The 113500-nt window shown below is 64.5% G+C and carries 107 protein-coding genes, 3 tRNA genes and 1 other RNA gene (1 of these 111 cut by a window edge); 59 read left to right on the forward strand and 52 right to left on the reverse strand.

The features are described from left to right. Positions 1-145: 145 nt before the first annotated feature. The 10 genes from DVU99_RS09615 to DVU99_RS09660 form a co-directional block, all read right to left on the reverse strand. Positions 146-490, reverse strand: a complete 345-nt coding sequence (locus DVU99_RS09615; protein ID WP_114240000.1) for a histidine triad nucleotide-binding protein — start codon at positions 488-490, stop codon at positions 146-148. A 17-nt stretch (positions 491-507) separates the two neighbouring features. Continuing rightward, positions 508-912: a GNAT family N-acetyltransferase gene (locus DVU99_RS09620; protein WP_114240001.1), complete on the reverse strand. Its 405-nt coding sequence runs from the start codon at positions 910-912 to the stop codon at positions 508-510. 4 nt (positions 913-916) lie between these two features. After that, complete coding sequence (recR, locus tag DVU99_RS09625) at positions 917-1510, reverse strand: recombination mediator RecR (protein ID WP_198670252.1); 594 nt, start codon at positions 1508-1510, stop codon at positions 917-919. 164 nt (positions 1511-1674) lie between these two features. Next, entirely contained in the window at positions 1675-1998 is a 324-nt protein-coding gene (locus tag DVU99_RS09630; protein ID WP_114240003.1) for a YbaB/EbfC family nucleoid-associated protein, read from the reverse strand. A 20-nt stretch (positions 1999-2018) separates the two neighbouring features. Then, positions 2019-3701 carry a DNA polymerase III subunit gamma/tau gene (gene dnaX, locus DVU99_RS09635; RefSeq protein WP_114240004.1) on the reverse strand — a complete coding sequence of 561 codons (1683 nt, stop codon included), beginning with the start codon at positions 3699-3701 and terminating at the stop codon, positions 2019-2021. A 100-nt stretch (positions 3702-3801) separates the two neighbouring features. Then, positions 3802-3898: signal recognition particle sRNA small type (ffs, locus tag DVU99_RS09640), an RNA gene on the reverse strand. Between the two features lie 58 nt (positions 3899-3956). Continuing rightward, positions 3957-4049, reverse strand: a tRNA-Ser gene (locus DVU99_RS09645). A gap of 97 nt (positions 4050-4146) precedes the next feature. Beyond that, a complete protein-coding gene (locus DVU99_RS09650) occupies positions 4147-4656 on the reverse strand; it encodes a DinB family protein (protein WP_114240005.1) in 510 nt (169 codons plus the stop codon). Between the two features lie 24 nt (positions 4657-4680). Continuing rightward, on the reverse strand, positions 4681-5439 hold the full coding sequence (locus DVU99_RS09655; RefSeq protein WP_114240006.1) for an MBL fold metallo-hydrolase: 759 nt from the start codon (positions 5437-5439) through the stop codon (positions 4681-4683). Next, on the reverse strand, positions 5436-6167 hold the full coding sequence (locus DVU99_RS09660) for a 3-deoxy-D-manno-octulosonic acid kinase (RefSeq protein ID WP_114240007.1): 732 nt from the start codon (positions 6165-6167) through the stop codon (positions 5436-5438). The genes DVU99_RS09655 and DVU99_RS09660 overlap by 4 nt, the downstream gene beginning before the upstream one ends. A 49-nt stretch (positions 6168-6216) precedes the next feature. Between DVU99_RS09660 and DVU99_RS09665 the strand changes: the two genes are divergently transcribed. Continuing rightward, positions 6217-7260 (forward strand): glycosyltransferase family 9 protein, encoded by a 1044-nt coding sequence (locus DVU99_RS09665; RefSeq protein WP_114240008.1) that lies wholly within the window; start codon positions 6217-6219, stop codon positions 7258-7260. Positions 7261-7365: 105 nt separating this feature from the next. Here DVU99_RS09665 and DVU99_RS09670 read toward each other — a convergent pair whose 3' ends face one another. Continuing rightward, positions 7366-7764, reverse strand: a complete 399-nt coding sequence (locus DVU99_RS09670; protein ID WP_114240009.1) for a DUF6165 family protein — start codon at positions 7762-7764, stop codon at positions 7366-7368. Positions 7765-7911: 147 nt separating this feature from the next. Here DVU99_RS09670 and DVU99_RS09675 point away from each other — a divergent pair, with 147 nt between their 5' ends. Then, the gene (locus tag DVU99_RS09675) at positions 7912-8382 is read left to right on the forward strand and encodes a glycine zipper 2TM domain-containing protein (RefSeq protein ID WP_114240010.1); all 471 of its coding nucleotides are present in this window, start codon (positions 7912-7914) and stop codon (positions 8380-8382) included. A 54-nt stretch (positions 8383-8436) separates the two neighbouring features. Here the strand turns inward: DVU99_RS09675 and lpxK are convergent, their stop codons facing one another. The 14 genes from lpxK to DVU99_RS20345 all read right to left on the reverse strand — a co-directional run bounded on the left by lpxK (position 8437) and on the right by DVU99_RS20345 (position 21545). Continuing rightward, complete coding sequence (gene lpxK / locus DVU99_RS09680; RefSeq protein WP_114240011.1) at positions 8437-9420, reverse strand: tetraacyldisaccharide 4'-kinase; 984 nt, start codon at positions 9418-9420, stop codon at positions 8437-8439. A gap of 10 nt (positions 9421-9430) precedes the next feature. Then, positions 9431-11203, reverse strand: a complete 1773-nt coding sequence (gene msbA, locus DVU99_RS09685) for a lipid A export permease/ATP-binding protein MsbA (protein ID WP_114240012.1) — start codon at positions 11201-11203, stop codon at positions 9431-9433. Then, a complete protein-coding gene (locus DVU99_RS09690; protein WP_114240013.1) occupies positions 11200-11631 on the reverse strand; it encodes a biopolymer transporter ExbD in 432 nt (143 codons plus the stop codon). The genes msbA and DVU99_RS09690 overlap by 4 nt, the downstream gene beginning before the upstream one ends. A gap of 3 nt (positions 11632-11634) precedes the next feature. Beyond that, positions 11635-12279, reverse strand: a complete 645-nt coding sequence (locus DVU99_RS09695) for a MotA/TolQ/ExbB proton channel family protein (protein ID WP_114240146.1) — start codon at positions 12277-12279, stop codon at positions 11635-11637. Positions 12280-12429: 150 nt separating this feature from the next. After that, positions 12430-14715, reverse strand: a complete 2286-nt coding sequence (locus DVU99_RS09700) for a DNA internalization-related competence protein ComEC/Rec2 (protein WP_114240014.1) — start codon at positions 14713-14715, stop codon at positions 12430-12432. Between the two features lie 81 nt (positions 14716-14796). Then, entirely contained in the window at positions 14797-15495 is a 699-nt protein-coding gene (gene lolD / locus DVU99_RS09705; RefSeq protein WP_114240015.1) for a lipoprotein-releasing ABC transporter ATP-binding protein LolD, read from the reverse strand. Between the two features lie 4 nt (positions 15496-15499). Next, positions 15500-16747: a lipoprotein-releasing ABC transporter permease subunit gene (locus DVU99_RS09710; protein WP_114240016.1), complete on the reverse strand. Its 1248-nt coding sequence runs from the start codon at positions 16745-16747 to the stop codon at positions 15500-15502. 51 nt (positions 16748-16798) lie between these two features. Further along, positions 16799-17218, reverse strand: a complete 420-nt coding sequence (locus DVU99_RS09715; protein ID WP_198670254.1) for a hypothetical protein — start codon at positions 17216-17218, stop codon at positions 16799-16801. A gap of 40 nt (positions 17219-17258) precedes the next feature. Next, complete coding sequence (locus DVU99_RS09720) at positions 17259-17507, reverse strand: succinate dehydrogenase assembly factor 2 (RefSeq protein WP_114240017.1); 249 nt, start codon at positions 17505-17507, stop codon at positions 17259-17261. A gap of 169 nt (positions 17508-17676) precedes the next feature. Further along, a complete protein-coding gene (locus DVU99_RS09725) occupies positions 17677-18459 on the reverse strand; it encodes a succinate dehydrogenase iron-sulfur subunit (RefSeq protein ID WP_114240018.1) in 783 nt (260 codons plus the stop codon). A 90-nt stretch (positions 18460-18549) separates the two neighbouring features. After that, positions 18550-20337, reverse strand: a complete 1788-nt coding sequence (gene sdhA, locus DVU99_RS09730; protein ID WP_114240019.1) for a succinate dehydrogenase flavoprotein subunit — start codon at positions 20335-20337, stop codon at positions 18550-18552. Positions 20338-20341: 4 nt separating this feature from the next. Beyond that, complete coding sequence (gene sdhD / locus DVU99_RS09735) at positions 20342-20755, reverse strand: succinate dehydrogenase, hydrophobic membrane anchor protein (RefSeq protein ID WP_114240020.1); 414 nt, start codon at positions 20753-20755, stop codon at positions 20342-20344. After that, positions 20752-21147: a succinate dehydrogenase, cytochrome b556 subunit gene (sdhC, locus tag DVU99_RS09740; RefSeq protein ID WP_114240021.1), complete on the reverse strand. Its 396-nt coding sequence runs from the start codon at positions 21145-21147 to the stop codon at positions 20752-20754. Before sdhC ends, sdhD begins: the two co-directional genes overlap by 4 nt. A gap of 86 nt (positions 21148-21233) precedes the next feature. Continuing rightward, entirely contained in the window at positions 21234-21545 is a 312-nt protein-coding gene (locus tag DVU99_RS20345; RefSeq protein WP_369333217.1) for a DUF1674 domain-containing protein, read from the reverse strand. Between DVU99_RS20345 and DVU99_RS09750 the strand changes: the two genes are divergently transcribed. Continuing rightward, positions 21531-22328, forward strand: a complete 798-nt coding sequence (locus DVU99_RS09750) for a folate-binding protein YgfZ (protein WP_114240023.1) — start codon at positions 21531-21533, stop codon at positions 22326-22328. The genes DVU99_RS20345 and DVU99_RS09750 overlap by 15 nt on opposite strands. A gap of 456 nt (positions 22329-22784) precedes the next feature. After that, positions 22785-23219: a cell wall hydrolase gene (locus tag DVU99_RS09755; protein WP_232823538.1), complete on the forward strand. Its 435-nt coding sequence runs from the start codon at positions 22785-22787 to the stop codon at positions 23217-23219. 71 nt (positions 23220-23290) lie between these two features. On the opposite strand, the gene DVU99_RS20350 is transcribed toward DVU99_RS09755, so the two are convergent. Further along, positions 23291-23599 (reverse strand): glycine zipper 2TM domain-containing protein, encoded by a 309-nt coding sequence (locus tag DVU99_RS20350; RefSeq protein WP_369333218.1) that lies wholly within the window; start codon positions 23597-23599, stop codon positions 23291-23293. 155 nt (positions 23600-23754) lie between these two features. Continuing rightward, on the reverse strand, positions 23755-24330 hold the full coding sequence (locus DVU99_RS09765; protein ID WP_114240026.1) for a glycine zipper 2TM domain-containing protein: 576 nt from the start codon (positions 24328-24330) through the stop codon (positions 23755-23757). Between the two features lie 128 nt (positions 24331-24458). Here DVU99_RS09765 and DVU99_RS09770 point away from each other — a divergent pair, with 128 nt between their 5' ends. The 28 genes from DVU99_RS09770 (at position 24459) to DVU99_RS19725 (ending at position 48639) form a co-directional block, all read left to right on the forward strand. Beyond that, positions 24459-25238: a TatD family hydrolase gene (locus DVU99_RS09770; RefSeq protein WP_232823539.1), complete on the forward strand. Its 780-nt coding sequence runs from the start codon at positions 24459-24461 to the stop codon at positions 25236-25238. Between the two features lie 76 nt (positions 25239-25314). Then, the gene (locus tag DVU99_RS09775; RefSeq protein ID WP_343126323.1) at positions 25315-25833 is read left to right on the forward strand and encodes a MarR family transcriptional regulator; all 519 of its coding nucleotides are present in this window, start codon (positions 25315-25317) and stop codon (positions 25831-25833) included. Further along, positions 25830-27338, forward strand: a complete 1509-nt coding sequence (locus DVU99_RS09780; RefSeq protein WP_114240028.1) for an efflux transporter outer membrane subunit — start codon at positions 25830-25832, stop codon at positions 27336-27338. The genes DVU99_RS09775 and DVU99_RS09780 overlap by 4 nt, the downstream gene beginning before the upstream one ends. Continuing rightward, entirely contained in the window at positions 27325-28527 is a 1203-nt protein-coding gene (locus DVU99_RS09785) for an efflux RND transporter periplasmic adaptor subunit (RefSeq protein WP_114240029.1), read from the forward strand. Before DVU99_RS09780 ends, DVU99_RS09785 begins: the two co-directional genes overlap by 14 nt. 18 nt (positions 28528-28545) lie before the next feature. Next, positions 28546-30102: a DHA2 family efflux MFS transporter permease subunit gene (locus tag DVU99_RS09790; protein ID WP_114240030.1), complete on the forward strand. Its 1557-nt coding sequence runs from the start codon at positions 28546-28548 to the stop codon at positions 30100-30102. Between the two features lie 127 nt (positions 30103-30229). Then, positions 30230-30712, forward strand: coding sequence for a polyhydroxyalkanoate synthesis repressor PhaR (gene phaR / locus DVU99_RS09795; protein ID WP_114240031.1), 483 nt, complete (start codon positions 30230-30232; stop codon positions 30710-30712). A 99-nt stretch (positions 30713-30811) separates the two neighbouring features. After that, a complete protein-coding gene (gene phbB / locus DVU99_RS09800) occupies positions 30812-31573 on the forward strand; it encodes an acetoacetyl-CoA reductase (protein ID WP_114240032.1) in 762 nt (253 codons plus the stop codon). 93 nt (positions 31574-31666) lie between these two features. Next, entirely contained in the window at positions 31667-33067 is a 1401-nt protein-coding gene (locus DVU99_RS09805; protein ID WP_114240033.1) for an NAD(P)/FAD-dependent oxidoreductase, read from the forward strand. Continuing rightward, positions 33060-33479, forward strand: coding sequence for a DUF3293 domain-containing protein (locus DVU99_RS09810; RefSeq protein ID WP_114240034.1), 420 nt, complete (start codon positions 33060-33062; stop codon positions 33477-33479). Before DVU99_RS09805 ends, DVU99_RS09810 begins: the two co-directional genes overlap by 8 nt. A 114-nt stretch (positions 33480-33593) precedes the next feature. Continuing rightward, entirely contained in the window at positions 33594-34232 is a 639-nt protein-coding gene (ccmA, locus tag DVU99_RS09815) for a cytochrome c biogenesis heme-transporting ATPase CcmA (RefSeq protein ID WP_114240035.1), read from the forward strand. Continuing rightward, on the forward strand, positions 34229-34915 hold the full coding sequence (gene ccmB, locus DVU99_RS09820) for a heme exporter protein CcmB (RefSeq protein ID WP_114240036.1): 687 nt from the start codon (positions 34229-34231) through the stop codon (positions 34913-34915). The genes ccmA and ccmB overlap by 4 nt, the downstream gene beginning before the upstream one ends. Positions 34916-34919: 4 nt before the next feature. Continuing rightward, complete coding sequence (locus DVU99_RS09825) at positions 34920-35699, forward strand: heme ABC transporter permease (protein ID WP_114240037.1); 780 nt, start codon at positions 34920-34922, stop codon at positions 35697-35699. Beyond that, entirely contained in the window at positions 35696-35896 is a 201-nt protein-coding gene (gene ccmD, locus DVU99_RS09830; RefSeq protein WP_114240038.1) for a heme exporter protein CcmD, read from the forward strand. Before DVU99_RS09825 ends, ccmD begins: the two co-directional genes overlap by 4 nt. A gap of 17 nt (positions 35897-35913) precedes the next feature. Continuing rightward, positions 35914-36381, forward strand: coding sequence for a cytochrome c maturation protein CcmE (ccmE, locus tag DVU99_RS09835; protein WP_114240039.1), 468 nt, complete (start codon positions 35914-35916; stop codon positions 36379-36381). Continuing rightward, on the forward strand, positions 36378-38351 hold the full coding sequence (locus DVU99_RS09840; protein ID WP_114240040.1) for a heme lyase CcmF/NrfE family subunit: 1974 nt from the start codon (positions 36378-36380) through the stop codon (positions 38349-38351). Before ccmE ends, DVU99_RS09840 begins: the two co-directional genes overlap by 4 nt. Beyond that, complete coding sequence (locus DVU99_RS09845) at positions 38348-38890, forward strand: DsbE family thiol:disulfide interchange protein (RefSeq protein ID WP_114240041.1); 543 nt, start codon at positions 38348-38350, stop codon at positions 38888-38890. Before DVU99_RS09840 ends, DVU99_RS09845 begins: the two co-directional genes overlap by 4 nt. 77 nt (positions 38891-38967) lie before the next feature. Beyond that, positions 38968-39402, forward strand: a complete 435-nt coding sequence (locus DVU99_RS09850) for a cytochrome c-type biogenesis protein (RefSeq protein ID WP_114240148.1) — start codon at positions 38968-38970, stop codon at positions 39400-39402. Continuing rightward, the gene (locus tag DVU99_RS09855; protein WP_114240042.1) at positions 39399-40454 is read left to right on the forward strand and encodes a tetratricopeptide repeat protein; all 1056 of its coding nucleotides are present in this window, start codon (positions 39399-39401) and stop codon (positions 40452-40454) included. Before DVU99_RS09850 ends, DVU99_RS09855 begins: the two co-directional genes overlap by 4 nt. Then, positions 40454-41557 (forward strand): homoserine O-acetyltransferase, encoded by a 1104-nt coding sequence (locus DVU99_RS09860; protein ID WP_114240043.1) that lies wholly within the window; start codon positions 40454-40456, stop codon positions 41555-41557. Before DVU99_RS09855 ends, DVU99_RS09860 begins: the two co-directional genes overlap by 1 nt. Before the next feature lie 67 nt (positions 41558-41624). After that, the gene (locus DVU99_RS09865) at positions 41625-42203 is read left to right on the forward strand and encodes a cysteine dioxygenase family protein (protein ID WP_114240044.1); all 579 of its coding nucleotides are present in this window, start codon (positions 41625-41627) and stop codon (positions 42201-42203) included. A gap of 25 nt (positions 42204-42228) precedes the next feature. After that, a tRNA-Leu gene (locus tag DVU99_RS09870) sits at positions 42229-42314 on the forward strand. A gap of 187 nt (positions 42315-42501) precedes the next feature. Further along, positions 42502-43731, forward strand: coding sequence for an integrase arm-type DNA-binding domain-containing protein (locus DVU99_RS09875; RefSeq protein ID WP_114240045.1), 1230 nt, complete (start codon positions 42502-42504; stop codon positions 43729-43731). A 328-nt stretch (positions 43732-44059) separates the two neighbouring features. Next, a complete protein-coding gene (locus DVU99_RS20355) occupies positions 44060-44290 on the forward strand; it encodes an AlpA family phage regulatory protein (protein WP_114240046.1) in 231 nt (76 codons plus the stop codon). 47 nt (positions 44291-44337) lie between these two features. Continuing rightward, positions 44338-44619, forward strand: a complete 282-nt coding sequence (locus DVU99_RS09885) for a type II toxin-antitoxin system HicB family antitoxin (RefSeq protein WP_114240047.1) — start codon at positions 44338-44340, stop codon at positions 44617-44619. 19 nt (positions 44620-44638) lie between these two features. Beyond that, on the forward strand, positions 44639-45937 hold the full coding sequence (locus DVU99_RS19940; RefSeq protein WP_198670257.1) for an HNH endonuclease: 1299 nt from the start codon (positions 44639-44641) through the stop codon (positions 45935-45937). Positions 45938-45961: 24 nt separating this feature from the next. Next, on the forward strand, positions 45962-46333 hold the full coding sequence (locus DVU99_RS09895; RefSeq protein WP_114240048.1) for a nucleotide pyrophosphohydrolase: 372 nt from the start codon (positions 45962-45964) through the stop codon (positions 46331-46333). A 2-nt stretch (positions 46334-46335) separates the two neighbouring features. After that, a complete protein-coding gene (locus tag DVU99_RS09900; RefSeq protein ID WP_114240049.1) occupies positions 46336-47334 on the forward strand; it encodes an HNH endonuclease in 999 nt (332 codons plus the stop codon). Positions 47335-47508: 174 nt separating this feature from the next. Beyond that, the gene (locus tag DVU99_RS19725; protein WP_157971394.1) at positions 47509-48639 is read left to right on the forward strand and encodes a hypothetical protein; all 1131 of its coding nucleotides are present in this window, start codon (positions 47509-47511) and stop codon (positions 48637-48639) included. Positions 48640-48722: 83 nt separating this feature from the next. Here the strand turns inward: DVU99_RS19725 and DVU99_RS09910 are convergent, their stop codons facing one another. Beyond that, complete coding sequence (locus DVU99_RS09910) at positions 48723-49571, reverse strand: hypothetical protein (RefSeq protein ID WP_114240051.1); 849 nt, start codon at positions 49569-49571, stop codon at positions 48723-48725. A gap of 90 nt (positions 49572-49661) precedes the next feature. Further along, positions 49662-50420 carry a hypothetical protein gene (locus tag DVU99_RS09915; RefSeq protein WP_114240052.1) on the reverse strand — a complete coding sequence of 253 codons (759 nt, stop codon included), beginning with the start codon at positions 50418-50420 and terminating at the stop codon, positions 49662-49664. Positions 50421-50795: 375 nt separating this feature from the next. Between DVU99_RS09915 and DVU99_RS09920 the strand changes: the two genes are divergently transcribed. The 4 genes from DVU99_RS09920 to DVU99_RS09935 are packed head-to-tail and all read left to right on the forward strand — an operon-like array spanning position 50796 to position 53645. Next, positions 50796-51014: an AlpA family transcriptional regulator gene (locus DVU99_RS09920; RefSeq protein ID WP_114240053.1), complete on the forward strand. Its 219-nt coding sequence runs from the start codon at positions 50796-50798 to the stop codon at positions 51012-51014. After that, positions 51011-51313 (forward strand): CHC2 zinc finger domain-containing protein, encoded by a 303-nt coding sequence (locus DVU99_RS09925; RefSeq protein WP_114240054.1) that lies wholly within the window; start codon positions 51011-51013, stop codon positions 51311-51313. The genes DVU99_RS09920 and DVU99_RS09925 overlap by 4 nt, the downstream gene beginning before the upstream one ends. Further along, complete coding sequence (locus tag DVU99_RS19730) at positions 51313-51744, forward strand: DNA primase (RefSeq protein ID WP_157971395.1); 432 nt, start codon at positions 51313-51315, stop codon at positions 51742-51744. Before DVU99_RS09925 ends, DVU99_RS19730 begins: the two co-directional genes overlap by 1 nt. After that, entirely contained in the window at positions 51741-53645 is a 1905-nt protein-coding gene (locus tag DVU99_RS09935; RefSeq protein WP_232823540.1) for a DUF927 domain-containing protein, read from the forward strand. Before DVU99_RS19730 ends, DVU99_RS09935 begins: the two co-directional genes overlap by 4 nt. A 390-nt stretch (positions 53646-54035) precedes the next feature. On the opposite strand, the gene DVU99_RS19735 is transcribed toward DVU99_RS09935, so the two are convergent. Beyond that, positions 54036-54857 carry a hypothetical protein gene (locus tag DVU99_RS19735; protein WP_157971396.1) on the reverse strand — a complete coding sequence of 274 codons (822 nt, stop codon included), beginning with the start codon at positions 54855-54857 and terminating at the stop codon, positions 54036-54038. Positions 54858-55068: 211 nt separating this feature from the next. Here DVU99_RS19735 and DVU99_RS09945 point away from each other — a divergent pair, with 211 nt between their 5' ends. From DVU99_RS09945 to DVU99_RS09955, 3 genes are all read left to right on the forward strand, one after another. After that, the gene (locus tag DVU99_RS09945; RefSeq protein ID WP_114240058.1) at positions 55069-56115 is read left to right on the forward strand and encodes a DUF2971 domain-containing protein; all 1047 of its coding nucleotides are present in this window, start codon (positions 55069-55071) and stop codon (positions 56113-56115) included. A gap of 553 nt (positions 56116-56668) precedes the next feature. Further along, complete coding sequence (locus DVU99_RS09950; protein WP_114240059.1) at positions 56669-57097, forward strand: GtrA family protein; 429 nt, start codon at positions 56669-56671, stop codon at positions 57095-57097. Then, on the forward strand, positions 57097-59052 hold the full coding sequence (locus DVU99_RS09955) for a hypothetical protein (protein ID WP_114240060.1): 1956 nt from the start codon (positions 57097-57099) through the stop codon (positions 59050-59052). The genes DVU99_RS09950 and DVU99_RS09955 overlap by 1 nt, the downstream gene beginning before the upstream one ends. A gap of 105 nt (positions 59053-59157) precedes the next feature. On the opposite strand, the gene DVU99_RS09960 is transcribed toward DVU99_RS09955, so the two are convergent. From DVU99_RS09960 to DVU99_RS09970, 3 genes are all read right to left on the reverse strand, one after another. Then, positions 59158-60510 carry an amino acid permease gene (locus tag DVU99_RS09960; protein ID WP_114240061.1) on the reverse strand — a complete coding sequence of 451 codons (1353 nt, stop codon included), beginning with the start codon at positions 60508-60510 and terminating at the stop codon, positions 59158-59160. A 51-nt stretch (positions 60511-60561) separates the two neighbouring features. After that, positions 60562-62085, reverse strand: coding sequence for a DcaP family trimeric outer membrane transporter (locus DVU99_RS09965; RefSeq protein ID WP_114240062.1), 1524 nt, complete (start codon positions 62083-62085; stop codon positions 60562-60564). A gap of 362 nt (positions 62086-62447) precedes the next feature. Continuing rightward, positions 62448-66875, reverse strand: a complete 4428-nt coding sequence (locus DVU99_RS09970; RefSeq protein WP_198670258.1) for a transporter substrate-binding domain-containing protein — start codon at positions 66873-66875, stop codon at positions 62448-62450. 174 nt (positions 66876-67049) lie between these two features. Here DVU99_RS09970 and DVU99_RS09975 point away from each other — a divergent pair, with 174 nt between their 5' ends. Then, positions 67050-67691, forward strand: coding sequence for a response regulator transcription factor (locus DVU99_RS09975; protein ID WP_114240064.1), 642 nt, complete (start codon positions 67050-67052; stop codon positions 67689-67691). Between the two features lie 77 nt (positions 67692-67768). On the opposite strand, the gene DVU99_RS09980 is transcribed toward DVU99_RS09975, so the two are convergent. The 3 genes from DVU99_RS09980 to DVU99_RS09990 form a co-directional block, all read right to left on the reverse strand. Then, on the reverse strand, positions 67769-68080 hold the full coding sequence (locus DVU99_RS09980) for a hypothetical protein (RefSeq protein WP_114240065.1): 312 nt from the start codon (positions 68078-68080) through the stop codon (positions 67769-67771). A gap of 170 nt (positions 68081-68250) precedes the next feature. After that, complete coding sequence (locus tag DVU99_RS09985) at positions 68251-68472, reverse strand: hypothetical protein (RefSeq protein WP_114240066.1); 222 nt, start codon at positions 68470-68472, stop codon at positions 68251-68253. A 677-nt stretch (positions 68473-69149) separates the two neighbouring features. Continuing rightward, positions 69150-69226, reverse strand: a tRNA-Arg gene (locus DVU99_RS09990). Positions 69227-69338: 112 nt separating this feature from the next. Here DVU99_RS09990 and DVU99_RS09995 point away from each other — a divergent pair. The 6 genes from DVU99_RS09995 (at position 69339) to murB (ending at position 74876) form a co-directional block, all read left to right on the forward strand. After that, a complete protein-coding gene (locus DVU99_RS09995) occupies positions 69339-70874 on the forward strand; it encodes an aldehyde dehydrogenase family protein (RefSeq protein WP_114240067.1) in 1536 nt (511 codons plus the stop codon). Positions 70875-70940: 66 nt separating this feature from the next. Continuing rightward, complete coding sequence (locus DVU99_RS10000) at positions 70941-71255, forward strand: DUF4190 domain-containing protein (RefSeq protein ID WP_114240068.1); 315 nt, start codon at positions 70941-70943, stop codon at positions 71253-71255. Beyond that, positions 71255-72028, forward strand: coding sequence for an SDR family NAD(P)-dependent oxidoreductase (locus DVU99_RS10005; RefSeq protein WP_114240069.1), 774 nt, complete (start codon positions 71255-71257; stop codon positions 72026-72028). Before DVU99_RS10000 ends, DVU99_RS10005 begins: the two co-directional genes overlap by 1 nt. 4 nt (positions 72029-72032) lie before the next feature. Beyond that, positions 72033-72800, forward strand: coding sequence for a class I SAM-dependent methyltransferase (locus DVU99_RS10010; protein ID WP_114240070.1), 768 nt, complete (start codon positions 72033-72035; stop codon positions 72798-72800). A 2-nt stretch (positions 72801-72802) separates the two neighbouring features. Next, complete coding sequence (locus DVU99_RS10015) at positions 72803-73840, forward strand: quinone-dependent dihydroorotate dehydrogenase (RefSeq protein WP_114240071.1); 1038 nt, start codon at positions 72803-72805, stop codon at positions 73838-73840. 10 nt (positions 73841-73850) lie between these two features. Next, entirely contained in the window at positions 73851-74876 is a 1026-nt protein-coding gene (gene murB / locus DVU99_RS10020) for a UDP-N-acetylmuramate dehydrogenase (RefSeq protein ID WP_114240150.1), read from the forward strand. Between the two features lie 202 nt (positions 74877-75078). On the opposite strand, the gene DVU99_RS10025 is transcribed toward murB, so the two are convergent. Continuing rightward, positions 75079-76308 carry an MFS transporter gene (locus DVU99_RS10025; RefSeq protein WP_114240072.1) on the reverse strand — a complete coding sequence of 410 codons (1230 nt, stop codon included), beginning with the start codon at positions 76306-76308 and terminating at the stop codon, positions 75079-75081. A 129-nt stretch (positions 76309-76437) separates the two neighbouring features. On the opposite strand from DVU99_RS10025, the gene DVU99_RS10030 reads away from it, so the two are divergent. The 3 genes from DVU99_RS10030 (at position 76438) to DVU99_RS10040 (ending at position 80147) form a co-directional block, all read left to right on the forward strand. After that, complete coding sequence (locus tag DVU99_RS10030) at positions 76438-77214, forward strand: helix-turn-helix domain-containing protein (RefSeq protein ID WP_114240073.1); 777 nt, start codon at positions 76438-76440, stop codon at positions 77212-77214. Positions 77215-77449: 235 nt separating this feature from the next. Beyond that, complete coding sequence (gene ppk1 / locus DVU99_RS10035; RefSeq protein ID WP_114240074.1) at positions 77450-79630, forward strand: polyphosphate kinase 1; 2181 nt, start codon at positions 77450-77452, stop codon at positions 79628-79630. 151 nt (positions 79631-79781) lie between these two features. After that, positions 79782-80147, forward strand: a complete 366-nt coding sequence (locus DVU99_RS10040; protein ID WP_114240075.1) for a hypothetical protein — start codon at positions 79782-79784, stop codon at positions 80145-80147. Between the two features lie 61 nt (positions 80148-80208). Here DVU99_RS10040 and DVU99_RS10045 read toward each other — a convergent pair whose 3' ends face one another. After that, positions 80209-80763, reverse strand: a complete 555-nt coding sequence (locus tag DVU99_RS10045; RefSeq protein WP_114240076.1) for an NADPH-dependent FMN reductase — start codon at positions 80761-80763, stop codon at positions 80209-80211. Positions 80764-81167: 404 nt separating this feature from the next. Here DVU99_RS10045 and DVU99_RS10050 point away from each other — a divergent pair, with 404 nt between their 5' ends. Beyond that, entirely contained in the window at positions 81168-82805 is a 1638-nt protein-coding gene (locus DVU99_RS10050) for a diguanylate cyclase (protein WP_232823541.1), read from the forward strand. 93 nt (positions 82806-82898) lie between these two features. After that, positions 82899-83333: a VOC family protein gene (locus DVU99_RS10055; RefSeq protein ID WP_114240078.1), complete on the forward strand. Its 435-nt coding sequence runs from the start codon at positions 82899-82901 to the stop codon at positions 83331-83333. 10 nt (positions 83334-83343) lie between these two features. On the opposite strand, the gene DVU99_RS10060 is transcribed toward DVU99_RS10055, so the two are convergent. Further along, positions 83344-84231 carry a GyrI-like domain-containing protein gene (locus DVU99_RS10060; RefSeq protein WP_114240079.1) on the reverse strand — a complete coding sequence of 296 codons (888 nt, stop codon included), beginning with the start codon at positions 84229-84231 and terminating at the stop codon, positions 83344-83346. Between the two features lie 224 nt (positions 84232-84455). Here DVU99_RS10060 and DVU99_RS10065 point away from each other — a divergent pair, with 224 nt between their 5' ends. After that, complete coding sequence (locus DVU99_RS10065; RefSeq protein ID WP_114240080.1) at positions 84456-86378, forward strand: CocE/NonD family hydrolase; 1923 nt, start codon at positions 84456-84458, stop codon at positions 86376-86378. A gap of 59 nt (positions 86379-86437) precedes the next feature. Here the strand turns inward: DVU99_RS10065 and DVU99_RS10070 are convergent, their stop codons facing one another. The 8 genes from DVU99_RS10070 to DVU99_RS10105 all read right to left on the reverse strand — a co-directional run bounded on the left by DVU99_RS10070 (position 86438) and on the right by DVU99_RS10105 (position 96022). Continuing rightward, on the reverse strand, positions 86438-86905 hold the full coding sequence (locus DVU99_RS10070; RefSeq protein WP_232823542.1) for a DUF3761 domain-containing protein: 468 nt from the start codon (positions 86903-86905) through the stop codon (positions 86438-86440). A 314-nt stretch (positions 86906-87219) separates the two neighbouring features. After that, a complete protein-coding gene (locus tag DVU99_RS10075) occupies positions 87220-87579 on the reverse strand; it encodes an RcnB family protein (protein ID WP_114240081.1) in 360 nt (119 codons plus the stop codon). A gap of 208 nt (positions 87580-87787) precedes the next feature. Then, positions 87788-89302, reverse strand: coding sequence for a chemotaxis protein CheW (locus DVU99_RS10080; RefSeq protein ID WP_198670259.1), 1515 nt, complete (start codon positions 89300-89302; stop codon positions 87788-87790). A gap of 14 nt (positions 89303-89316) precedes the next feature. Further along, a complete protein-coding gene (locus tag DVU99_RS10085) occupies positions 89317-89793 on the reverse strand; it encodes a chemotaxis protein CheD (protein ID WP_114240083.1) in 477 nt (158 codons plus the stop codon). Next, positions 89777-90616, reverse strand: a complete 840-nt coding sequence (locus DVU99_RS10090; protein WP_114240084.1) for a protein-glutamate O-methyltransferase CheR — start codon at positions 90614-90616, stop codon at positions 89777-89779. Before DVU99_RS10090 ends, DVU99_RS10085 begins: the two co-directional genes overlap by 17 nt. 13 nt (positions 90617-90629) lie before the next feature. After that, complete coding sequence (locus tag DVU99_RS10095) at positions 90630-92306, reverse strand: methyl-accepting chemotaxis protein (protein ID WP_114240085.1); 1677 nt, start codon at positions 92304-92306, stop codon at positions 90630-90632. 369 nt (positions 92307-92675) lie between these two features. Beyond that, complete coding sequence (locus DVU99_RS10100; protein ID WP_114240086.1) at positions 92676-94301, reverse strand: esterase family protein; 1626 nt, start codon at positions 94299-94301, stop codon at positions 92676-92678. Between the two features lie 71 nt (positions 94302-94372). Further along, positions 94373-96022 carry a serine hydrolase gene (locus tag DVU99_RS10105; RefSeq protein WP_114240087.1) on the reverse strand — a complete coding sequence of 550 codons (1650 nt, stop codon included), beginning with the start codon at positions 96020-96022 and terminating at the stop codon, positions 94373-94375. 141 nt (positions 96023-96163) lie between these two features. Between DVU99_RS10105 and DVU99_RS10110 the strand changes: the two genes are divergently transcribed. Beyond that, positions 96164-96949 (forward strand): phosphatase PAP2 family protein, encoded by a 786-nt coding sequence (locus DVU99_RS10110; RefSeq protein WP_114240088.1) that lies wholly within the window; start codon positions 96164-96166, stop codon positions 96947-96949. 12 nt (positions 96950-96961) lie between these two features. On the opposite strand, the gene DVU99_RS10115 is transcribed toward DVU99_RS10110, so the two are convergent. The 5 genes from DVU99_RS10115 to DVU99_RS10135 all read right to left on the reverse strand — a co-directional run bounded on the left by DVU99_RS10115 (position 96962) and on the right by DVU99_RS10135 (position 102485). Continuing rightward, complete coding sequence (locus DVU99_RS10115) at positions 96962-97513, reverse strand: Ivy family c-type lysozyme inhibitor (protein WP_114240089.1); 552 nt, start codon at positions 97511-97513, stop codon at positions 96962-96964. Positions 97514-97606: 93 nt separating this feature from the next. Further along, positions 97607-99874 carry a thiamine pyrophosphate-dependent enzyme gene (locus DVU99_RS10120; RefSeq protein ID WP_114240090.1) on the reverse strand — a complete coding sequence of 756 codons (2268 nt, stop codon included), beginning with the start codon at positions 99872-99874 and terminating at the stop codon, positions 97607-97609. Between the two features lie 168 nt (positions 99875-100042). After that, positions 100043-100561 (reverse strand): hypothetical protein, encoded by a 519-nt coding sequence (locus DVU99_RS10125; protein ID WP_114240091.1) that lies wholly within the window; start codon positions 100559-100561, stop codon positions 100043-100045. Beyond that, positions 100558-101100 (reverse strand): GNAT family N-acetyltransferase, encoded by a 543-nt coding sequence (locus DVU99_RS10130; protein WP_114240152.1) that lies wholly within the window; start codon positions 101098-101100, stop codon positions 100558-100560. The genes DVU99_RS10125 and DVU99_RS10130 overlap by 4 nt, the downstream gene beginning before the upstream one ends. A 215-nt stretch (positions 101101-101315) precedes the next feature. Next, positions 101316-102485, reverse strand: a complete 1170-nt coding sequence (locus DVU99_RS10135) for an acyl-CoA dehydrogenase family protein (RefSeq protein ID WP_114240092.1) — start codon at positions 102483-102485, stop codon at positions 101316-101318. Positions 102486-102735: 250 nt separating this feature from the next. On the opposite strand from DVU99_RS10135, the gene DVU99_RS10140 reads away from it, so the two are divergent. From DVU99_RS10140 to DVU99_RS10165, 6 genes are all read left to right on the forward strand, one after another. Then, the gene (locus tag DVU99_RS10140) at positions 102736-103611 is read left to right on the forward strand and encodes a DMT family transporter (RefSeq protein WP_114240093.1); all 876 of its coding nucleotides are present in this window, start codon (positions 102736-102738) and stop codon (positions 103609-103611) included. A gap of 275 nt (positions 103612-103886) precedes the next feature. Next, positions 103887-105125 (forward strand): efflux RND transporter periplasmic adaptor subunit, encoded by a 1239-nt coding sequence (locus DVU99_RS10145; RefSeq protein WP_114240094.1) that lies wholly within the window; start codon positions 103887-103889, stop codon positions 105123-105125. A gap of 18 nt (positions 105126-105143) precedes the next feature. Beyond that, a complete protein-coding gene (locus DVU99_RS10150; protein ID WP_114240095.1) occupies positions 105144-108251 on the forward strand; it encodes an efflux RND transporter permease subunit in 3108 nt (1035 codons plus the stop codon). After that, the gene (locus DVU99_RS10155; protein ID WP_114240096.1) at positions 108248-111553 is read left to right on the forward strand and encodes an efflux RND transporter permease subunit; all 3306 of its coding nucleotides are present in this window, start codon (positions 108248-108250) and stop codon (positions 111551-111553) included. Before DVU99_RS10150 ends, DVU99_RS10155 begins: the two co-directional genes overlap by 4 nt. Continuing rightward, a complete protein-coding gene (locus DVU99_RS10160) occupies positions 111550-113016 on the forward strand; it encodes an efflux transporter outer membrane subunit (protein WP_114240097.1) in 1467 nt (488 codons plus the stop codon). The genes DVU99_RS10155 and DVU99_RS10160 overlap by 4 nt, the downstream gene beginning before the upstream one ends. A gap of 62 nt (positions 113017-113078) precedes the next feature. Next, on the forward strand, positions 113079-113500 hold the 5' portion of the coding sequence (locus DVU99_RS10165) for an aldo/keto reductase family oxidoreductase (RefSeq protein ID WP_114240098.1). 457 nt of this gene lie beyond the right edge of the window; 422 of the gene's 879 nt are visible here — the first part of the coding sequence; it begins with the start codon at positions 113079-113081; the stop codon falls past the right edge of the window.

Below are 113500 nucleotides of genomic sequence, written 5' to 3' on the forward strand. Positions count from 1 at the left end.
CCGTGGGGCTGGGGCGGTTACTGGGGCGGTGGCTATTACCCGACCCGCGTGATCGTTCGCCCGCCGCCGCCGCCGCCGCGCTGATCGATCCACCACGAAAAACGCCGGCCACTGGCCGGCGTTTTTTTATGCCGATGGCAGTCGCTCAGCCCGGTGGCCACTGCATGTGGCGCCCACCGAGCAGGTGCACGTGCAGGTGGAACACGGTCTGCCCGCCATGCTCGTTGCAGTTGATTACGGTGCGGTATCCCATCTCGGCCAGCCCCTCGCTGCGGGCGTAGGCCGCCGCGGCCAGCAGCAGCTTGCCGAGCAGCCCGGCATCAGCCGCCGTCGCCGCATCGAGCGTGGCGATCGCCTTCTTCGGGACGAACAGCACGTGTACCGGCGCCTGCGGGTTGAGGTCGCGGAAGGCCAGCACGTCATCGTCCTCGTAGACGATGTCGGCCGGGATTTCGCGCCGGATGATCTTGCCGAAGATGGTGTCGCCCATGGCTCGCTCCTTTCCGATTACAGGCGCAGCAGCATACCTTGCGACGCCGGGTCCACGCGCCTGAATCCGAACTTCGCGTAGAGCTGGTCGGCCGTGCCGTCGGCGATCAGGCCCACCATGGTGCGCGGACAGGCACGCGCATGCACTTCGTCCATGAGCGCCTGCATGATGCGCCGCCCCCAGCCCTGGCCCTGCCAGGAAGGCGCCACCGCGATGTCCACCACCCACAGGAACAGGCCACCATCACCCACGACGCGGCCCATGCCGATCAAGGCGTCGCCGTCGCGCACGCATACCGAGTACCAACTGGCCGGCAGGCCAACGGCCGCGCCTTCGGGCGACATCGCGCTCAAGCCCGCGGCGATGCGCAGGGCGAGATATTCCTCACTTGCCGGAATCTCCGGCGCAAGCCGTGGCGCCATCGCGTCAGTCCACCGACTGGCGGCTGCCGAACGCGTGCGCCAGGGTGCCGCGATCGACGAACTCCAGCTCGCCACCCAGCGGCACGCCGTGTGCAAGCCGGGATGGCTTGACGTTGGCGGCTCGCGCCAGCTGCGCCAGGTAATGCGCGGTGGCCTCGCCCTCGACGGTGGGATTGGTGGCGATGATCATCTCCTCGATCTCGCCTTCGCCCAGGCGCTCGGCCAAACGATCCAGGCCCAGTTCCTCGGGGCCCAGGCCGTCCAGCGGAGAAAGCCGGCCGAGCAGCACGAAGTACTGCCCGCGGTATCCCGTGGCCTGTTCGATGGCAGCCAGCTCGGTGGGCGATTCCACCACGCACAGCACGTGGCGGTCCCGGCTGGAGCTGCTGCACAAGGCGCACACCGGGGTTTCGCTGAAATTGCGGCAGCGCGAGCAGTTGCCGATCTGGCGCATGGCCTCATCCAGCGCCTTGGCCAGGCGCAGGCCTCGCTCGCGGTCGCGCTCAAGCAGATGGAACGCCATCCGCTGCGCGCTCTTGCCGCCTACTCCGGGCAGGCAACGCAGGGCTTCGATGAGGTCAGTGAGAAGTTTGCTCATGGGCAGGGCAAGGAATCAGGGGATGAGGGGCGGGTAGCGGGGACGCCAAGACCGGCTACCCGGGCCAGCTCAAGGATCGCGATGCCATAACCATCGCAAACCAGACGACTCGCAGCAGGTGATCGGTCTTGGCGCCGCCGCTACCCACTCCCAACCCCAGGTCTTCAGAACGGCATCTTGAAGCCGGGCGGCAGGTTCAGGCCCGAGGTGACGCCGCCTAGCCTGTTCTTGCTGACCTCGGCCACCTTGTTCACCGCATCGTTGACTGCAGCGGCCACCAGGTCCTCGGCCATCTCCGGGTCATCGGCGAACAGCTTGCGGTCGATCTGCACGCGACGCACTTCGTGCGCGCCGGTCATCAACACCGTGACCAGGCCGCCGCCGGCGCTGCCAGTGACCTCCAGCTTGGCGATCTCTTCCTGCGCACGCTTCATTTCTTCCTGCATGCGCTGGGCCTGCTGCATCAGCTGACCGATCTGTCCTCTCATGGCATAACTCCGCTATCTCTTCAGTTTTCGTACGGCTTGATCGACTGGGGCACCACGCGCGCACCGAATTCGCGCTTGAGCGTCTGCACCAGGGGATCCTCTTCGATGGCCTGCTCCGCCGCCGATTGGGCAGCTTCGCGGGCGTTGGCGGCACGTGCCGCCGGCGTTTCGCTTGCCGCGCCATGCTCCTCGGCGAAGCGCAGCTTGATGCGTTCGCCCATGGCCTGGCTGATGCGCTCTTCCATCTGGCTGACCATGGGCTCCACGGCCAGGTGCATGTGGATCGGCTGCAGCGCCAGCACCAGGGTGTTGCCTTCGCGCCCGCGCAGTACCGCGTTCTGGGCCAGCTGGCCCACCGGGCCACGCAAGGCCGCCTGCTCGATCAGGCTGTCCCAGGCAGGCAGGCCGCGTGCGTCGAGCGCGACCGGTGCACGCGGGGCAGCCGGCGCGGGCGCGGCGGCCACCGGCGACGGCGCAGCACGCGGCGCCGAGGGCTCGGCCACGCTGGCCATATGCATGCGCTCGTTCGCCACCGGCGAAGCGGCGCGCGGGGCCGCAGTCGGCGCACGCGCCGTGGCCGACGACGAGCCGCGCTCCGCCGGCGAGCCACCGCCGTCGGCGGGCCGGAAGGCCAGCATGCGCAGCACCGCCATCTCAAAGCCCGTGCGGGCGTCCGGCGCCAGCGACAAGTCGCGGCGGCCACTGGTGGCGATCTGGTAGTACAGCTGCACGTCTTCCGGCGCCAGCTGCTGGGCCAGACCCGCAAGGGCGCTGTCGTCGCTGCCGTCGTCGTCAGTGCGGTAACCGGGCACCAGCTGGATCAGCTGGATCTTGTGCAGCACGCTGGCGAGGTCGTCCAGCACGCCGCCGAAATCGGGCGAAAACGAGGCGATGCGCGCGCATTCGGCCATCAGCGTTTCGCCCTGGCCATCGGCCAGCGCCTGCAGCAGGCCCAGCACCTGGCCACGCGCGACGCTGCCGAGCATGGCACGCACTTCATCCACCCGTAGCGAACCGCCGCCATAGGCAATCGCCTGGTCCAGCAACGAGAGGCCGTCGCGCAGCGAGCCGTCCGCGCCACGCGCGAGCTCGGCGATGGCGGCATCCTCGTACGGGATGTTCTCCGCACCCAGGATGTGGCGCATCTGACCGGAGATCTGCTCGGGCAGCAGGCGCTTGAGGTTGAACTTCAGGCAGCGTGACAGCACCGTCACCGGCAGCTTCTGCGGGTCGGTGGTGGCCAGCAGGAACTTCACGTGCGGCGGCGGCTCCTCCAGCGTCTTGAGCAACGCGTTGAAGGCCGGCTTGGAGAGCATGTGCACCTCGTCGACCAGGTACACCTTGAAGCGGCCGCGGGCGGGCGCGTACTGCGCGTTCTCGATCACCTCGCGCACGTCGTCCACGCCGGTGTTGCTGGCCGCGTCGATTTCCAGCAGGTCGACGAAGCGACCGGCATCGACCGCGGTGCACACCGCGCACTCGCCGCACGGATCAGCCGACTCGCCACGCTCGCAGTTCAGCGACTTGGCGAAGATGCGCGCGATGGTGGTCTTGCCCACGCCACGGGTACCGGTGAACAGGTAGGCGTGGTGCATACGGCCGGTGTCGAGCGCGTTGGTGAGCGCACGCACGACATGCTCCTGCCCCACGAGTTCGGCGAACTTGCGGGGGCGCCATTTGCGCGCGAGTACCTGATAAGACATGCGAGGCCTGATCTTGGGGCAAGAACTGATTGTGCCAAGTGGATACCGGTAAGTCAGCACTGACTATCACCGGTCCGGGCAAAGGCCGAAAAGGCGGCGGCCCTGCCAGCCACACCCCGGCACCCGAATCATTCGCTACCGTTGCTCCCTTCCGGGCCTGGCGGAGTTTACGAACTATCGTCGCGGGGGGACCGACAGGGCCACCATAGAGACGTTCTTTTGTACGTCAGCGCAACTGACGCCGGCTTCACTCACTGGCGGAGAGGGCGGGATTCGAACCCGCGATACGGGGATAAGCCGTATACACACTTTCCAGGCGTGCTCCTTCAACCACTCGGACACCTCTCCGCAATGGTGAAACCGCTCGCCGAGGCCCTCAGGCCGCGGCAAAGAGGCGAAAGGATAGCGGCAGTGGACCGTTCACACAAGATAGCAGGCGGGTGTCTCAAGCCCCCTCCTGGGGCACGTCGCGCAGAAACACCGGCAGGTCGGTGGTCGGCGGCCTGGCCGGCACCTGGTAAAACATGTCCGCCACGAAGCCGCGGTGGTAGGTGGCATGGTTCACCACGTGCAGGATCATCTCCTCGCGGCTCATCTGCCCTTCCCCGCCTCCGACGAACTGGAAACGGACCACCTCGACAGCCCGCTCAGGGTCCAGCGCAGCGGCGTAATCCAGGTACCAGGCGTTGATGGCCTGCTGGCGCCGCCGGAGCTCATCCAGTGGCAGCGGCTCGGCCGTGTTGCGACTGGTGTAGCCGTGCGGCCTTCCCTCCAGGTGCGCGCGAAAGATGTCGTCCACCACCCAGGTGTGGCTGAGCGTGCGCAACATGCTGCCGAACACCGTGGCGCGTTCTGCCGCGGCAGCACCCTCGGGCAATGCGGCCATAGCGTCGTAGATCAGGCCATCGGCCCATGCACGATAGCGAAGCAGCTTGAGCAAATGACGGCACGACACGTGACGCTCCTGACGGGAAAGGATTCAACCGGCATCCGGCCGCAATGGTGCGGGCATGGGCAGCACGACGCGCTCGCCAGGACGTGCGATGGCGTAGCCGCGCGCTTGCAAGGCCGCTCCATCGGCTTCGCTGCCGTAATGGTAGAGGCGCAGGCGCGGTCGCAGCGTCTCGGGATATTCGCGCTCGATGTCGTCGATACCGGTATGCGAGGGATTGCCGACCAACCCGCAGTCATGCGCGACCAGCTCGGTCCCGGCCGCCACGCGTGCCAGCACCTCCGGGATGGGTCGGGTGTCGCCGGTATAGGCAAAGCTGCCCGCCAGCGCCACCCCGTACGAGGTGCCCGCCATGTGGTGGCGCGTACCGAACACGTCGAACCATTGGTCGTCGAGCCAGAATCCGCGGGTGCATGGCACCAGCCGGAATGCCTCCCAGAAATTCACCCCGCCTTCGGCCAGGACGTTCGGGTAGTCGGCGACCCGTGCCTGCAGCCAGGTCATCAGGCCTGCATGGATGAACACGCGGGTGCGGCCGCGCCATTGCTCATCAAACCACAGCCGGAAGAACAGCCGCTCCATGCCACCGACATGGTCCATGTGGGTATGGGTGATGTAGAGCGCACGCGGGGGCTCGCCGTAGGCGGCGAGGTAACGGTCGAGCGTATCCGGACCACAGTCGATCAGCAGTACCGGCGCGCCATCGCGCTCCAGCACCACCGCGGAGGAACCGAGTTCCACCGCATGCGCGGCGCCAACACCCAGAAAATGCAGAGTCCAGTTCATGCGCGAAGGGTACGCTCGTAACGATAGACCAGGGGCTTCCACAGCTGCTCCTCGAACACCGCCTCGCCTTGCGCGGCGGCTCCGAGCTTCAGCAGCGACCGACGCAGGCGCGCCAGGTTGGCCTGCTGCCAGCCCTCGTCGGGCGAACGCTGGCGGCCACGATCGAAGTCGATCAGGAACAGTTCGTCGGCACGCACCAGCACGTTGTGCGCGTTGAGGTCGGCATGCCAGATGCCCGCACGATGAAAACGCGCCACCAATGCACCGACCAGTTCTGCCAATTCGCCATCCAGCAACCCCTGCGCAAGGCATTCAGCCAACGTCTGGGCGTCGGCGATGCGGCGGGTGATGAGGTCGGCGGTATAGAACAAGCCTTGGCGACGATAGCGGCAGGCCACCGCCTGCGGGCCCGGCAGGCCCAGCGTTGCGATCAGCCCCAGCAGGCGGAATTCAGCGAAGCAGCGCGTCTGGTCGGCACCCTTCCACAGGTAGCGGTCACCCATCAGTCTCGCGACCATACCGCCACGCCGGTAGTGGCGCAGCACGCACTCACCGGCAGGTGTGTCGATGATCGCCACGCCGCCGCGACCGCCGCCCTGGCGGCGCAAGGCCCCTGCCGCGTCCCAGGCCTCGGGGTCGAACCAGCGGGCGTCGACTTGTGGCGACACCGCGGCGTCGAACAGAATCGCTTCGGCGTCGTCTTCGCGGATTCGTTCCTGAATCGACATAGTGCGTTCCGACGCGTGCCTCAAGCCCAAGTCCCAAGATTCTAGCCCAATGTCCGAGCCCTCCTCGATCTGCCTGCTGCGCACCTCCGCCATCGGCGACGTCACCCATGTCGTGCCGCTGGTACACACCCTGCAGGCGGCCTGGCCGCAGGCGCGGCTGACCTGGATCGTGGGCAAGCTGGAACGCAAACTGGTGGGCGACCTGCCCGGCGTAGAGTTCGTGACCTTCGACAAGGGCGCCGGCTTGGCCGGCATGCGTGCGGTGGGCGAGGCCTTGCAGGGTCGGCGCTTCGACGCCCTGCTGCACATGCAGGTGGCGCTGCGCTCCAACCTGCTGAGCCTGTTCGTCCGGGCCGACCGCCGCGTCGGCTACGACCGCGCCCGCGCCAAGGACGGGCACGGCCTGGTCATCAACGAGCGCATTCCCGCGCGCACCGGCGAGCACGTGCTCGATGCCATGGGGAGCTTCTGCGAGCCGCTGGGACTGAAGCAGACCGAAGTGCGCTGGGACATTCCCATTCCGGAGGAAGCCCACGCCTGGGCCGCCGAGCAGTTGCCCGGCGACCAGCCGACCCTGCTGGTCAGTCCCACCTCCAGCCACGAGCTGCGCAACTGGCGCCCCGAGCGCTATGCCGCCGTGATGGATCACGCCGCTGCACGGGGCTGGCGCGTGGTGCTGGTGGGTGGCCCGTCCGCGCTCGAACGGCGGATGGCCGATGCCGTGCTGGCCGCCTGCCGCCAGGCGCCGCTGGACCTTACCGGCAAGGACACGCTCAAAAAGATGATGGCCATGCTGGTGCGCGCGCCCATGCTGCTCACGCCCGACTCGGGGCCCATGCACATGGGCAACACGGTTGGCTGCAAGGTGCTGGGCCTGCACGCAGCCAGCAACCCGAACCGTTCCGGCCCCTATTCCGACCGCCGCTGGTGCGTCGACAAGTACGACGAGGCATCGCGGCTCTACCTGGGCAAGCCGGCCAGCGAGATTCCCTGGGGCAGCAAGATCGAAAAGCCCGGCGTCATGGACCTGATCGGCGTGGACGAGGTGGTCGACCGCTTCGAGGCTTGCGCCGCGCACCTGGGGCTGGGCTGACCCTAGCTGTGGGAGCACACCCTGTGCGCGAGAAGCCCGCGGAGCGATGACGCCGCAGCGTGGCGATCGCGCACAGGGTGCGCCCCTACAGGGGCCAGGTTGCGCTTATTTGGCGCGGTAGTCCTGGTACGACTTCTCTTCCACCAGCTGCGAGCCGAGCTTGACGTTGATCTCGCGCTTCACGGCGGCACGCTCGTCGTTCTGGAAATAGACCGAACGCGCCAGTTCGATGAACTCGGCGTCGAACGCCTGTGCCTTTTCCTTCAGCCGGATGCGGTCCTCGATATCCCACAGCGCCTCGTTCACGGCGAGCAGGCGAGCGCGTTCGGCGGCAATGTCAGTGCGGGACGCCGGGTGCGCGGCCCAGGTGGCGTTGAGCAGGTCGAGCTCGGTCCGCACATTGGCCAGCTTGGCCGCGTCGCTGATCTGCCGGGATTTGATTTCGAGAATGGTGATCTTGTCGATCAGCTCGCCGTAGGAAACCGGGACTTGGATGAGGCTCATGGGAACTCCAGGGGAATGGACCTTTGCGCGGTGACGGATCGGTCACGACGGCCGGCCGGCAAAGTGCACATCATAAGTGGTCTTGTCCCATCATTCAGTCGAGCCCGCTAGACTGATGCCGCACCCGATCCCAAGGAGAGAGAGTTCATGCTTAACCCGCGTCTTCTGATGCTGCCCCTGGCCGCCCTGCTTGCCGTCAGTTCGTTTGGCGCCAGTGCACAGGCCGCCCGTGGCGGCGTGCTGGTCCGCAACGATGGCATCTACATCCGTTGCGACCAGTGCGGCACTGTCGAAGCCATCGACCAGAACATCAACAGCCAGGGCAACGACCACAGCGTGGCCGGCACCATCATCGGCGGCATCGCCGGCGGCGTGCTGGGCAACCAGATCGGCAAGGGCAAGGGCAACACCCTGGCCACGGTGGCCGGCGCCGTCGGCGGCGGCTATGCGGGCAACCGCATCGGTGCCAACAGCGGTGGCCCGACCCAGAGCTTCACGCTGCGCATCCGCATGGGCAACGGCGGCTACGCCAACGTCACCGTGCCGGACGCCAGCGCGATCCGCACGGGCGACCTGGTGCAGATCGAGCCGAACGGCAACATCACCCGCATCCAGTAAGCACTGGCGATTGCCACAAGAAAAAAGCCGGCCTCTGGCCGGCTTTTTTTATGCTCAACCGCGATGGACTCGACGCAAGCGAGCTTCCAGCGCGTCGAAGAACTCCGGCGGCAGCATCGCGCGCACCGGCACCGACCACCAATGGGCCTGGGCGAAGGCCCGGCATTTCACGGCGTCCTTCTCGGTCATCAGCACCGGCTTGCAGTCGCCAAAGTCCAGATCCCCCGCCACGAAGGCGTGATGATCGGGGAACGGATGCTCCACGACCTGCAGCCCCTGCGAGCGCAGGCTGGCGAAGAAGCGCAGTGGGTGCCCGATCGCGGCTACGGCATGAACGGTCTGCCCGACGAAATCGGCCAGCGGCTTTACGTGGTCGTCCAGTAGCGCGCGTACGGTCCCGCCACGCAGTTGCATCGGCACGTCGCCCGGTCCCACCGCGCCACCGTTGCAGATACGGAAATCGACTTCCTGCAGCCGCGACATCGGTTCGCGCAGCGGTCCCGCCGGAAGCAGGCGGCCATTGCCGAAGCGGCGCACGCCGTCGATCACGCAGATCTCCACGTCCCGGGCCAGCGCGTAGTGCTGCAGCCCGTCGTCGGCGATGACCACGTCGCAGCCAGCCTCGATCAGCAGGCGGGCCGCCGCCGGCCTGTCCCGCCCCACGGCCACGGGCACCCCGCTGGCCCGGATCAGGCAGGGCTCATCGCCGACCTCGGCCGGATCGGGTGCCACGCCAAGCAGCAAGGGTTCCTTGCGGGTGCCGCCATAACCACGACTCACCACGCCTGGCCGGTAGCCGCGCTTGCGCAAGGCCTCGGCCACGGCGATGGTCACTGGCGTCTTGCCGGTACCGCCCGCGGTGAGGTTGCCGACCACCACCACCGGCACCGGCAAGCGCGCGCTGCGCAGCACGCCACGGCGGTACAGCGCCCGGCGCAGCGCGCTCACACCCCGGTAGAGTCCCGCCAGGGGCGCAGTCCACCATGGCACGCGACCCTTGCCGTACCAGGCCGATTGGATGCGGTCGGCCATGCTCATGCCATGGCCCTCAGTCGGTGCCCTGGCTGTGGAACTGCATGCGGTGCAACGCGGCATACTGGCCACCGAGGGCCAGCAGCTCAGCATGCGTACCCCGCTCGACGATGCGGCCGAGGTCCATGACGGCGATCTGGTCAGCGTGTTCAATGGTCGACAGGCGATGGGCGATCACCAGCGTGGTGCGGTCGCGCATCAGGCGCTGCAGCGCCTGCTGGATCAACCGCTCGGACTCGGTATCGAGCGCACTCGTCGCTTCGTCCAGCACCAGGATCGGCGCGTTCTTGAGGATCGCACGGGCAATCGCCAGGCGCTGGCGCTGTCCTCCCGAAAGCAGCTTGCCGCCCTGGCCGATGTGGCTGTGGATGCCCTGCGGCAGGCGCTGGATGAATTCCAGCGCATTGGCCGCCTCGGCCGCCGCAAGGATTTCCGCCTCGCTGGCGCCGGCGAGCTCGCCGTAGGCGATGTTCTCCGCCACGGTGCCGTCGAACAGCACCACGCTCTGTCCCACCCACGCGATCTGGCGACGCAGCGAGGACAGGGTGAAGCTCTCGTAATCGTGCCCGTCGATCAGGATGCGCCCGCTCGTGGGGGCATTGAAGCGAGGCAGCAGGCTGACCAGGCTGCTCTTGCCGCTGCCCGAGCGGCCGACCAGGGCCGTGACCGTACCCGGCGCACAGTGCAGGTTGACGCCACGCAAGGCCTCGAAGTCGCCGCGCGGATAGATCAGGCCCACGTCCTCGAAGCGAATATCACCTCGGGTGCGCTCCAGCACGCGCGTGCCATCATCCACCTCCGGCGCCATATCGATGATCTCGAACAGGCTTTCCGCCGCCGAGATGCCGCTCTGGATATTCGATTGGATGTTCGCCAATCGCTTGAGCGACGGCATCATGCCGCCCATCGCGGTGAGGACGGTGATGAATACACCAGCCGACATGTGCTGGATCTCGAACGGCCGCGTGGCCAGGAACACCATCACCGCCAGCGCGAGCGCCGCGACGGTCTGGATGGCCGTACTCGATTGCGCGTTGGTCGAGGCGATCTTGAGGTTCAGGCGACGCGTGTGATCGGTGACGTCCTTGAAGCGGGTCGCCGCCTGCTCCTGGCCGCCATAGACGCGGATTTCGCGATGGGCCTCGACGGATTCCTCGACCGTGCCCGTCACCGACCCCATGGTGCCCTGGATGCGGCGGCTGATGGAGCGATAACGGCGACTGACGATGCTGGCGATCAGCATGATCAGCGGCACCATGACGAACAGCGCCATGGTGAGATAGGCACTGGTGCTGAGCATGACGTAGATGAAACCGATCACGGTCACGCTTTCGGTCACCACCACCTTGATCGCGTCGGTGGACGCCGAGGCCACCTGCTCGCTGGTGTAGGTGATGCGTGATACCTGGTGACCTGAATGCTCACGGCCGAAGAAGGTCGCCGGCAAGCGCAGGTACGCGGCGAACACATCCCGCTGCATCGCGTTGACCACGTTGCGGCCGATGTACGACACGCCGTAGCTGCTGGCAAAGGTGCCCACGCCGCGAACCAGGAAGATCAGCACGATCCAGATCGGCATCCAGAAGATCATCACCGGATCTTTGTCGACGAACAGCTTGTCGATCATCGGCTGCAGCAGCTTGGTGAACACTGCCAGGCCGCCACCGTCGATGATCATGCCAAGCACGGCGATGGCGCCGACCACCCAGAACCGCTTGGTATAGCCCAACAGGCGCTTGTAGATCCGGATCGTGTTGGCGTCCCAGATCTTGACCTTGCCGTTACTCACTGGCTGTTGTCCGCCTGACTGGGTGTCGTGGCAATGGACAACCGGGTGAAGCCAAGCTGCCCCAGCGCGTCCATGGCCGTCACCACGTTCTGGTGCGGCGTCATGGCATCGGCGCGAATGGTGACCTGGCGGTCGCGGTCTTCGCCGGCAACATTCGCGATGGCCTGCTTGAGCGGCTCGACGCCCTGCCCATGCACCTCGTCGCTGCCCACGTAAAAATGACCATCGCGATCCACCACCACGGTAAGCGCCGGCGCCTGCATGTCACGCTCCTCGGCACTGGCCTTGGGCAGCGTGACCTGCATCCGCGAGTGCTGGATGAAGGTGGTGGTGAGCACGAAGAACATCAGCAGAGTCAGCAGTACGTCGATCAGCGAGATCACGTTGATCTCGAAATCGTCCTGCCGACGATCGTTACCGATACGCATGGTTCAGCCTGCGCTCGACTCGGTGGTACGGGCCGGGCGCGCACGAGCCGCCGTGGCCTGCTGGTTGAAGGTGAGCTCATCGAGCAGCTCGGTGGCCTGCTTTTCCATCTCCACGCAGTAGCCAGCCACCTTGGAACGGAAGTAGCGATGCAGCACGTAGGCCGGGATGGCCACGATCAGGCCGGTGGCGGTACAGATCAACGCTTCGCCGATGCCGCCGGCCATCTTCATCGGGTCGCCCACGCCGCCCTTCATGACTTCCATGAACATGCGGATCAGGCCGACCACGGTGCCGAGCAGGCCGAGCAGCGGGCCAATCAGGGCGATGGTGCCCAGGGTGTTGAGGTAGCGTTCCATGCGATGCACCACATGGCGGCCAGTGTCCTCGATGCGCTCCTTGATCAGCTCGCGCGGGCGGTTGCGCACGGCCAGCGCCGAAGCCAGCAGTTCGCCCAGCGGCGATCCGTTGGCCAGAGCTGCCAGATGGCTGGGGTCGAGCTGGCCCGAGCGTGCCCAGGTGCGCACTTCGTCGCCCAGGCCCGGGGGCAGCACCGAACGACGGCGCAGGGTCCAGCAACGCTCCAGCACGATCGCCAGGGCGACCGCCGAACAGATCAGGATGGGCAACATCGCCCAGCCACCAGCCATCAGGATTTCCAGCACAACGACTCCGCGACACTCAATCGTTAGGAAGGGCGCATCATAACAGTCTCTTCCGGCGGTTCCGCGGCACCGGTGGCAGTTGGCGCGATCCACCGGAGTAAGTGCCACCCTTGCCCTGCCAACCCTTGCCCTGCCTCATTCGCGCCAGTAGCGAGACTGCCGTTGCCGCCAACGCGCCACCACCCGGGGCGGGCCATCCGGCGGCACGTCGACCTGGATCGCCCCTGCCGTGGCGGTGTTCAGCCAGGCAACCCCTGCCTTTTCGTAACGCTCCACCACCAGCGGATGCGGATGTCGAAATCGGTTGCGCCAACCCGCCGAGAACAGCGCGAGGACGGGGTCAGTGGCTGCGATGAAGGCCGCGCTGGAAGAACTGCGGCTCCCATGGTGTGGAACGGTCAACACCAGCGGCGGGCCGGGCGGCAGGCTGGCCACCACGGCTGGCTCGACCCGGCTGGAGATGTCGCCGGTGAGCAGCGCCCGCCCGCCCACGCCTTCGACCAGGATCACGCAGGAACGGTCGTTGCCACTCTCGGTCCGCGCCCCGACACGCAACACCTGCACGGTGACGCCGTCCCACTGCCAGGATTGCCCTTCGGCGCATGCAGCCATCGGCAACGGCAAGCGCTCAGGTTCGCCCGATCGCCGCTCCGCATCGGGATAGGCGGCCGCCACCGCAGGAATCCCGCCAGCATGATCGTTGTCCGCGTGACTGGCCACTAGCAGGTCCAGACGTCCCAGGCCCAGCGCCCGCATCGACGGCAACACCGCCGCCTCGCCCAGGTCGAACTCCGAGGGATAGCGCGCGCCGGCGTCGTACAGCAGCGCGTGATGCCGGGTGCGCACCAACACGGACAACCCCTGCCCCACGTCGAGCATCCACAGCTGGAAGCCGCCGTGTAGCGGCAGGTTACGCGGGGGGAACAGCAGCGGCAGGAACAGCAAGCCGCCCAGCCAGCGTGCAGGCACACCCCGTGGCATGAGCAGCCAGGTCGCGCCGATCATCGCCAGCACGACCGGCACCAGCCTCACGTCGGGCAGATACCAGTGGGCGCCTGGCCAGCCAGCCATAAGGTCGAGCAACCACCATTGCAGGTGAACCAGCTTCCCCGCGCACCACAACACCGGTGTCGCCGCCGGCGGACACAGCCCCAGCAGCAGGACGCCCATCAGGGTGCAGGGCACGATCACCAGGCTGACGAAGGGCACCGCGACGAGGTTGGCCAGCCCGCCCACCAGCGAGGCCTGTCCAAAGAACCATAAGGTCAGGGGCAACAACGCCAACGACATGGCGAGCTGCGCCATCGTCAACTCATGCAGGAAGCCGCGCAGGCCGCGCGCTCGCACGACCAGGCACAGCATCAGGAACGCCACGCCCGCGAAGGACAACCAGAAGCCCGCCGAAAGCACGCACAACGGATCGAACACCAGCACCACCACCAGGGCCAGCGCCAGGGACTGCAGGCCGGCCGGCTGGCGACGCAGGCAGCGCGCCCATGCCACCACCGCGATCATCAACAGGCTCCGCACGGTCGCCAGCCCGAAACCGGCAAGTGCGCTGTATACCGCCGCCAGCAACAGGGCCACACCCGCTTCAAGCTGCGGGCGCGGCAAGCGCAACGCCAGCGTCGGCAGGCACAGGTAAAGCAGCCGGGCCAGCCACACCCCGAAGCTCGCCGCGACCCCCACATGAAAACCCGAGATCGCGATGAGGTGCGAGATGCCATTGGCCCGCGCCACATCCCAGTCGCGGTTGCTGAATCCGCGGGTGTCGCCTACGGCCAGCGCCTGCACGAACGCCGTGTCACGAGGAACGGCGATGCGCTCGGCGATGCCGCGGCTGATGCGCTCGCGTGCGCTGTCGATGCACCACGACGCCGCCTGTTCCGCGGCGTCGCGCACGTAGCCGGAGGCCACGACCCCGCGTTCGAGCGCGCTTCGCTCGGCGTCTCCGCCCCCGGGGTTCAACAGCCCTCTTGGCCGCTTCGCGCGCACGGTCAGCTGCCAGCGGCTGCATGCGCGAAGCGGCGGGGCACCGTTGTACCAGTTCACGCGCACCCGTCCATGCAAGTCCAGCGGCGTGCCGGCCACACTCGCCCCATCGACGCGCAGGAGAAACCCGGCGCTGTCCGGGCCGACCTTGGGCAAGTCGATGAGCTGTCCGCTGAGCTGGATGTCCTGGCCTTCCAGTTCGCGGGGCAGCCGTGCGTCCATGGCGCTGCCACCGCGCAGGCTGGCCCAGGCCATGCCGAGCAGGCACCAGGCGAGCAGCCGGACACGCCCACCGCGCAACATCGCGCCACCCGCGACCGCCATCAGCACCAGGCACATCCAACGCGGCGGCAAGGGGTTCAGCCATTGCGTCGCCAGCACGCCCGACAACAGCATGACGCCCGCCGGCGCCGCTCCTTCCTGCCGCATCGCCACCCCTCCCTGGGAAAGCCCCAGGTTAGGAGTGCACTCGCCTCACTGCGGCGGAAAAACGTGTAGGTCCAACGCCGATCAGGCGTAGACCTTGTCGATCAGCACGCCGTTGTGCAGCTCCAGGATGCGGTCCATACGCGAGGCGAGGCTGCTGTCGTGGGTCACCAGGATGAAGCTGGTGCCGATCTCCCGGTTGAGTTCAAGCATCAGGTCATAGACCTGGGCCGCGTTGCCCTCATCGAGATTGCCGGTGGGCTCGTCGCCCAGCACGACGGCAGGACGCGTCACCAGCGCGCGCGCCACCGCGCAACGCTGGCGCTCACCACCGGACAATTCCGCAGGCTTGTGGTGCAGCCGCTTTTCCAGGCCCACGCGCGCCAGCAGGGCACTGGCCTGGCGCTCCGCCTCCGCGATCGCCACGCCGCGGATCAGCAGCGGCATGCACACGTTCTCCAGCGCGGTGAACTCGGGCAGAAGGTGGTGGAACTGGTAGATGAAACCCATCGAACGGTTGCGCACGCGGCCGCGGTCGGCATCGGAAAGACGGGAGAGGTTCTTGCCCTCCACTTCCACCTCGCCGCGCGTCAGCGTGTCGAGGCCGCCGATGATGTGCAGCAAGGTACTCTTGCCCGAACCCGAGGCGCCCACGATGGCCAGCGTCTCGCCGCGCTTCAGCGTGAAGCTGACGTCGGAGAGCACGTCGGTCTTCAGATCGCCCTCCTCGTAGGTCTTGGCAATGTGGCTGGCGCGCAGCACGATGTCGTTGTTGTGGCTCATCGGCTTACTCATAACGCAGTGCCTGTGCGGGCTGGGTGCGCGACGCACGCCATGCGGGGTAAAGGGTGGCGAGCAGCGAGAACAGGAAGGTGATCAGTGCCACCCAACCCACGTCGCTGGCCGACAGCTTGCTGGGCAGCTCGCTGATGTAATAAACGTCCGGCGACAGGAAGGTGATGCCGGTGACGTGCTCGATCCACTTCACGATGCCCGGCAGCTTCCACGACAGCAGCGAGCCCAGGCCCACGCCAAAGCCGATACCGACGAAGCCCACCAGCACGCCCTGCACCATGAACATGCCCATGATGCTGCGCGGCGTGGAACCCAGCGTGCGCAGGATGGCGATGTCGGCCTGCTTGTCGGTCACCAGCATCATCAGCATCGAAATGAGGTTGATCACCGCCACCAGGATGATCAGCGAGAGGATGATGAACATCACCTTCTTCTCCATCGAAATGGCGGAGAAGAAGTTGGCGTGGCTGTCCATCCAGGTATCGACCCGATAGACCTGGCCCAATTGGTCGGCCAGCTCCCGGGCCACTTCGCGCGCATTGAACATGTCGTCCAGGCGCAGGCGGATGCCGGTGGGTCCGTCGAGCTGGTTGAGCCGCTCGGCGTCGCTCATGTTGGTCAGGGCCAGGCCGGCGTCGAATTCCTGCATGCCCATCTCGAACACGCCGGTCACCCGGAATGCGCGCAGGTTGGGCACGCTGCCGGTGATCGGCGAGGACTTGAACGTTGGCACCGCGACGATCACCTTGTCGCCCACGGCCACGCCCAGCGTCATGGCCAGCTCGCGCCCCAGCACGATGTTCCAGCTGCCCGGGGTCAGGTCGGTAAGCTTGCCTTCGACCATGTGCTGGCCGATGTCGGATACCTTGGGCTCCTCGGCCGGCTCGATGCCGCGCACCACCGCCCCGCTGGGACGTCGTGCCTGCAGGAAGGCCTCGGTTTCCACGTAGGGGGCCGCGCCCAGCACATGCTTGTTGGCCTCGGCGATCTTCACCGCGCGCGGCCAGTCCTGCACGCTCTGTCCCGGCATTCCCGATACGGTGGCATGCGAGATGGCACCCAGGATCCGCGAGCGCAGCTCGTCATCGAAGCCATTCATCACCGACATCACCGTGATCAGCGCCGTCACGCTGATGGCGATGCACACGATGGACACGGTGGATATGAAGGAAATGAACTGGTTGCGACGCTTGGCGCGGGTGTAGCGCAGGCCGACGAAAAGCTCTAGCGGACGAAACATTAGGGCGGTCGCTTGTGGAGTTCTTGGGGGCTGGCCGCCCGGGTGGCGCGATTATCGCCTGAGACGCGGCCAAACCGTAGGACCGCGTTCAGCGGAAAGAGTGCCATCGGCGGCATCCTGGTCCGGCTGAGACACGGCCAGCCGCATGCGCAGGCGCCGACGGGTGTCTTCGTCGCTGTTGTCCGGAGCGAGCAGAAGCGGCTGCCAGCCCAGGCCAGGGGCGCGCAACCCAAGCCACACATGGCGCCCCGGCAGCACGCGGAAACCGGACAGGCGCGCGGGGACATCCTGGCCATCGCGAAGACGCAGGCTCCAGCTGCCGTCGCTGGCCATGCCTGCCGCGACGATGCGGCCATGCTCGAAACGCCCCACCGCGCGCAGGCCGGCAACCGCCACCGCCAGGCACAGCAGCGCGCTCGCCGCAAGCGGAATCTCGCTCAGCCAGATCGAGAGCAGCGATAAAAGCGACACCAGCCCCACGACCCGGCGCAGCCGCCGCGAGGGCCGATATTCAAAGCCGATGGCGGGCGCGGATGTCATCGATGATGGCCTGCCAGTCCGGGCGCGTTGCCTTGGCATGGCCCATCACCCAGTCCCAGAGGTCCGGGTCCTGCACATCCAGCAATTCATCGAAAGCCTGCCGCTGCGCCTCGTCGGCGTCGGCAAAGCGATCGTCCAGCCAGCCGCCGAACAGCGCGTCGAGTTCGCGGGTGCCGCGACGGGTGCGCCAGCGGAGGCGTTTGATGCGGGCTTCGTCCATAAATAACGCGAGGTGCCTCCTATGCTCGACTTCCTCTCCCCTCAGGGGAGAGGATTGAGGTGAGGGGCCAATCTTGCCTCAGTCCATCCAAGGCGATTAAGAAACTCTTCCGCGAGCACCCGCCCCTCACCCTGCCCTCTCCCCGGAGGGGAGAGGGAGGAGCTACTGCTTACGTGCGACGTTCGACGATCAGCTTCTTGATCTCGGCGATGGCCTTGGCCGGGTTCAGGCCCTTCGGGCAGGTACGCGCGCAGTTCATGATGGTATGGCAGCGGTACAGCTTGAACGGATCTTCCAGATCGTCCAGGCGGGCACCGGTGTCCTCATCTCGGCTGTCCACGATCCAGCGGTAGGCCTGCAGCAGGATGGCCGGACCGAGGTAGCGGTCACCGTTCCACCAGTAGCTCGGGCAGCTGGTCGAGCAGCACGCGCACAGGATGCACTCGTACAGGCCGTCGAGCTTCTTGCGGTCTTCCGGCGACTGCAGGCGCTCCTTGTCGGCCGGGGCCGGGCTCTGCGTGCGCAGCCAGGGCTTGATCGAGGCGAACTGCGCATAGAAGTGCGTGAGATCGGGCACCAGGTCCTTCACCACCGGCATGTGCGGCAGCGGGTAGATCTTCACGTCGCCCGAGGCGCAATCCTCGATGGCCTTGGTGCAGGCCAGCGTGTTGGTGCCATCGATGTTCATCGCGCACGAGCCGCAGATGCCCTCGCGGCACGAACGGCGCAGCGTGAGCGTCGAGTCGATCTCGTTCTTGATCTTCAGCAGGGCGTCCAGAACCATCGGGCCGCACGAAGCGAGGTCCACTTCATACGTATCGATGCGCGGGTTCTGGCCGTCGTCCGGCGACCAGCGATAGATGCGGAACGTCCGCGGCTTCTTCGCGTCCTTCGCCGGAAAGTGCTTGCCCGGCTGGACCTTGGAATTCTTGGGTAGCGAAAACTCTGCCATGTTTGCCTCACGGTTTCGTGTTGGCCTCAACCGCTCGTCCTGCGAGCGCCGGTACCACACTGAAAGAACCTCAGGGGTTCCGGCCTCGTATCAGTAAGTGCGCTTCTTCGGCGGGACGACTTCGACATCGCTCGTCATGGTGTACATGTGCACCGGACGGAAGTCGAAGCTGGTCTTGCCGCTCTCGTCGACCGAGACCATCGTGTGCTTCTGCCAGTTGTGGTCGTCGCGATCAGGGAAGTCCTCGCGGGCATGGGCGCCACGGCTCTCGTGACGCTGCGCCGCCGAGTACATGGTGGCCACGGCCTGGTCGAGCAGGTTCGCCAGCTCCAGCGTTTCGATCAGGTCGGAGTTCCACACCAGCGAACGGTCGCTGACGCCCACGTCCTTGAACGAGTCGCGCACCTTGGAGATCTTCTCGCAGCCTTCCTGCAGCGACTCGCCGGTACGGAACACCGCCGCGTCAGACTGCATGGTGCGCTGCATTTCGGCGCGGATCTTGGCGGTCGGCAGGCTGCCCTTGGCGTTGCGCAGGCCGTCGAAGCGGGCCAGCGCCTTGTCCAGCACGCTGGCTGGCAGGTCCTTGTGCGGCGTATCGGGCTTGATGATCTCGGCGCAACGGTGCGACACCGAGCGGCCGAACACCACCAGGTCGAGCAGCGAGTTGGAGCCCAGGCGGTTGGCGCCATGCACCGACACGCAGGCCGCTTCGCCGATGGCGAACAGGCCCGGCACCACGGCGTCGACGTCGTCGCCCTTCTTCTGCACCACTTCGCCGTGGTAATTGGTCGGGATGCCGCCCATGTTGTAGTGGACGGTCGGGATCACCGGGATCGGCTCCTTGGTCACGTCCACGCCAGCGAAGATGCGTGCCGACTCGGCGATGCCCGGCAGGCGCTCGTGGATCACTTCCGCACCGAGGTGCATCAGGTTGATATGGATGTGGTCCTTGTGCTCGCCCACGCCACGGCCTTCGCGGATCTCCATCGTCATGGCGCGGGAAACCACGTCACGCGAGGCAAGATCCTTGGCGTTCGGCGCATAGCGCTCCATGAAGCGCTCGCCGTTGGAGTTGGTCAGGTAGCCGCCTTCGCCGCGCACGCCCTCGGTGATCAGGCAGCCCGAACCGTAGATGCCGGTCGGGTGGAACTGCACGAACTCCATGTCCTGCAGCGCGAGGCCCGCGCGCAGCACCATGCCGCCACCGTCGCCGGTGCAGGTATGCGCCGAGGTGGCGCTGAAGTAGGCGCGGCCGTAGCCGCCGGTCGCCAGCACCACCGCGTGACCGCGGAAGAAGTGCAGCGTGCCCTCGTTCATGTCCAGCGCCAGCACGCCGCGGCACACGCCCTCTTCGTCGAAGATGAGGTCGATGGCGAAGTACTCGATGAAGAACGTGGCGTCATGCGCCAGCGCCTGCTGGTACAGCGTGTGCAGGATGGCGTGGCCGGTACGGTCGGCCGCGGCGCAGGTGCGCTGCGCGGTGCCCTTGCCGTAGTGGGTGGTCATGCCGCCGAACGGACGCTGGTAGATCTTGCCTTCCTCGGTACGCGAGAACGGCACGCCGTAGTGCTCCAGCTCGATGATGGCCGGAATCGCCTCGCGGCACATGTACTCGATCGCATCCTGGTCGCCGAGCCAGTCGGAACCCTTGATGGTGTCGTAGAAGTGGAAGCGCCAGTCGTCCTCGCCCATGTTGCCAAGCGCCGCCGAGATGCCGCCCTGCGCCGCCACGGTGTGCGAGCGGGTCGGGAACACCTTGGTGATGCAGGCGGCCTTGAGGCCCTTCTCGGCCAGGCCGAAGGTGGCGCGCAGGCCCGCGCCACCGGCGCCGACCACGATCACGTCGTACTTATGTTGTTGGATCTTGTAGCTTTCCATCGACTCAGGCTCCCAGCGCCACGTGCAGCACGGCCATCAGCGTCGCCAGCGTGCCGAGCACTGCAATGAACTTCACCAGCACCAGGAGGGCGACTTCCTTCCAGCGGGTATGGACGTAGTCCTCGATCACGATCTGCAGGCCCAGCACCGCGTGCCAGCAGACGGTGAGCACGAAGGCCACCAGCAGCACCGCGTTCCAGGGCTTGGCGACGATGCTGCGCGCGGTGGCGTAGTCGGCGTGCAGGGCGCCCAGTACCGTCACCACGAACCACAGGGCGAGGAACACCAGCGCGGTCGCAGTGACGCGCTGGGTCCACCAATGGCCGACGCCGGACTGCGCCGAGCCGAGGCCACGGGCGCGCTTGAGGGGGTTGCGCAACTGTTTGCGCACGTCGTGCTGCTGGCCGTTGGCGCTCATGCCGCACCTCCGGAGGTCAGCACGTAGGCCCACACGATGAGGGTCAGCACGATGCTGCCGGCGATGGACAGCCAGCTCGAACGGATGAACTGCGGGATGGCGTAGCCCATGCCACCGTCCTGGAACAGGTGGCGGATGCCATTGCACAGGTGATAGAACAGGGCCCACGTCCAGCCGAACAACAGCACCAGGCCGATCGGGCTGCCGGTGCAGGTCTTGAACTGGTTGTAGCTGTCCTCGCCGCTGGCGAGGGCGAAGACCCCCCACAGCACGAGCAGGGTACCTACGGAAAGGGCAATGCCGGTGGCGCGATGCACGATGGAGGTAACCATCTGCACTTGCCACTTATATATGCCCATGTGGGGAGAGAGCGGTCGTTGCGTGTCTGCCATGGCGGCTATCCTGGGTGGAATCGCTGATGCCCTTTACCGCCCTTCCCTATTTCCGGAGCGCCGGCGCAAGCAGCCGGCGCGGCGGATCAGAAGTCGATACAGCGCCCGTTCTTTTCCCAATCGCCGTAGCGGGTGGGATCCGGGGCTGGCCGCTCCACCAAAGTCTTATCCGTTGCCGGAACGGCAGGCACGGACGCTTGCTCCGCGGGAGCGGACGCCGGCGTGGACTTTTGTTGGGAGGACGTATCGGACATGGTATTTGAAAGCCGTAAAAGCGTAATACTTGCGTAAATGCAGCACAACCTTGACGGCAACGCGATCGTCTGACAGTCGCTCGCCGACATCTTGTGGAAACATCGTTGTGCCCCCAACCTCGACGGCCTATGACCAACGATCATTCCGCACAGATCATGCTGATCGAGGGCGCCGACGCACTGGCGTTCGCGCAAGCCCAGTTCAGCAGCAATGTCCAATCCCTCGAAGTCGGGCAATGGCAATTCAGTGCGTGGCTGGACGCCCAGGGGCGCGTGCGCGCATTGTTCCATCTGGCCCGCCCCAACCACGACGCGCTGCTCGTTCTCCTGCGCGGCGGAACGGTCGAGCCGATGGCGCAGTCACTGCAGCGCTACGTATTCCGCGCCAAGGTCAGGCTGACTGCTCTTCCGCCATGCACGCTGGGCACCGGCCCCGCGCTGGAGAGTTACGCCTACCGTCGTGAAGGCGATGGCTATGTATTCGGTTGCGGTACGCACAGCCTCGTGACCGGCGCGCCGGCCGATATGGATTGGCGACTGCCGCAGATCCTTGCCGGCTGGCCATGGTTGCCGGGCGCCGCGTTGGACCAACTGCTGCCAGCCTCCCTGTCGCTGGAGCACCTTGGCGCGGTCGCATTCGACAAAGGCTGCTATCCAGGCCAGGAGGTCGTGGCCCGCCTGCACTACCGCGGCGGCCTCAAGCGGCATATGCATTGCGTCGTATTGTCGCAGCCCTTGACAGAAGGCACCGTTTTGCGCCTAGAGGGCAAGCCGGTCGTCCAAATACTTGAGGTCGACATCGCGCAAACGGACGTCCATGCGCTTGCAGTCATCGACGACGACGCCACCAGGCAACTGGAAAACAGCGTGTTTGCTGTCGACGAACACCCCATCTCAATGCGCATCACGGAGAGTTGGCCCGCGTGACCGAAGCACTCACGCAAGGACTCACGAACACGACGCCGCAACGTGAGCGCGACGTGAACCTGAACAGGCAGGCACTTGCCAGACGTGAAAGTGACCACTAGTCTCCGCCAGCCAATTGACTGACACCCAAGCCCACGGGTGTCGACATACGCGACGAACCGGAGGGGTCCGGATCGGCGCGACCCGGCAGAGATGCCGGTGTACCCACCGCCCAGCGCGGAGCGCAGTTGCAGGCCAACGAGGTCGTCGTACCCGAGCAGTGCCTTTGCAGCAGACAAGTTGAGAGTGGCACCGGATCAGCCGCTCGACTGGCCACAATCCCGTGGCAAACCGCCTGACCACAAGTTTCGGTCGCGGCGATCAATCCAGGTGGAACGGCCTGCCCGCCCGTCCACCGCAACGGCGCGTGAAGTCAGTAGTACCGACCTCGCGCGTACAGCACGTTGGAGGCAGACAATGAAACTTTCCATGCTGTTGTGGCTAGCGTCCGTGCTACCCCAACCCCTCGCTGACCAGACCTGCCTGGCCACGACGGTGTATCTCGAGGCACGCAGTGAGTCGACCATCGGCCAGTACGCCGTGGCCGAGGTAGCCCTTCGACGTCGCGACCGCGGCACCTGGGGCGACAGCGTTTGCGAGGTAGTCACCTCGCCGCGTCAGTTCGCACTGACGACAACCGCGCAAAATTTTGAAGTGACGGATCTCAACTCCTGGACCAAGGCCTGGAAGATCGCCGGCGACTCCATCAGCAACTGGAGCCTACCCAAGGGCGAGCGCACCGTGTATGTGCCACAGGCCGATCACTTCGCCACGCTTGCAGTCGCACCCACATGGTCGACCAAGCGCGTAGTCAAGACCATCGGCGACCACGCATTCTACGCAGTCAACTGACGAACCCAACCCCATGAAAAAAGGCCCTCGCTAGAGGGCCTTTTTATTTGGACGTCTATACGCCCATCAACTCACAGGCGATAGACCAGGTTGTTGCGGATCTGTACGTAATCGCCAACGCGCACCTGCGGGTCCGCCGCCTGGGTCACCGTGGCATAACGACCATCATCGAGCTTGATGGTGACCTGCCAGGCCACGTCTGGGCCACCACTGTTCTTGCCGACTTCGTTGCCCACCGCGCCACCGGCCACGGCACCTGCAACGGTGGCCAGCGTGCGACCGCTGCCACCGCCGATCTGGTTGCCGAGCACGCCACCAGCGATGCCGCCGATCACCATGCCGAGGGGCGAAGAACCCTTCTGCGTCTGGATCTGGCGCACGTCACTCACCACGCCACACTGTTCGCAACGATTGGAACTGCCGCTGTAGACCACCTGACGCTGCGGTGGCGTCTCACAAGCGGAAAGGAGCGAAAGAACGGAGATCAACCCCGCGACAGCCAAATGTCTAAACAGTGTCTGCATAGCGTGAATCCTCAGTGAGCGTCGGAAACGGCTACCACACCTTCCTGTACCTGCAGCCTGTCACCCGGATCGTGATCCATTCGTACAGTGCGGGTGACACCGTTGTACTCGTAACTCACATCGTATGCCACCACCTGGTCACCACTGTTGCCCGGCACCGTGGTGCAGCGACGCTGCGTCGTTTGCTGCGTCGCGTTCGCCTGATGGTTCGCCTGGATTTCGTGGCCCGCATAGCCGCCGCCCACGGCGCCGGCCACGGTCGCCAGCGTGCGACCCTTGCCGCCACCGATCTGGTTGCCGAGCAAGCCACCCGCGACAGCGCCAATGGCGGTGCCTGCGATCTGGTGCGTGTCCTGCACGGGCTTGTGCGTGGTGACCACCTCGTCGTGGCACACCTGCTGCGGCGCCGAAGCCGCCTGGCGCACCGGCGTCACGCTGACCACGCGCGCATACTTCGCACCATCGCCCTGCTGGGCCGCCTGGCCCACGCCACCATCGGCGTTCGCATCGCGATTGCAGGCCGACAGACCACACACCAATACGGCGCCCATGCCCAACTGCAGCGCCGAAACCATCAACCTGTTCATAATGCTCTCCTGTCAGAATCGGCGAAGCACCCCGCTTGCGCCTGATTCGATCCCAACGTGCGCTCATTGAAACCTTGCGCCACTGAATATTCGCTTAGATCGAAGCCCGCCATTTTTCCAAACTCCGGATGCCCAAAACTGTGCTCGAACTCACCGACAGCCACGCGCACATCGACGATGAAGGGTTCGAGCACGATCGCGGGGCCATGTTCGAACGCGCGCGGGAGGCCGGTGTCCGCCACATCGTGGTACCCGCGATCGATCACGCGTCCTGGGCGCGCATCGCGGCGATCTGCGCCACTCACCCTGAGGCGCACGGCGCCTATGGCCTGCATCCCATCTACATCGATCGCCATCGTCCTGAGCACCTCGGCGCACTGGCCAGCCAGCTCGAGACCCACCATGCCGTGGCCGTTGGCGAGATCGGGCTTGACTACTTCCTCCCCGAACTGGACATCGAACGCCAGCGCGAGGTGTTTCACCAGCAACTAAAGGTGGCGCGGGATGTCGACTTGCCGGTGATCGTGCACGCCCGGCGCGCGATGGACGAGGTGACCTCGACCATGCGGCGCATCGGCGGCCTGCGCGGCGTCGTGCACAGTTTTTCCGGTAGCGAGCAGCAGGCCCGGCAACTCTGGGACATCGGCTTCCACATCGGCAGCGGCGGACCGGTAACCCATGAGCGGGCGCAGCGCCTTCGCCACATCGTCGCGACCATGCCCATCGAACGATTGTTGCTGGAACCCGATGCCCCCGACCAGCCCGGCGCATGCCATCGCGGCGAGCGCAACGAGCCCGCCTACCTGCGCGAAGTGCTCGACGTAGTCGCCCATCTTCGCGGTGAAAGCCAGGAGGCCATTGCCACCGCCACCACCGAGAACGCCCGCCGCCTGTTTGGCCTGCACTGAAGCCTTGCGTGGCGCCAAAGCCTGGTGATAGCCTAATTACTTCACTGGCGAACTATTCTCTGATGAAATGAAGCGGATGACTGAATGCCTCGCCCATATGGATGAGGGGATCGCCCGCGCAGCAGAGAACCTCCCCGACCTTCCAGTCCAGGAGGTCATCATCACGCGCCTGCTGTTGCTGGTCGGCGGGACGCTGCTGGAAGAGCTCGAAGGCAACCTCAAGCCCCACGGACTCAACGACAGCGACTTCCGCACCTTGATGATGATCTACAGCAGCCCCGCCGGGAGCGCCTCGCCCACCGAGTTGTGCGAATACGCACAACAGGGCGCGACCAACATGACCCGCATCGCCAACGTGCTGGTGAAAGCCGGACTGATCACCCGCGCCACCAGCGCGGAGGATCGTCGCCGCGTCGTGCTCAGCATTACCGCGGCCGGCAAACGCATGGTACGCAAGATTCTCCCGCCGCTGTTTCCCAAGGTACTGGGCGCCTTCGAGTCGCTGAGCAGCACCGACAAGCGCACGCTCGAACGCCTGCTGCGGCAGGTGGCCGTCAACATCGATTCGATCAACCATCCGGACCCTCGTCCATGACCTCTTCTCCTTCGACCCGCCCCGGAATCGGCCGGCGCGTGGCGCTTGCCTGCGCCCTCGCCGTGGCGATGACGGGTTGCTCGATTCCCGCAAAACTGCACCACCCGGCGATCCGGGACGACGTGCCGCTGGCCGGCCTTGACGTCAGCCAGCATGCCGGCTGGCCCGAGGCCCAATGGTGGCGGCAGTACAGCGACCCGCAACTGGACCAGCTGATCGAACTGGCCATGAAGGGTTCGCCGGACATTGCCGAAGCCCGCTCGCGCGTGGAATCGGCCGAGCAATCGATTCGCGCCGCCACCGCGCAGGCCGGACTGAGCGTGAGCGGCAGTGCGCAGGTCGAGCGCCAGCGCCTCAGTGAAACCGGCCTCATTCCGCCGAGGCTCCTCGGCTTCACCTGGTACAACCAGGGCGACCTCGGCGTGCAGGCCCAGTACGACTTCGACTGGTGGGGCAAGAAGCGCAACACCATCGAAGCCGCGATCGACCAGGCCCATGCTGCCGAAGCGCAGCACAGCGCCGCCGCACTGGCCATCCAGACCACCGTGGCCGATACCTATTTCGGCTGGCTGGCCGACGAGGCGCGCATCGACCTCGCGCGCAAGACGGTGCAGACGCAGGAACAGCTGGAACGCATCGCGGAACTGCGCGTGCGCCAGGGCGTCGACCGTCACGATACGGTGGAGCAGGCCAAGGCCCAGCTGGCAGCAGCGCGACAGATGCTGGTGTCGGTGGAAAGCTCGGCACGCATCCGCCAGGCGGCGCTGGCCAGCCTGGTTGGCGTGGCCCCGGCCGAATTGCCTGCGCTGCAGCCGCGCCCGCTGCCCGCCGTGGTGAGCGGCCTGCCGAGCAACGTCGGCGTGGACCTGATCGCACGCCGCCCGGACATCGCCGCCAGCCGCTGGCAGGTGGAATCGGCGCTGCGCCAGACCGACGTGGCGCGTGCGCAGTTCTATCCCGACATCAGCATCAGCGCGATGGCCGGCTTGTCGAGTATCGACCTGGACAAGATGTTCAATGCCGGCAGCCGCGTGTTTGCGCTGACGCCGGCACTGCACCTGCCGATCTTCACCGGCGGCCTGCTCGAAGCGAACTATGGCGTCAGCAAGGCACAGCTGCAGGCCGCCGTGGCGCAGTACAACAGCACCGTGCTCAGCGCCGCGCGCGACGTGGCCACGCAGAGCCTCACCGCCCAGCAGCTCGATGGACGCCGGCAGGAACAGGCGCGCGAGATCGCCGCCAACCAGCAGTTGCTGGCCACGGCGCAGTCGCGCGTGCAGCGCGGCGTGAGCGACAGCCGCGAAACGCTTTCCGCCCAGGCACAGCTGCTGCAGCAACAGGACAACGACGTCAGCCTCCACGGGCAGGCGCTGTCCACCGATATTTCGCTGATCAAGGCGCTCGGCGGCGGTTTCCGCGAGGGCACGCCTGACCAGGTTTCCAGCGAACAGACTCCCTCTTCCCCTACGAACCTTTCCGGAGACGCCCCGAATGAGCGCCACTGATTCCGCCGCCAAACCGCAGGACAACGACAGCGGCATGGCCGCAAAGGATCCGGCCAAGCGCCGTCGGGCGCTGCTGATCGTCGCCGCCGTCTTCATCCTCGCTGGTGCCGCCTGGGCCCTGTTGTGGGTGTTCGTGTTCTCCACCCGCGAGAAGACCGACAACGCTTACGTGGGCGGCAACCAGGTGGCGATCTCGGCCCAGGTGTCGGGCACCGTGGTGGCCATCCTGGCCGATGACACGCAACGCGTGGAGGCCGGCCAGGTGCTGGTGAAGCTCGATCCGACCGACGCCGAGGTCCGCCTGCAGCAGACCAGCAGCGCGCTGGCCCAAGCGGTGCGCCAGGTGCGTGGCCAGACCGACTCAGCCAACAGCGCCGATGCCCAGGTGGCCAAGGCCCAGGTGGACCTGAAGAAAGCCCAGGCCGATCTGGCCCGCCGCGCCCCGCTGATCGCCGCCCAGGCCGAGGCGCCGGAAACGGTGCAGCATCTGCGCGACACGGTGGACCAGGCCCAGGCTTCGCTGGATGCAGCGAAGGCACAGGCGGCCTCCCAGCACGCCGCCATCGAAGGCACCCAGATCGCCAACAATCCGGCCGTCGAACAGGCTCGCGCCAACTTCCGCGCCGCCTGGATCGCCTCGCAGCGCAACGCCATCTACGCGCCGGTGACCGGCTACGTCGCCCAGCGCAGCGTGCAGGTCGGCAACAGCGTGCAGCCGGGCCAGCAGCTGATGACGGTGGTGCCGCTGCACAACCTGTGGGTGGACGCCAACTTCAAGGAAAACCAGCTGCGCCACATCCGTGTGGGCCAGCCGGCCAAGGTCGAGGCGGATGTCTACGGCGGCAGCGTCGAGTTCCACGGCAAGGTGATCGGCCTGGGTGCCGGCACCGGCAGCGTGTTCTCGCTGCTGCCTGCGCAGAACGCCACCGGCAACTGGATCAAGGTAGTGCAGCGCGTGCCGGTGCGCATCGCGCTGGACGACAAGGAGCTGGACGATCACCCGCTTCGCGTGGGCCTGTCCACCGAGGTCACGGTCGACATCACCAATGACAAGGGCGCGATGATGGCCCCGCCGGGCAACGGCCAGCCGATCGCGCAGACCGACGTGTACGACCAGATGGCCAGCAAGGCCGACCAGGAGGCCGAGAAGATCATCGAGGCCAATCTCAGCCAGCGCCGCGCCAACTGACGAGCCCACGACCCCGCCATGGCCGCCTCCCCCAACGACGCCCAGCCGCAGTTGCAGCCTCTGCACGGCACTGCGCTGGTGCTGCTGACCATCGCCGTCGCGTTCAGCACCTTCATGGAGGTGCTGGACATGACCATCGTCAATGTCGCCGTTCCACACATCGCCGGCAGCCTGGGCGTCAGCGCCAACGAGGGCACCTGGACGATCAGTTCCTACTCGCTGGCCAGCGCGATCATGCAACCGCTCACCGGCTGGATCGCGCGCCGCTTCGGCGAAGTGAAGACCTTCGTCGTCTCGGTGGGCCTGTTCGTGGTGTTCTCCATGCTGTGCGGCCTGGCCACCTCGATGCCCATGCTGGTGTTCGCGCGCCTGATGCAGGGCGCGGGCTCGGGCCCGATGGTGGCGCTGTCGCTGACCCTGCTGCTGGCCAGCTACCCCAAGGCCCGGCAAGGCATCGCGCTGGCACTGTGGGCGATGACCGTGGTGGTGGCGCCGATCTTCGGCCCGATCCTCGGCGGCTGGCTCACCGACAACTTTTCGTGGCCGTGGATCTTCTACATCAACCTGCCGGTCGGCGTGCTGGCGGGCGTGATCCCCTGGCCCCTGCTTCGCAAACGCGAAACCAAGACCTTCCCGGCCCCGATCGACGTGGTCGGCCTAGTGCTGCTGGTCGCGGGCGTGGGCTGCCTGCAGTTCATGCTGGACAACGGCAACGACCACGACTGGTTCGCCTCGCCGCTGATCACCGCGCTCGGCCTGATCGCCTTGGTGTCGCTGACCTTCCTGGTGGTGTGGGAACTGCATGCCAAGCATCCGGTGGTGGAGCTGAGCCTGTTCCGCCAGCGCAACTTCACCGCTGGCGTGATCGCGCTGTCGCTGGGCATGTTCGCCTTCTTCGGCATCAACGTGGTGTTCCCGCTATGGCTGCAGACCACGCTGGGCTACACCGCGACCTGGGCCGGCCTCGCCACCGCGCCGGTGGGCATCCTGGCGTTCCTGCTGTCGCCGATCCTCGGCCGCAACATGCAGAAGCTGGACCTGCGCATGGTGGTGACCTTTGCCTTCCTGGTGTTCGCGGCCACCTCGTACTGGTTCTCCACCTTCGACAGCTCGGCCTCGTTCAACTCGCTGGTACTGCCCCGCTTCGTGATGGGCATCGCCATCCCGTGCTTCTTCATCCCGCTCAACCAGGTCTACCTGTCGGGTCTCCCGGCCAATGAGATTGCCAGTGCCAGCGGCCTGGCCAATTTCTTCCGCACCCTGGGCTCCAGCGTCTCCACCGCCGTCACCGTGACCCTGTGGGACCACCGGGGCATCCTGCACCACGCCAACCTCACCGAAAGCGTGACTGCGGCCAGCCCGGCAGCCAACCAGGTGCTGCAGAACCTGACCCATGGCGGCCTGAGCCAGCAGCAGGCGCTGGGCATGACCGACCAGTTGGTCAACCAGCAGGCCCTGACCCTGGCCGTGAACGACATCTTCTGGGGCTGCGCCGTGCTGTTCCTGCTGCTGATCCCGGTGATCTGGCTGGCCAAGCCGCCCTTCGGCAGCGCCGGAGGCGCCGTGGGGCACTAGCCCCGGGGGGCTACCCCCGGGTCGGCAGGTGATTGATCCGGGGGCCATTGCTGCAACGGGCCAGTGCAGCAAGTAATACCAGTTCGGCGACTGGTGCGGCGCAATACGTTCTGCTAGCTTGTGTCGCATGGCACAAACAATCCGCATCATCAAGAAGTATCCGAACCGCCGGCTCTACGACACGGAGATCTCCAGCTACATCACGCTGGAGGAAGTCCGGCAGCTGGTGCTGGATGGCGAAACCTTCGAGGTCCGCGACGCCAAGAGCGGGGAGGACCTGACCCGCTCCGTGTTGCTGCAGATCATCTCCGAGCATGAGGAAAAGGGGCAGCCCATGCTGTCTCCCCAATTGCTCAGCCAGATCATCCGCTTCTACGGCGATTCGCTGCAGGGCTTCATGGGCCCGTATCTGGAGCGCAGCCTGCAGGTCTTCCTCGACCAGCAGCAGCAGTTCCGCACGCAGCTCAACAGCCTGCTCGGCCAGACGCCGTGGTCCATGCTCAACGATCTCACCGAGCGCAACATGGATGCCTGGCGCACCATGCAGCGCGGTCTGATTGACGCCGCAACCCAAGGCACCCCGCCACGCGGCGGCAAGAAGCCAGGCTGATCCAGCTCGAGGCCGGCGCCACAAGCGCCGGCCTTTTCGTTTCCACGCCCGCTGCAGCACAGCACGTGCTGCCCTGCGGCATGTGCACGAGTCCTTCACATGAGTTCTTTCGACCGTACGGCGCGCATCGCCGTGGTGACGGGCGGTATCGGCGGCCTGGGTACGGAGATCTGCCGCCAGTTGGCGCAGGCCGGACGCCAGGTGATCGCCGTCGACCTGCCCGGCCGTGAGGAACGCCTGTCGGCGTTCCGCCAGGAGCTGGCGGATCTGGACGGCGCCGTGCGCTTCGAGCCCGCCGATGTCAGCCAGTACGACAGCTGCGCCGCCCTGGTCGATCGCGTGGAGCAGCAGCACGGCAGCGTGGACGTGCTGGTCAACGCCGCCGGCATCACCCGCGACACCAGTCTGCGCAAGATGACCCCGCAGCAATGGCACGAGCTGATGCGGGTGAACCTGGACGGTGTGTTCAACATGTGCCGCAACGTGGTCGAGGGCATGAGCACGCGCGGCTTCGGCCGCATCGTCAACCTCAGCTCGGTGAATGGCCAGACCGGCCAGTTCGGACAGACCAACTACTCCGCCGCCAAGGCCGGCGTGCATGGTTTCGGCATGGCGCTGGCGCGCGAGACGGCGCGCAAGGGCATCACCGTCAACACGGTCTCGCCCGGCTATTGCGACACCGCCCTGGTAGCCGCAGTGCCAGCCGACATCCGCGCGCAGATCGTTGCCGACATTCCGGTAGGCCGCCTGGGCTCGCCCGGCGACATCGCTCGGGCCGTGGCCTTCCTCACGGCCGACGAGGCAGGCTACATCACGGGCGCGAACCTGCCGGTCAACGGCGGCTACTTCATGAGCTTCTGATCCCCACACGGCAGGCGCCGGGCGCTTCGCCTGCCTCGTTGCAACCCGCTACTCTTGGCGCCCTACGTGTTGCCCACCTCATCGCGGAGCCCCATGGCGCAGCAAATCACCCTCATCGGCGGCGGCCTGGTTGGCGCGCTGCTGGCCCAGCAGTTGGCTGGCCGTGGCTTCAAGGTGGATGTCTTCGAAAAACGCCCCGATCCGCGCGTCGCCGGTTTCGTGGGAGGGCGCTCGATCAACCTGGCCCTGGCCGAACGCGGCCTGCAGGCGTTGCGCGAAGCCGGGCTGGCCGATGACGTGCTGCAGCGCGCCGTGATGATGCGCGGTCGCATGGTGCACACCCGCGACGGTCGTTCCGGCCTGCAGCGCTACGGCGTGGACGACAGCGAGGTGATCTGGTCGGTGTCGCGCGGCGCGCTCAACATGCTGCTGCTGGATGCGGCCGAAGCCGCCGGCGTGAATTTCCACTTCGGCCAGTCGCTGGTCAGCGCGGATTTCGATGCCGAGCGCATCCAACTGGCCGACGATCATGGCGTGAGCCGCACGCTGGACGCCCCCGTGGTGATCGGCGCCGATGGCGCGGGTTCCGCGCTGCGCGCCGCGATGAATGCGCACTTGCCCCTGGGCGAGCGTGTGGAATCACTGGGGCACGCCTACAAGGAACTGGAAATTCCGCCCGCGGGACAACTTGCCCGGGACCTGGTCGGCAGCAGCGGCGGGCACGACCAGTTTGCGCTCGAACCCCCCGCCCTGCACATCTGGCCGCGTGGCGGCTACATGTGCATCGCCCTGCCCAACACCGAGGGCAGCTTCACCGTCGCGCTGTTCCTGCCGGCCCAGGGCGCCTACCCCAGCTTTGCCACCCTGCCCGACGCGCATGCCGCGCGCGCGTTCTTCCGCGACGATTTCCCCGACCTGCTGCCACTGATCCCCGACTTCATCGCGGACTACGACGGCCACCCGGTGGGCACGCTCTCTACCCTGTACCTGGACCGCTGGCACCTGGGCGGTCGCGCCCTGCTGGTGGGCGACGCTGCCCACGCCATCGTGCCGTTCCATGGGCAGGGCATGAACTGTGGCTTCGAGGACACCGTGGTGCTCGCGGCACTGCTGGCCGAGGCACCCGACGATACCGCCGGCGTGTTCGCCGAATTCCAGCGCATCCGCCAGCCCAACAGCGATGCGATCGCCGCGATGGCGCTGGAGAATTATGTGGAGATGCGCGACTCAGTCGCCGACCCGCACTTTCTCGCCAAGCGGGCCCTCGGCCTGCAGCTGGCCGAACGGGCGCCGCAGCATTTCATGGCGCGCTACCGCATGGTCACCTTCACCCACCTGCCCTATGCCTACGCCTATGAGCGCGGGCGCGCGCAGGACGTGCTGCTGGAGCAGTTGCTGCGAGGTTCCACCGACGCCGCGTCGGTCGACCTTTCCGCCGCCGTCGATACCCTGAAGGCCACGCTGCCGCCGCTGCCCGACCTGCGGCATGGATGAAGCCCTGCTCGCCGCCTTCCGGCGCACCGACTACCGCGTGCGCCTGGCAGAGGGCGGTTGGGCCAGCATCCGCATTGACCAGCCGCTGCCACCGCGGCTCCTGTCGCGGCTGGACGGACGCCCCTGGGCTTTCATCACCGCCTGGAACCCTCGTTCGGAGCGCGTCCCGCGCGGACGCAATCGCCAGGCGCAGCACCGGTTGCTCGCGGCCTTGCGCGAACTGGGCGGCGGCATTGCCATCCACCCGGCGCTGGGCGTCGCCGAGGATGGCCAGTGGCGGGAGCCCAGCCTGTTCGTGGTGGGCGCGGACACCGCGCATGTCGACCCCTTGGCCCGCCAGTTCGGCCAGCACGCCTACGTGTATGGCACAGCGACCTCGCCTGCCCGACTGCGGCGGCTGGACGAGGCCTGAGTGGAGCGCCTGCCGGGGTCTCAACCTACGCTGATTCCGGCCCCGTCCGACGTCCGCCGTTGGCGGCACCCCGCCGCATGGACAAGCCCGCCGACCTTTGCGGACAATCGGCCGATGACTGCCTTGTCTGCCGACGCGCCGCTGCTACTCGAAGCCCGGGCGCTTTCCTTCTACCGCCAGGACGAACCGGTGTTCGGCCCCCTGGATTTCCGCCTGCACGCAGGGGAAGTGGCATTGGTGGAAGGCGACAACGGCAGCGGCAAGACCACGTTGCTGCGGATCCTCGCCGGCCTGCTGCACATCGACGAAGGCAGCCTGGACTGGCGTGGCCAGCCCTGGCGACGCGAGGAACACCTGGGCGACACCCTGTTTCTTGGTCACCACCTCGGGCTCAAGGCCGACCTCAGCGCGCGCGAGAACCTCACCGTGGCCGCCGGCCTGTACGGCACGCGACCTGGACACACCGTGGACGGCGTACTCACCGACATCGGCCTGGCCGGCTACGAGGATGAACCGGCACGGCGCCTTTCCGCGGGCCAGAAGAAGCGTGCCGCCCTGGCGCGCCTGCTGTTGTTGCCCGCCACCCTGTGGCTGCTCGACGAGCCCTACGCAAACCTCGACCGCAGCGGCATCGAACTGGTCAATCGCCTGCTGGCCGAGCACGCTGCGGAAGGCGGTGCCGCCCTGGTCACCAGCCATGGCGCGGTGAGCTTCCTCAACGGCGAACCGAAACGGGTACGCATGCACGCATGAGTCACCCGCCGCTTGCTGCCGCCTGCGCCGCCATGTTGCGCCGCGACCTCACCCTGGCCTGGCGCCGTCGCGGCGACATCGTGATGCCGGTGCTCTATGCATTGATCGTCATCACCCTGTTCCCGTTCGCGCTCGGGCCCGAGGAGGCTCTGCTCCAGCGCATCGCCGGCGGCGCCGTGCTGGTGACCATGCTGCTGGCCATGCTGCTGGCACTGGACGCCATGTTCCGCAGCGATATCGAGGACGGCTCGCTCGAGCAGCTCATGCTGTCGCCGCAACCGCTGGCGCTGATGCTGGGCATGAAGATCCTGGCGCACTGGATCACCACGGCACTGCCGCTGATCGTGATCGCCCCCTTGCTGGCCGGCATGCTGCACTTGCCGACGCCGGTGATGCCGGTGCTGGTGTACGCCCTGCTGCTCGCCACGCCCCTGCTCAGCCTGCTCGGCGCGGTGCTGGTGGCGCTGACGGCCGGTACCCGACGCTCTGGTATGCTGCTGGCGCTGATGCTGCTGCCGCTTTGCGTGCCAGTGGTGATCTTCGCTGCCGGCGCAGTCGCCGCGGCGCAACAGGGGCTACCGTGGCTCGCGCCCATCGCGTGGCTGGGCGCGGCGCTGGTCATGGCCCTGGTGCTGGCGCCGCTGGCCTGCGCGGCCGCCCTACGCATTGCCTTGGATGCATAAGACGATGTCCAACTGGATCCCGCTCTGGGTTCACAAGCTCAGCTCGCCGCCCAACTTCTACCGCTTCGCCGGCGTCGTTCGGCCCTGGGCACTGGGCCTGGCCCTGCTGCTCGGCGCCGTCGCGCTTTACGGCGGACTGGTGCTGGCGCCGGCCGATTACCAGCAGGGCGATGCCTACCGCATCATCTTCATCCACGTGCCCTGCGCGTGGATGGGCCTGTTCGTCTACGGCGTGATGGCCATCGCCTCGTTCATATCGCTGGTGTGGCGCATCAAGCTCGCCGAAGTGGTGGCGATGGAATCGGCGCCCATCGGTGCGGCCTTCACCTTCATCACCCTGGTCACCGGCTCGCTGTGGGGCAAGCCGATGTGGGGCACCTGGTGGACCTGGGACGCCCGTCTCACCTCCGAGCTGGTGCTGCTGTTCCTGTACTTGGGCGTGATCGGGTTGTATCACTCCTTCGAGGACCGCCGGCAGGGTGCGCGCGCCGCGGCCTTCCTCGCCATCATCGGCATCATCAACGTACCGATCGTGCATTTCTCGGTGAACTGGTGGAACACGCTGCACCAGGGTTCGACGGTGCGCATCCTTGGGCCGTCCAGGATCAGCGGCGACATGTTGTGGCCGCTGCTCACCATGATGTTCGCCACCAAGTTCTATTACCTCGCCAGCCTGTTCGGCCGTGTGCGTACCGACCTGCTGGCGATGGAGAGCGGCAAGGACTGGGTGCGCCAGATCGCCCAGGGGCGCGCGGCCGTACCGGAACAGGAGGCACGCCGATGAGCCCGTTCTCGTGGGATCACTTCCTGGCGATGGGCGGTTACGCCGCCTATGTGTGGCCGGCCTATGCCGTGTTCTTCATCGTGCTGGTCGCCGACTACGTGAGCCCGGCCCTGCGCCGCCGCCGCAACCTGCGCGAGCTGCGTGGCCGCATCGCACGGCAAGCCGTACGCCAGCAACGCAACCCGACTTCGCCCTGAGCGGCACCCAGGTCCTCATGAATCCCACCCGCAAGCGCAGGCTCACCATCGTTCTTCTCGTGATCGTCGCCGCCGTGGTGTCGGTCGGCCTGATCGTGTTCGCCCTGCAGCAGAACATGAACTACCTGTTCACCCCCAGCCAGGTGCAGTCGGGCCAGGCCCGCAGCTACAAGACCTTCCGCCTGGGCGGCATGGTCAAGGCCGGCTCGATCCAGCGCAGCAACGACTCGCTCAAGGTCACCTTCACCGTGGTCGATGCGAGCGGCTCGATGCCGGTGGAGTACACCGGCATCCTTCCCGACCTGTTCCGCGACAACCAATCGGTGATCGCCACCGGGCACATGGACAACGCTCGCTTCATCGCCGCCGAAGTGCTGGCCAAGCATGACGAGACCTACATGCCCAAGGAGCTCAAGGACGCCATGGCCAAGGCACACGAAGGCAAGCAGGTGAACGAGGAAGCCGGACAGGACAAGCCGCAATGACGCCCGAACTTGGCCAGCTCGCCCTGATCCTCGCCCTGCTGCTCGCCCTCGCACAGGGCGTATTGCCCTTGCTCGGCGCCTGGCGCGGCCATCGCGCGCTGATGGCGGTGGCGCGCCCTGCCGCCGCCGGCCAGGCCGTGTTCGTGGCGATGGCGTTCGCCCTGCTGGTGTGGTCGTTCCTCAGCTTCGACTTCTCGGTGCAGTACGTCGCCGACAACTCCAACCTCGCCCTGCCCTGGTATTACCGCATCGCCGCGGTATGGGGCGCGCACGAGGGCTCGCTGCTGTTGTGGATCTTCATCCTCAACCTGTGGACGCTCGCGCTGGCGACGCTCAGCCGCAACCTGCCCGAAGTGTTCGTGGCGCGGGTGCTGGGCGTGCTGGGCCTGGGGGCGGTGGGCTTCCTCGCCTTCAGCATCTTCACCTCCAACCCCTTCGCGCGCCTGCTGCCGATGCCCGCCGATGGCGGCGACCTCAATCCGGTGCTGCAGGATCCGGGCATGACCTTCCACCCGCCCGTGCTGTACATGGGTTACGTGGGCTTCTCGGTAGCGTTCGCCTTCTCCATTGCCGCCTTGCTCGGCGGTGAACTGGAGCAGGCTTGGGTGCGCTGGGCGCGCCCGTGGACCAACGTGGCCTGGGGTTTCCTCTCGGCGGGCATCGTGGCCGGTAGCTGGTGGGCCTATGCCGAACTCGGCTGGGGCGGCTGGTGGTTCTGGGATCCTGTGGAGAACGCCAGCTTCATGCCGTGGCTGGTGGGCGCGGCTCTGATCCACGCGCAGGCCGTCACAGAGAAGCGCGGCGGCCTGCGCGCATGGACCATCCTTCTGTCCATCTTCGCCTTCTCGCTGTCGCTGCTGGGTACCTTCCTAGTGCGTTCGGGCGTGCTGACCTCAGTGCACGCGTTCGCTTCCGATCCTCGCCGCGGCCTGTTCATCCTGTGCTTCCTGGCCGTGGTGGTCGGCGGCTCGCTGCTGCTGTACGCACTGCGCGCGCCGAAGGTGGCCGGCGGCAAGCCATTCGGCGTGGTATCGCGCGAAACCGCCATCCTGGTCGGCAACCTGATGCTCACCGTGGCCGCGGCGATGGTGCTGCTGGGCACGCTGTTCCCGCTGATCGGCGATGCGCTCAACCTGGGCAAGATCTCGGTGGGTCCGCCCTACTTCGGTTTCCTGTTCACCCTGCTGATGATTCCGGTGGTGGTGCTGCTGCCGTTCGGGCCTTACCTGCGCTGGGGCAAGGGCGACTCGCCGCTGCTCAAGCAGGTGTTGCTGCGCACGGGGCTGGCCACGGTGGCGTGCGCCATCGTGGCCGCCTTCCTCACCGACGGCCAGGCCAAGGCCATCGCCGGCACCGCGGCCGCCGTGTGGTGCTGCATTGGCACGCTGCTCTACGTGATCAAGCGCTGGCGCGAGATGCCGGCCGGGCGTCGTTATCCCGCTGAAATGGCCGGCATGCTGCTGGCGCACTTTGGCGTTGGCGTGTTCCTGGCCGGCGTGATGCTGACCAATGCGCTCAGCGTCGAGCGTGACGTTCGCGTTGCGCCTGGCCAGACCGAGAGCATCGGCGGCTACGATTTCCGCTTCGACGGCGTGCAACAGACGCAAGGCCCCAACTGGCAAGGCGACCAGGGCGTGGTCACCGTGCTGCGCAACGGTCGCGAGATCGCGGTGATGCACCCGCAGAAGCGCACCTACCTGCGTGGCCAGGTGCAGACGGAATCGGCGATCGACCCCGGCCTGTTCCGCGACCTTTACGTAGCACTGGGCGAACCGATGGATCGCAACCATCCCGATGGTGCGTGGGCGCTGCGTCTCTACGACAAGCCGTTCGTGCGCTGGATTTGGGCCGGCGGACTACTGATGATGCTGGGCGGTTTCTTTGCCGCCGCTGACCGGCGCTTCCGCACGCGCAAGGCCACGGAGCCCGCCGAGATGCCCGCACCAGCCTGGCAGGAGTCCCGCGCATGAGCCGCCTGCTGCCTTTCCTGGGGTTCCTGCTGCTGGTGGTGTTGTTCGGCTTCGGCATCTGGTGGAACACCCAGCACGACCAGCGCGAGGTGCCCTCGCCGCTGATCAACAAGCCTGCGCCGGCCTTCGTGCTGCCCAGGCTGGACGATCCCGCGCAGTCGGTGAGCCGCGAGGCGCTGCTGGGCAAGCCCTACCTCATCAACGTATTCGCCAGCTGGTGCGTCGCCTGCGGCGAGGAACACCCGGTGCTGATGGCCGATGGCAAGTCGATCGGCGTGCCGATCATTGGCTACAACTACAAGGATGCTCCCGACGACGCCAAGGCGTGGCTGGCCCAACATGGCAATCCATACGACACGGTGATCGTGGACCAGGAAGGCCGTACCGCCATCGACTTCGGCGTCTACGGCGCGCCGGAGAGTTTCCTGGTCGATGGCAAGGGCATCATCCGCTACAAGCGCATCGGGCCGCTGACGCCCGAAGCGATCGAGAAGGAACTCAAGCCGGCCATCGCTGCGCTCGCGAAGGAAAAACCATGAGCCGCAACCCCTTTGCAGGAGCGCACCCTGTACGCGACTCCGCAAAACGGCGCGGCCTGGATCGCGCGCGGGGTGCGCTGCTGCAGATCGTGCTGCTGTTCCTGGTCGCCAGCCTGGCCGTCGCCCAGGCCATCGACCCCCTGCCGTTCAAGGATCACGCGCAGGAAGTCCGCTTCCAGAACCTCACGCGCGAACTGCGCTGCCTGGTGTGCCAGAACGAAAACCTGGCCGACTCGAACGCCGACCTGGCGCGCGACCTGCGCCATGAAGTGTTCGACCTGATGCAGCAGGGCAAGAGCGACGACGAGATCAAGCAGTACTTGGTCGACCGCTATTCCGATTTCGTGCTGTACGACCCGCCGGTGCAGTCCAGCACGCTGCTGCTCTGGTTCGGGCCATTGCTGATATTGCTGGCCGGCGCCACGGTCGTGGTGGTCACCGTCCGCCGTCGCGGACGTGCCGGGACCACGGCAATGGAAGACAAGCCGACCGATGAAGGGGATGACTGGTGAGGCTGGCTTTTTTCCTGATTGCCGCGGCGATGGTGGTCGTGGCACTGCTGTTGCTGTTGCTGCCGTTGATGCGGCATGGCCGTACGCAGGGACGCCCACGCGGCGTGTTTGCACTGCCCCTGGCGCTTGCCCTGTTGCTGCCCATTGCTGCGGTAGGCCTGTACCTGGCCGTGGGCACGCCGGTGGCCTTGAATGGCGTGATGCGTGCCGTACCGGACATGAGCATCGACCAGGCCGTGGACGAACTGAAAACGCACCTCGCCCAGCAGCCAAACGACCTGCAAGGCTGGATGCTGCTCGGCCAGACCTATGCCGTGATGCACCGACCGGCCGACGCGCGCGATGCCTATGACCATGCCCTGCGCCTTGATGCCGACAACAGCGTGGCCATGGTCGGCTGGGCCGAAGCCGATTCGCTGCTGCGCGACGACCATCGCATCGAAGGCCGCGCGCAGGCGTTGCTGCAGCGTGCCGTAAAGATCGACCCGCAAAGCCAGCGGGGCCTCTGGCTGCTCGGCATCAGCCAGTTCCAGCACGACCAATACGCCGACGCCGCCGCCACCTGGCGCCAGTTGCAGCCGCAGCTGGAACCGGGCTCGACCGTCGCCAAGGCCGTGGCCGAGCAGATCGCCGTCGCGGAGGCCCGCGCCAACGGCGGCCAGGCGCCCACGACCGAAACCCCGGCATCCACGGCCGACGGTCAGCAGGGTCCGGCGCTGCAGGTACAGGTTTCGCTCGCGCCCGCGCTGAAGGACAAGCTTGTGCCGGGCGACACGCTGTTCGTATACGCACGTGCGGAACAGGGGCCGCCCATGCCACTGGCCGTCGCCCGGCTGGATGCCTCGGCGCTGCCGGCCCAGGTCACGCTCACCGATGCGATGGGCATGACACCCCAGTTCAAACTATCCTCCGCGCAGCGCGTGTTCGTCGGCGCCCGCATCAGCAAGAGCGGCCAGGCCATTGCCCAGGCGGGCGACCTGGAGGGCGATGCCGGGGTGGTCGACGTCCAGACACGCACGCCGATCAAGATCAGCATCGACAAGGTTCATTGATGAGTCACGACGCGCGCCGCTACTTCGCCCTTTCCTCGCCCTTTGCGATGAAGCGTGGCGGCGAGCTTCATGGGGCACGTGTCGCCTACGAGACCTGGGGCACGCTGAACGCGGCGCGCGACAACGCGATCCTGATCCTCACCGGCCTCTCGCCCAGCGCCCATGCCGCCTCCAACCATGAGGATCCTTCCGCCGGCTGGTGGGAGGCGATGATCGGGCCGGGCAAGGCGATCGATACCTCACGGTGGTTCGTGATCTGCGTGAATTCGCTGGGCAGCGACAAGGGTTCGACCTGCGCGGCCTCGATCGACCCGGCCACGGGAGAACCGTACCGGCTCGACTTTCCCGAACTGTCGCTCGAAGACGTGGCCAACGCCGCCCATGCGGCCGTGGGCGGCCTGGGCATCGATCAGCTTGCCTGCCTGATCGGCTGCTCGATGGGCGGCATGAGCGCACTGGCCTACATGGTGCTGCACCCGGGCAGCGTGCGTGCCCACATCAGCGTGGACACCGCACCGCAGGCGCAGCCCTTCGCCATTGCCATTCGCTCCTTGCAGCGCGAGGCCATCCGTCTCGATCCGCAATGGAACCAGGGGCATTACGACGACGCGCATTACCCGGTCGACGGCATGAGCATCGCGCGCAAGCTGGGCGTGATCACCTATCGCTCCGCCATGGAGTGGAACGGCCGCTTCGCGCGCATCCGCCTGGACCCCGAGCAGCGTGACGACAATCCGTTCGGACTCGAATTCGAAGTGGAGTCGTACCTCGAGGGCCATGCCCAGCGCTTCGTGCACACTTTCGACCCCAACAGCTACCTCTACCTCTCGCGTGCCAGCGACTGGTTCGACATCTCCGAATACGGCGAAGGCAGCGTGCTCGAAGGCCTCAAGCGCATCCGCGTCGAGAAGGCCATGGTGATCGGCGTCAGCACCGACATCCTGTTCCCGCTGGAGCAGCAGGAACAAATCGCCGACGGCCTGCGCGCTGCCGGCGCCGCAGTCGATTTCGTCGCGCTCAACTCACCGCAGGGCCACGACGCCTTCCTGGTGGATATTCCCAACTACAGCCGGGCCATCGGCGGCTTCCTCGCCGGACTCTGAACGGCGCCCTGCACCCCCTGCCCGGCGCTGCTAAGATGGCCGGGCAGCACCGCAACCCGAGAACGTCATGCTCACCCTGGATTTCCCCGGTTCCCGCCAACTGATCGATGCCATCGACGCCGCCGTGGCGCACGATTGCACCCGCGCCGTCACCGACAGCCTGCGCAACAGCCTGTGCAACCTGATCCGCGGCAAGGAAGTGAAGCTTCCCGACTGCGTATTCGAGACCGCCGAGGGCCGCTACGCCCGCCGCGAGCTGTACCGCAGCGAGGAGCACGGCTACTGCGTGGTGGCGATGACCTGGGGCCCGGGCCAGGGCACCCCGATCCATGACCACTGCGGCATGTGGTGCGTGGAAGGCGTGTGGAGCGGCGCCCTGGAAGTGGTGCAATACGAGCGTCTCGCCAACGAGGACGGCCACTACCGCTTCCAGCCGGTGGGCTCGATCCAGGCCGGCCCCGGCTCCGCCGGCAGCCTGATCCCGCCGCACGAGTACCACACCATCCGCAATCCCAGCACTGACACCGTCGCGGTCAGCCTGCACATCTATTCCGGCCAGATGACGCACTGCGCCATCTTCCAGCCCCTGGGCCACGACCACTACCAGCGCACCGATCGTCAGCTGGGTCTCGACCCGGTCCACTGAAACCGGCATAATGACCGGCCATCGTGCCGGTGTGGCGGAATGGTAGACGCGGCGGACTCAAAATCCGCTTCTGGCGACAGAGTGTAGGTTCGAGTCCTATCACCGGTACCAGTAAGGGGTTTCAGGCACTACCACCGAGACCCAAGCAAGACCGAAAACCCGCATAAAAGCGGGTTTTTTCATATCTGGGGTGTCCCATCCCGTGCCATCGTGAACCGCCAAATCCGATGGTATCTGTTGGTACTTCTGCTGGTATCTGTGTAGGATCGCTTCGCATCTTCTTGCGAAGTACCAACACGTGCTGACAGATACCGCCATCCGCAAGACCAAGCCCGCACCCACCCCACTCAAGCTGTCAGATGGCGGGGGAATGCACCTGTTGTTGAAGCCTGATGGCTCGCGCTATTGGCGCCTGAACTATCGCTTCGCCGGCAAACAGAAGACGTTGGCTCTTGGCGTGTACCCAACCGTAACTCTCGCCGACGCGCGGCAACGCCGAGAGGATGCTCGACGCCTTCTCTCGAACGGCGTCGACCCAGGTGCCGAAAGGAAAGCTCGCAAAGCTCAATTGACCGTAACGACTGCCGTCGAAGTGGATACGTTCGAGAAGGTCGCTCGCGACTGGATGGCTTGGCGTGACAAGCGCGGAGAAACCGCAGAGACCACTGCGAATAAGGATCGCTGGCGGCTTGAGTCGTACCTCTTTCCTCAACTGGGCCTGCGACCCATTGCCGAGATAACGGCAATCGAGTTGCGCGACGTGCTCAGGTTGGTTGAGGAAACGGGAAAAAGAGAAACCGCAAGTCGAACCAAGATCACCGCTGGTCAAGTGTTTCGTTGGGCCGTCCTTGAGGGGCGAACGCACAGTGACCTCACGGCAAGCCTGCGGGGACTATTCACCACACCAAAGCCAACTCATCGGGCCGCCATCACCGATCCCCTCAAGATTGGAGAGCTGCTCCGGTCGTTCGATGAGTTCTCAGGGCAGTTCACGACACAGTGTGCGCTCAAGCTAGCGCCGCTCGTATTCGTTCGCCCAGGAGAACTGAGAAAAGCAGAGTGGCCCGAGTTCGACCTGGTAAACGCAATTTGGCGCATACCCGGCGAACGGATGAAGATGAAAGCACCTCACGTAGTACCGCTCTCGACTCAGGCGGTCGCAGTGTTGCGTGACCTGGCCCCCTTGACCAGCAGCGGCCGTTACGTTTTTCCAAGTGTCCGGACCGCTAGCCGCCCCATGAGCGAAAACACCATCAATGTTGCTCTTCGTCGTCTCGGCTACGGGAAGGACGAAATGACAGGCCATGGCTTCCGAAGCATGGCTGCGTCCAGACTGAATGAAATGGGCTGGAATGCTGATGCCATTGAGCGACAACTTGCCCACGCAGAGTCCAACAAAGTGCGGGCCGCGTACACACACGCCGCCCAGTATTTGGAAGAAAGGACTCGCATGATGCAGGCCTGGGCAGACTACCTAGATGGCGTTAAAAATGGGGCTCAAGTCATGCACTTACGGCGGAGTGCATAGTTACATGGATCACTTAGGCGGCCGCAGACGACAAGCGGGATTAGTGACGATGAGTCAGCAGTCTATTAGTTTGGCGGGCAAAGATTTTTTAAACGAGTTAGAAGCCGCCCACTATTGCTGCGCAAGTCTTGAGCAATTTCGGACGCATATCTGCTCCTACGGCGTGCAAGCACACGTTTTTATGGGGAACGTGATTTACGAGCGAGCAGCTCTGTATGCCGCAATGCAAAGAGCGGCAAGCCAAGCTCCCACTCCTGCAAGAAGAGCAGTGAGCCGACAGGCAAAGCACATACCAGAGCCCGAAGCATACAAAAACTTGCAGACCGCCATGGTTGATGCAGGAGCTGCTAAGTCCCAATTGGCAACAGGCGACCGACTGATTCGGCTTCCGGATGTAGCGTCACTTGTGGGCATCTGCAAGACTGCCATTTACAAGCTCGTGAAGAGCGGAAGCTTTCCACCTCCCGTAAAGCTAGGAAGAGCATCCGCATGGCCTGAGGCTGAGGTGATTGAATACATCACGGCCCAGAGAAGATCTAGACATTCGCGAATTCGCTAAGCGCCCCTTTCCAGTCCTTTGATGATCGACATGAAGGAAACTCAACGATGCGTTACCCAGTAGCCATTGAACGGGGAACCGAAGACCGCGCATACGGAGTCATCGTTCCCGATGTCCCAGGTGCATTTTCCGCGAGCGACAGTCTGGACGACCTACTAGTCAACGCCAAGCTCGCAATCGTAATGATTCTGAGTGACTACGTTGCGCATTCAGCCGCCTTACCTGAGCCCTCCCCTGTCGAGGTTCTGATGGTCGATCCAGCTTACCAAGGCATGGCATGGGACTATGTTGATATCGATGGCCGAGACCTCAACGGCTGCACTTATTAATACAGGGGAGATCAACCGAATGGATGACTGGAGCGATAGCGAGCTGACGATAGCAGTCATTACATATCGAGAAATGCAAGACGAAATCGCTGCTGGGCATGCGCCTAACAAGCGAAGTACTTACCGCAAGCTTGCAGCGAGCACTGGCAGATCGGCGAAATCCATAGAGTATCGGATGCAAAACATTTCGGCCGTCCTGAACGACCTGGGTCAACCATGGATCCCCGGCCTTAAGCCAGCGGCGAACGTTGGCTCGAATGTATCGGATCGAATCAAATCTACTCTCGCCGATATAGCTAGGCAACGCGACATCTACAATCCAAGAAATAGCCTATCAAACCTCAGGCCGACCGCGCGGATCTCCGTCTACGACGTGCTATGCGAGTTGGGCTTCGACGTTGAGCAGTGGAGATTTGACGCTGCCGACAGGCCAATCGCGAACCCTGCGGAGAACGGAAGAGCCTATTCCTGGTCGTATAGGGACCAGGCATCGAATCGACATTTGTTCATGCTCTGGTATGACGATATGGAGCTTTACGACGGCTCAATTCGATATCGCCAATGTTGGAACTCGTACATACAAACGCTTGAGAAAACACGACGTCAAACAGCGAAGCGTGCTACGAACTTCCTGTGGCATATAGCCACCCTCAAGGTCGGCACCCCTGTTCACGTCGGGGTGGTAGAGGGAAGCAGAGCAAAAAGTGCGGATACTGATCCGTCACAAGTGAACCGGAGAGCGTTGGATGCTGAGCCTTGGCATCTTTCGCATTGGGATCCGTTTACGCAAACTTTCGAGTTCACGCGTGGCGTGTATGCTCACGTCGATGAGCAGAAGGCTGTAAACGATGCGCGTGAAACTAGGGAAATAAAGGGTTATGACGACGAAGCGATTCGCACCCAAGACGTAGTTGATGTATGCCAATCCAATAGATCCGCCACAGAAAAGGAGCAACTGGTAAGCGCCAGGCTTGGGCAGGGTCGATTTCGACAGGACGTTCTTTCTCGGTGGAATAGTGCCTGCGCTGTCACGGGGTCCTCCACCCTTCAAGCAATACGCGCTTCGCATTGCATGCCGTGGCGGCAGTCCTCCGACGAGGAACGTCTGGATCCAGCCAATGGACTGCCACTGGTTGCAACCCTCGACGCGCTATTCGATGCGGGTCTAATTAGTTTCGATAGCGATGGAAGCATCCTCATTAGCCCACGACTAGAAGACCTGACGCTCGCATTAGAGGGACTGACATTGCGCCGCCACCCTCGTGAGGATGAGCAGGCTTACCTGGCTTACCACCGACAAAAAGTCTTTCTTCCATAAACTCAACCTGTGCGCAGGTCAACCATGTCAGACCAAACTCCTACAGAAAATTCTCTAGAAGCATTGACCAAGGAAATTGACAACTTTGCGAAGGATCGTGATTGGGGGAAGTTCCACACTCCAAAGAATCTGGCAATGGCGCTTTCTGTTGAAGCATCAGAACTTATGGAAATTTTTCAGTGGGATATCGATTCCCCTGGAATCGAAAACTTCTCTCCAAAGAAGCGAGCGTGCGTGGAGCAAGAGGTAGCTGATGTCTTCATCTATCTTCTTCGCTTCTGTTCCGTGACTGGTGTCGACATCATGCAGGCTGCCCAGAAAAAGATTGAATTGAACGCCAAGAAATATCCAGCTGATTTGGTACATGGAAGATCTGACAAGTACACGGAGTACTGAGCGTGCAGCAACTTTACATTTTCACCGCAGGCATAGAAGAAGCTCGGCAACACCTTGAGATTTCGGTGAAAAATACACTTTCTTGGAGCCTTCTGGATGAGAATCTCCCTCCAAACGAAGCGGAGCTCATCAAGAAAATGCTGCCAGAGGGCCATGGCTTCTACGCTTGGGGCGCGACCCCGGGTGAAAAAAACAAGCCAAACTGGGAGTCAATGCAGGTCGGCGACGTAGTACTTACCGTATTCGGAAACCACTACCGCTTTGTTTCTTCAGTGGCTGCAAAAATTCACAACGCGAAGCTGGCGCGAGCAATCTGGGGAACTGAAGGCAAAACCGACAAAACATGGGAATACATGTACTTCCTGACCGAACCACGTGCATTGAGCGTTGCGGTGCAGACGAAGCCGGTCGTCGATTTCTTGGACAAACAATATTTTGGCTTTAAGAAATTTACCCAAGACAAGCTACTAGCAATTCGGAAAGCCTACGGAAGCTTGGACAACTTCGTACTGAAGAACTTCAACTATGTACGGCCAAAAACGTCTCTATCCCTTAGCCTCGAGGGCATCGAGAGACAAGCGCGCTCAGCACCGCAATTTGAATCAACGAGCATAGTTGATGGCCGGAAAAAGGTACTCGCACAAGTGGTTCGTCGACAAGGACAGCCGAAATTCCGTGAAAATTTATTGATAGCTTACGAAGGAAAATGTGTTGTAACTGAATGCAACATACAGCCACTCTTGGAAGCAGCGCACATCATCCCCTTTCAAGGCCCTGCAACAAACCACGTCTGCAATGGCCTCTTGCTTCGAGCGGACATACACACGCTATTTGATCTTGGGCTTTTGAAGATTGATAGATCCGGAACGATTCACCTGGCCGACGTGCTTGAGAATTCGCCTTATTGGACGTACCAAGCCAAGAAGATTCGGCTTCCCAGCGATCCAGGCGACGTCCCGGATCCGGCTGCACTTGCCATGAAATTTGACCTTGATTTGTGATCGACGCCAACTGATACAACACATTCTTTCTTTCGAGAAATTCACTGCCATCGAATTGCACAGCTTGGCGCTGACGAGCTTCGTACTGCCTCCGACGCTAAGACCAACTACGGATCTTGAGCACAACCACATCGATTAGCGGTTGATCCAGAAAGAATGCACGCAGGTGATGAAATGCTTTTTTCCCAGTTTCAGCGAACAGACGGCTCCACAAAACGCTACAGGGAAACAGAGTTCGAATTTATAGATCGCTCTGCAGACCCTGATGTAGCAGCAGTTCGAGCACTTCTTGAGGTCGAGTTTGATCGCTACATTGAAGCAGACAAGCCCGAAATTCAGGCAAGACTCCAGTCTCGAAGGGATCGTGAGTTTAAGTCGGCATGCTTCGAATTGCTGCTCTATGGAATGCTCAGCCGGCTGGGTTTCCACCTTGAGACTCACCCCGACCCAGGCACCGGGAAAGGCAGCCGCCCTGACTTCCTTGTAACTACACCGAAGGGAGAATCTTTCTTTCTCGAAGCTGTTCTAGCTGCAGACGTTCGTGACTCCGCCACAGGAACTCGCGCGATGAAGGATGAGCTTATTGATGCCATTGATCGGGATCCTCATCCCAATTTTTATCTCAGCATAGTTGAGTCTGGTGTACCAGCGAGCCAACCGTCTGCGAAACGACTCAGAAAACACTTGCACCATTGGCTCAATGGTCTGGACGTTGACGCCGTCGCTGAGGACTTGGCAAAGAATGGTCACGAGCACCTTCCAAGCGAGCATTGGGAGCACGACGGGTGGGAGCTTCGATTTCGTGTAATTCCGAAGCAAAAAAGTCGAGGGAAGCTCGACCGTCTCATAGGAACGCTCTCTGGTGACGCGGGATGGGTCGACCTTAAAACTCCCATTCGAGAGGCGATTCGATTCAAGGGCCAGCGCTATGGCAGTCTTGCGCTCCCTCTCGTTGTAGCAGTCAACGTGGATGCGTTCCATTTGAATCAAGGCGATGAGGTGGATGCACTCTTTGGCTCAGAAGCGCTCGCAATATCCCAAGATAACGTTCGGCGCATTAGAAGAACGGACGGGGCTTGGCACGATGGAAGGGAGCCCAGGTCTTCAAGGGTTAGCGCCGCGTGGCTGTTCAATGATCTCTCGTTTTGGAGCATCGCCGGCCGACGCCAAACGCTTTACGTCAATCCCTGGGCGTTAACGCCTCTCGGCAATGCTCTGGATTGCCTACCCGTGGCGAAGATCGTCGACGGAGAAATTAGTCGAACGGAAGGCCCTTCACCTGGTGAAATTTTTTCGTCGCATTGAGTCAATGCAAGCGTGCAGGCGTAATCAATACTTAGTGCAAAAGCTACACCGGGGTAGAACTAGCATCTGGTGCAAAATGCCCACTACTCATTCTCCCACTCAAGCGAACTGCACTCTCGCAAGCCAGGAGAAGTTTCAAAGCGTCGCAGGAAGGGGCCGGATCGCACATGATTCATGAGTCGCCAATACCAACGCTTGGCGACATCGTCTTCAATCGAGCTTGGATATTGATATCGATATCGTCCGTCTCCGGCGTCTTCCACTAAAAGGTACGATCGACGGAACTCAGGAGCTAAGTATTCCTGCAAACCCCACCGGACCTCATTGATGAGTTCTGCCAACCAGGAAGCGTAGTAGACAAAGAAGTTCTCGCTTAGGTGCCCCTGTAGATCATCGAGCGCAAATGGAATCATTCTTTCGTCAACCGTGTACCCATTTAACTTGAGCGATTCAGATATTGTATTACAAATTCTCGTTAGCCGAGAAACGTTGTGCTTCGACTGATTGGCCGAAATTCGTAGAAGAAGGTCGCGCTGCACGAAAATGGAAGCATCAATATCTAGCGAAGACAGCCATAGCCTGATCTTAACTTTCGCGGACAGCCAAGCATCCAAGTTCTTTACCGCGCTGTCCAAAGCGTCCACGTCACCTCCCAGTTGCGGTGTTGAGGCCACGACTGACAGAATTTTTAGGCATGAAGCTTGCTCGCCGAAGAGACTGATATCACCCTGCTCATGGACAAAATCTTGGGCTCTTATGAGAAACAAATCCCTGTGTGCACTTGTCTTGAAATGGACCTCGCCGCCGATAGATGAATGCGACGAATCAACTAAAGTAAGGAGCAAATGATTGACGATGTCATCGACAGCTTCCATTGCGACGCAGAGCCTGACGCACTCTTGCTCCAACAGATTAAGCTTCTCTTGATTCATTTCGCCACAGCTCCTTCGCTTGATTGTTGCCGCACTGGCGTATCAGAGAACGAACAGCTCATCTCGCAGAAGATGTGCCTTGATCATCCGTTAGGGCAATGACTTCAGAAGGTCGTCAACTGAAGCTTCAAGCACTGACCAAGCCGTCTTGCAAGTTGCTTCATCGAAATCTGCTTTTGTACTAACCGCGTGCCACGGGTGGACTACGTTACGCGAGTCTCGCAGCGCATGACCAAACTTGCCGCGATCTGCCTTGATCCATCTAACGTCGACAGCAACGTCGATGAGAGAGGAAAGCGTCCAATCCGGAATAGCCACTCCCTTTCCTGTCCTATCCTTTGGCGCAGAGGGCGACTGATAGGCCTGCCCAGCGGACATCTGAGCGCGCCCAAGAAGCAGCGCTTCTAACACACTGCCCATCATGATTATTGCCGCTGTATGAGCGCCGACATGCGCGCATTTTTGTGCATCCCGCCAGCGACGCTCGATTTCGTCCTTCAGGCCAGGCAGTGCCGCCGTTAGTTTTGCCACGTCAGGTGGCGCAAGAATAATCTTCTTCGGCTTTTCGACTGCGCCAGTTTCAATGAACTTGATTGCGCTCCTGACATACCCAGCGAGCGCCTCGAGCCTAACCCTACGACTGTTTGCCTCAAAGTCCGGATTCTTGTCGAAGTCCGCCATCAAGGCATTCGGTAAACCGGCCACAGATTCGATCTGCACTCGAATTTCCCGGCGCTTTGCGTCCACCGCGCGCAAGTCCTTATAGGCCTCCAGCTGGGCGAACCCTCTCGAATCCACAATTTCGGCCAGAGCAACCCTCAGCACCCTAAGTGCTTGATCCTTTTCCATTTCATCTCTCCAGCCTCATTAGAAGAGCAGCCAGTGCGCGACCTTGCCTTCACAACCACCAGATTTGGTCGCACCAGCTTCGGAGACCTGGATTGGTGAACAGCCCCTCCCCGGCCCAAGCTAGTTTGCCGCAGTGAATTCAGACCGTCATGACATTTGTGGCGGGGCCTATCCCTCCAGAAAAGAAGCGTCGCCGCTCGATAAATACGGCTTGCCCGCGTCACTCAGTGGCTTGGCATGAAACGCGTAGGCACGCTATGGAGCGGAAATTCCCCGCGAGGGAATCGAAATCAAGGCTTCTTATTCTCAAGGTCGTTCGATTCACGAACTTCGCAGTAAAGGCTGCGACAAACCACCTTGAGGCTACAGACAGACATGGCGACACCTACTCATACGATTCGTTTTATTCGACTGCCTGAGGTCATTCGCACCTCTGGACTGTCACGTTCACAAATATATCGCCTGTGCTCGTCTGGTCGCTTTCCGCAATCGGTGAAGCTCGGCGAAGCAACCACTGCCTGGGTAGAGGCGGAGGTGCAGCGGTGGTGCGCTGCGCAGGTCGAAGTTGCTCGCAGCCGGGAGACGGCGGCATGACCTCGCAAATCATCGACGACCTGATCCTTCCCAATAATTGGCGCAAGCGCCTTCCCCGGCCGATGGACTATTACCCGGGCGAGTTGAAGGCACTCCGTCAAACCTATCCAGGCGGCATCGAGGGGCACTGCCCCTTCTGCGAAGATCGCCATCGCGCGTTAAAAGTAGATCTTCGCGGTACTCGAGGCCATTGGTGTTGCTTCGCTTGCGACCGGATGGGTGACATCGTGGACTTTCATCATCTTAAAACGGGCTTGAGCTACGAGCTTGCGGCACTCTCCCTGATGGAGATGCGCTGATGAGTGTGACTCTGTTGCTCAACCGACTCGCCAATGTTCGGCGCAGCCCTACTGGATGGCGCGCAAATTGTCCCAATGATCACACCAGTGCGACGAGCACTCTCGCCATTTCTGAATCGAGCGACGGTCGCATCCTTCTGCATTGCTTCGCCTGCCAGGACACCCAGGGGATTCTTAGTCGTCTAGGACTTGCCCTCGCTGATCTCTACCCAGAGCGTATGACGCTGGCTGCTTCTGGCAGCCGGGATGCTCGCGACGCATTTAAGCGGCATGCATGGAACATTGCTCTCGGCGTCCTTGGTCGTGAGGCAAAAATCGCTGCGCTGGCTGCTCGCGCCCTGGCGGATGGTGTCACCCTCAGCAACGCGGATGTTAGCCGCGTTGCCACCGCAGCTCAGCGGATCGACGCCGCACGGGAGGTACTCGCATGATTGAAGCGAACCATCCATTGCCCTCGACCATTCGCAATCTGGAAAATCGAGCAGCTTTTGAGCTTGCATGGCTCATGGATCAAGGCCGAGTTAGTTCTCATGGGAAACGCGGGGAACCAGGGGATCCCTCCTCACATCAGGCATTCAGTGCTTCCCAACGCCTCCCCAGGGGCCGCGTAGAGGTGGGGAAACACGGCAGTACCGGCCGATACGAGCTTGTCACCAGTGGAACAGATCGCGATCCCGGCGTGTACTGGATCGGCATTGACGATGATGGAGTGGACAAACAGCCCGAATGGATATGCGAGCCTTTGCTAGTACAGGCGAACACTCGCAACAACGTGGGCTCAGACTGGGGACGACTCTTGGTCTTTTCCGACCGTGATGGCCGAGAGCATCGCTGGGCCATGCCGATGTCGATGCTGGCGAGCGACGGCGCTGAGCTGCGTTCAGAACTATTGAGGCTTGGGTTAACCATCGACCCCGACACTCGCCGACGCCAGCATTTGAACCGATATATCCAAAAAATTGAGGCCGCCGAGACCGCTCTATGCGTTGCGCGTACTGGTTGGCACGGCAACGCATTTGTGTTGCCAGACAAAACCTATAACGCAGGGCCCGAGCCGGTGATCTATCAAGCAACATCGTTGGAAGGCATCGCCCTCGCCTCGGCAGGCACTTTGGATGATTGGCGGTCGCATGTAGCCAAACCGTGCGCAGGCAACAGCCGTCTCGTGCTCGCGATATCAGCAGGATTCGCTGGTCCTTGTCTGGGGTTGCTGGGCGTAGAAGGTGGTGGCCTGCATTTGCGAGGTGGTTCGAGCGTAGGTAAAACGACCGCACTCCAAGTCGCCGCATCACTTTTCGGCAAGCCTGAGTTTGTGCGCACCTGGCGGCAAACTGACAATGCTCTAGAGGGGGTGGCACCATTGCATTCAGATTTGCTTTTGATCCTCGACGAAATCGGACAGCTTGATCCTCGAAAGGCCGGCGAGGTCGCCTACATGCTTGGCAACGGACAAGGTAAAGGTCGCGCGAACCGGCGTGGAGATGCCAGGGCAGCAGCCCGTTGGCGGCTGCTGTTCCTGTCTTCCGGAGAGGTCAGTCTTAGCGATTTGATTGCGCAGGCTGGAGGCACGGTTCGAGCCGGTCAAGAGGTGCGCGTTATCGACATACCCGCGGACGCTGGCAAGGGGCTTGGCTTACTCGAACGGGTTCCGGGCGGGACTGCCCCGGGTGTTTTTGCGGACAAACTGAAGATGGCTGCCGCGACGCACTACGGCCACGCTCTACCGGCGTTCCTGGAAAAACTGCCCCAAGATACTCATGCGGCTCGCGAGCAGCTCCTTTCTATACGCGATGACATCGCACACCAGCTTGTTGGCGACATTGCTGATGGCCAGGTGCGTCGAGTCGCTCAACGATTTGGTCTCATTGCAGCGGCCGGCACTTTGGCGACGCAATTCGGGCTGACAGGGTGGGCGCGCGAGGAAGCCGAGAAAGCCACGCGAATCTGCTTTGATGCGTGGCTAGCTGCAAGGGGAACGAAAGGAAACGCAGAACCAATCGCCATGCTTAGGCAAGTAAAGGCATTTCTCGATACACATGGCGAATCACGCTTCACGCCGTGGTACGTCGATGAAAAGACACCACGCACAATCAATAAGGCAGGGTTTCGTAGGGATGCAGACGAAGGTCCCGAATATTTCGTGGAGGTGGAAGCCTTTCGGCGCGAGGTAACCAAGGGCTTCGACTACAAGGCGGTGGCATCCACACTTGCCGAGCACGGTGCCCTGCGCCTAGGCGGCGATGGCCGACTGGAAAGGAAAGTGCTCTTGCCGGATCGCCGAAACACTCGGGTGTACCAAATCAATTCCAAGCTCTGGGCGTTGGATCTGTAAGACCGAACACCAGTGTGGGTGTCATCACCCTACACTCCCCATGATTCAATCGTTGGGGAGCGGCCGGGGAATCGCAAACGGCTTCAGCCAGCGGTTCCCCAACATCCCTGCAATCCCCAATCATTGGCAACGATTGCGCATCGGCGGCATGCTGCTGACGCACTCGATAAATGGGTCCTTCCCGCGGCCGTACCCTCCGCGGGGACCAGGACGCCGCCGCGTTCCTCATGTGAGTGGCAGCAGGATTCTGGCTTTTCGTTTACCAAGCGAATTTCTTAAACCCGCACCAAACAAGGAAAATTTCGGCTCGCCAAAATAAAAACGAGTGAGCCCTTAGAGGGCTCGTCTGCGTCGCACCTAATATCTCGCATCACGCGTGAGGCGACGGTTTTACGAATCGCGACAACCGCCTGCATACTCGATCACCTGCCAACCTTGATCATCTGACAAAACTACACCGACGCGCTCGTTAGCCCCTGATTCGGATGGCTCTTTGCCATCTTTATAGATGGTCCTATAGGCGATTACGTATTCATCGCGTCCCGCTATTGCCTGTTTTGCGGGAAGAATAGTCATCTCGGAAGGAACGAGATCACGCTTCACTATGGGTAAACACTTGCTCAGTTGATCGCTCATCGCATCAATCGCTGCATGCTCAGTGATCAGAGCCCTCAGGCTATCGTCCTCCATGCGATAAGCTCCAGCGTAGTTTCCAGCATCGAGGGTTTTAAGAAATCGAGTAGCGAATTGCTCAGCCTTTTCTTTTGGATAAACAACCTTCTTCGGTGCGAGAAAATTTAGCTGAACACGCTTTTCTGCGGGTACGTTCTGCGACTTCTGAGTATCCTGCAGGTACTCCAAAAGCCGATCGAAAACAGCACGCTTGCAATCCTGCGTATCATGACGGACCCCTTGCAACTGCTCTCGAAGAGGACCCGCATACTTACCGCCGTTGAGGCCCGCGTTGCCGGCGACTTTTGCGTCTATCAACTTTCGAAAGAAGCTTCCTAGTGGGGCGTCAACTGCTACGGAAGCAGAACCTTCAACGTTCCAACCAGAGCTGGGAACATCACCGCAAATTTGCGTCGCGGTTTGACTCAATATCCCAAAGACGGCCGATGTTTCGTCAACTTGAGCTGGAACAGCAGCTGCCTGCGCCGCAAAAAAAAATGCAAGCGTCGCCACTACGCTTTTGCTAGAAAGCCGATTCATATTTTCCCCTGTTCTTTCCTAGGTGCTGCCCTACGCAGTTCCTACACCAATAGCCTAACGGTTTGTTCCTATAGCACTCAATCGCGGCATTAACTCATCGCCGCCCACGTTCTCCTGTGCGAATGACCGGTAAGTCATTGATGCATAAGTAATGAAATCTCCGTCTACATCCATTGATGCTGGCGAATGAAGCTCGCTTCTTGCCCGACCGATGGGTGACCGCGAAAATACCCGTGCCGGCCCTATCGCCGGTCAAACCGGCCAATTCGGATCGGCGGCACTGGGGGGCAAAACGATGGATGACGAGCAGCTTTTGGCTGCATTCTCAAGTTGGTGGGAAGACGCCAATACCGACAAGGACTACCCAAAGAAGCGTCCCATCCTTGCCCACTACACTTCGATTCAGACACTCGAAGCAATTGTTAAGGGCAATGAGCTTTGGCTATCAAACCCTCTCCTGATGAATGACACACAGGAGCTAAGGCACGGCCTTGACCTCGCCCGCTGGGCAATTCAAGAAAGCAAAGACCTCAAAGCTGTGTTTGGCGAGTCTGGCGCCAATCAACTACTGCAGGCCTTTCAGGCTGAGCACCACCGCTATGGGACCAAGCACGCCTTTGACACCTATATCGCATCGTTTTCGGAACATGGGGCGGAAGACGAGGATGGGCTGTTGTCGATGTGGCGCGGATACGGAGGCAACGGGAGCGGCGCCGCCCTCATATTCAAGACGACCGACTTAGAGCCGCCAGATCATCAATCACCGCTAATCCTGTCACGAGTCCATTACGGCACCGACGACGAGCGCCTTACTTGGACTAATTGCAAGCTCGAAGATTTCTGCCGTCTGTCAGTGAACGCCAATCTGACTAAAGGCCCCTTCGGCAAGCTCGGGGAGATCTTGTTCAATCGGTTCTTAGTCGCAGCACTTGTCTCTAAGCACAAAGGGTTTGAAGAAGAAAAGGAGTGGCGTGCGATCTATCTCACATACCTGGATACAACGCAGAGCTATTCCAATCGATTTCACTACTCCAACGGTCCTCGCGGCGTCGAACCAAAATTTCGACTTAGTTTCGGAAGTCACCCCGAGTTTGGGGGCGATCTAACGATGGAAATGCTGGTAACAAAAATTCTTCTCGGCCCAACCGCCGCAACTATGATCTCCATCGCTTCCGTCCAGCGCATGCTGGAGCTGCTCCAGCGGCCGGAATTGGCCAAACGCGTTCGAGCGTCCGGCATCCCCTATCGGGCCCAATAGGCAGCCGATCATTGCCTAAAAATGCCGTCGTCGAGCGCTGCGCCCGTCCGGCGCCATCAAGCACTAGCACCGCCTGTCTGTTGGTATATTTGATGGTATCTGTGACAGATGAACAAAGTATTCGTTACCAAATATAGATTTTCGAGTCCTATCACCGTACCACGTATCAAAAAAGCCCGCTTCAGGCGGGCTTTTTTGTGCCCGTACGTCACCACTCGCACCGACAGCAGATACGCGCACGGTCAACCAGGGTTTCGGGAAAGCGTTTCGAGGGAACGCTCTGTTCCGGATGGATCCGCGAACTGAGCATCCTGCGTGTGCACGCCATGCCGGAGGCCTACTGGATATGGCTTTGGTCATCGCGCATTGCCTTTGCAGTATCGGCCTGCCGCCGAACCTGGATGCCACAACAGGGCCCGGCCTCACCAGGCCGCCCAACCGCTGGATGCAAGTTCTCGTTGGGCTGGCAATCACGAGTTGAATTCTCTCGCCACTCAAGGCCATCCTTGGCGCCAACGACGACAACACCACCAAGAGGCATGCGCACAGAGCGATGTCACATCTGTCCCATCAAGCACTTGTCACGCGCTTTGCCTCGTTTGCCGGGCTATCGATCGCCGCCAACATGGGCGTCCAGCACCAGATGATTCTTCGCTATGACGGCGCGTACAGCCCTATCGTTGCCTTGGCGATGGGCACTCTGGCCGGGCTGATGCTGAAGTACACGCTCGACAAGCGGTACATCTTCCGTTACGAGACTCGCCACGCGGGACACGATGCGCTCACCTTCTTCGCTTACGCGAGCATGGGCATAGTCACCACCGCCATCTTCTGGACCGCCGAAATCCTCGGCGGGTACGTCACGAGCGGGGAAATGGGGCGCTATGCCGGCGGCACGCTTGGCCTGATCACCGGCTACGTCACCAAGTACTTCCTGGACAAGCGCTTTGTCTTTTCCAAGAAGCAACTCGTGAGGTTCTAATGCGTCCCATCCGTCTCGACATCCTTCCGCTGGTCGTCCCGTGCTTTTTCGCCGGCGCCCTCGGGGCCGGCCATATCACCTTGTGGGCCGGCCGATTCTCCGCAGCTCCCCTGGCTATCGTGTTCGTGGTGATCTTCGGCGCATTGATCGCCACGTGCCTGCGGTACGGCACTTCAAGCGCGCCGGGTCAGGGGCAGGCACTCCCCCTGCGCGTGCGCGATCACCTCCCTGGCCTCTTGCTTGGCGTGCTCTTGCCATTGGCACTACGCCTGCCGACCTTCCTCAATGCTCCCGCCGGGGGAGACGCGCTGGCCTATCATCTGCCCATGGCCGCGCAATGGGTGCAGCAAGGCAGCATGCTCGCGTCGGATGCCCGCTGCTGGTTCTATCCCGGCAACATGGAATTGCTGCTCGCCGAAATATTTGTCCTCACCCGACATGACACCTGGTGGGCACTCCTGGACGTCTTGTCGTGGCTCTGGCTATACGGTGCGCTGCATTCGCTGATGGCACGCATGTGTGACAAACGGACGGCGGGACTGGTCGTGGCGGCCATCATGCTCAGCCCGGTATTCGTCAACCAACTTGGGCAAGCCGGCAACGACCTGTTTCTCTCCGCAGCCATTCTCTCCGCCTTCGTCGCACTGCTGGCATATCTGGACAAGCCGTCCCTGCCTGGCTGGATCATCTGTGCCGGCTGGATATCGGTGGTGCTTGGCACCAAGTACGTCGGCCTGCCAGTCGCTGCAGTCCTGTGCGTGCCCTTGCTCTATTCGCTGTGGCAGCACAAGGATGTTCGGCGCCCCAAGCTGGCGATCGCCGCGGTGCCACTGGCGTTGCTGGGGGCAAGCTTCTATCTGCGCAATGCACTCTTGACCGGTAACCCGCTCTATCCCTCCGGAGTAAGCCTGCTCGGGCACTCCCTGTTGCCATGGGGCGATACAGGCCCGCTGGTGGCGGTGCTGAACACCGTCGTGCCCATGGAGATGCGAGCCACATCGTTTTTTGGCATGCCGCAACACCTTCATGCGCTGATGCTTGGATTGCGGGCCTGCTGGGAACACTATTTACTGCTCCCCGGCGTGGTGATGACTGTCCTGGCGACTTGGCTGTGCCGTGTAGTGAATCCTGCACTGCCGCGCGCTGCCGTATTGCCAGGCCGTGCCCAGGCCTGGCTTTGGGCCGTGGCGCTCGTGATCTTGGCCCTTTACTTCACCATGCCCTTCACCATCGAGAACATCCCTGGCACGGCGAACCAGATCAGCAACGGTGCCTCGTTGCGCCTTGCACAACCAGCCCTTGCGCTACTGGTGGCGGCAGCCATTGCATGCGCGCCCGTGTCGGCCGTGCCCGTCATCGCCGCCAGCGCACTGGCCTACGATGGCATCAACCTCATGATGCTGAATGCGCCGGCCATGATAGCGATCGAAGCCGCAGGCCTGCCTCTTCTGCTGGTGCTGGTGTGGACATTGGATTCGGGCCACGAGCGTGCCCGTGATTCAGTGGCATCCTTGTCCACGCAAGCCTTTGGCGTGGCAGCGGCATTGTTCGTTGCGGGCGCGCTGTGGCGAACCACATCCAATTGCCGCGAAGTTTGCAGCGCAAACATGTACACCTATGGCGGCAAGACCAAGGTCGCGCAATGGTTGCTGCAACCAGAACGTGCCGGATCGACCATCGCCGCCACAATGACGCTGCGCATTTATCCGCTTGTCGGGCATCGATTCCAGAATCGCGTGATAGCCCTCAACCCCACGCCAACGCCCAACGACATGAACCGGGCGATCGCGCAAGCACATGCCCGGTTCATCGTCATTTCACGCGAAACCGGCGATGTGCACAGTCCCACCTTCGGGGAGTGGCCCGATCCCTTGAGCTACTTACCCCGGCTTGAATCGCGGGGTTACCGGCTGGTATTCGACGACGGCTTCGCCAAGGTATTCGCCGGCCCTTGAGCCCCAGGGGCCTCGATTTTCGTTCCTGTCGGAACGACAGCCGACACGTGACGGCCGACGTGCCACTGCCCCTCTCCGCCTATCGCCGGCACCAGTTACTTCACCTCAATGATGAGCCACTCGCCGCCGCAGCGAGCGGCGAGTGCCTTTGCTGACCACAGAGCCTCGCACCCTCACCAGCGCGAACAGCGGCGTCGACAGCAGCATGACGATGAAAGCCTGCCGATCGAGTTGGGCCGATTGGCCCAGTACCACACCCACGCAATAGGCACAGGCCAGCAGGCCAACCACCACCAGGAAGCGCTGCTTGATCGGCGTCAACCCGATGGTGCGATTGAGGCGCCACATGGAAACCACCGAATAGATGTAGGGCAACGCCATCAGCACGACGGTGGCGCTGGTGATGGTGGCGAACTGTGTCGCGACATTGGGCGAGGTGGTCAGCGCCAGCAATATCGTCATCAAGACGCCGGTGACGACGAGGTTGCGCGCCGGCATGCCGTGCTCGTTGGTGACGGCGAAGCTGGTGGCGAACATGCCGTCCTGCGCGGCCGCCTGGGCTGATTGCGCGACGATCAATATCCACCCCACCAGGGCTCCTGCCGCCTTGAGGATGGCTGCGAGGGAAATGGCCACTGCAGCCCACTTGCCCAGCATGACGCGCGCGGCATCGGCGAACGGTGCGCCGGAGCCACGCAGTTCCTCGTTGGGGAGCAAGCCCATCATCACCGTGCAGCACACCACGTAGATCAGGGTGGAGATGACCAGGCCGATGACCGTAGCCAACGGAACGTTGCGCTTGGGATTGTCGATGACGCCAGCCGACACCGCGGCACTCTCAACGCCGAGGAACGCCCATAGCGCGATCGAGGCGCTGCGGTCGATCGCCGACAGCAAGGGCAGGTTGCCGGGATTCCAGCCGGCCAGGAACAGCTCCGGCTTGAACCAGAGCCAGCCGAGCACCCCGACGAAGGCAATCGGCAGGATGCCGGCCACGGTGCTTATCGTCGTGAAGTGCCCCACTACATTGGCTCCACGCGTATTGAGCCAGATGAACAGCCAGATGATTCCCGCGGTACAGGCGTTGGCGAACCAGGGGGTCTTCAACACCGGGAAAAACACGGCCAGGTATCCGGTCACCGATACGGCGATCGCCACATTGCCGATGACGTTGGCGCCCCAGTAGAGGAAATTGGTCTGGAACGCCGCGAACGGTCCCATGTGGTCGCGCGCGTAGGCATAGGGACCACCCGCCTGAGGCTCGACCATGCCAAGATGGGCAAACACCAGTCCAAGGGCGCTGGCCCCGATGGCCGCAGCGATCCAGCCCAGCAGCGAGATGCTGCCAATGTTCGCCAGGCTGGAGGGCAACAGGAACAGGCCTGTGCCGACCATGTTGGCAACCACCAGCGAGGATGCCCCAAGCAGCCCCATTTTCTTGACGGGTTCCAATGCCATGGCAGATCCTCGGTGATCAACGCAGGGCCAGGCTCTGTGGCCTGCGGCCGATCAAGGATTGAGGTCGTAGCGCAGCGTGGTCTGCACGCGCTGACCCTGTCCGCGCATGTCGATCAACGAGATGTTCTGGCCCCACAGATATTCGATGCCCAGCATGGCGCGCTGGCTGAACTGCCAGGCCAGATTGAGCGAGGCGAACTTGGTGCTCTTGGGCAATTCGTCGCGATCCAGAATCATGTTGCCGGACGGACTGATGCGCAGGTAACCCCAGGATGCGCTGGAACTGAGCGTGTCGGTCCAGCCATGGGTATAACCCACGCCCCAGCCGCGGGCACGGATCGCGCGAAGGATGCCGTTGTCGGTGAAAGCCGCATCCAGGCCCAGCCCCGAGATGTCCTGCAGGAAATTGGCATAGCCGTGGCCATTGCTGTACCAGCCCTGCGCGCTGTCGCGGTCGAACAGCTTGGTGCTGCCGGTCAGCTGGGTGGCAAACGCCTTGGTGCGCTGGGTCTGTCCTGTCGCCGAGTCCTGCATGCCAAGGTCGCGGAACAGATTGGACCACTGGATATGCCAATCAGGCGTCTCCCAGCGCACGCCCGCCGTGAAGTCGGCCAGGCGCGAATAGGGCTCGTAATCGCCGATGGGCGTGATATCCGCATTCGGCTTTTCCATCGAAAGCGGCAGGGTCAGCGTGTTGTCGCCCCACTTGTACAGGATGGGAATGAAGCGAATCTGCGGCCCGTACTTGAAATTGAACGAGTTGGGGCCTTCGTAGTCGAGCGTATTCGGGAACACGTCGATGTCGGTGAACGCAGAGATGTTGTATCCCGCCAACAAGGTGAAGCGCTCGTTGTCCAGTTCGCCGTAGAAGTACTGCAGGTTGTACGGCATGTCGCCAGTGCCACTGCCGAAGAAGTTGTTCTTGTAGACCACCTTCAACGTGCCGTAGTCGGTATCGCGACGGAAGTCCATGCGGAAAATGCTCTGCCGCGCGCTCAGGTTGGTGTTCCACCCGCTGCCATAGAACGGCTGGCCGCGCACCGGAATCGATGACGGCACGAACAGATCCTTGGACCCCATGTAGGTGTTGTCGATCATGGTGTCCAGCTGCGCCACCAGATCCAGCTTCAGCAGGTTGCCGGTATCGCCTAGCCTTACATAGCCTTCGGGCAGAGGTTCGCCAACGCCGGCAGGTGCTGACGGCGGCCGATACGCCGCAGGCTGCCCTGATGACGGCACGGTGGCCGAGGAAATCAACGGCGCCGGTGCCTGTTGCGTTGTCTGCACGGGAATCGGAGCGGCGGACTTGGCGGCAGCGGTGGCATTCTCCTGCGAGGACTCTTTTGCCTCCAGTTCGTCCAGGCGCTGCTGCATCTTCTGCATGACCTGTTGCTGCGCCTGCATCTGTTGGCGCATCTGCGCGATCTGCGCCTTCAGGTCATCGTTGGAATCCGTGCTCTGCGCCCACGCCGGCTGCACGTGTACTGCGGCCAATGCCACGCATCCCACCAGCATGGAACCGATGGCATGCCCGCCCTTGTTCGATGAGGCACGTGCGCGAAGCCATTGCCGCATGAAGACACTCCTTTATCGAACATTGACGGTCAGCGTGGCGTTCAACGGATGCGCGATCCGCCAGTAGCGTTCCTGCAGCGATAAAACCCCCACGGGCAACCGCGCTTCCGCGCGGCGCGAGCCGCGTGCTGCAACACGGGAACGAGTGTCACGCAGAGACAAGGGCCGCCTCCAGGCAGCCACCTCCCTGAATCGATTAGAGCCGAGAAATTGTGGAAGTGCCGTGAATCCAGGCGTTTTCGGGCGAAGGACGAGCTGCGCGCAGACGTCCCGGTCGACAGACGATCGCCACGTCCTTCATGGATTGGACGGCGCGCACTTCGGATGCATGCAAGGAGATGGCCCTGGCGGGCCAGACTGCATCACGTCGACGGAGGATCGCGTTGTTCCTCTTTCTCGAAGCGAACGATCAGTGTATCGAGCCATGCCAGTTGCCGCACGATCGCTTCACGCTGCGCGACCGGCTCCGCCTCGTCGGCGAGTTCGATGCCAACCAGGCGCAGCGCGCCGCGCAGGCGATGAAGTACGTCGCGCTGCGCCTGTTGGTCGCCACTGCTTACCGCACGGTCGAAGAGCAGGAGATCCTGACGACAGGATGTGCTCAGGCCACCCAGTATCCGCAAGGCCTCGCTGCGTGAGCCAAAGGCATCCTGCAGCACATGCAGGCCTGGATGATCGTCTTCACCAGGCGTGCCAACTTCCGCTCCCACCGCCTGTCCGGCTCTTTCGAGACACTGGGACAACATGGCCTCGAGGGTGGCCAGCCGCACGGGCTTGGCGAGGAATTCGTCCATGCCCGCCTGATGGCATCGCAGCACTTCCTCGGGCAAGGCACTGGCCGACAGGGCGACGATGGGCAGGTGCCGGTCACCGCCCTCCTCCAACTCGCGTATGCGGCGCGCCAATGCGTAGCCGTCAAGCACAGGCATGTGGCAGTCGGTGATCAGCAGGTCGTAGTGCGACCCGGCAAGCGCCCTCATCGCTTCCTCGCCATTGTCGACCATCGTGTACGGATAACCGAGGCGCTCCAGCTGGCGTCCGATCACGGCGCGATTGATCGGATGGTCCTCGGCCACCAGGATACGCCGGGCGTGCCTCATGGAGGCCGGTGCCGCTGATGCAGCGTACTCGGGCAAGGCAAGTCCGAGCGCCGAATGACATGCTTCAATCATCGAGTGCCACGTCAACGGATAGCCACTCAACCACACCAGGCTTCCCTCCACGCGAACGCCGCGAGCATCGGCTGCGCTTGTCAGGCGTATGACGCGGCCCGCCGCGGGCAACGGACCGGGACCGACGAGATCCTCATCAGCCAGGCACAGGTCGATGTCACCGTCGACATAATCGGCAAGGTCCCTCACGTCGGCCCCGACGACGGACATGCCCAGCGCGGACAACGCATTGGACAGCTCGCGCTCGAGCATGATGTCGCCGGTGCACAGCAAGGCGGATTTGCCGACCAGCGCGGTGGGAGCACGACTTGCCTGCGCGACCGGCAGCACCACCTCGAACACTGCACGCGTACCGAAGCCAGCGGCGCTGGCCAGGCGAACCTCGCCCCCCATCAGCTGCGCGAGCCGGCGGCAGATGCTGAGACCCAACCCGGTACCGCCGAAACGACGGGAGGTCGATGGCTCCGCCTGCACAAAAGGCTGAAACAGGTGCTCGAGCTGTTCGTCGGAGATGCCGGTACCGGTATCCGTGATGGTAAAGCGGAGTCGCTGCCCCTCGCCGATCTCGCCCATCAACTCGACATGCAGCTCCACATAACCCTTGGCGGTGAACTTCAGGGCATTGCTCAGCAGGTTCGTGACGATCTGCCGCACGCGATTCATGTCGCCGCGATGCATGGCCGCCAGGCGCCAGTCCAGCGTGCCGTAGAGCCGCACGCCCTTCGCCTGTGCGACGGCCGAGAACAAGCCCAGCGCACCATCGATCAGCGCGTGCAGGTCGAAGGCCTGGTCCTCCAGCCGCATGCGACCGGCTTCGATGCGCGAGAAGTCGAGGATGTCGTCGAGGATCTGCAACAAGGCACAGGAGGAGTCGTGCACCAACTCCAGCATGTGGCGCTGCTCGCGATCGAGTGCTGTCCTGCCAAGCAGTTCGACCAGGCTGAGTGCGCCGGCCATCGGCGTGCGTATCTCATGGCTCATCATGGCCAGGAAGGCGCTCTTGGCTGCCACAGCCGCTTCGGCGGTGGCCTTCGCTTCGACGAGGGCCTCTGCCTGTTCCTTTTCCAGCGTAATGTCCGTGACGTAGATGCTGCACGTGACGATGTCGTCCGGATCGACCCTCGGCTGGCCGAACGAGGCACGCAGCCAACGCTCTCCCGCACTGGTGCGCGACCGGAATTCGACGCTCCTCACCGCCCCCTTCTCGCGCAGGTCCCGGATCGCCTGCTGCACGATGACCCTGTCCTCGTCGGGGATGACATCGTAGGGGCGCATGCGCCCTTGCAACAGCGCTTCGTGGCTGATGCCGAACATGACCTCCGTAGGACCGCTGACGTAGTCGAAGCTGCTGCCGCCATCAGGCGTGTAATGGACACGCAGCACCACGCCGGGCAGGCTTTCGTTGGTGTCGATGAGGCGCTGCTCGGACGCCAGTGCCCGCGCCTCCGTCTCGCGCAGGTCGGTCACGTCGACCAGCGTTCCGAGCAGTCCCGGCTCCTGGGTCGCCGATGGCACGAAGCGGTGCAGCCACAACAGGACATCACGCGCCCCTTCTCCGACCCCCGCCGTGGCTACCTTGAGATCGCGCCGGACGTCTTCGCCATGCTTGAGCACATCCAGGTCACCCTGGTGGAGCGCGGCCGCATCCACACCACCGATATGCCGTGTCTCCAACAGGCTGCGCCCCAGCAGATCGCCACGCTTGCACTCAAACGCGGTTTCGTAGGCCTGGTTCACGGCGACGTAACGGCCGTTGGCATCCTTGACGAACACCGGATAGGGAATGGTCTCCAGCAATGCCTGCTGGAAACGCAACTGCGCGTCGAGCTTCGATTCCGCCACGCGCTGCGCGCGTAGCGCCCGGCGAAGGTGCGAATAGGCGAAACCGATCAGGCTGACGATCGCGAGTGTCGCCGCCAGCCCCGCCAGCACCCAGGTAGCCGGCACTCCATAGTGATACTGGATGGTCAGCCAACGACTTCGGATAGCCTGGCGCTGACCATCGGTGATCCCGGCCAGCGTGCGGTCGATCCAAGGCATCATGCGCTCGTAACGACTGGCCAGGGCCACGGTAAAATCCTGATCCAGGCCGGCCGGACCGACGACCCGCAGCGTCGCCGCATAACGGTCGCGAATCAGCGGATCGATGGCTGGCAAGGTACCGATGTACGCATCCGCTCGACCGGACGCGACGTCTTCCAGACCTTCGTCATTGCTGCCAACCGGCAACAGGTGGCTACGCGGCAGCAACATGCGCAGACGCGGCAGCAGCCCGGCCTCCTCACGCACGGCCACCACGTGACCGGAGAGGTCCTCGGGTCCCGCGATCGCCGGCCCGCGGGTACGCGCCACGATCACCTCGGGGAAGTGTTCATAGGTGCGACTGAACAGCATGTCCTTGGAGGAAAAGTCGTCTGGCATCGCCGCGGCGACCATGTCGACCTCGCCCGAACGCACCATGCGCTGCAGGGCTGACCAGTTGCTCGCCGGCACCAGCTGCACGCGAAAACCCAACTCCTTCTGCAGGATCGTGACGTAGTCCGCCGCAAGACCATCGAAATGCCCACGTGAGTCGAGGAAGCTGTAGGGAGGGCGATCGGTCTCGAAACCCAGTCGCAGCGGCGCCAGCCCACGTAGCCAATCCCGCTCCTGCACACTGAGGCCTGGTGCCAGGGTCGGTGCCTCACCCGCGGACAGCAGGCCCCAACGCGAACGGAGTCGGGTCATCTCCTCGACCGAGACCGCTGCCTCGGCCTTGCGCAACAACACCAGCTCCATCGTCCGGCCATGCGGAACGGCCAGCGCCACGGCAACGGGAGGAAGATCCAGCGGCGCGAGCACGACCAGATCGTCGCTGTTGCGCATCTGAAGCAGCATTTGGGTACGCGACGCCGTCGTTCCGATGTAGGCGTCGGCACGCCCTGTCGCGACCATGTCCATGGCCTGTCGGCCATCGTCCGCGAAAAACAGGGTCGCATCGGGGAAGCGCTCGCGCAGCAGGTCGATCACATGGTGGTAGCTGCGCTCGATGACGATCCGGGCGTGCGCAAGATCGCGTTCGGCTCGAATCTGCTCATCCCCTTTCCGGGCAACCAGGAATAGGGCGCCGCCACCGTAGGGCTTGAGGAACTCAAATCGCGCCGCATGCTCATTGTTGACGGAGACCGCGAGCAGCAGGTCGTAGGGATCCACGCCCCCGGCACTGCCAGCGAGCACGGCGTCCAGGTCGGAGTACGGATGGAAGGACAGCTGCAGACCGACGCGACTGGCCAACAAGCGCGCGTAGTCCACGGCAAAGCCTTCGGGCCGGCCTGCTGACCAGCCCTCCGCCGGCAGATGATCGCCCGTGAATACGCCTACCTGCAAAACCGGGTGGAGTTCCCGCCAGGCCTCCTCTTCCGGGGTGAGCTGAACGGTCGGAGTCGCCGCGCTGGTGTCGGCCGAAGCCGAGCTGGCTTGTGCGGGGTGATCCGGTCCCGCGGCAGCCCAGCCATTGCCCGTCGCGAGGCCGGCAAGCCATGCCACCACCAGGCAGCCGATCAATCGCCAGATGCGAAAGCGCCGCTGCGCCGCATTGACGAAGGTCAAAGTAAAGTATTTTCCCGTATCTGGAGTCATGCAGACACCCATGCATCCCGTCCATCCGGTCGAACGCTCAGCTTAGATGGCCCGTTACGCGCCTTACTATGAGAATCGTCTGAAGGTATCCCGCTTCGCAGTAGGGTTTTCACCCATCCGCTTGCCATGCCAAATCCGTTAACCTAGAAATTACTCCCTTCCGAGCCGTCATTCGTGACTCTACGCATCATCCTCGCAGACGATCATCCGATTGTTCGCAGTGGCGTGCGTGCGCTCCTGGAGAATCACGCGGATGCCAGCGTGGTAGCCGAAGTGGGCTCGCCCATGGAGCTGATCGGCGCGATCGAACAGCTTTCGTGCGATCTCGTCATCACCGACTTCAGCATGCCTACCGGCCTGCTCGCCGATGGCCTGCAGATGCTCGGCATGATTCGCCGCCGTTGGCCCGAGCTGCCGGTGATCGTGCTCACCATGGTTGGCAACGCGGGCGTACTGGGTGCCATCCGTGCCACGGGCGTTCGCGGCCTGCTCAGCAAGTCTGACGCACTCAACGAACTGACGCTGGCCGTTCAGGCCGTGACGCACGAACGCGAATACCTCAGCAGCGCAGTGCGCAAGGCCCTGGAACACACGCAGAACACCGGGTTGGCAGGCAATCCTCCAACGCTGTCCAAACGCGAGACGGAGGTGCTGCGCCTGTTCGCGTCCGGCCTGACCGTGTCGGAAATCGCCGCCCAACTGAATCGCAGCGTCAAGACCATCAGCCGGCAAAAGATGGACGCCATGGCCAAGCTTGGCCTACGCACGGACCTGGACGTCTACGCGTATGCGCGCGAGCATGGATTGGTGAACTGACGCCAAGCTGCGTCACGAGCGGCCATGGATGTCACTTGGCCGTATGGGCCGATGCCCCGCGCAAGGCGTGCGGGCGGCTAGTGACGCAGCGACCACGATGGGGCGGCCATCACGCCACACGCCACGCTTGGCCAAGGCATCGGCTCGAGCCACGGATCGGCCTGGATCTCCCGGGCGAAGCTAGCACCCTGCTCCAGCGCTCCCGCGACCGCTTCGTCCCGGTTTGCGAAGGCACCATCGGTCTGGCCTGTGGTCAACGGCTCCCACTGGCAACGATCCATGCCTTGCGAGCGATACAACACCCAGCGACCGATCCATGCCATGCAGCCATCCTGCGGCACTTCCGTAGCCTCGGCATCCAACAGGTAAATACCTACGAGCACAGCCATCGAGAACTCCCTTTCCGGACCAGCGCGCACGAATCCTTCGCACCGGCCCAGGGGCGGTGCGCCTGTGTTCGAGTGGCCAAGGGGGGATGGGGAGCCACGAACATGGCGAAGGCTAAGCCAAGCCCAGCGGATGCCAAACGTGGCAAAGGTCATGGTATCTGTCGTGACAATCAATGCTGCGGCGCAGCACCTTGGCCGCGTGCGCAGGTGAAGATGTCGTGCGTGCCAGATTCTGTTTCCTGCAGCAAAACCCTCACCGAACTCGACGCGGCCGGCATCGCTGCCATCTTCACCCGGAACGCGGGGTGCGCATCGCGGACACTCGAGACTTGCTCCATCCGGCCGATATCTTCCACTTGGCCCCTGCCAGCCATGGAGGGGCGGCCATCCATCGCGTGTTCCTCAACCCCTGAGCCCCACGCCGGCCGCCCCTCCACCTCCTCGACGGAGCCCTGCCCTCCCGTCGCGAGCGGAAAGACAAGCCCCAGCCACAGCGTCCACCCCGGGCCCCTCTCCCGACCACTGGGGCTGGCGCGCTCGGGGGCGGCGCTGCGATCTCACCGGGTTTCCTCAGTCGATCGCGGACCGCCGTGCCAAATGCATGACGAACAGGACGGCGGCACCGTTGGCCAGTATCTGAAGCAGCATGTCGATTTCCCGCCCTCACGATGCCTGGCCGCCTGGCCGGCAGAAGGCCGCAGGCAAGTATGGTTTCAGTCTCAATGAAGTGACGCGGCTCCCTGGCCTGGCGTACAGGCGCGCGTCCAGCGCAATCAGGGGAGCCAGGAGCCCGCATCGCTGCGGTTCAACGGCAGGCACGAACCGATGACCTGGACACTGCCGGCGGCGGCGGACGTGCGGTCTGCGAACCTTGCCTGGCTATTGTGGGTGGTCACCGGCAGAAACTGCGCAAGCGCCCATCATGACGGGCAGCGGTGACCACATGGTGACAACCCAAAGCCCATGACCCTCATCAAGAAGGCTTGCTCGGGTGCGGAGTTTGCGGGCGTTTCGTTGGCTTCTGGCGACGCGCCTCAGCGCAGGCCATGGCGTGGCCAAGCCCTTGAAATGGTGCCCCCGATACGATTCGAACGTACGACCTGTCCCTTAGGAGGGGACCGCTCTATCCAACTGAGCTACGGGGGCAACGCCGCGAATTCTGGCATGGATTGGCCCCCAGCGCGATCCGGTTGGAGGGCCCTGCTAGAATGGTGGTTTTCATCCCGGCGCGTCCCCGCGCCACGGTCCGGAGTCAAGCATGTCGCACGAAATCCTCACCGCACTCGGTCTCGGCGCTTCCCAGTCGGGCACGTACCTTGGCAATGGCGAGTGGTCCAAGACCACCGATGCCGGCACGCTGCAGCCGATCAACCCGGCGACCGGCGAGGTGATCGCCTCGGTGTACGCATCCAGCGCCGCCGACTACGACATCATCGTCAAGCGCGCCCAGGAAGCATTCAAGGTCTGGCGCACCACGCCGGCCCCGCGTCGCGGCGAAGCCGTGCGCCTGTGCGGCGAAGCGTTGCGCAAGCACAAGGACGCGCTCGGTTCGCTGGTGGCGCTGGAAATGGGCAAGATCAAGCCCGAGGGCGACGGCGAAGTGCAGGAGATGATCGACATCGCCGATTTCGCAGTGGGCCAGAGCCGCATGCTGTACGGCTACACCATGCATTCGGAGCGCCCGGGCCACCGCATGTACGAGCAGTACCAGTCGCTGGGCCTGGTCGGCATCATCAGCGCGTTCAACTTCCCGGTGGCGGTGTGGGCGTGGAATTCGTTCCTGGCGGCCATCTGCGGCGATATCTGCATCTGGAAGCCGTCGCCGAAGACCCCGCTGTCGGCCATCGCCTCGATGAAGATCTGCAACGAGGCGCTAAACGCTGCCGGCTTCCCGGACATCTTCTTCCTGTTCAACGATGCCGGCACCGAGTTGTCGCAGCAGTTCGTGGATGATCACCGCATTCCGCTGATCAGCTTCACCGGCTCGACCAAGGTCGGCCGTCACGTGGGCGAGCGCGTCGCCAAGCGCATGGGCCGTTCGCTACTGGAACTGGGCGGCAACAACGCCATCATCCTCGACGAAAGCGCCGACCTGAAGCTGGCCATCCCGGCCATCGTGTTCGGTGCCGTGGGTACCGCCGGCCAGCGCTGCACCACCACGCGCCGCCTGTTCGTGCACGAGTCGATCATCGACGACGTGACCGACAAGCTGGTCACCGCGTACAAGCAGGTCGAGGGCAAGATCGGCGATCCGACCCTGGCCACCACCCTGATGGGCCCGCTCAACAGCAAGGAAGCCGTACAGGCTTACCTCGCCGCGGTGGAGAAGGCCAAGGCCACCGGCGGCACGGTGCGCACCGGCGGCGCGGCGCTCAGCGACCGCCCCGGCAACTTTGTGCTGCCGACCATCGTCACCGGCGTGAAGAACAGCGACGAAGTGGTCCAGACCGAAACCTTTGCCCCGATCCTCTACGTGATGCCGTTCAAGACGCTCGACGAGGCGATCGAGCTGCAGAACAGCGTGCCGCAGGGCCTGTCCTCGGCGATCTTCACGCAGAACCTCAAGTCGGCAGAGCAGTATCTGTCGGCAGCCGGTTCGGACTGCGGCATCGCGCACGTCAACATCGGCACCTCGGGTGCGGAGATCGGCGGCGCGTTCGGTGGCGAGAAGGAAACCGGCGGCGGCCGCGAGGCGGGCTCGGATGCATGGAAGGTCTACATGCGCCGCCAGACCAACACCATCAACTACTCCAATTCACTGCCGCTGGCCCAGGGCATCAAGTTCGACCTGTAAGCCAGACCCGGCGACCGCCCTGTGGGGGTCGCCAACCCTCCACTGCTGCGCAGGACGTGCACCGCGATGAGCTATCCGCCCTCCACCTACCGCAGCGCCACCACCAGCACACTGGCGGTCGTGAGCCTGCTGTTCGGCATCGGCTGCTGGTTCGTGTTGCCGGTGATCGGTGCGATCGTGGCGGTGGTGTGCGGCCATCTGGCGCGCGGTGAAATCCGCCGTGCCACCCCGGGCAGCGTGGAAGGCGATGGCCTGGCGCTCACCGGCCTGATCCTGGGTTACACGCACCTGGCGCTGTTCGTTCTGGCGGTCGTGCTGGTCTTCAGCTTCATCGCGCTCGGCTTGAGCCTGGGCGTGCACTTCCTGCACTGGTCCTGGTAATGAGCGTTTCCTCGCCCTCCCCGTTCGATTTCCGTGGCTACCGCGTGGTCGTCGCGGGCGGCAGCAAGGGCATCGGGCGGAGCATGGCGCTGGCCTTCGCGCAGGCGGGCGCGTCGGTGTCGGTGTGCGCGCGGGGCGAGCAGGCCCTGGACGAAGTACGCCACGCCATCGCGGCCCAGGGCGTCACTGCGCATACGCGAAGCTGCGACCTGGCCGATGGCGAGGCCATCGAAGCCTATGTGCACGAAGCCGCGGAAGTACTCGGCGGCATCGACGTGCTGGTCAACAACGCCAGCGGCTACGGCTTCGAGGATACCGACGAGGGCTGGCTGGCCGGCTTCAATGTCGACCTGATGGCGGCCGTGCGCGCATCCCGGCACGCGCTGCCCCACCTGTCCGCGTCCTCGCGCGGCAGCATCCTGCATATCTCCTCGATCGCGGCGTTCCACCCCGGCGTGCGCGGGCCGGCCTATGCCGCCATCAAGGCTGCGCTGAGCCAGTACACCACCTCGCAGGCGCTGGCACTGGCGGAGCAGCGCGTCCGCGTGAACGCGATCGCACCCGGCTCCATCGAGTTTCCCGAGGGGCTTTGGGATCGCCGCAAGACCGAGGCTCCGGAACTGTACCGGCGCACGCTCGCCAAGATTCCGTTCGGCCGCTTTGGCCGCCCGGAGGAAATCGCCCATGCGGCCCTGTTCCTCGCCTCGCCGTTTGCCGGCTGGATCACCGGACAGACCCTGTGCGTGGACGGCGGCCAGCTGCTGACCGGATGACGCCATGACCGACCTCAAGCCCACCGAACGATTCAGCGACCGCGTTGCCGACTACGTGCGCTACCGCCCCGACTATCCGGTGGCGATGCTGGAATGGCTGCAGCGTACCCACGGGGTGAATCCGCACTGGTGGGTGGCCGACGTCGGCGCGGGTACCGGCATTTCCAGCAAGCTGTTCCTCGATGGCGGCTACCGCGTGATCGCGGTCGAACCCAATGAGCCGATGCGGCAGGCCGCCGAGCAATGGCTGGGCGACAACGAACGCTTCCGCGTCATCGACGGACGGGCCACGGCCACCGGCCTGGACGATCGCAGCGTCGACCTGATCACCGTGGCGCAAGCCTTCCACTGGTTCGACCAGGAATCGACGCGCGAGGAGTTCAAGCGCATCCTGCGGCCGAACGGACGCGTGGCCATCATCTGGAACTCGCGCCGACTGGTGGGCACGCCGTTCCTGGAGGGCTACGAGGCCCTGCTCAAGGCATACGGCACGGACTACACCAGCGTCGCCGAGCGCTATGGCGACGAGGCCGACATGCAGCGCTGGTTCGGCGCGGGCTACCTCGGCAAGGGCCGCTTCGACCATGGCCAGTTGCTCGACTTCGATGCGCTGCGCGGCCGCCTGATGTCCTCCTCGTATGCGCCCCGCGCAGGCCATCCTTCGCACGAGCCGATGCTGCACGCATTGCGTACCCTGTTCGAGAGCTGCCAGGTCGATGGCCGGATCAGCTTCGACTACGACACCGTCATCTACGTGGGCAAGATGTCCTGACTATGTACGACCTGATCCGCCCCTTGCTGTTCGCACTCGACGCTGAAACGGCCCATCGCCTGACGCTGTACGGCCTGGGCGTTGCCCACCGCAGCAACTTCATCCAATGGGTGGCCAGGCCGCCTGCCGAACTGCCCACGCAGGCGTTCGGCATCCGCTTTCCCAACCCGGTGGGCCTCGCCGCCGGCATGGACAAGAACGCCGACCACCTCGATGCGCTGGGTGCGCTCGGCTTCGGTTTCGTGGAAGTGGGCACCACCACCCCGCGGCCCCAGCCGGGCAACGACAAGCCGCGCATGTTCCGCCTGCCCCGCCACGAGGCAGTGATCAACCGCCTGGGCTTCAACAACGCCGGCGTGGACGCGCTGGTGCGCAACGTGCAGCAGTCGAGCTACCGCGGCGTGCTTGGCATCAACATCGGCAAGAACAAGGACACGCCCAACGAAAAGGCGGTGGACGATTACCTGCTCTGCCTGGAGCGTGTGTATCCACTGGCCAGCTACATCACGGTGAACATCTCCTCGCCGAACACGCAGGGCCTGCGAGACCTGCAGGAAGAGGCCACGCTGCGCCGTTTCATCGAAACCCTGCGCGAGGCGCAGGAGCGGCTTGGCTCGCAGAGCGGCACCCGCAAGCCGATGCTGCTGAAGATCGCCCCCGACCTTGGCGAAGCGGAGCTCGACGCCATCGCCGAAGTGCTGCTGGCCGCCAGGGTGGACGGCGTGATCTGCACCAACACCACCATCGACCACTCCGCCGTGGCCGATGACCCTCACGGCAACGAGACCGGCGGCCTGTCCGGCAAGCCCTTGTTCGAGCGTTCCACCGCCGTGCTGCGTGGCATGCGCCGGCGCGTGGGCAATCGCCTGGACATCATTGGCGTAGGCGGCATCCTGGAAGGCGGCGATGCCGCCACCAAGATCGACGCCGGCGCCTCGCTGGTGCAGATCTATTCCGGCATGGTCTACCGCGGCCCGGCGCTGATCGCCGAATGCGTCAACGAGATCCGTCGCCAGCGCGAGGCCGGTCATGGCGGCTGAACGCATCGACATGGGTGGCTACACGCTGATCGAAAACGCACCGCTGGCCAACCGCAACACCTTGCGCGTGCAGGCACGCGCAAGGCTGCTGGCCGAAGTGCATGACGCCTCCCGCCTCACCGAGCTGCTCGACTTCCCCGCCGTGCGGCAAGGTCGAATGCTGGTGCTCGGCGAGGGCAGCAACATGCTGTTCACCGGTGACTTCGACGGCACCGTACTGGCCATGGCCACGCGCGGCGTGCAGGTGGAACAGGATGGCGAAGTGGCACGCATCGCGGTGGCCGCCGGCGAGCGCTGGGACGACTTCGTGCGCTGGACCCTGGGCCAGGGCTTTGCGGGCCTGGAAAACCTGATCCTGATTCCCGGCACGGTCGGTGCCGCGCCGATCCAGAATATCGGCGCCTACGGCACCGAGGTGGCCGAGTTCATCGAGAGCGTGGAGGCCTGGGACACGCAGGAGCACCGCGTGGCCGTGCTCGACCGGGCAGCCTGTGCCTTTGCCTATCGCGACTCGGTGTTCAAGCGCCAGCCCGGTCGCTACATCGTTACCGCCGTGCGCTTCGCACTGCCGCGCTCACGCGAGCTGCGCCTCGACTACGCGGGCATCCGCGAGGAGCTGGCGCGCATGGGCGTGGCCAAGCCAGCGCCGTTCCACGTCGCCGAAGCGGTGGTGCACCTGCGTACGAAGAAACTCCCCGACCCGGCCGTGATCGGCAATGCCGGCAGCTTCTTCAAGAACCCCATCGTCGATGCCGCCACCGGAGAAGCGCTCAAGCGCGAGCATCCGGAGCTGGTGTCCTGGTTGGGCAACGACGGGCGCTGGAAGCTGTCCGCGGCGTGGCTGATCGAGACCGCCGGCTTCAAGGGCCAGCGCAAAGGCGACGCCGGCATCTCCAACCGTCACGCGCTGGTGCTGGTGAACCATGGCCGGGCCAGCGGCGCGGAGCTGTGGGCGTTTGCGCAGCACGTGATCGAAGGCGTGCACACGCGCTTTGGCGTACGCCTGGAGCCGGAACCGGTGGTCGTCGGCGGTTGAGATCACGCCCACTGCAGGAGCGCACCCTGTGCGCGATCACCACGCCCGTTTGTTCGACGGGGCCTGACAGCCCTCAACCCATGCCGCAACCACCGCATGGCGATGCATTGACATAGCGGGACCGTCACGCACAGGCTGCGCGCCTACATAAGCAGCGCCATGAGGCCATCCCGGCGCGGACCGGGATGACCTTGAGAGGTGCTCACGCGCCCTGCGGCCTGTGCTCCAGGTTCGGCAGGAAGGCGGTGATGATGCCGATCAGCGGCAGGTAGGCGCACAGTCCGTAGACATACTCGATGCCACGCGCATCGGCGATGTGGCCGAGCACGGCGGCGCCAATGCCACCCATGCCGAAGGCGAAACCGAAGAACAGCCCCGAGATCATGCCCACGCGGCCGGGAATCAGCTCCTGCGCGTAGACCAGGATGGCCGAGAACGCCGACGACAGGATCAGTCCGATGATCACCGTCAGCACGCCGGTCCAGAACAGGTCCGCATGCGGCAGCAGCAGCGTGAACGGCGCCACGCCCAGGATCGATGCCCAGATCACCCACTTGCGCCCGATGCGGTCGCCGATCGGGCCACCGATCAGCGAACCCGCCGCCACGGCAAACAGGAACACGAACAGGTGGGTCTGTGCGTTGGGCACGGACACGCCGAACTTGTGGATCAGGTAGAAGGTGTAATAGCTGCTGAGGCTGGCCAGGTAGAAGTACTTGGAAAAGATAAGCACGCCCAGGATCAGCACCGACCACGCCACCTTGGCACGGCTCAGCGGCACCAGCGATGCGTGCCGCGGCCTGGCCTTGCCGCGCACCGCATGATGATCGCGATACCAGCGACTCACCTGCAGCAGCACCACCATGGCCAGCAATGCGGCCAGCGAGAACCAGGCCACGCTGCCCCGGCCGTGCGGCACGATGATCCAGGCCGCCAGCAGCGGCCCCAGCGAGGCACCGGCATTGCCGCCCACCTGGAACAGCGACTGCGCCAGGCCATGACGGCCCCCCGAGGCCATGCGCGCCACGCGCGAGGACTCCGGATGGAACACCGAGGAACCTGTCCCCACCAGCGCCGCGGCAATCAGCAGCACCGTGAAGTTCGGCGCAGTGGCCAGCAGCAGCAGGCCGCACAGGGTGAAGCCCATGCCCACCGGCAGCGAGTAAGGCATCGGCTTCTTGTCGGTGATCATGCCCACCGCCGGCTGCAGCAGCGAAGCGGTGAGCTGGTAAGTCAGCGTGATCAGGCCGATCTGCGCGAAGCTGAGATTGAAGCCGCTCTTGAGGATCGGGTAGATCGCCAGGATCAACGACTGGATCATGTCGTTGAGCAGGTGGGAAAAGCTGATCGCACCGAGGATGCGGAAGTCGGTACCGGACTCGGCGTGGGCGGTCGCCGCCGGCATGGGAACGTCTTGGACGCGGGTCTGCATGGGGACTCTAAGGTTCGTGGGTTGCGGCATGGCGTCGCGGGTTGCTGCGCCAGGGTGGTCACCTTAAAGTGAACGGGTCCGGCCCGCACATATCATCGGGTCAATTTCTATCGAATTTGGGCCAAAACCGTGCGGAATACCCGCGCCGACGCTTATGAAGGCACGCCCCGGGACGTCGTGGCCACCGGCAACGAATACCCGCCCCACTACGTGCTGCCCTCGCATTCGCACCGCCGTGGCCAGTTGCTGTACGCCTCCACCGGGGTGCTGACCACGATCACCAGCGAGGGCAGCTGGGTGGTGCCGCCCCGCCGCGCGCTGTGGATACCGCCCGGGATCAGCCACGAGGTGCACATGGGCGGCCCGGTGGCCACCCGCAGCGCCTACGTCACGCCCGAGGCGGCACGCAGCGCCGGCCTTCCCGCACACTGCCAAGTGATCGCGGTCTCGCCCCTGCTGCACGAATTGCTGCACGAAGCGGTGGACCTTCCCGCCGAGTACGACCTCGACGGCCGCGACGGCCGGGTCATGGCGCTGCTGCTGGCCGAGATCGCGCGCATGCCGCCGCTGCCGCTGAGCGCGCCGCTACCGCATGACAAGCGATTGGCGGCGCTATGCCGCGCCCTGCTCAAGCAGCCATCGCAGGAGGTGGGTATCGACGAGATGGCGCGTCAGGCCGGCATGAGCCGCCGCCACTTCACCCGCACGTTCCGCGAGGAAACCGGGATGAGCTTTTCGGCGTGGCGCCAGCAGGCCTGCCTGCTCTCCGCGTTGACCCGACTGGGCAATGGTGAATCGATCACCCAGGTCGCGGTGGACCTGGGCTACGGAAATCCGAGTGCGTTTACCGCGGCGTTCCGGCGCGTGCTCGGCGTCGCGCCAAGCCGCTACCTGGCGCTGTCCTGAGCCTTTTAACCGGTGACGCAAGCCTCTGCGAACGAGGTGAAGAACAGCATCACAATGTCATGACGCAAACGCCGGCATTGTCACGAAGATGTCAAATGCACTGCGCAACATGTCAGGCGCGTGACAGCGCGAGACGCGTGGTGCGCTGCCATGGCCCGGTCTTAATCGGCGCCGTACTATGCCCCTTTGCGGACTTGCGCGGCCTGCGCGCAGCCGCCCGCCGAACGGTGACCCGATGAGTACAGATGTCGTCCGCCCCAGTGAAGCCCGCGACCTCTCGCCTGCACCTTCCGAGGCGGAGCCCGCCGCCAAGGGCAGCAGCGCGAGCGCGGCGCCCGACCTGGGCGACCCCAACCTCTACATCAACCGCGAGCTGTCGCAGCTGCAGTTCAATGTCCGCGTGCTTGACCAGGCACTGGACGAGAGCAAGCCGATCCTGGAACGCCTCAAGTTCCTGCTGATCTTTTCCAGCAACATGGACGAGTTCTTCGAGATCCGCGTGGCGGGTCTGAAGAGCCAGATCGCTTTCGACCACGAGATCGTCGGCTCGGACGGCATCCCGCCGCGCAAGGCGCTCGCCGAGATCAGCGAGATCACGCACAAGCTCATCGAGCGGCAGTACTCGATACTCAACGACCGCATCCTGCCGGAACTGGCGCGCCACGGCATCCGCATCGTCCGGCGCAACGAGTGGTCGCACAAGCAGAAGATGTGGGTGCGCCGCTACTTCCGCCATGAGGTGGCGCCGCTGATCACCCCGATCGGCCTGGACCCCACCCATCCCTTCCCGCTGCTGGTCAACAAGAGCCTGAACTTCATCGTGCAGTTGGAAGGCACCGATGCGTTCGGGCGTGACTCGGGCCTGGCCATCGTGCCGGCGCCACGCGTGCTGCCGCGCCTGATCCGTCTTCCCGAAGACGTCAGCGAAGGCGGCGAGAACTTCGTTCTGTTGTCCTCGATCATCCACGCCCATGCCGAGGAGCTGTTCCCCGGCATGTCGGTACGCGGCTGCTACCAGTTCCGCCTGACCCGCAACGCCGACCTCACCATCGACCCGGAGGACGTCGAAGACCTTGCCCGCGCGCTGCGCGGCGAGCTTTATTCGCGCCGCTTCGGCGATGCCGTGCGCCTGGAAGTGGCCGACAACTGCCCGCCGGAACTGACCGACTACCTGCTGCGCCAGTTCGGGCTCACCGCCGCGGAAATGTACGAGGTAAACGGCCCGGTCAACCTCGCTCGCCTGTTTGGCCTGATCAGCAAGACCGCGCGGCCGGAAATGCAGTATCCGCCGTTCACGCCGTCCATTCCCAAGGCGCTGAAGAAGGCCGAGGACCTGTTCCAGGTGATCGGCCGCCAGGACGTGCTGCTGCTGCATCCCTACGAATCGTTCGCCCCCGTGGTCGACCTGCTGCATCAGGCAGCGAAGGACCCGGGCGTGCTGGCGATCAAGCAGACGCTGTACCGCAGCGGAGCCAACTCCGAGATCGTCGACGCGCTGGTGGACGCCGCGCGCGCGGGCAAGGAGGTCACCGTGGTGATCGAACTGCGCGCACGCTTCGACGAGGAATCCAACCTCTCCCTGGCCTCGCGCCTGCAGCAGGCCGGCGCCATGGTGATCTACGGCGTGGTGGGCGTGAAGACGCACGCCAAGCTGATGCTTATCCAGCGCCGCGAAGGCGAGGAGCTGGTGCGCTACGCCCACCTGGGCACCGGCAACTACCACACCGGCAATGCGCGCCTGTACACCGACTACAGCCTGCTCACCTCCGACCAGTCGCTGTGCGAGGACGTACACAAGCTGTTCAGCCAGCTCACCGGCATGGGCAAGCTGCTGCAGATGAAGAAGCTGCTGCATGCGCCGTTCACGCTGAAGAAGACCCTGCTGGAAATGATCGCGCGCGAAACCGCGCATGCCGCGGCCGGCAAGCCCGCGCAGATCATCATCAAGGTCAACGCCGTCACCGACGCCAAGATGATCCGCGCGCTCTACAAGGCCAGCATGGCCGGCGTGAAGATCGACCTGGTCGTGCGCGGCATGTGCTGCCTGCGGCCGGGGGTTCCGGGCGTGTCGCACAACATCCGCGTACGCTCCATCGTGGGTCGCTTCCTGGAACACAGCCGCGTGTACTGGTTCCTCAATAATGGTGACGAACAGTTCTACCTCGCCAGCGCGGACCTGATGGAACGCAATCTCGACCGTCGCGTGGAGACCGGCTTTCCGGTGGAAGGCAAGAAACTGCAGGCGCGCCTGAAGAAGGAACTGGACCTGTACCTGGCCGACAACTCCAGTGCCTGGCTGTTGCAGCCCGATGGCCGGTACGTGCGCGCCAAGCCGGGACCGAACCAGCCGGTGCGCAACGTGCAGATGCAGTTGCTGGAGAAGCTCTGCGGCTCGGGCGCGACTGGCGAGGTTTGATCGAAAACTGACAGCGGTCCGGCATTGGCCTACATAGGCACCCGCCAAACCCCGGGATAGTGCCGCTTTGCCGGCCGGCTTCGCTGTTGTCCCCTGCTCCCTAAGGTATCCCGAGTTCGGTTACGGCCACTCGGGTCATCAGGGAGTCCCCATGAAGAAACTGTTTGCCGCCATGCTCATGGCCGGCCTGGTTGCGCACGCCTACGCACAGACATCGCCAGATGCCACGGCACGCTCGTCCTCCGGGGCCGCCGCGATGCCCTGCGTAGCCGCCGTATCCAACGGAGGCTCACAGGACGCTCAACCGGCGAGCTCATCCTCTGCATCCGGCGTGGCGGCTCCCTGCATCCCCGGAGCCTCGGCCGCCGGAGCGGCCGCCGAGGGCAACCTGACCCCGCTGTACGTCGGTGCGGCCGTGGTGGGCACCGCCGTCATCGTTGGCGCCCTCAATGGCGGCGGCGAGCACGACGGCAGCACCGGCACGTCGGGCACCAGCGGCACCACCGGCACGCATTGACGCTGCGCTCCATCCATGGATGCACCCGGGGAGCCCACACTCCCCGGGCGCTGCCTTGCAATCATTTGACGAATTGCTTCACCCACGCCACGTAGCGGTCGACGAAGCCCTGCAGGAACTTCTGCGTGCCCTCGTTGCCGATATGCCCCTCGGCGTCGAACAAGCCTTCCTTGTTCTGGATGAACACCTCTGGCTGTCCCTCGGTGGCCACGTCTAGATAGGACAGCACATTGCGCAGGTGCTGCTGGGCCAGCGCCGTGCCGGTCGCGCCCACGGAAATGCCGATCACCGCGCCCGGCTTGCCCCGGAATGAATTGGTTCCCCACGGCCGTGAGGCGATGTCGATGGCGTTCTTCAGCACGCCGGGGATGGAACGGTTGTATTCCGGCGTGACGAACAGCAGTGCGTCGGCCGACTCGATCTGCTGCTTGAGCTGCCGGTATTCGGGCGGGTAGTCGGCATCGTAGTCCTGGTTGTACAGCGGCAGGTGGTCGATGCGCAGGTGCTCGAAGCTGAAATCCGCGGGTGCCAGACGCTCCACGGCCCTGGCGAGGTGGTGGTTCAGCGATTCCTTGCGCAAGCTGCCCACCAGTACGGCCACTCGGATCTTGCTCATACCAGTCTGCTCCTGGGTAGATGGGGGACCGGACCACTCGGGCCGGACCGCAAGGATGGCAGTCCGGACGGTTAAACCCTCGTGAGGGGGCGCCCACACGGTGTCCACACTTGTGGCATGCTCTGGACCATTGCCTTCCAGGCCTTCTGACGTTTAGCAGTCTGGGTCGCCCCCGTGGGCTGCCCGAACACGCAGGGACGAGGCCATTCCCGTGCTTCCGGTGGCACGAGGAACTCCAGCAGGAACGACCGGGACGCCACGAAAGTACGCACTCTTCGCGAGTCGTAACAGGGGATCGGCGCATGGGCAGGCGGATCGTAACGGCAGCACGACATGGCCGCTGGCGGATGCTTTGCATCCTCGCCATGGGGCTGCTTGTGACCGTCGTTCACGCTCACACGGCCATGACCGGCGCAGCCCGCGAAGTGCGGCCAGGCGACACCCCGCAGAGCGTGCTCGATGCTTTTCGCCGGGGTGAACTGGCCAGCTTCGACCCGACGCTGCTGCAACGCTTTCCGCAGAAAGATCTCGGTACCTGGGTCGTGCTGCAGCCGCAACCTCCGCTGGTCAGCGAAGAGCGCGTGCTGTCGATCTATCCGCCACCGATGGCTCCCGTGACGCTGTTCGACCAGGCACACCCCTCGATCACCCAGTCGCTGGACGATTTCACCGCGAGCGCCCATGGCAACGGGCGGCTCGCCTACCGCATCACCGAGGACATGCCAGCCTCGGCCCCCATCCTGCTGCGGTTCGAGCCTGGCGCCATGCGTGATTCGCCGGTGACGTTCAAGCTGCAACCCTGGAACGAATACCTGTCGGACGACGCCCATTGGCTGGTGTTCGCCAGCGCCTGCTTCGCCGTGATGCTGGCCATGTCGCTGATGGCGCTGTGCCTGGCGTTGATGCTGCACGACGGCACCTTCGCCTGGTACGCAGGCTACGTACTCTGTTACGCGATGATCCAGGCCGTACACACCGGCTTCCTGTTCCATCCGCTGGAGCTGACCTGGCTGGCCGGCTCGGCCTCCCTGATCGGCACGTCGGCCGTGGCGCTATCGCTGGCGTTTGCCGCCATGTTCATGGCGCGCTTCTGCGAATTGCCCCGCTATGCCCCCCTGCTGCACACGCCGACGCTGGTACTGGCCGTGGGCATGCCGCTGGTGGTGTTGCTGCGCAGTTGCCAGATTCCCCTGCTGGAACAGACCGCACAGGTCCTGATCGGTCCGGTGCTGATGATCGGTACCCTGCTGCTGTTGCTGGCCGCTGGCATGGCGGCGATACGCGGGGCCCGTCCGGCCTGGTTCTTCCTGGTGGGCTGGACCCCGCTACTGGCGCTCACCACCCTGTCCGACAGCCAGGCCACCGGGAGCCTCGCCGACGTGACCTGGCTGGGCGACGCCTGCCTGGCCGCCGGAGCATTCGAGGCGATCGTGCTTTCGCTGGGCCTGGCCGACCGCGCCCTGATCATGCGGCGTGAGCGCGACCTGGTACAGGAACTGGCGGATATCGATGCGCTGACCAATGTGCTCAACCGGCGCGCCTGGACCGAAAGCGTGGCCAAGGTGCTCGGCAACAGCGGCGGCCAGCCGGTGGCCCTGCTGTTCCTGGACCTGGACCATTTCAAGTTGCTCAACGATCGCCAGGGCCACGCCGCAGGCGATCGCGCATTGACGGCCGTCGCCGATGCCCTGCGCCACGAACTGCGCCCGCACGACCTGCTGGGCCGCTATGGCGGCGAAGAGTTCGTCGCCATGCTGTTTGGCGTGGAGCAGGCGCAGGCGGTGCAGGTCGCCACTCGCCTGTGCCGGCGCGTGCATCGGCTGGATATCCCGGTGAATGCCGATGGCCTGGTGCTCAGCGTCAGCATCGGCGTGGCTATACGCGTGGCGGAAGATACCGTGGAAAGCCTGGTTGAGCGCGCCGACCACGCCATGTACCGGGCCAAGCTGGCGGGACGTAACCGGGCCCGCCTGGACGAAAAGCTCGAACCACCCATGCGACACTCCTGGCCACGTGCAGTGGATGGCGATCGCGGCGCCTGAGCCCTGCGATCCGCGGCGTACTCGGAAAATCGACAAGACAGCGCGCCCCCAGGGTCTAAGCTCGATGCCGGTATCCCCCAAAGGAGTCCCATCATGACCAGCCCCTCCGTTTCCGGCAGCACCATCATTCCCGGCCTTCGCTACCGCGACGCCCACGCAGCGATCGACTGGCTGTGCAAGGCCTTCGGTTTTGCCCGGCATGCCGTCTACGACGATGGCGAGGGCGGCGTGGCCCACGCGCAGCTGACCTATGGCAACGGCATGGTGATGTTGGGCTCGGTGCGCGACAACGCCTTCGGCCGGCGCCTGGTGCAGCCCGACCAGGTCGGCGGCAGCGAGACCCAGTGTCCGTACGTGATCGTGGGCGACTGCAAGGCACACTACGAACAGGCCAAGGCCGCCGGTGCGGTGATCGTCGACGACTACGAAGAGAAGGATTACGGCGGCGCCGGCTACAGCTGCCGCGACCTGGAAGGACACCTGTGGTCGTTCGGCAGTTACGACGCCTGGGCCGAACACGGCGGTTGAGCACGTGCGCTCAAGCGGGCGCGACAGGCAGATAGGTATCGGCACGCTGAATCGCCTCGGGCACATCTTCCGGGTCATCGAGGAAATGCCGGAACGGCTGCCCGTCGCGCAGCACGTAGCCGCTGCCGGGCAACCAGCCGGCGATCAGGTGGTCAATCTCATCCGCGAGCTCGTCATAGGAACCCACATGTCGGCTGCGTGCCCACAGGCCGCCGCCCAGCTCCATCGCCTGCATGGCACCGTCGACGGGCACCGTCGCGCCATCGAATGCCAGCGCGCAATCGAACGCGCATTGCTCCGCCGGCGTATCGCGCGGATCGTCGTAAGGCACGCCATAGATCCCGCTCATGCGTTCCAGCAGGCCGCGCCCTGCCGCCCACTGGAACAAGCGTGCGTAGGCCTGGTCCAGATCGGCCGGGTCGCCGTGGTAACGCATCGCCACCAGGCGGAACGGTTGCACCGACACCACCTCGACCTGCAACGAAGGCTCGGGGCCTGCCGCTGTCGACGGAGGCAGGCGCAAGCGCTCCATCTCCGCACGCAGGCGCTCGCGCTGTTCGCGCATCTCGCTGGGCGTGGTGTCGAACACCTGCCGGAACGCGCGCGCGAAGGCCTGCGGCGTGTCGTAGCCCACGGCCAGCGCCGCCTCGGTGACCCGGCCATCAGGCTCGGCCAGCCGTTGCAGGGCGCGCAACATGCGCAGGCGCGCCACCGTCTGGCCCACGGTTTCTCCCGCCAGGGCCCGGTAGACGCGATGAAAGTGGAACGGTGACAAGTGGGCCGCGGCGGCAAGCTGGCCGAGCTCGGGCAGTTCGCCACCGTGCACCACGGCCGCCTGCAGCCGCGCAACGACGCGATCGATGCGTTGCAGATAGTCCTGGCGCGTGTTGGCTTTCATCGCATGGTCTCCTGGGTGTGGGAGCCAGTGTGCCGACGGGCCGTCGCGGCCACGGCTCCATTCTTGCGCAATCCAGCGCGAGGCAGCGGGGCCTGCCCTTCCATAGGCAGGAAGTCATGCTGGGAGACCACCCGCTGCTCGCTTAAAGTCGATCACGACTATCGTCACCGCTTACCCATCAACGCGGATTGCCCGTTCACGCGGCGGTTTGCCCCGGAGGATTCATGCGCTTTCGCTTCACCCTGCTCGCCGCCGCCACGCTTGCCCTGTCCTGCGGCATCGCCCAGGCGCAGACCGCGCCACTGACGCCGGACGTGCCCAGCACCGCGTTCCAGCCCACCCAGGCGGGCTATGACTACGTCAAGCGCGAGGTGATGATCCCCATGCGCGACGGCGTGAAGCTACATACGGTGATCGTGATCCCCAGGGGGGCTCACAACGCACCGATCCTGCTGACCCGCACACCTTACGACGCGAGCGGTCGCGCCGCGCGCTACGAGTCGCCACACATGGACGCCACCCTGCCGCAGGGTGACGAGGTGTTCGTGCACAGCGGCTACATCCGCGTGTTCCAGGACGTTCGCGGCAAGTACGGCTCCGAGGGTGACTACGTGATGACGCGCCCGTTGCGCGGACCGCTCAATTCCAGCGAAGTGGATCATTCCACCGACGCCTACGACACCATCGACTGGCTGGTGAAAAACCTGCCCGAATCCAACGGCAAGGTCGGCATGCTGGGTTCCTCGTACGAGGGCTTCACCGTGGTGATGGCGCTGATCCATCCGCACCCGGCGCTGAAAGTGGCCGCACCGGAAAGTCCGATGGTGGATGGCTGGATGGGTGACGACTGGTTCCACTATGGCGCGTTCCGCCAGACCAACTTCGACTACATCTACGGGCAGACCGCCCAGAAGGGCAAGGGTGGCGGCGTCCCGCGCACCGGCTACGACGACTACAGCAATTTCCTCGACGCCGGTTCGGCTGGCGACTATGCGCGCGTGCATGGCTTCGAGCAGCTGCCGTTCTGGCGCAAGCTCCATGAGCACCCCGCGTATGACGCCTTCTGGCAGGGCCAGGCGCTGGACAAGATCATGGCGGAGCAGCCGCTGAGCGTGCCGACCATGTGGCTGCAGGGCCTGTGGGATCAGGAAGACATGTGGGGTGCCATCCACAGCTACATGGCCACCGAACCCAAGGACAAGAACAACGACAAGAACTATCTGGTGATGGGCCCCTGGCGCCACAGCCAGGTGAACTACGACGGCAGCTCGCTCGGCCCGCTGCAGTGGGATGGCGACACCGCACTGCAGTTCCGTCGCGACGTGCTCAAGCCGTTCTTCGACCAGTACCTGGTGGACGGCGCGCCCAAGGCCAACACGCCGCCGGTGCTGATCTACAACACCGGCGAGAACCACTGGGATCGCTTCAAGTCCTGGCCGCTCAGCTGCGACAAGGGTTGCAGCAGCAAGCCCAAGGCGCTTTACCTCGGCAACAACGGCTCGCTGTCGTTCAACGCGCCCGCCACGAACACGGCCAAGTACGACGAATACGTGTCCGATCCGGCCAAGCCGGTGCCGTACCAGCCGCGGCCGGCGCATTTCGCCGACCACGACGCGTGGACACGCTGGCTGGTCAACGACCAGCGCTTTGCGGATGGACGTCCAGACGTGCTGACCTACGTCACCGAGCCGCTCACCGCACCGGTGCACATCGGTGGCGCGCCGCAGGTCAACCTGTATGCCTCTACCAGCGGCACCGACAGCGACTGGGTGGTGAAGCTGATCGACGTGTATCCCGACACGGTGCCGTCGAATCCACCGATGGGTGGCTATGAGCTTGCCGTGTCGCTCGACATCTTCCGTGGACGCTATCGCACCAGTTTCGAGCATCCGCAGGCACTGACGCCGGACCAGCCGCTGCTCTACAGCTTTGGCCTGCCCACCACCAACCACGTGTTCCTTCCGGGCCACCGCATCATGGTGCAGGTGCAGTCGAGCCTGTTCCCGCTGTACGACCGCAACCCGCAGACCTTCGTGCCGAACATCTTCGATGCGAAGCCCGCGGACTACCAGAAGGCAACGCAACGCGTGTGGCATGCGCCGGGCACGGCCAGCTCCATCAGCCTGCCGGTGGTACCGAACGGTTGACCCCGGAAAACAAAAGGCCGGCGCAATGCCGGCCTTTTGTCGAGGTGCGACGCAGGCGATTACTGCGTACAGGCCTTGCCGTGGTCGGGGTGATAGCCCTTGGCCTTGGCGTCCGCCTCGCTCATGTAGGCACCCGCCTTGGTCTTGCCGTACCACTTGTCGCCCTGGCAGTGATAGACCTTGCTGGCGTCATTGACCCACACCAGGCCTGGACCACCGCCCGGCGCCGCATTGGCCGGAGGCTGCGGACCACTGGACTTGGTCGTGCCGGGTATGGGCGCCGTGGTCTTGGGCGTATTGGTCGGCGTCGCTGCCGGTGCGGCCGCGGCCTGCGGGGCTGCACCTGCGGCCGGAGCCGCGGTGGTGGCCGCGCCGTACCACTCCTTGACACCCTGGTGGCCGGAGCACGCGCCACGCTTGGTGGCATTGCTGGTGTAACTGCCATCCTTGCACTGCCCAGTGGAACCCGCCGGCGCGGCCGACTGTTGCGCATAGGCAGCGGAACCGGCAAGGAGGCCAATAAGCAAGACTGCGATCAAACCATGCGATTTCATCTTTGATCCCTCCAGCGCGAACGCTTGATCCATGGAGACGCCGTCTTGCATGGCGGGCGTTCTCCCCTCATGTGCGCCGCGCGCGACCGTGGCCGGTCTGCCTCGCAGCGCCCCCAAAGCGCCATGCCGCCTTCAGGGCGGACTATGCACTACCCGCATGACGCCGCATCACCCTGCCCGGCAACACGTTTAGGCGCCGTGAGGCCGATCCGAAACTTCATGCGGTGAGCAGCCGGAGGAGGAATCGTCAGGGCCACGCCGCGATGATTGCGGCGCGGCCCGCGCACTCAGTGGCTGAGCACGATGTTGGCGATGACGCCGGTGGCGACCGCCACCAGCAGGAACTCACCGTTGTCGCTGCGCACCCACTGGTGGTCTCGCGGCGGCGGCGGCAGGCGGTAGTCGCGCCAGTTCTCCACGGCGTAGTGGCGGTCGCGGTACTCGACCGGCACGTAGCCGCCCTGGTGGTACCAGCCTTCATGCGCGCCGCGGTCGTGCACCACCACGTAGTCATGGTGCTCATCGCGGCCATGGCCATGGTCCTGATCGTAATGATCGTGATGGTCGTCGTACTGGATCGGTGCAGCCGTGGCGGCGGTGCAGACCATCGCGGCGCCCAGGGCCAGCGCGAACAGGGACTTCTTCATCGGGTGTCTCTCCATCATGTTGGGGTCGAGCACTCCGCCGAGCCGGCGGATGTCTGCGACCCCGTCATGATGTTGCGCCCGACACAGGCCAAGAGTGACGCCCATCGCAAGTTAGCCGCAAGTTGACGCGCAATATCTTGCGTTGAACTGCCGTTACCTTTCGCGTCGCCAGGCAGGCTTGCTTCTTCCTCGTGCGATTCCCCCGCCATCAGTGCAGGAGCTCGCTGCACAGGCGCTGCTTGAGCGGCGCGGCGTCGAGCAGCATCAGGGTTCGCTGATCCGGCAGCTCGACCACTTCCCTCATGTCGTCGCGCAAGGCGCGGTCGAGCTGATTGAGCAGCACGCCGGGCACACCGAGCTTGTCGGCCGCATCGATAGTCACGATGTTCTCCACCGCGTCCACCACCAGGCCGAACTTCTCCGACTCGTTCTCCACCACCAGCACCTTGGCATCCGCCAGGTCGGCGTAGTCGCGCATGCCGTACAGCGCACGCAGGTCGATGATGGTCAACAGCTTGCGCCTGAGGTTGAAGATGCCACGCACGAAGGATGGCGCGCCGGGCGGCTGCATCACCTCCGGCGGGTAGTCGATCACCTCGCGCAGCTGGTCGATGCGCATGCCCATCAACTGGTCGAGCCGGAACGTCACGTAGGTTTCGCGGCCACGCGAGCGCTTCGTTCCGTGCGCCCCCTCCGCCTGTGCCTCCGTGGCGTAGAGCGCACGGTGCGCCTGGGTCAGCTCGACCACGATGGCGTCGTCGAACAGGGAGCTCTCGTTGAGCAGGATGATGTCCTGCGCACCCGGCGTGGCGATGCAACCGGTGTACAGCGAGGGGCGCTCCGCGCTGAAGGTCGGCATCGCCAGCAGTTCGTCGTCGCGATAGCCAACGATGCTTTCCACTTCGTCCACCAGCATGCCGAAGTAGAGCCCCTGCCGACGAATCACCAGGACACGGCGCGCGTCCTCGAAGTCGCCAATGGCCGCCGTTGCCTGCGCGGCGCCCGGAGCCATGCCGAGAAACCGAGCGAAGTCCATCACCGGTACGGTATGCCCACGCAGGTTGAGCATGCCCAGACAGATGTCGCTTCCCAGCACCGAGCTGATCAGCTCGGGCATCCGGATGATCTCGTGGATGGCCGCCATCGGCAGCGCAAGCCGGGTGTCGCCCACCCGGAACGACACGCCCTGCCTGCGCTGGCCCTGCACGGCACGCAAGGCAAAGGATTGGCGTTCGCTGGCATCGGTGCGCAGCAGCGGCATGTCCGGGATGGCAGCCAGCGCGGCAGCAGACAGGATCTGCAGGATGCGGTTGCCGCCATCGAGCTTGAGCGCGCCACCGATGATGCCGGCCAGGGCCTCGCCCTCGCCGAACATCACCTTCTGCGCAGGCTGCACGCGCAGGATCTCACCCGTGGTGTCGAACAACAGGCCGATGCGGGCGCCGTCGATCTCGACGATGGCCACCTTGGCCGCGTGGCGCGCACCGTCATCAGGCAGACGCAGCAGCTGCCCCAGATGGATGATCGGTATCAGGCGACCACGCAGGTTGAACAGGCCGATCAGGTACGACGGCGCCAGCGGCACCTGGGTGATCGCCGAAGGGTAGTTGACCACTTCCTGCACGCAGCTGACCGGCAGCACCAGCTCGGTATGGGCGAGATGGAACGAACCGAACAGCTCAACGGCATCGTGTGCCAACGACGAGGCAAGGCTGGTTTCCATGACGATGTCCCCGATCAGGTGTGACGTTCGATGGTGCGGACGTGATACTGGTGGCGCGCGCAATCGATAAGCAGCTGGCGACCGCATTCGCCGCCCACCTCTTGGTGCACGACGCGGATGCCGGCGGCGGCCAGCAGGCGCTGGGCGGCCCTGGCGTTCTGCTCGCCGATCAGGCCGTGCCTCGGCGGCGTGGCATGCGTCACCATACAGGCGCCGCCGGCGAGCACGGCTTCCAGCTGATCGATCCGCGAGGCGGGTACCTCGAGCAGCGAAAGCAGCGACGGCACCGCGTCGCTCACGTATTTGGCGCCGAAGGCAGCCGCGTTCGCCGGCGCTTCGGGCAACAGGCAGTGGGCCAGCGCGTACCTGCCCTGCTGGCGCCACAACAGGCCGATGCCCACGCACGAGCCCAGGGTGGCGCGCAGGATGTCCTGCCCGGAACCGCCATGCAGTTCGCACATGCGCACCTGGATCTCACGCGTGGCTTCCATGCCTTGCCTCCTGCCGTCGATAGACCAGCGGTTGCTCGAAGGCGAAGCCGGACTCCAGCCAGCCCAGCGATTCGGACTCGCCGATCACCAGCACGCCGCCAGGTTGCATCGCCTGGCGGGCCTGCTCCAGCACCCGCCGCTGGCCGGCTTCGTCGAAATAGATCAGCACATTGCGCAACAGCGTGATGTCGAAGCGCGGCGCGCCCTCCAGGCGCTGGTGCAGGTGATGCTGGCGAAACGCGACATTGGCCCGCAAGGCGGAAGACACCACGAAACCGTCATCGGCAGGCTCGAAGTATTTTTCCAGCCACGCCGGCCTGGACCTGCGCAGCCCCTCGATATTGCGGCCGTGATAGCGCGCCGCCGCGCCGACCGCCAGCACCTCGCTGGCGATGTCGGTACCGAGGATGCGATAGCGGAACGCCGGATGCAGTGCACGAAATTCCTCGCACAGCATCGCCATGGAATACGCCTCCTCGCCGGTGGAGGCCGCCGCGGACCACACCTGCAGCGTGCTGCCGCGATGGTTTTCGAACCATCGGGGCAGCAACTGCGAGAGGTAGTCCCAGATGCGCGGCGTGCGAAAGAACGAGGTCTCGTTGGTGGTCACCAGGTTGATGAAGTGGCCGAGCTCTTCCGGCCGCGACTCGAGCACGGCGAGGTACTCGCGGTAGCTGGCCAATGCCAGTGCCTGCAGACGACGACGCAGGCGCCCCTGCAGCAGCGTCCACTTGCGCTCTGGCATGAAGATGCCGGTGTGGTGATGGACGCGCTCCAGCAGCGCACGCTGCGTGCGCGGGTCGATCTCGTTATCGATCTCCATGGCCGCCTCCTGCTCAGACGACGAAGCGCTGCACCGTCCTGTTCAACGCTTCCGCTCCCTGGGTCAGGTTGGCGGTAGAGCGCGCGATCGTGTCGCAGGCGGCCGCCGATTTCTCGGTTTCCTCGGCCACCTGCTGGATCGCCGTGCTCACTTCGCGCGCCGCCACCAGCTGCTCGTCGGCGCCGCAGGAAATCTCCGAGATCGCCTGGGTGGTGCGCCCCACGCCGGCCACGATCTTCTCGAAGGCTTCGCCGGCCTGCTTGGAGATCTCGCTGCCCTGCGCCACGCGCTTCACCGACTCGTTGATGAGCTTGGAGATCTCCTTGGTGGCCTGCGAGGAGCGCTCGGCCAGCTTGCGCACTTCGTCGGCCACCACCGAAAAGCCCAGGCCATGCTCGCCGGCACGCGCGGCCTCGATGGCCGCGTTGAAGGCCAGCAGGTTGGTCTGGCTGGCGATCTCGCCGATTACCTTGATGATTTCGCTGATGTCCTCGGAAGACTTGTTGATCAGCTCCATCGACTCGATCGAACGGGCAATCGCCTTGGCGCCGCGCTCGGCTTCCTGGTGCGTGTCCTTGGCCAACTGGTCCGCGCTGCGCGAGTTGTTGGCGATGGAGTTGATCGACGCGGTGAGCTCCTCGATCGAGGCGTTCATCTCCTCGACGGTTGCGCCCAGCAGCTGGGCGCCACTGGCCACGCCGCCGGCACGGCCGGCGATCTCCTGCGACGAACCGGAAAAGCCGCTCGCCGAGTGGACCACCTTGCCGATCACCTCGCGCAGGTCGGACATCATCTGCTGGATGCCGTCGGCGAGCTGGTCGATCGGCTCGCTGCCCTCCACCCGCACCACGCCGGTCAGGTCGCCCTCGGCCGCACGCCGCACCACCGAAAGCAGCTCGCCCACCTTGCGCTGGTCGTCCGCGGCGCGGCGTTGCACGCTCTCTTCCAGCGCCACCTGGGCGGTCACGTCGGTGGCGAACTTCACCACCTTGTGCAGGCGCCCGTTGACGTCGAAGATCGGGTTGTAGGTGGCCTGGATCCAGATCACCCGGCCACCCTTGCCCACGCGCTTGTAGCGGCCGGCATCGAACTCGCCGCGATTGAGCTTGGCCCAGAACTCGGCGTACGCCGGGCTCGCCGCGTAGCTTTCCTCGCAGAACATGCGGTGGTGCCGGCCCTGGATCTCGGCGAACTCGTAGCCCAGTGCCTTGAGGAAATTCTCGTTGGCGCTGATCACATGGCCGCCAAGGTCGAACTCGATGACAGCCTGCGCCTTGCTGATGGCGTCGACCTTGCCTTCGTATTCGGCGTTCTGCTGGCGGCTGGCGGTGACGTCGGTGGCGAACTTGATCACCTTGTACGGCGTGCCCTCGGCATCGAATACCGGGTTGTACGAGGCATTGATCCAGATTTCACGGCCGTCGCCGGCGATGCGCTTGTACTCGCCCCGGTCGAACTGGCCACTGGCCAACTTCTCCCAGAATTGCTTGTATTCGCTGCTCGCCACGTAGGACGGCTCGCAGAACATGCGGTGATGCTGCCCCCGGATGTCCTCGAGCTGGTATCCCAGCGCCTGGAGGAAATTCTCGTTGGCATCCAGCACATGTCCCTTGAGATCGAACTCGATCACCGCCTGGACGCGGTTGAGCGCTTCGGTGACCGCCTTGAGTTCATGCAGCTCAAGCGGCATATCCGGTGTTTCCTTCCCCATGACCTATCCCCTCGATAGTTAAGGGCGCCGGGCACGGTGCGTGCCACGGACGCGCGACATCGGGCGCTCCGGGAGGAAGCCGCACACCGGAAAGATGCTTTCCCTGCATCTTTTCGGTGGTAAAGCGCCATGGCGATCACCGGCGCGCAAGACGCCCTACCCATGCGCCCCGTTTCGCATGGGCATGTTGTGAGTTCGCGCACTTCCCCCGCATGGGGCTATCGACAGGACGGGAGGTTCCTTTAGGCCTTTTTGCTCAAGTCGTTTCGGACGTCCATTTCGCAAACCCTTGCCGTACGCCACTTATTCATGCGTTCTTCACAAGCGGGGCGATTGCCCGTCGCGGCATCAAGGCGCCGCGACCTTTGGCTTGAGCGTCGACTGCGGGCGGGCCTGGGCGTACATCTCCCAGGCGATCTGCTTGAGCAGCGCAATGCGGTCATTGCCCTGCACGTAGAGGTCGAAATGGGTCTTGCCCGGCAGGAAGCGGAAGTCCGACTGCGCATGCAGGCCATCGAGGACGGCCTTCAGGCGATGCGCGGCGCCGTCGAGGTAGAAGGTGTCGGCGGTACCGACGATGAGGTGGATCTTCCCATCCAGGTCGGGCTTGAGTTCCGGCCAATGCGCCTGCAGGCGTTGGGCGACGTCGTAGTGGTCACGCCAATAGGCCACTACGGCGGGATCGACCTGGCCGGTATCGCGATCGAACATCGGCATGGGGCGGCCATCCTGGCCGCGCGGCGAAAACACCCATTCGAAGGAGGTCATCTGGCCACCATAACTGCCCAGCACACGCTCCTGCTGGGCGTACTGCTGCAGCGTGGCGATCACCTTGCCCTTGTCGCGGATCAGTGGATAGGCCGAACCGTCGGGCCGGTGATAGACATTGGCATCCGCGGCGTACAAGTCCACGCCGGTGAAGTCGTGGAAGTCGCTGGGATCGGGCGAGGTGGACCAGGTGCCGCCAAACATCTTGGGATAGCGCGTCTGCAGCCACAGCGTGGCCCATCCGCCGGAGGAGTGGCCGTTGAGGAAGCGGCCAGAGGCCCTGGCGTCCATGCGATACCTGGCTTCCAGCGCCGGCATCAGTTCCTCGATGAGCGCCTGTCCCCACGGGCCGTTGTTCACCGAGTCGGCGAACTCATGCGTGCCGGTGGGGCTGGACTCGTCCAGGTACACCCAGATCATCGGCGGCATCTCACCCTTGGACATCGCCAGCCAGGTGTTGGTGATGGCCGGGGCGAAGTACCCCAGCCCGCCACCGAACCCATGGGTGAAATACACCACCGGGTAAGTCGTGTCGGCCGCAGGATCGTAGCCTGGAGGCAGCAGCACGAAACCGCGCATGTGGATCGGACGGCCCCAGAACGCCGACAGCGCGGGGCTGACGAAATCGATGTCCTGCGTGTGGCTGCGCGCCTCCGGCATGCCGTCGCGCACGGCCTGTGGCGACGTGGGCGGCAACGTCCAGGCGTCCTTGGCCGGTAGCACCTGGGTCAGCGTCAGCGTTGGCGTGGTGGTTGCCGGGAGATGGATCTTCACCACCTCGCTGACGGCATCGCCCGCGCCCCGGCCGCCATAGTTGTAACTGTGGTTACTGTCCAGCACCGCCTGCACGTAGTAGTCACCCGGAGGCAACTGACGGAACGCGCCCGGGAAGGCCAGCCTGTCGGCATCGATGTCCGCCCCCTGCCCGGGAACCAGGCGACTGACCTCACGCGCCGCCACGCTCACCGCATCCGGTGCCAGGGGACTGATGTCCACCTCGTCCACCTTGCCGCCATGGCTTTCCGCATCGGCGCTGGCCGCCGGCTCGGCAAAGACCAGCAGGCGGCCCGACGCGGGGCTGCCCTGTGGCAACGCGGAATCAATATGGAAACGGCTGGCGGCGCTTGCCTGTGGATGCGAGCAGCCGGCACCGGCGGCGAGCACGAGGCACAGCAGGACGGCGAGCTTCAGTGGACTGGACGACATGTTTTCCTCCCCAAGATGGGCCCGATCGGCGGCCCTGCATGCAATGCCCCGGGCGCGTCGATGCGACCCGCTTACTCTGCCTTGGCGGCCTTTACCGGCGCCAATCGCAGGTCCTGGAAGTCGAAGCTGAAGTCCGTCAGCGGCGACACCGGCTGCATGCGCACCTCGCGCACCTTGCCATCGGCATCCAGCGCATAGCTGACGAACGCATCGGCGTTGAGGGCACGGTCATCCCAGCGCACGATGAAGGTACTGTGCTGCCACGGCTCCATGGTTCCCACCAGCTGCGCCGTCTTGGAGAACGCCAGGCGCAGCTTGCCGCCTTGCTGGCTGACGATCACGTCGCCATACCAGGGATCACGGAAGGTGCCGGCATAGCCGGCGAGCGGCAGGGACGGCTTGCCGCTCTTGTCGCGCGAGGCCTCGTGCTTCTTGAGGCTGTCGTCGGCATTGCCCTCGGACTTCTTCACCGCCGCGGCGTAGGCGGCCACCCAGTCCTTCTTGTCGCGGCCCATGTAGGCATCGAGCACGCGATAGGTCACCGCGTTGAAAGCGGCACCCGATTCCTGGTTGGTGAGCACCACCACGCCGAGCTTCAGCTCCGGCACCAGGGTGACGCGCGACACCATGCCCGGCCAGCCGCCGGTGTGCCACACCAGGCGCTGGCCACGGTAGTCGGAAAGGAACCAGCCTTCTCCGTAGCCGGCAAAGTTGGGCCGGATGTCCTTCAATTCCGGCACCGGTGGCTCGGAGATCTTCATCGGCGTAAGCATCGACCACATCTGCTTCTGGCTGTCCTCGGAGAACAGCGCCTTGCCGTCGGGCAGCCTGCCACCGGCCAGCTGCACGTTCATCCACTTGGCCAGGTCGTGCACGCTTGCGTAGATGCCGCCGGCACCCGGGTTGTTCGACCATGCCATTGGCGGCACCGGCTTGAGTTCGGTGAAGTTGAACTTGGCATGACCCATGGCCACGTCCATGCCGGGCTTCAGGTAGGTCATGTCCACCAGCGACTCGTCCATGCCCACCGGCGTGAAGATGCGCTCGCGAATGAAGTCGGCGTAGCTCTGCCCCGACGCCTGCTCGATCACCAGCGTGGCCACGGCGAACAGGATGTTGTCGTAGGCATAGGCGCTGCGGAAGCTGGTGGCCAGCGGCACGTTGCGCAGGCGCTCCACCACTTCCTTGGTGGAATAGGAGGTCGGAGGCCAGTACAGCAGGTCGCCCGCGCCCAGGCCCAGGCCGCTGCGGTGCGCCAGCAGGTCGCGGATGCGCATTTCGCGCGTCACGTAAGGGTCGGACATCTGGAACCATGGCAGGTGATCGATCACCCGGTCGTCCATGTTGAGCTTGCCCTGCTCGGCCAGCATCTGCAGGGCGGCGGCCGTGAACGCCTTGGTGTTGGAAGCGATGGCGAAGCGCGTGCGCGCGTCGACCGTTTCCGGCTTGCCCAGCTCGCGCACGCCATAGCCCTGTTCCAGCACGACCTGGCCGTCCTTCACGATGGCCACGGCGATACCGGGCACATCGAACTGCTTGCGCACGCTGTCCACGTAGGCCGTGAAGTCCTCCAGCTGCGCCGGCACGGCGGATGCGTTGCTGCCCGCCACCACCGCGGGTGGCGCAGCCGCCGTGGCCGGCTGCTGGGCCCACAGCGGGGCCGAAAGTACCAGCAGCGCGCAACAACCCACGAGGCGCGGGGACAGGAATCGCAGGGACATCGATCGAGCTCCAGGTTGGCAAACCACTCCACTATCGCGGCAAACACCGCGCAGGGCCAGCACTGGAAGTCACGGTGCGCCGCCCTCGACGGCCTGCCTGTGAGGGTCCATCATGCCCTGCCCCATGGAGACCCCCGGCCGATGAACAACCTGGTGGACTGGATCGCCACGCACGCCTTGCCGCTGTGGGGCACGCTGCTGTTGTTGGCCATGCTGTGCGGTGACCTCGCCTGGCAGTGGAACCGGCGCCAGCGCGAAGCCTCGCTGGCACGAGGGGTGGAGCCGGTGGTCATCCGCGGCCGTACCGCCCTGCTGCTGGTCCTCGCGGCGATGCTGTTGTTCGCGGCCATTGCCATCGCTGTCGTGGTCGAGGCGCGCAGCTGGCTGTCGGGTTTCGACACCTCGCTGGCGCAGGACCTGCGTGACCGCATGCAGCCCACGGTGCTGCACGTGGTGGCGATCGTCTCGCACCTGGGTGACCTGTGGTCGGTCGCCACCGCGGCGGCCGTGGTGCTGTCCATACTGCTATGGCGCCGCCTGCCCGCGCTGGCCACCGCCTGGGCCATCGCCCTGTTCGGCATCGTGCCACTCAACAGCGGGCTCAAGCTGTGGTTCCAACGGCCACGCCCCCTCTACGACCGCGGCTACATCGTCGAGCACGGCTGGAGTTTTCCCAGCGGTCATGCCTTCGGCGCCATGGTGTTCTACGGCATGCTGGCCTATGTGCTGCTGCGGGTGCTGCCGCATCGCTGGCACCGGCTGGTGGTGGCCGTGGCGGTGGCCATGGTCACCATCATCGGCGTCAGCCGCATCGTGCTGCAGGTGCACTACTTCAGTGACGTAATGGCCGGCTATGCCAGCGGCCTGGTGTGGCTGGTGCTGTGCATCGCCAGCGCCGAAGCGTGGCGCCGGCGCACACGCCGCTGAGGCGCATGCGCCTCAGCGCGGCGAATACAGGCTCTGCTGCAGCAGCTTCCTGGTCGGCTCATCGGGTGCGCCGAGCCAGATCAGGTCGTCATTGGCCGGATCATTGCTGTCCACCTCCTCGCGCGCACCGGGCTTGCGCCGCGCGAACAAGCCGGCCATGGCATGCGTCTGTTCGTCGTACAGCAGCAGGATCCGCTCGGACGGGCAGTCATGCGGTTTGCATGCGGTCGCCAGCAATTGCGCGCGACCGGATAATTGCACGCGCTCCACCGGCGTGGAGGTCCCGCCCTGGCTGGTCCATGACGGCAGTTGCTCCGCGCCGGAAAGCGCGGCGAACGCGCTGGAAAAATCCGGGCGCTGCAGCAGGTCGGTGAAATACAGCAGGCCGCCGGGCGTGCTCGAACTGGTCGCCAGCGTCGGTGCAGGCAAGGGTACCGTGGAAGCGACAGCGATCGTCGCGGTGGCGGCCTTCGCCGGCGCATGGCCGGCACCGTCGTCCGGCTGCCTGGAACAGGCAACGCAGAGCAGGAGCAAGCCGGCGGCGATGATCGAGCGGTGAAGCATGAAGTTCTCCTTGGGGGGCGACGCCACCTGGACCGGATCGCGACCAAGGAACCAGGGCGGCCGGCCATGCGCCGACACACCCTGGCGAAATGGTCAGGCCAGCGAGCGCGCCGCGGCGACCACGTCCGCTTCGCCCGGCAGCACCAGCAGGGCCGCGCCCGCCAGCGGCGTGTAGGTGTCGGCACCCACCACGCGCTGCAACGGCGTGGCGCCGCTGCCGCCCTCGACGATGGCGGTGATGACGCCCTCGCCTACGCCCGCGCTGCGCCGGCCTTCATCCAGCACGATGATGCGCTTGGCCGACTTTGCCTGCGCCGCGATGAAGGCATCGTTGAGAGGCGCCAGCCAGCGCAGGTCCACCACGCGCACCTTCAAGCTCAGTTCGGCCTCGATGGTGCGTGCGGCGCGCAGCGCCATCGGCACGCCATTGCCGAAGGTGAACACCACCAGGTCGTCCGCGTCCTCGTGGTAGACGCGTCCCTCGCCCAGCGGCATCGCCTCGCCCGGGGCCGGATACGCGAACTGCCACTGGCCGTCGCCGGCCTCGTAGAGGTCCTTGGTCATGTACAGCGCGATCGGCTCCAGGTACGCGCACACGCGGCCATCCACCTTCGACAGCGCCATCATCGTGCGCAGCATGTTGGCCGCATCGTCGCCACGGCTGGGACAGCCGACCACCAGGCCCGGGATGTCGCGCAGCGCGGCAATCGAATTGTCGTTGTGGAAGTGTCCGCCGAAACCCTTCTGGTAACCCAGGCTGGCCACGCGCATCACGATCGGGTTGCGGTACTGGTCGTTGGAGAAGAACTGCAGCGAGGCTGCCTCGCCGCGGATCTGGTCGCAGGCGTTGTGGAAATACGCCAGGTACTGGATCTCGGGGATGGGCAGCATGCCCATGTTGGCGTAGCCCTGGGCGAGGCCCAGGATGATGGTCTCGTCCAGCAGCGTGTTGAACACGCGGCTGCCCTTGAAGGTCTTGTGCAGGCCCTTGGTGACGGTATACACGCCGCCCTTCTGCGCCACGTCCTCGCCAAACAGCAGCGACTCCGGGTACTTGGCCATGATGTCGTGCAGCGCCTGGCCGATCTGGATGGCCAGGTGGCGCGGCGGCTGGTTCTCCGGCAGCTTGTCTTCGCTGCCGAACGCGGCGAGGCGGCGATCCTGGTAGTCGGCGCGCTCGGCTTCGGCCTTCACCGCCTCGGGCGTGTACGGCGCCAGAGGCTTCATTACCTCTTCCAGCGAGGTCAGGCGCGGACGGCGGTCGGCCTCTTCCGCGGCCTCGAAGCAGCGCTTGCGCGTGGTCTCGTACAGCGCCAGCAACGACTCGCGGGTGTACAGGCCCGAGGACAGCGCGATCTCGGCCGAACGCAGCAGCGGGTCGCCGGCTTCCACCTGGAACAGCTCTTCCACGCTGCGCCACTCGATCTCGAAGTCGGTGCCGGCATGACCCATCACGCGGGTGGTCCTGAGGTGCAGGAAGGTAGGACGGCGCGTGGTGCGGCAGTGTTCCACCGCCTCCTGCACCTGCGCGTAGCCGCTGGCCAGGTCCAGGCCATCGGCAAAGAAATAGTCGAGGTCGGCGCGGTGGCGGAAATTGTTGGCCACCCAACCCGACGGCGTCTTCACCGAGATGCCGATGCCGTTGTCCTCGCACACGTAGAGCACCGGCGCCGGCAGCTTCTGATAGGCCGTCCACGCCGCCGCGTTGAACGCGGTCTGCGCGGTGGCATGGTTGGAGGAGGCGTCGCCGAACGAGCAGATGGCGATGCTGTCCGCGGGGATGGGCAACTTGTGGCCGATGCGGCGTGCCTGCTCGATCGCCACCGCGGTGCCCAGCGCCTTGGGCAGGTGCGAGGCGATGGTGGAGGTCTGCGGCAACACCCAGAGCGGCTTGCTGCCCCACACCTTGTGGCGGCCGCCGGATGCCGGATCTTCCATGCTGGCGGCAAACGACAGCGCCGAATCCATCACCGGGTCCATGCCCGGCAGCTTGCGGAAACGCTCGGCCATGAAGCCGCCGGAGCGGTAATGCAGGAAGGCCGGATCGGTATGGCGCGTGAGGCGTGCCACCATGGCATTGCCTTCATGGCCGCTGGAGCCGATGGTGTAGAACACCTTGTTCTGCACGCGCAGCACGCGCGCCATCAGGTCGAGATGGCGACTGATCAGCTGCGACTCCAGCAACTCGCGAAAGCCCTGCGCATCGAGCGAACTGCCGGGCAGCACCGGCGCGTGGTCACCGCGCGGCGTGTGCACCTCACCCTGCCACAGCTGCACGAACTCGGTGAAGTTCTGGTCGACGATCTCGGCGCGGTTGAAACCCTTGTGGCGACCCGTGAGGGAATACGGAATGGCGGTCATGATGTCTCGTCAACGAACGGCCGCGCGTGCGGCGGACAGGAATGGGGATTGCTACAGCGCGAACACGTCCTCTCCCCGCTGGGGAGAGGGTTGGGGTGAGGGGCCACGCTTGCGGCAAGATGGAACCGAAGCATGCTTCGTAGCACCGTCATCGCGAGCCCCCGCCCATCACGCCTCTCCCCGGCGGGGAGAGGATGTCAGGATGCGCAACGGCGATGCACTCAGCGCGCGCAACGTCTTCGCGCGCGCCAGGTCCTTCTCGCGTCCAAAACTTTCCAGTATGCGGATCTGGTCCTCGATCGAGGGCACCGGCACGGCGAGTCCGTTCAACCCGGCCAGCGACAGCTTTCCGGCAACGACCGGCTTCCAGCCGTCGCCCTGGTCGAGTTCCAGCCCGCCCATCACCTCGACCGGCAAGCCCGGGAACCGGAAGCGTGCGAAGTACGAGCGGAAGCGATGCCCGTCGGCGGGCTCATGCGTGGCCTCGCGGCGATCGGCCCACAAGGCCATCAGGCGCTCGGCATCGGCGCGCGAGGCCAGCACATCCACGTCGGCCACGCTCACCGAGGCGCCCACCAGCAAGGCGGCCGCGCTGCCGATCACGCACCACGGCTCCACGCAGTGCACGTGCAACTCCGGCACGATCTCGGCCAGCGTGGCGTACAGCGCAGGCGTGACGTGGCTCATGCGCCGCGGCCCCGCCACTGGGCGCGGGTCTGGCCCCAGATTTCGATGGGCGCGTCCTGGAACGGCTCGGGCAGCCGGCCCGGGCCACGCAGGCTCGAGCCGAGCTTGCTCGCCAGCGCCTTCGACGGCGTGTTGGCCGGATCGATGCTGTGGATCACCTCGTCCCAGCCTAGCTGGTCGAAGGCGTAGTCCATGCAGGCCACGGCGCCTTCCATCGCATAACCCTTGCCCCAGGCATGACGGGCCAGCCCCCAGCCGACTTCGCGGCCCGGCCAGCCCTCGGGAAACCAGGGCCCCATGCGGCCGATCCAGCGGCCGCTGGCCTTCTCGATCACCGAGAACATGCCAAAGCCCTGGATGGCCCAGGCACCGGCCATGGTCAGAAAACCACGCCAGGCCACGGCACGTGACTGCAACCCGCCGATGAAGCGCGCGGATTCGACGTCGGCCATATTGGCGGCCCAATCGTCAAAGTCCCCGGCCTGCGGTGGACGCAGGACGAGGCGTTCGGTTTCGATGCGGATGTCTTGCCAATTCACGGGCAACATATCGACCTCCCATCCCCCTCGCCGTCATTCCGGCGAAAGCCGGGATCCAGTGACTTCTGGTCAAGCCAAGGCGCTGGATCCCGGCTTTCGCCGGAATGACGCGCGTGCGGGTGACGAGTATGAGGGCATTCGCCCGCCGTCACGACGAGCATGCCGGCGTTCACGCACTGGGATGACGAGCGTGCGGACATTCGCGGGGTGGAACCTCAGAACGCGTTGATGCCCGTCAGCTCGCGGCCGACCACCAGCTGGTGCACGGTTTCGGTGCCTTCATAGGTGATCACCGATTCCAGGTTCAGCGCATGGCGGATCGCCACGTGCTCGGTGGTGATGCCGGCGCCGCCGAGGATGTCACGGCACTCGCGCGCGATATCGATGGCCATGCGGCAGTTGTTCCACTTGGCCAGCGACACCTGGGTCGGCTGCATGGTGCCGGCGTCCTTCAGGCGGCCGAGCTGCAGCGACAGCAGCTGCGCCATGGTGATGCGGCGGGCCATGTCGGCCATCTTCAACTGCACGGCCTGGTTGGAGGCCAGCGGGCGACCGAACAGCACGCGCTCCTGCGTGTAGTCGAGCACTTCCTTAAGGCACGCCTGCGCGGCGCCGATCGGGCCCCAGGTGATGCCGTAGCGCGCCTGCGTGAGGCAGCCCAGCGGCCCCTTCAGGCCCTTCACGTTCGGCAGTCGGTTGGCTTCGGACACACGCACGTTGTCGAAGAACAGCGCGGAGGTCACCGACGCGCGCAGGCTCATCTTCTTGTGCACTTCCTGCGCGGTGAAACCCTTGCTGTCGGTCGGCACGATGAAGCCCTGGATGCCGTCCTCGGTCTGCGCCCACACGATGGCGATCTGAGCCACGTTGCCGTTGGTGATCCACATCTTGGCGCCGTTGATGACCCAGTCGCCGCCATCTTTCCTGGCGTGGGTCTTCATGTTCGCCGGGTCGGAGCCGCCATGCGGCTCGGTGAGGCCGAAGCAGCCGATGATCTCACCCGCAGCCATCTTGGGCAGGTAGTGCATCTTCTGCTCTTCGGTGCCGTAGGCGTAGATCGGGTACATGCACAGCGAGCTCTGCACCGAGGCGAAGCTGCGCAGGCCCGAGTCGCCGCGTTCCAGCTCCTGGCAGATCAGGCCGTAGCTCACGCCGTTCATGCCGGCGCAGCCGTATTTTTCCGGAAGGGTGGCGCCCAGCAGGCCCAGGCTCGCGATCTCCGGAACCAGCTCCTTGGGAAAACGGCCCTGGTCGAAGCAATCCCCGATGATCGGCAGCACGCGCTCGTCGACGAAGCGGCCGACGGAGTCCTGCACCATGCGCTCTTCGTCGGACAGCAGCGAGCGGACGTCGTAGAGGTCGAGGGGATTCAGGCGAGCGGACATCTCAGGGGGTTCCGTGACTGGGGTAAACAACCATTCTAGCGGCCCTCGGCGGGCCGGTCATGGCGGGGTGCAACAGGGCCAGGGTAGGCGCCCGGGGCCGGCTGTGGGACCATGCGCGCTCCCCCGCCCTCCGTGCGCCTCCCGACAGGACGAGGCCCCCGGATCCAGTGCCTCGTGGCCCCATGGACCAGGCTGGGTCCCAGCCTGCGCTGGGACGGCGGACGGACACTGTTGCCTGCCCGGATCATTCATGTTCAAAGGCGTTCTACTCGGCTTCGCCTGCTACGCGGCCTACGCGATCAGCGATGCCTTCGTGAAATCCCTGCACGGCACCCTGCCCGCCTACGAGGCGGTGTTCTTCGGCGCGGTGCTGATGCTCAGCGCGCTGCCTTTCATCCGCAAGCCCGGCGACCGCTATCTGGAAGTGTTCCAGGCACGCAAGCCGAGCCTGTGGTGGATCCGCGCCGTCACCGGGGCGATCTGTAACATTTCCGCGGTGATCGCCTTCACCGCGCTGCCGATGGCCGAGGCCTTCGCGCTGATTTTCCTGCTGCCGATCTTCGTGACCCTGCTGTCGGTGATCTTCCTGAAGGAACACGTGGGCTGGCGGCGCTGGTCGGCGGTGATCGTGGGCTTCCTCGGCGTGCTGGTGGTGCTGCGCCCGGGTTTTCGCGCGCTCGGCATCGGCCATCTTGCCGCGATGACCTGCGGGCTCTCTGGCGCGGTTTCGGTGGTGGCCCTGCGCATGGCCGGGCCGCACGAGAAGCGCATCAGCCTGTATGGCGCCGGGGTGATCGGCCCGCTGGTCAGCGGTGGCCTGCTGATGCTGCCCACGTTCGTGTGGCCGAACCTCCACCAGTGGATGCTGCTGGCAGGCTACGGCCTGCTGGCGGGCCTGGCCGGCGTGCTGCTGATGCTGGCCACCCACCACGCGCCCGCCAATCGCGTGGCGCCCACTCAATACAGCCAGATGCTGTGGGCGATCTTTTTCGGCTACTGGCTGTTCGGCGACCATCTCGACTGGCCGATGCTGATCGGTATTTTCATGATCCTCGGTTCAGGTCTGTTCACACTCGTGCGCGAAGAACAGGTCACGAACTGGTGGAAACGCGCTCGCATGGTGTAAACACCGCCTTTTCCGGCGCCCCGACGCACCACGCCAACCGCACCGCATCGCCAATTTCACTCATGCATGTGCCAAACGTTTAGGGACATGCGCACAACGCGTTCTGAGCTACGATCCGCCGGCCTGCCCCGCGTCAACCCAACGGGTGACGGGTCGTTATAGATGCCTCGGCAGCTTTCCGACGGCAATCCATCGCAACGGGCCTTGCTGCCGCAGAAGATGATCTGTCTTGTTGGTCTTTGGACACTGTGGATTGAACAGCTGGGAGATGCTGCATGAGTGCCGACGCCGCGAAAGTTTCCGGGCAGCGACATAAGGGACGTGGGCTGCTGATCGCCGTGGTGGTGATCGTCGCACTGGTGGCACTGATCGTGGTGCACCTGCTCACCGGGCAGAAGACACGAAACGGCAACCCCGTGCAGGTGGTCAGCGCGGCGCAGGCCAGCCAGGGCGACATGCCCGAGATCCTCAGCGCGCTGGGCACCGTGACGCCGACGGCCACGGTGAACGTGCTGCCGCAACTGAGCGGCTACCTCACCGAGGTGGGCTACCAGGAAGGCCAGGACGTGGTGAAGGGCCAGTTCCTCGCCCAGATCGATCCGCGCCAGTACGAGATCAACAAGCAGCAGGCCGAGGCGCAACTGGCCAAGGACCAGGCGAGCCTGGACCAGGCCCGCGCCGACCTCGCCCGCTACACCCAGCTGCACGAGCAGAAGTCGATTGCCGAGCAGACCTATACCGACCAGAAGTTCACCGTGCAGCAGGACGAGGCGGCGGTGAAGGCGGACAAGGCGGCCATCGCCCAGTACGAACTGGACCTGGTGTACTGCCACATCACCGCGCCGGTGTCCGGCCGCGTGGGCCTGCGCCTGGTCGATCCGGGCAACTACGTCACGCAGTCCAGCTCGCCCGGCATCGTCACCATCACCACCATGAAGCCGACCACGGTGCAGTTCACCGTGCCGCAGAACTCGCTGTCCAAGGTGCTGCAGCGGGTGGGTAGCGGCGACAAGCTGCCGGTGACGGTGTTCAACAGCGACAACAGCAAGCAGCTGGCCACCGGCACGCTGTACGCGCTCAGCAACCAGATGGCGACCAGCACCGGCACGGTGACCCTGCGCGCCACCATTCCCAACGACGACGAGGCGCTGTTCCCCAACGAGTTCGTCAACGTGCAGCTGCTGGTGGACACCTTGCACAACGCGGTGCTGGTCCCCACGCCTGCGGTGCAGAGCGGCGCACCGGGCGACTACGTATACCTGGTCAATGACGACCAGACCGTGTCGGTGCACAAGGTCACCCCCGGCCCCAGCGACGGCAAGCACACGGTGATCCTGCAGGGCCTCTCGGTGGGCCAGCAGGTGGTGACCGACGGCATGGATCGCCTCAGCGATGGCGCCAAGATCCGCGTTGCCTCGGCGCATCCCGCCGCGGCAGGCAGCGCCGGTGCGTCCCATGCGCCCCACGAGGGCGGCAAGTCCCGGCACGCCGCCTCCGCCACCACCTCGTCGTAAACGACGGGCACGCGACCGATGAATATTTCCCGCCTGTTCGTACTCAGGCCGGTGGCCACATCGCTGCTGATGATCGCCCTCGTGCTGGTGGGCCTCGTCGCCATGCGCTTCCTGCCGGTGTCGTCCCTGCCCAACGTCGACTACCCGACGATCCAGGTCCAGACCTTCTATCCCGGCGCCAGCCCCACGGTGATGGCGACCACGGTAACGGCGCCGCTGGAAGTGCAGCTGGGCGAGATCCCCGGCCTGCAGCAGATGACCTCCAACAGCTCGGCCGGCGCGTCCATCATCACCCTGCAGTTCGACCTGTCGCTCAATCTCGACGTGGCCGAGCAGAACGTGCAGGAGGCGATCAACGCCGCCAACAGCCTGCTGCCCTCCGGCCTGCCGGCGCCACCGACCTATGCCAAGGTGAATCCGGCCGACCGGCCCATCCTCACCCTGGCGGTCACCTCCAATTCGATGTCGCTGCCGCAGTTGCAGGACGTGGCCAACAACCGACTGGGCGCGAAGATCTCGCAGGTGCCCGGCGTGGGCCTGGTGACGCCGGCCGGCGGCAACGTGCCGGCCATCCGCGTCGAGGCCGATCCCAAGAAGCTCGCCGGCTACGGTCTCAACATCGATGACCTGCGCTCGCTGATCGCCAACGTCAACGTCAGCCAGCCCAAGGGCAACTTCGACGGCCCCGACCTCGACTACACCATCAACGGCAACGACCAGATCCAGGATCCCAAGGATTACCTGGATACCGTCATCTCGTACCAGAACGGCGCGCCGGTGTACCTGCGCGACGTGGCGCGCGTCACCCAGGCGGCGCAGAACACCGAACAGGGCGCGTGGTTCAACAAGACCCAGGCCATCGTGCTCAACGTGCAGCGCCAGCCCGGCGCCAACGTGATCGCCACCGTCAACCAGATCATGAAGCAACTGCCGCAGCTGGAATCGACACTGCCGGCGGGCATGAAGGTGGAGGTGGTATCCGACAGCACCGGCGTGATCCGCTCGTCGGTGTCCGATGCGGCGTTCGAGCTGATCCTCGCTGTGGTGCTGGTGGTGCTGGTGATCTTCGTGTTCCTGCGCAACCTGCCGGCCACCATCATCCCGAGCATCTCGGTGCCGGTGTCGTTGATCGGCACGCTCGCGCTGATGTACCAGCTCAATTACTCGATCGACAACCTGTCGCTGATGGCGCTGATCATCGCCACCGGCTTCGTGGTGGACGACTCGATCGTGATGATCGAGAACATCGTGCGTTACCTCGAGGAGGGCAAGACGCCGCTGGAGGCCGCGCTGGAAGGCGCCGGCCAGATCGGCTTCACCATCCTGTCGCTGACCGTGTCGCTGATCGCGGTGCTGATCCCGCTGCTGTTCATGGGCGGCGTGATCGGCCGCCTGTTCAGTGAATTCGCGGTGACCCTGGCCGTCACCATCGTGCTGTCCGCCGTGGTGTCGCTGACCCTGGTGCCGATGCTGTGCGCACGCCTGCTGCGTGCCCAGGCCGAACGCCACCCCAGCCGCTTCGAGCGAATCAGCGAGCACCTGTTCGACAAGACCCTGGCCGCGTACAAGCGCGGCCTGCACGTGGTGATGGAGCACCAGACTGCCACCCTGCTGGTGTTCATGGCGACCCTGGCGCTGACCATCATTCTGTACGTGGTGATCCCCAAGGGCCTGTTCCCGGTGCAGGACGTGGGCGTGCTGCAAGGCATCAGCGTGGCCGACAATTCGGTCTCCTACAGCACCATGGTGACTCGCCAGCAGGCACTGGCCGATGCCATCCTGAAGGATCCGGACGTCGCCGGCCTCACTTCCTACGTGGGCATCGACGGCACCAATACCACGCTCAACAACGGCCGCTTCCTGATCAACCTGAAGGCGCGCGATGACCGCTCCTCCACCGCCGAGGAGATCGCCCGCCGGCTGCAGGACGAGGTTTCGCATGTCGCCGGCATCAAGCTGTACATGCAGCCCGAGCAGGACCTCACGCTCGACACCACCGTCTCGCCGAACCAGTACCAGTTCGTGCTGCGCGGACCCAACCAGCAGGCCTTCGCGCAGTACGTGCCCGAGCTGATCGAGCGAATGAAGAAGCTGTCCTCGATCACCGACGTCACCAGCGACCTCAACAACGATGGCCTCAGCGTCAACGTCGAAGTGAACCGCCAGCTCGCCGCGCGCTACGGCATCACCGCGGCGACCATCGACAACGCCCTGTACGACGCGTTGGGCCAGCGCATCGTCTCTACCATCTTCGAGCAGGCCAGCCAGTACCGCGTGATCCTGGTGGCCAAGCCCGAAAGCATCCCCACGGTGGAATCGCTGGGCGACCTATACCTGCCCAGCCAGACCAGCAGCACCGGGCAGGTCCCGCTCAAGGGCATCGCCACCATCAAGATCACCAAGTCGCCGCTGGTGATCAGCCATCTCGCGCAGTTCCCGTCGGTGACGGTGTCGTTCAACCTGGCGAAGGACGCCTCGCTGAGCAAGGCGGTGAAGGAGATCAACGCGGTCGAGCAGCAGGTGCACCTGCCGTCGTCGATCACCTCCACCTTCCAGGGTGCAGCGCAGGCGTTCCAGGATTCGCTGTCCAGCGAGGTCTACCTGCTGATTGCCGCGCTGGTGGCCGTGTACATCGTGCTGGGCGTGCTGTACGAAAGCTTCATCCATCCGGTGACGATCCTCTCCACCCTGCCCTCTGCCGGCATCGGTGCCCTGCTGGCGCTGATGATCGCCGGCAGCGACCTGGACGTGATCGGCATCATCGGCATCGTGCTGCTGATCGGCATCGTGAAGAAGAACGCGATCATGATCGTGGACTTCGCGCTGGAAGCCGAGCGCGAACACGGCAAGCCGGCCGAGGAAGCCATCTTCGAAGCCTCGCTGCTGCGCTTCCGCCCGATCCTGATGACCACCCTGGCGGCCATGCTCGGTGCGATGCCGATGCTGCTGGGCACCGGCACTGGTTCGGAGCTGCGCCGCCCGCTGGGCCTGGCGATCATCGGCGGCCTGGCGCTGAGCCAGATGCTCACGCTGTTCACCACACCGGTGATCTACCTGTTCTTTGACCGCCTCGCCGAACGCTTCGGCCGCAAGGCCAAGGCCGAGCCGGCCGGGGAAACGCCGTGAACATCCCCGGCGTATTCATCCGGCGACCGGTAGCGACCACCCTGCTGGCGGTCGCCATCCTGTTGTCGGGCCTGCTGGCCTACTTCCACCTGCCGGTGGCGCCGCTGCCCAACATCACCTTCCCGGTGATCGTGGTGCAGGCGAACATGGCCGGCGCCAGCCCGGACATCATGGCCTCCACCGTGGCCGAGCCGCTGGAACGCCGCCTGGGCACCATTGCCGACGTCACCGAGCTCACTTCGCAGAGCACGGTGGGCACCTCGATGATCGTGGTGCAGTTCGGCCTCAACCGCGACATCAACGGCGCCGCGCGCGACGTGCAGGCGGCCATCCAGGCCGCCCGCGCGGATCTGCCGACCACCTTGCGCAACAATCCGACCTACCGCGAGTACAACCCCGCCGATTCACCGATCATGGTGCTGGCGCTCACCTCGCATACCCTCACCCGCGCCCAGCTTTACGACTCGGCCGACTCGGTGATCCAGCAGCAGCTCTCGCAGGTCGACGGCGTGGGCCAGATCACCCTGGGCGGCAGCGCCCTGCCCTCGGTGCGCGTGGAACTGGAGCCGGACAAGCTCAACAGCTACGGCATCGGCCTGGAGGACGTGCGCGCAGCCATCAGTGCCGCCAACGCCGACAGCGTGAAAGGCCATATCGACGAGAACGGCCAGCGCTTCGAAGTGCTGTCCAACGACCAGATCAGCAAGGCCGCACCCTACCGCGACCTGGTGGTGGCCTACCGCAATGACGCGCCGGTGATGCTGCGCGACGTGGCACAGGTGCTGGACTCGGCCGAAAACATCCGCAATGCCGGCCTCTACAACGCCAAGGACGCGGTGCTCGTCATCGTCTACCCGCTGCCCGGCAGCAACATCGTCAAGACGGTGGACCAGATCCGCCAGGTGCTGCCGTCGATCGAGGCCACCCTGCCGCACAACGTGCACATCGGCGTCGCGGTGGATCGCTCGCAGTCGGTCAACGCCGCGGTGAACGACACCGAACGCACGCTGGTGATCGCCATACTGCTGGTGATAGGCGTGGTCTACATCTTCCTGCAGTCACCGCGCGCCGTGCTGGTGCCCGCGGTCGCGCTGCCGCTGTCCATCGTCGGCACCTTCGGCCCGATGTACCTGATGGGCTACAGCATCGACAACCTGTCGCTGATGGCGCTGACCATCGGCACCGGCTTCGTGGTCGACGACGCGGTGGTGGTCCTCGAGAACATCGTGCGCCACATCGAATCGGGCATGGATGTGCACGAGGCGGCCATGGTGGGTAGCGCCGAGGTCAGCTTCACGGTGATCTCGATGAGCCTCTCGCTGATCGCCGTGTTCCTGCCCATCCTGCTGATGCCGGGCATCGTGGGTCTGCTGTTCCACGAATTCGCGGTGACGTTGTCCACCGCCATCCTGCTCTCGCTGGTGATTTCGCTGACCGTGACGCCCACCATGGCGGCTCACGTGCTCAACCGCCACAGCCTGCATTCGCAGGCACGCTGGGCGGTGTGGTACGAACGTCAGTTCGAGCGCTTCAAGCAGGCCTACTCGCGCTCGCTCACCACGGTGATCGGCCATGCGCGACTGGTGATCCTGCTGCTGATCGGCCTGATCGTGCTCAACGTGTTCCTGATCAAGCTGCTGCCGTCCACGTTCTTCCCCGAACAGGACAACGGCATCCTGATGGGCCAGATCATCGCCGACCAGAGCATCTCGTTCCAGGCGATGGAGCGCAAGCTCGCGCAGCTGCAGGACATCGTGCAGAAGGATCCGGCCGTGGCCTCGGTGGCCGGTTTCACCGGCGGCCGCGCGCTCAACACCGCCAACGTGTTCATCGAGCTCAAGCCGCTGGCCGAGCGCAAGCTTTCGGCGGCCGAAGTGGTCGATCGCCTGCGGCCCAAGCTCAATGCGGTATCGGGCGCCAAACTGTTCCTGCAGGCGGCGCAGGACCTGCACATCGGCGGACGCCAGTCGGCCTCCGAATACCAGTACACGCTGACCAGCGACGACCCGACCGCGCTGTACACCTGGGTGCCCAAGCTGGTGACCGCGCTGGGCAAGTACCACGCCCAGCTGACCGACGTGAACTCCGACCTGCAGCAGAACGGCCTGCAGATCTACGTGAACATGGAGCGCGCCACCGCCGCGCGCTACGGTTTCGCGCCCAACCAGATCGACAACGTGCTGTACGACGCGTTCGGTCAGCGCACCGTATCCACCATCTACAACCAGCTCAACCAGTACTACGTGGTGATGGAAGTGGCGCCCCAGTACTGGCAATACCCGCAGACGATCGAGCGCATGCGCTTCAGCACTGCCGCCGGCAACGCCTCGGGCACCGAGCAGACGCAGATGTCCGGCGCGCTGGTTTCCGGCGTCACCTCGTTCATGGCGGTGGGCTCCTCCAGCACCGGCACCTCGGGGACCAACGCACTCAACGCCAACGCCGAAGCCAACCAGCTCACCAACGCCATCTCCAACTCCAAGGGTGGCAGTTCCAGCGGCAGCGCGGACAGCACGGCCGCGGAAACCATGGTGCCGTTCCCGGCGCTGGCCAGCTATGTCAGCAACCACACTGCCACCCAGGTGAACCACCAGGGCGGACTGGTGGCCGGCACCATTTCCTTCAACCTGCCGCCAGGCGGCTCGCTCAGCAGTGCGCTGGCCGCGATCGACCAGGCCTCGCAGGAGATCGGCATGCCCGCCTCGATCCACGGCGGCAGCGCGGGTGCGGCGCAGGTGTATGCCCAGTCGATGGGCACCATGCCACTGCTGATCCTCGCTGCGCTGGCGGCGGTGTACATCGTGCTGGGCATCCTCTACGAGAACACGGTGCATCCGATCACCATCCTCTCCACCCTGCCCTCGGCGGGCATCGGAGCGACGCTGGCGCTGTTGATCTTCGGCACGCCGTTCTCGGTGATCGCGATGATCGGCATCATCCTGCTCATCGGCATCGTGAAGAAGAACGCCATCATGATGATCGACGTGGCCATCCACCTGCAGCGCGACCAGGGCATGGAGCCGCACAAGGCCATCCACGACGCTGCCGTGGTGCGACTGCGCCCGATCATGATGACCACCGCCGCCGCCGTGCTTGGCGCGGTGCCGCTGGCCATCGGCATTGGCCAGGGCGCCTCGCTGCGCCAGCCACTGGGTATCACCGTGATGGGCGGCCTGATCCTCAGCCAGGTTTTCACCCTGTACACCACGCCGGTGATCTATCTCTACCTCGACCGTCTGCGCGCCAGGCTCGCGCGCTGGTCCGAGAGCCTGCCGTGGAACCGATCGGACGTGAACGCATGAACACGAAGCTATCCCGCAAGGCCCTGGCCGTCTCGATGACGCTGCTGCTCGGCGGCTGCATGGTCGGCCCCGACTACCATCGCCCGCAGGTCAATGTCGCGCCCCAGTACAAGGAGCTGCCCGGCTGGACCGCGGCGGCGCCCGAGGCCGCCGAGGCCGCGAAGGGCGACTGGTGGACCTCCTTCAACGATCCGTTGCTCAACGAGCTGGAGCCGCAGGTGGCGGTATCCAACCAGACGGTGGCGCAGAGCTACGCCAACTACCAGGCCGCGCTGGCCGAGGTGCAGGTAGCGCGTGCATCGCTGTTCCCCACCCTCGGCGTGGAAGGCGGCGCCAGCAAGCAGCGCTCCGCGGCCGGTAGTGCCGGCAGCGGCGTGGAACACCTGACCCCGGTGAGTACCACCGGCTCGCTGGAAGGTACCGCCAGCTGGGCGCCCGACCTGTGGGGCAAGGTGCGCCGCACGGTCGAGCAAAACAAGGCCACCGCGCAGGCCAGCCAGGCCACGCTGGCCAATGCCACGCTGTCCGAACAGACCGCCCTGGCCACCGCCGTGATCGAACTGCGCGTGACCGATGCGAATATCGACCTGTTGCAGAAGACCGTCACGGCCTACCAGGAATCGCTGCGCGTGGTGTCCAACCAGGACAGCGCCGGCACCGTGCCGCCATCGGACCTGATCAGCGCGCGCACCCAGCTGGAGAACGCCCAGTCCAGCCTGATCGCGCTCGGCGTGGCCCGCGCGCAATACGTGCATGCGATCGCCGTGCTGGTGGGCAAGAATCCCGAGGAGCTGGACATTCCACACAGCACCTCGCTGCCCACCCTGCCCAGCGTACCCAGCGGCGTGCCCTCCACCCTGCTGCAGCGGCGCCCGGACATCGCCGTGGCCGAACGCCAGATGGCGGCGCAGAACGCGGCGATCGGCGTGGCCGTGGCGGCCTACTATCCGACCATTTCGCTGTCCGCGGCAGACGGGTTCTCGCAATCGCCACTGGCGGGCCTGCTGCACGTCGCCAACCACGTGTGGTCGCTCGGTGCCGACGTCAGCGAAACCGTGCTGGACTTCGGCGCACGCCACGGCCAGGTGACCGAGGCCAAGGCCAACTACGAGGCGGCCGTGGCCAACTACCGCCAGACCGTGCTTTCCGCGTTCAAGAACGTGGAAGACGACCTCTCCGGCGTCAACATCCTCGCCCAGCAGGCGAAGGTGCTGGACAGCGCGGTACTGGACGCCACCCGTGGCACCGAGATCACGCGCAACGAGTACCAGGCCGGCACGGTCGACTACACCACGGTAGCCACTGCGGAGGCCACCCAGCTCAGTACCGAGGAAAGCGCGTTGAGCGTACGCCAGCAGCGCCTGCTTGATACCGTCTCGCTGATCGGCGACCTTGGCGGCGGCTGGTCGGCCGACCAGCTCACCGGCATCAAGACCGCCGACGCCTCCGGCAACCCGCACTGACGCGCTGGCGGCCGGGCCCGGGGCTTGGCACACTGCCGGCCCCGCCCGATTTGCCCGCCGCCATGCTGCCCACCTCTTTCGCACTCTCCCCCATCGTCGCCGGCCTGTGGCGCATCACCGAGTGGAAACTCTCGGTGGCCGAGCGCGTGCGCTGGATCGAGCAGGCGCTGGAACTGGGCATCCACAGCTTCGACCACGCCGACATCTATGGCGACTACCAGGCCGAAGCGCAGTTCGGCGAGGCGCTGAAGGCTGCGCCCGCCTTGCGCGAACGCCTGCAACTGGTGACCAAGTGCGGCATCCGCCTGCGCTCCGCGGGGCGGCCCTATCGCATCAACTACTACGACACCTCGGCGGCCTACATTCGCGCCCAGGTGGAGCAGTCGCTGCGCAACCTGCACACCGAACAGTTGGACCTGGTGCTGATCCATCGCCCGGACTACCTCATGAATGCCGCCGCGCTGGCCGACACCTTCGCCACGCT

Origin of the sequence: Dyella sp. C9, from assembly GCF_003332825.1 — a bacterium.
In the GTDB taxonomy this organism is placed as follows: Bacteria; Pseudomonadota; Gammaproteobacteria; order Xanthomonadales; family Rhodanobacteraceae; genus Dyella.

Bases quoted from the DNA above. Each gene is read 5' to 3' on its own strand.
- DVU99_RS09615 (WP_114240000.1), bottom strand. From the start codon at position 490: ATGGGCGACACCATCTTCGGCAAGATCATCCGGCGCGAAATCCCGGCC.
- DVU99_RS09620 (WP_114240001.1), bottom strand. From the start codon at position 912: ATGGCGCCACGGCTTGCGCCGGAGATTCCGGCAAGTGAGGAATATCTC.
- recR (WP_198670252.1), bottom strand. From the start codon at position 1,510: ATGAGCAAACTTCTCACTGACCTCATCGAAGCCCTGCGTTGCCTGCCC.
- DVU99_RS09630 (WP_114240003.1), bottom strand. From the start codon at position 1,998: ATGAGAGGACAGATCGGTCAGCTGATGCAGCAGGCCCAGCGCATGCAG.
- dnaX (WP_114240004.1), bottom strand. From the start codon at position 3,701: ATGTCTTATCAGGTACTCGCGCGCAAATGGCGCCCCCGCAAGTTCGCC.
- DVU99_RS09655 (WP_114240006.1), bottom strand. From the start codon at position 5,439: ATGAACTGGACTCTGCATTTTCTGGGTGTTGGCGCCGCGCATGCGGTG.
- DVU99_RS09660 (WP_114240007.1), bottom strand. From the start codon at position 6,167: ATGTCGATTCAGGAACGAATCCGCGAAGACGACGCCGAAGCGATTCTG.
- DVU99_RS09665 (WP_114240008.1), top strand. From the start codon at position 6,217: ATGTCCGAGCCCTCCTCGATCTGCCTGCTGCGCACCTCCGCCATCGGC.
- DVU99_RS09670 (WP_114240009.1), bottom strand. From the start codon at position 7,764: ATGAGCCTCATCCAAGTCCCGGTTTCCTACGGCGAGCTGATCGACAAG.
- DVU99_RS09675 (WP_114240010.1), top strand. From the start codon at position 7,912: ATGCTTAACCCGCGTCTTCTGATGCTGCCCCTGGCCGCCCTGCTTGCC.
- lpxK (WP_114240011.1), bottom strand. From the start codon at position 9,420: ATGAGCATGGCCGACCGCATCCAATCGGCCTGGTACGGCAAGGGTCGC.
- DVU99_RS09690 (WP_114240013.1), bottom strand. From the start codon at position 11,631: ATGCGTATCGGTAACGATCGTCGGCAGGACGATTTCGAGATCAACGTG.
- DVU99_RS09695 (WP_114240146.1), bottom strand. From the start codon at position 12,279: ATGGCTGGTGGCTGGGCGATGTTGCCCATCCTGATCTGTTCGGCGGTC.
- DVU99_RS09700 (WP_114240014.1), bottom strand. From the start codon at position 14,715: ATGCGGCAGGAAGGAGCGGCGCCGGCGGGCGTCATGCTGTTGTCGGGC.
- lolD (WP_114240015.1), bottom strand. From the start codon at position 15,495: ATGAGCCACAACAACGACATCGTGCTGCGCGCCAGCCACATTGCCAAG.
- DVU99_RS09710 (WP_114240016.1), bottom strand. From the start codon at position 16,747: ATGTTTCGTCCGCTAGAGCTTTTCGTCGGCCTGCGCTACACCCGCGCC.
- DVU99_RS09720 (WP_114240017.1), bottom strand. From the start codon at position 17,507: ATGGACGAAGCCCGCATCAAACGCCTCCGCTGGCGCACCCGTCGCGGC.
- DVU99_RS09725 (WP_114240018.1), bottom strand. From the start codon at position 18,459: ATGGCAGAGTTTTCGCTACCCAAGAATTCCAAGGTCCAGCCGGGCAAG.
- sdhA (WP_114240019.1), bottom strand. From the start codon at position 20,337: ATGGAAAGCTACAAGATCCAACAACATAAGTACGACGTGATCGTGGTC.
- sdhD (WP_114240020.1), bottom strand. From the start codon at position 20,755: ATGAGCGCCAACGGCCAGCAGCACGACGTGCGCAAACAGTTGCGCAAC.
- sdhC (WP_114240021.1), bottom strand. From the start codon at position 21,147: ATGGCAGACACGCAACGACCGCTCTCTCCCCACATGGGCATATATAAG.
- DVU99_RS09750 (WP_114240023.1), top strand. From the start codon at position 21,531: ATGACCAACGATCATTCCGCACAGATCATGCTGATCGAGGGCGCCGAC.
- DVU99_RS20345 (WP_369333217.1), bottom strand. From the start codon at position 21,545: ATGATCGTTGGTCATAGGCCGTCGAGGTTGGGGGCACAACGATGTTTC.
- DVU99_RS09755 (WP_232823538.1), top strand. From the start codon at position 22,785: ATGAAACTTTCCATGCTGTTGTGGCTAGCGTCCGTGCTACCCCAACCC.
- DVU99_RS09765 (WP_114240026.1), bottom strand. From the start codon at position 24,330: ATGAACAGGTTGATGGTTTCGGCGCTGCAGTTGGGCATGGGCGCCGTA.
- DVU99_RS09770 (WP_232823539.1), top strand. From the start codon at position 24,459: ATGCCCAAAACTGTGCTCGAACTCACCGACAGCCACGCGCACATCGAC.
- DVU99_RS09775 (WP_343126323.1), top strand. From the start codon at position 25,315: ATGACTGAATGCCTCGCCCATATGGATGAGGGGATCGCCCGCGCAGCA.
- DVU99_RS09780 (WP_114240028.1), top strand. From the start codon at position 25,830: ATGACCTCTTCTCCTTCGACCCGCCCCGGAATCGGCCGGCGCGTGGCG.
- DVU99_RS09785 (WP_114240029.1), top strand. From the start codon at position 27,325: ATGAGCGCCACTGATTCCGCCGCCAAACCGCAGGACAACGACAGCGGC.
- DVU99_RS09790 (WP_114240030.1), top strand. From the start codon at position 28,546: ATGGCCGCCTCCCCCAACGACGCCCAGCCGCAGTTGCAGCCTCTGCAC.
- phaR (WP_114240031.1), top strand. From the start codon at position 30,230: ATGGCACAAACAATCCGCATCATCAAGAAGTATCCGAACCGCCGGCTC.
- phbB (WP_114240032.1), top strand. From the start codon at position 30,812: ATGAGTTCTTTCGACCGTACGGCGCGCATCGCCGTGGTGACGGGCGGT.
- DVU99_RS09805 (WP_114240033.1), top strand. From the start codon at position 31,667: ATGGCGCAGCAAATCACCCTCATCGGCGGCGGCCTGGTTGGCGCGCTG.
- DVU99_RS09810 (WP_114240034.1), top strand. From the start codon at position 33,060: ATGGATGAAGCCCTGCTCGCCGCCTTCCGGCGCACCGACTACCGCGTG.
- ccmA (WP_114240035.1), top strand. From the start codon at position 33,594: ATGACTGCCTTGTCTGCCGACGCGCCGCTGCTACTCGAAGCCCGGGCG.
- ccmB (WP_114240036.1), top strand. From the start codon at position 34,229: ATGAGTCACCCGCCGCTTGCTGCCGCCTGCGCCGCCATGTTGCGCCGC.
- DVU99_RS09825 (WP_114240037.1), top strand. From the start codon at position 34,920: ATGTCCAACTGGATCCCGCTCTGGGTTCACAAGCTCAGCTCGCCGCCC.
- ccmD (WP_114240038.1), top strand. From the start codon at position 35,696: ATGAGCCCGTTCTCGTGGGATCACTTCCTGGCGATGGGCGGTTACGCC.
- ccmE (WP_114240039.1), top strand. From the start codon at position 35,914: ATGAATCCCACCCGCAAGCGCAGGCTCACCATCGTTCTTCTCGTGATC.
- DVU99_RS09840 (WP_114240040.1), top strand. From the start codon at position 36,378: ATGACGCCCGAACTTGGCCAGCTCGCCCTGATCCTCGCCCTGCTGCTC.
- DVU99_RS09845 (WP_114240041.1), top strand. From the start codon at position 38,348: ATGAGCCGCCTGCTGCCTTTCCTGGGGTTCCTGCTGCTGGTGGTGTTG.
- DVU99_RS09860 (WP_114240043.1), top strand. From the start codon at position 40,454: ATGAGTCACGACGCGCGCCGCTACTTCGCCCTTTCCTCGCCCTTTGCG.
- DVU99_RS09865 (WP_114240044.1), top strand. From the start codon at position 41,625: ATGCTCACCCTGGATTTCCCCGGTTCCCGCCAACTGATCGATGCCATC.
- DVU99_RS20355 (WP_114240046.1), top strand. From the start codon at position 44,060: ATGGTTGATGCAGGAGCTGCTAAGTCCCAATTGGCAACAGGCGACCGA.
- DVU99_RS09885 (WP_114240047.1), top strand. From the start codon at position 44,338: ATGCGTTACCCAGTAGCCATTGAACGGGGAACCGAAGACCGCGCATAC.
- DVU99_RS19940 (WP_198670257.1), top strand. From the start codon at position 44,639: ATGGATGACTGGAGCGATAGCGAGCTGACGATAGCAGTCATTACATAT.
- DVU99_RS09895 (WP_114240048.1), top strand. From the start codon at position 45,962: ATGTCAGACCAAACTCCTACAGAAAATTCTCTAGAAGCATTGACCAAG.
- DVU99_RS19725 (WP_157971394.1), top strand. From the start codon at position 47,509: ATGCTTTTTTCCCAGTTTCAGCGAACAGACGGCTCCACAAAACGCTAC.
- DVU99_RS09910 (WP_114240051.1), bottom strand. From the start codon at position 49,571: ATGAATCAAGAGAAGCTTAATCTGTTGGAGCAAGAGTGCGTCAGGCTC.
- DVU99_RS09915 (WP_114240052.1), bottom strand. From the start codon at position 50,420: ATGGAAAAGGATCAAGCACTTAGGGTGCTGAGGGTTGCTCTGGCCGAA.
- DVU99_RS09920 (WP_114240053.1), top strand. From the start codon at position 50,796: ATGGCGACACCTACTCATACGATTCGTTTTATTCGACTGCCTGAGGTC.
- DVU99_RS09925 (WP_114240054.1), top strand. From the start codon at position 51,011: ATGACCTCGCAAATCATCGACGACCTGATCCTTCCCAATAATTGGCGC.
- DVU99_RS19730 (WP_157971395.1), top strand. From the start codon at position 51,313: ATGAGTGTGACTCTGTTGCTCAACCGACTCGCCAATGTTCGGCGCAGC.
- DVU99_RS09935 (WP_232823540.1), top strand. From the start codon at position 51,741: ATGATTGAAGCGAACCATCCATTGCCCTCGACCATTCGCAATCTGGAA.
- DVU99_RS19735 (WP_157971396.1), bottom strand. From the start codon at position 54,857: ATGAATCGGCTTTCTAGCAAAAGCGTAGTGGCGACGCTTGCATTTTTT.
- DVU99_RS09945 (WP_114240058.1), top strand. From the start codon at position 55,069: ATGGGTGACCGCGAAAATACCCGTGCCGGCCCTATCGCCGGTCAAACC.
- DVU99_RS09950 (WP_114240059.1), top strand. From the start codon at position 56,669: ATGTCACATCTGTCCCATCAAGCACTTGTCACGCGCTTTGCCTCGTTT.
- DVU99_RS09955 (WP_114240060.1), top strand. From the start codon at position 57,097: ATGCGTCCCATCCGTCTCGACATCCTTCCGCTGGTCGTCCCGTGCTTT.
- DVU99_RS09960 (WP_114240061.1), bottom strand. From the start codon at position 60,510: ATGGCATTGGAACCCGTCAAGAAAATGGGGCTGCTTGGGGCATCCTCG.
- DVU99_RS09965 (WP_114240062.1), bottom strand. From the start codon at position 62,085: ATGCGGCAATGGCTTCGCGCACGTGCCTCATCGAACAAGGGCGGGCAT.
- DVU99_RS09970 (WP_198670258.1), bottom strand. From the start codon at position 66,875: ATGACTCCAGATACGGGAAAATACTTTACTTTGACCTTCGTCAATGCG.
- DVU99_RS09980 (WP_114240065.1), bottom strand. From the start codon at position 68,080: ATGGCTGTGCTCGTAGGTATTTACCTGTTGGATGCCGAGGCTACGGAA.
- DVU99_RS09985 (WP_114240066.1), bottom strand. From the start codon at position 68,472: ATGGATGGCCGCCCCTCCATGGCTGGCAGGGGCCAAGTGGAAGATATC.
- DVU99_RS09995 (WP_114240067.1), top strand. From the start codon at position 69,339: ATGTCGCACGAAATCCTCACCGCACTCGGTCTCGGCGCTTCCCAGTCG.
- DVU99_RS10000 (WP_114240068.1), top strand. From the start codon at position 70,941: ATGAGCTATCCGCCCTCCACCTACCGCAGCGCCACCACCAGCACACTG.
- DVU99_RS10005 (WP_114240069.1), top strand. From the start codon at position 71,255: ATGAGCGTTTCCTCGCCCTCCCCGTTCGATTTCCGTGGCTACCGCGTG.
- DVU99_RS10010 (WP_114240070.1), top strand. From the start codon at position 72,033: ATGACCGACCTCAAGCCCACCGAACGATTCAGCGACCGCGTTGCCGAC.
- DVU99_RS10015 (WP_114240071.1), top strand. From the start codon at position 72,803: ATGTACGACCTGATCCGCCCCTTGCTGTTCGCACTCGACGCTGAAACG.
- murB (WP_114240150.1), top strand. From the start codon at position 73,851: ATGGGTGGCTACACGCTGATCGAAAACGCACCGCTGGCCAACCGCAAC.
- DVU99_RS10025 (WP_114240072.1), bottom strand. From the start codon at position 76,308: ATGCAGACCCGCGTCCAAGACGTTCCCATGCCGGCGGCGACCGCCCAC.
- ppk1 (WP_114240074.1), top strand. From the start codon at position 77,450: ATGAGTACAGATGTCGTCCGCCCCAGTGAAGCCCGCGACCTCTCGCCT.
- DVU99_RS10040 (WP_114240075.1), top strand. From the start codon at position 79,782: ATGAAGAAACTGTTTGCCGCCATGCTCATGGCCGGCCTGGTTGCGCAC.
- DVU99_RS10045 (WP_114240076.1), bottom strand. From the start codon at position 80,763: ATGAGCAAGATCCGAGTGGCCGTACTGGTGGGCAGCTTGCGCAAGGAA.
- DVU99_RS10050 (WP_232823541.1), top strand. From the start codon at position 81,168: ATGACCGGCGCAGCCCGCGAAGTGCGGCCAGGCGACACCCCGCAGAGC.
- DVU99_RS10055 (WP_114240078.1), top strand. From the start codon at position 82,899: ATGACCAGCCCCTCCGTTTCCGGCAGCACCATCATTCCCGGCCTTCGC.
- DVU99_RS10060 (WP_114240079.1), bottom strand. From the start codon at position 84,231: ATGAAAGCCAACACGCGCCAGGACTATCTGCAACGCATCGATCGCGTC.
- DVU99_RS10065 (WP_114240080.1), top strand. From the start codon at position 84,456: ATGCGCTTTCGCTTCACCCTGCTCGCCGCCGCCACGCTTGCCCTGTCC.
- DVU99_RS10075 (WP_114240081.1), bottom strand. From the start codon at position 87,579: ATGAAGAAGTCCCTGTTCGCGCTGGCCCTGGGCGCCGCGATGGTCTGC.
- DVU99_RS10080 (WP_198670259.1), bottom strand. From the start codon at position 89,302: ATGGAAACCAGCCTTGCCTCGTCGTTGGCACACGATGCCGTTGAGCTG.
- DVU99_RS10085 (WP_114240083.1), bottom strand. From the start codon at position 89,793: ATGGAAGCCACGCGTGAGATCCAGGTGCGCATGTGCGAACTGCATGGC.
- DVU99_RS10090 (WP_114240084.1), bottom strand. From the start codon at position 90,616: ATGGAGATCGATAACGAGATCGACCCGCGCACGCAGCGTGCGCTGCTG.
- DVU99_RS10095 (WP_114240085.1), bottom strand. From the start codon at position 92,306: ATGCCGCTTGAGCTGCATGAACTCAAGGCGGTCACCGAAGCGCTCAAC.
- DVU99_RS10100 (WP_114240086.1), bottom strand. From the start codon at position 94,301: ATGTCGTCCAGTCCACTGAAGCTCGCCGTCCTGCTGTGCCTCGTGCTC.
- DVU99_RS10105 (WP_114240087.1), bottom strand. From the start codon at position 96,022: ATGTCCCTGCGATTCCTGTCCCCGCGCCTCGTGGGTTGTTGCGCGCTG.
- DVU99_RS10110 (WP_114240088.1), top strand. From the start codon at position 96,164: ATGAACAACCTGGTGGACTGGATCGCCACGCACGCCTTGCCGCTGTGG.
- DVU99_RS10115 (WP_114240089.1), bottom strand. From the start codon at position 97,513: ATGCTTCACCGCTCGATCATCGCCGCCGGCTTGCTCCTGCTCTGCGTT.
- DVU99_RS10120 (WP_114240090.1), bottom strand. From the start codon at position 99,874: ATGACCGCCATTCCGTATTCCCTCACGGGTCGCCACAAGGGTTTCAAC.
- DVU99_RS10125 (WP_114240091.1), bottom strand. From the start codon at position 100,561: ATGAGCCACGTCACGCCTGCGCTGTACGCCACGCTGGCCGAGATCGTG.
- DVU99_RS10135 (WP_114240092.1), bottom strand. From the start codon at position 102,485: ATGTCCGCTCGCCTGAATCCCCTCGACCTCTACGACGTCCGCTCGCTG.
- DVU99_RS10140 (WP_114240093.1), top strand. From the start codon at position 102,736: ATGTTCAAAGGCGTTCTACTCGGCTTCGCCTGCTACGCGGCCTACGCG.
- DVU99_RS10145 (WP_114240094.1), top strand. From the start codon at position 103,887: ATGAGTGCCGACGCCGCGAAAGTTTCCGGGCAGCGACATAAGGGACGT.
- DVU99_RS10150 (WP_114240095.1), top strand. From the start codon at position 105,144: ATGAATATTTCCCGCCTGTTCGTACTCAGGCCGGTGGCCACATCGCTG.
- DVU99_RS10160 (WP_114240097.1), top strand. From the start codon at position 111,550: ATGAACACGAAGCTATCCCGCAAGGCCCTGGCCGTCTCGATGACGCTG.